Origin of the sequence: Mesorhizobium sp. NZP2077 (genome assembly GCF_013170805.1) — a bacterium.
Classification (GTDB): Bacteria; Pseudomonadota; Alphaproteobacteria; order Rhizobiales; family Rhizobiaceae; genus Mesorhizobium.
The window spans coordinates 4,883,154-4,996,288 of record NZ_CP051293.1 but is presented as its reverse complement, the minus strand read 5'-3'; the positions used below and the strand labels follow the sequence as shown (position 1 = coordinate 4,996,288).

Below are 113,135 nucleotides of genomic sequence, written 5' to 3'. Positions count from 1 at the left end.
ATAGAAAAGGAAGCCGACCGCGACCCCGCCAAGCGAGATCAGTCCGGCCTTCGGCCCTTGCGACAGCGAACGCGAGATCAGGTAGATCATGTTCGGGCCAGGCGTCAGCACCATGCCGAGGCAGACCAGCGCGAAGGCGAGATGGTTGGCGGTATCGGGCATTGTTCGTCCCCCAAGCTTTGTCGCAGGCGCGCCGCGATGGATACGCGATCTAGCAGGCGGCCAATATGTGCCCGTCATGGCAGGCGGCCGCAAGGGCTTGGCGGCGCCAGGCGTTGCGCCAGAGGTTCGGTCAGCCGACCACCCGCAGGTTCGACAGTTCGTTGCCGATTTCCTTGAAGTCGTTCGACAGGCTTGCGCCGGTCGCATTCCAGAACAGCTTGGCCGGCTTGGTCGGATCCGTCAAATCCTTGCGGAAGCGCGAGTCCGACGAGCAGGATTTCAGCGCATCGATCGCCAGCTTTTCGTCGGCCTTAGTCGTCGACAGGTCGAGCGCCACGGTCATCACCATGATGTTGGCCGCCTTGGCGTTGTTGCAAAGCGTCGCCATCTGCTCGTTGAGCGCGTTGGTGTAGTTGCCGTTCGAATAGTCCAACTGGCCGATGGCGCTCGACGTGCCCATGAACATGCGGCCGACCGAGGTGCCGTTATAGCCGGGCTTGAGATAGCCGTAGGACGCATAGGTCGATTTCGAGCCGGCGGGATCCGAATAGCCCAGCGAAGACGGCGTATAGTAGGTGTTGGCGCCGTCGGTCAGCACGATCACCACCTTGTCGTTACCTTTTTCCGTTTCCAGGCGCCCTTGCGTGAACGGTTCGCCGCTGGAGACCACCCGCCAACCCCACGCCATGCCCTCAGGAACATTGGTGCCGCCGTTTGGCTGCATCAGGTCGATCGCGGCTTTGATTGCGGTTTGCCCATCGGCGACGCTGACATCGGTCAGCGGTGTGATTGCACCGGTGGTGCAGCTGTAGTTCGGGCCGTTGCCAGTGGGCAGCGCCGGCGCATCGATCGGCCGCGGCTGGAAATATTTGGCCATGTTGCGCAACCGTGATTGGCCGGTGCTGCTCGAAGGATCGTCGTTCCACCAGCTGTTCACCGCGCCGTAGGTAACCGGAGCGGCTTCGTCGGGATCCTGGGTGAGCTTCCAGTGATTGCCGGGTTCGTCCGGGGCGAACATCGGCACGAACATCGTTGCCGGATCGCCGACGCCTATGCCGGTGTTGGCCGAGCCGCCGGATGGCGGCGTGTCGTTGACATTGTAGGGGTAGGGCCGGGCCTCCACACAGCCCTGCCAACTGGCGAACGGACCGTAGGAATCGATGTAGTCGTATTCGTCGTGGCTGCGTTTGCAGGTGTTGTTCGAATTGTATTCGTCGCAAACCACGCGCTTGCTGTTGACGACGCGCTCATGGTTGGTGACGACCTGCATATCGCGGTAGAGCGAAAACCGGGTCAGCATCTGGCCTTCCGCGCTGCCCCAGCCGGTGCCGCGCTTGTACCAGATGCCATTGGTCTGCTGGGCGTATTTGTTGGCCGCGTTCAACGTCGACCAGTCGAAATTCTCGTTCGACACCGGCGACAGGCCCTCTGTGTCCATCCATGAGGCGTTGCCATTGCCGGGGCCGACATTGACCGAAGCGGCAAAGGGCACTAGGCCGAATTGCACCGGCTTGTCGACCTGCTTGATCATGACCGCCTGCGCGGCCAGCGTGTCGACCAGTTGCTTGGACGCAGTCTTGAGAAGATCGATGCGCTTTTGCCCCGAGCCTGTGCCCAGCGTGGTCATCGATCCGGAATTATCGAGCACCAGGGCAACTTCCAGCGTGTTCTTCAGCCGCACCTGGGAGGTGACGTTGAAGTTGATCCTTTGGTTCGCATCGGTTGCGGATTTACCGACGAGCTGGGCGAAGGCAGGATAGAAATAGGGCTTGTAGGCAAGCTGCGCCGTCATCGTGAGCAGGCCGCCGCCGCTGGTGTTGCTCGGCAAGGTGACGTTGAGCGTCGCGCTGGCGGGATCGATATCGTTCAGGTTGGCATTGAAGAAGTCGAGCGCATAGGCTCTCAACTGGTCGTCGGTCGCGCCTTCCGTCAGCCGGCGCGCGGTGGCGAAATTGGCGGCGTCGAGCGCATTCGTCACCATCTGCTTTTCGCGGTTCATTTCCGTGAAGTCGACCGCGATCGCCAGGCCGCCCATCAGCGGCACCATCGCAACGACAGTCATAAGAGCATAGTTGCCACGTCTGTCGCGGCGGAACTGGCGCCAAAGTTCACGCATGTCTTGCAGCGGCCCCCGCCGGCGGATTCTCGATCGGCGCCAGCTTTCCACAAAACGCTGAAGGACGGGTTTGGGAAACCGCTCTATTGCTTGGCTGGCGCTTCACCAACCGCTAACCAATGCAAGGGCAGAGGCCCCCGATCCCCTCCAAAAACAGAACGCCCTGCCGAGGCAGGACGTTCGCAAGCAAACCTGTCGATCAGCCGGCGATGCATGAAAGCTGGTGACAGCATGGGCCGGTTCGGATAATTCGAAGCCGCTGCGGCGAACCGTCGGTCGCGGCGCTCGCAACGCTCATATTGAAGGACACCGCATGGCGGATTCGCCTGAAATCGTCGGCTCGCTCGAAGACGTCTCGAAGGCCTATTCGGCAATTCTTTGCGATGTCTGGGGCGTGGTGCACAATGGCGAATGGCATTTTCCGGCGGCCGCGGCGGCGCTGGCCAGGGCAAGGGCAGCCGGTATTCCCGTTGTCCTTATCACCAATTCGCCCCGCCGCAGCGCCGATGTCGTTGCTCAGATGAGCGCAATCGGCGTTCCTCCGTCAACCTACGACCGCGTGGTGACCTCGGGCGACGTCACCCGTGACTTGATCGCGGAAGGCCCGCGAAAAGTCTTCCACATCGGCGCAGAGCGCGATCTGACCCTCTATGACGGTCTCGATGTCGAACGGGTCGAGGAATTCGAGGCCACCGGCGTCGTCTGCACCGGGCTTTTCAATGACGAGGTCGAGACGCCCGAGGATTATGCGGACATTTTGCGCCGATTGCGGGCCAGGAACCTGCCGTTCATCTGCGCCAATCCCGATATCATGGTGGAGCGCGGCGAACGGATCATCTGGTGCGCCGGCGCCCTGGCGCGGGACTATGCCCAGCTTGGCGGCCGCACGCTGATCGCCGGAAAGCCCTACGCGCCTGTCTATGATGTCGCGATGAAGGAGGTGGCGGAGGTGCTTGGCCGGCCGCTTGAGCGTTCTCGGATATTGGCCATCGGCGACGGCATGATGACCGACGTGAAGGGCGCGGCGGACAATGGTTTCGACGTTCTCTATATCTCTGGCGGCATTCATGCCCGCGACTACGGCGATGCATCCCGGCCGGATCCGGCAAAGCTCGGGCTCTTCCTGGAACGGCACGGCTATCGTCCGTTAGCCGTCATGGTCAGACTGCAGTAGGTGGCAATGGTAGCCTTCCAGCATCTCTCGGCAACCGCGCCGCTGCCCGCCGATCTGCGTGGCGGCGTTGTCGCGATCGGCAATTTCGATGGCGTCCACCGTGGCCATCAGGCGGTGCTCGAACGGGCGTTGGCCGAGGCTGTGCGGCGTGACGTGCCGGCTCTCGTGCTGAGCTTCGAACCGCACCCGCGCAAGGTCTTCAGGCCTGACATGCCGTTGTTCGTGCTGACGCCGCCGCCGATGAAGGCGCGGCTCTTGTCTTTGCTGGGCTTCGCCGCGCTCGTCGAGCGGCCGTTCACGCGCGACTTCGCCTCGCTGTCGGCGGAAGCTTTCGTCACCGATGTGCTGGAGAAGACGCTCGGCATTACCCACGCCATAACCGGTTTCGATTTCCATTTCGGCAAGGACCGCCAGGGGGGACCGGCCTATCTGATGGCAGCCGGCGAACGCCATGGCTTCGGTGTCACGCTTGTCGTCGCTTTTCGCGACGAGGGCGCCGAGGTGGTTTCGTCAAGCCGGATCCGGGCTCTGCTCTGCGATGGCGAGGTGGCCGAGGCTGCCGGTCTGCTTGGCTATCGCTTCACGGTGGAGAGCGAGGTTGTCGGCGGCCAGCAGCTTGGACGAACGCTCGGCTTTCCCACCGCGAATATGAGGCTGCCCGCCGAAGCTACCCTCAAGGAGGGCATCTATGCCGTCCGCTTCCGGCGCGCCGACGGCACGCTGCATGACGGCGTCGCCTCCTTCGGCCGCCGCCCGACCGTCGACGACAATGGCGCACCGCTGCTGGAAACCTTCGTCTTCGATTTTTCCGGCGATCTCTATGGCGAGACCTGCCAGGTCTCGTTCTTCGGCTTCCTGCGCGGCGAGATCAAATTCGACGGGCTTGATGCCCTGGTCGTGCAGATGAAGCGCGACGAAGCCGAGGCGAGGGCGCTGCTGGCCGGCGTCAAGCCGCTCTCCGACCTCGACGCCGCCGTCGCGTTTTGAGCTACTTTTTCAGTGCCAGGCCGACCGCGATGAAGGTCCAGCCCTGGAAGATCAGGTCGATCGCCAGGAACATCCCGAGCACCCACAGACTGTTGACTGGCCAGCCCATGGCGATGATCAGGCCGGCAAGCACACTGATGAGGCCCGCCGCGACGATCCAGCCCCAGCCGCGTTCCGGACGGTGACTGTAGCCGACCCAGGCCCGCAGGGCGCCGGATGCGACGAGCGCAACGGCCAGCAGGAAGGTCAGCGCCGCCGAGGCCAGAAGCGGATTGTCGAAAGCGAAAAACCCGGCGACCGCATAAAGCAGCCCGCTGAGCAGCCAGTAGAAGAAGCGGCTCCAGGTCTTGACGCCGAAAGCATGCATGATCTCGATGACGCCGGCCACCAGCATCAGCCAGCCGACGACATAGACGGAAGCCACCGTGGCGATGAACAGATTGCCGAAGGCAATGCCGCCAAGGATCAGCAGCAACACGCCCAGGCCGACAAACCATCCCCACTTATCTCGTGTCTGGCCGATCGCGTTCTTCAGTGTATCGCCTTGCAAGGTCATGTCGCCACCTCCATTGAGGGCCGCCAGCATGCCGCGAAGTTACCCCTGGCGCCTATCCGCGTCCAGCCGATAGCGGGCTCGATGGTGCAGGCAATGCGAGGCGGATGTCTCGGCCTTAAATCAAATTTTACCAAAGCCTCGTCAAAGCTGTCGCCGAGGGACAGTTGTATCGTGTTAGCGGAGTGGCCATGAGTCCGGTCGTGAAATTTTCTGCAGCCTTGGCTACCCTGATGCTGGCCACGTCAGGCGCGGCCGAGGCTGGTGACGGCGCTTTCGGCTGGCTGTCCGGCGACTGGTATCTGACGGTTGGCGCCACTGGCCTTGTCGCGCCGAATTTCGAGGGCGGCAAGAAATACATGCTTAGCGCCCAGCCCATCATCTCCTTGGGCAAGGCCGGTCCCCAGGCACGCTTCACCTCGCGCAACGACAACATTTCGCTGGCGCTGGTCGATGATGGCGGCGTCCGCGCCGGCTTGACCGGCAAGTTCCTGTTCTCGCGCGACGACAGCACCGACGAACTCAAGGGGCTCGATCCGGTCCGCTGGGGTGGCGAAGTCGGTGGCTTCTTCGAATTCTATCCGACGGACTGGCTACGCGCGCGTGCCGAATTGCGACATGGCATCCGTGCCCATAATGGTTTTGTCGCCGATATCGCCGCCGACGCCTTCTATGATGTGACGCCAACCGTCAGGATTTCGGGGGGCCCACGCGTGTCCTTTGCCTCGGCCAACTATTTTGACGCTTATTATGGCGTCAATGCGCAGGAAGCCGTGGCCTCGGGTCTCAGCCAATACAATCCCGGTGGTGGCTTGAAATCCGTCGGCCTCGGCGGCGCGGTGACCTGGAAGGTGACCGATCCGATGACGGCCAGCCTGTTCGGCGAATATTCGCGCCTCCAGGGTCCGGCAGCCGATTCCAGCCTGGTCAGGGAGCGCGGCGACCGCAACCAGTTCACTGTCGGTGTGTCGACCACCTACCGTTTCGACTTCACGATGTAAGCGATTCGACGCTTTATTCCTGCCGCCGCATCGGCTAAAAGCCCGGTGATGACGCACTTTATCGGCGCTTTCGCGATTGCGATACGAATTATGAGCCCGGTGTTCCGGGCGGCCTGAGCGCCGCCGGAGCCGCCGGGAATGTTGCGCGCGGCCTCTCGCGCTTTTTCCAAATCATGATAGTTCAACGCCCGAGCTCCTTTGCCGCCGGGCAATGCACATGGCAGACCAATGACCGATACCGCTGAAACGATCGACTATTCCAAGACGCTTTACCTGCCGCAGACGGATTTCCCGATGCGCGCCGGCTTGCCCGAGAAGGAGCCGGTGCTGGTCAAGCGCTGGCAGGACATGGACCTCTACCGCAAGCTGCGCGAGAGCGCCGCCAGCCGCACGAAATACGTGCTGCATGACGGCCCTCCCTACGCAAACGGTAACATCCATATCGGCCATGCGCTGAACAAGATCCTCAAGGATGTCATCACCCGCTCGTTCCAGATGCGCGGCTATGATTCCAACTATGTGCCCGGTTGGGACTGCCACGGCCTGCCGATCGAATGGAAGATCGAGGAGCAGTATCGCGCCAAGGGCAAGAACAAGGACGAAGTGCCGGTCAACGAATTCCGCAAGGAATGCCGGGAGTTTGCCGCGCACTGGATCTCGGTGCAGGGCGCTGAGTTTCAGCGGCTCGGCGTCGTCGGCGACTTCAAGAACCCCTATACGACGATGGCCTTCCACGCGGAGTCGCGCATCGCCGGCGAATTGCTGAAATTCGCCATGTCGGGCCAGCTCTATCGTGGCTCGAAGCCGGTGATGTGGAGCGTCGTCGAGCGCACCGCGCTGGCCGAGGCCGAGATCGAGTACCAGGATTACGAGTCGGATACGATCTGGGTGAAGTTCCCCGTCGCCAGCCTGGTCCGCCCGATCGATGACGGTGAGGCCAGACTGACGGAGGGCGCGCTCGATCTGCTGCAGGCGCATGTCGTCATCTGGACGACCACTCCCTGGACGATCCCTGGCAACCGCGCCGTCAACTATTCGCCGCGTATCAGCTATGGCCTCTACGAGGTTACGGCAGCCGAGAATGCTTTTGGCCCACAGCCGGGCGAAAAGTTGATCTTCGCCGATGCATTGGCTGAAGATTCTTCTGCGAAGGCCAAGGTGACCTTGAATCGCCTTCGCAGTGTTTCATCGCAAGAGCTTGGTAGCCTTACGCTTTCGCACCCCTTCAAGGGCCTCGGCGGCGGCTATGAGTTTCCGGTGCCGATGCTCGCCGGCGACCACGTCACCGACGACGCGGGTACCGGTTTCGTCCACACGGCTCCCGGCCATGGCCGCGAGGACTTCGATGCCTGGATGGATGCGGCGGCGGATCTGCGCGCGCGCGGCATCGATGCAGCCATTCCCTTCACTGTCGACGATGCCGGCTTCCTGACCAAGGATGCACCGGGCTTTGGCCCGGACCGTGAGGGTGGAGCCGCGCGCGTTATCGATGACAACGGCAAGAAGGGCAACGCCAACCAGGCCGTCATCGACGAGCTGATCAAGCGCAACGCTTTGTTCGCGCGTGGACGTCTGAAGCATTCTTATCCGCATTCCTGGCGGTCGAAGAAGCCGGTCATCTTCCGCAACACGCCGCAGTGGTTCGTTTATATGGACAAGGACCTCGGCGACGGCACGACGCTGCGCAGCCGTGCGCTGAAGGCCATCGACGACACGCGCTTCGTGCCGGCCGCCGGTCAGAATCGCATTCGCGCGATGATCGAGGAGCGCCCCGATTGGGTGCTGTCGCGCCAGCGCGCCTGGGGTGTGCCGATCGCCGTCTTTGCAGACGAGGACGGCGACGTGCTGAAGGACGAGGCGGTTAACCAGCGCATCATGGACGCTTTCGAGGAAGAGGGGGCCGATGCCTGGTTCGCCGCTGGCGCCAAGGAGCGTTTCCTAGGCAATCACGATGCCTCCAAGTGGAAGCAGGTGATGGACATCCTCGACGTCTGGTTCGATTCGGGCTCGACGCATGTCTTCACGCTGGAAGACCGTCCGGATCTGAAGTGGCCGGCCGACGTCTATCTCGAAGGCTCGGACCAGCATCGCGGCTGGTTCCACTCCTCGCTGCTCGAAAGCTGCGGCACAAGGGGCAGGGCGCCTTACGACACCGTCGTCACCCATGGTTTCACCATGGACGAGGACGGACGCAAGATGTCGAAATCGCTAGGCAACACCGTCGTGCCGCAGGACGTCATCAAGCAGTCCGGCGCCGACATCTTGCGGCTGTGGGTGGTGACGACGGACTATTGGGAAGACCAGCGGCTCGGCAAGAACGTGCTGCAGACCAATATCGACGCCTACCGCAAGCTGCGCAACACTATCCGCTGGATGCTGGGCACGCTCGCCCATGACGATGGCGAGACCGTGCCGCTGGAAGCGATGCCGGAGCTGGAGCGGTTGATGTTGCATCGGCTGGCTGAACTGGATGAAGTCGTGCGCTCTGGCTACGACGCCTTCGAGTTCAAGCGCATCACCCGCACGCTGCTCGATTTCATGGTTGTCGAGCTGTCGGCTTTCTATTTCGACATCCGCAAGGATGCGCTCTACTGCGACGCGCCGTCGAGCCTGAAGCGCAAGGCCTCGGTGCAAGTGGTGCGCCATCTCTTCGAGTGCCTGGTGAAATGGCTGGCGCCAATGCTGCCCTTCACCATGGAAGAGGCCTGGCTCGACCGCCATCCCGATGCGGTGTCGGTGCATCTCGACCAGTTCCCGGAAATCCCGGCGGACTGGAAGAATGAGGCGCTGGCGGAGAAATGGCGCAAGGTGCGGCAGGTGCGCCGCGTCGTCACCGGCGCGCTCGAGATCGCGCGGGCGCAGAAGGTAATCGGTTCCTCGCTGGAAGCGGTGCCGGTCGTCACCATCAACGACGCAGCGCTTGAGGCGGCGATATCGGACGTCGACATGGCCGAGATGGCGATCACCAGCGATCTCGTCATTGCCCATGGCGAGGCGCCGGGATCAGCCTTCGCGCTCGACGACGTCAAGGGCGTTGCGGTGGTGGTCGAGAAGGCCGAGGATCGCGGCCTGGTCAAATGCGCGCGTTCCTGGCGCTACACGGCCGATGTCGGGCTGGACCCGGCGTTCCCCGATGTCTCGGCGCGCGATGCCGCCGTGCTGCATGAGTTGAAGGCGCTCGGCCGGCTTTAGTGCATGTCGCCCAAAAGTGCGCCGCGGTTTTGGGAAAACGACATGCACCCGATCAATATCAATAGTGCACAAATGCCACGCCGGGCGGTGCAAATCCCCCCGTGCGTTGCCCTTAACGAGTGGTTGAGGTAAACACGCGAAACTCCGGAAGACAAATTGTCGCCGGATTTCCGTCGCAAGTGCTTGGACGATGGGGACCGGACCTTGGGCCGGTGGCGATCGAGAGGCTGTCTAGAGTGGGACTTTTTGGCATGACCGAGAGATATTATGCGCGCCTGGCGCTGCTGGCACCGCTTGTCGCATCGGGCCTCGCTTTGTCCGGCTGCATGGGCTCTCCGACCTACGGCACCGACAAGACCGCTGCCGAACAGCTGGCCGGCGATCTCACCGGCGCCGTTTCCTTCGCGCCGAAGCGCAAGGACCCGATCGACTACAAGCCGCGCCCCACCTTGGTCAAGCCCGCCCCCGGACAGAAGGAAGCGCTGCCTGCACCGCAGGACAGCATCCAGTCGGCAAGCGCCGAGTGGCCCGAATCGCCCGAGCAGCGTCGCGCGCGTCTGCGCGCAGACGCCACCGCCCACCAGAATGACCCAGCCTATCAGGCACAGATTGTCGATGATACGCAGGGGGATCCGGCTTCGGTGAAAAAGGCGATGGCGGACACGATGGATTCAGGCTTAAAGCACCAGCCGTTCCGGCCGTTATGGACGTCCGCTGATTCCGACAAGGGTCGCGCGGCCGAGATTCAGCGCCGTCTTGTAGAGAGCAGGCAGGGCGATCCGAACACTCGCAAATATCTCAGCGAGCCGCCGGTGGCCTATCGTGTCGCGTCCGATACGGCGCCGCAGAACGAACTCGGCGAGGACGAGTACAAGAAGGAGCGCCGCCTGAAGAAAGAGGCGGAAGGCAAGAAGGGCGGCTGGTTCGACTGGTTGCCGTCCCTGTAAGAACGGCCGCGCTGCCCTTTTCGGGCGGTATGGCGTGGTTTAGTCGCGACGTTCCCTGAAGAAATCCTTCAGCAGCAGGGCCGCTTCGGTCTCGCCCATGCCCGGATAGATGTCGGGCGTATGGTGGCAGGTCGGCGAGGCGAAAAAGCGCACGCCATTGACCACCGCACCGCCCTTTTCGTCGGCGGCACCGAAATACAGACGGCGTAGCCTGGCGAAGGAAATGGCGCCTGCGCACATGGCGCAAGGTTCCAGCGTTACATAGAGATCGTGGCCGGTCAGCCGCTCGCTCGAGAGTTTCCCGCAGGCTTCGCGGATGACCAGCATCTCGGCATGCGCCGTTGGGTCGGCAAGTTCGCGGGCGCGGTTGCCGGCTTTTGCCACAACTGTGTTGCCAGTGGCGATGACGGCGCCGACCGGCACTTCGCCACGCAAGGCTGCCGCTTCGGCCTCCTTTAACGCCAAAGTCATGAAATCAGGCCGCTTCAATCGGTTTCCATTCCGAATATCTCCTCGCCACCCAGGCTTTTGGTTTTCGTTTGTCTTTCCGGAAAAACCGGTCTCCACTTTTCCCTGACAAACTCCGATGATCCTGTTATTGAGCGCATCAACCCGAAGATCGGACTCGATTTTCGGAAAAGATCATGCGCCAAATCAAAGTGCACCAGCGTTCGTTGCGCGCCCGAAAGGATGCGCCACGCTGTAGCAGCGCAAACGGACAAAGGCCACATGGACGACAACGACAAGAAATCTCCGCGCCAAAAAGGCCCGGGCAAGAAACCTGCGGCTCCGCGAGGCGACAGGGGCGGCAAGCCGTCCTTCGGTGCGAAGAAGCCTTATACCCCACGCGGCGACCGACCAATGGCCACCGAGGGCGAGCGCCCGAAGCGCGACTTAAAAGGCGGCGACAAGCCATTCAGCAAAGGTCCGCGCAAACCTTACGCACCGCGTGGCGATCGGCCGATAGCGGCTGAGGGTCAGCGCAAGCCGTATGAAAAGCGCGAAGGGCTGCGCAAACCCTATGCGCCACGCGGCGACCGGCCGATAGCGGCTGAGGGTGAGCGCAAGCCGTATGAAAAGCGCGAAGGGCCGCGCAAACCGTACGCGCCGCGTGGAGACCGTCCGATGGCCGCCGAAGGCGAGCGCAAGCCGTATGAGAAACGCGAAGGGCCGCGCAAGCCCTATGCGCCACGCGGCGATCGCCCGATGGCGGCGGAAGGCGAGCGCAAGCCGTACGAGAAGCGCGAAGGACCGCGCAAACCCTACGCGCCGCGCGGCGACCGTCCGGTTGCTGCTTCGGCGGAAGGTGACGAAAAGCGTTTCGACCGCCCCAAGCGTGGGTTTGGCGATCGTCCGAAGCGTGACTTCGCTGACCGGCCCAAGCGTGACTTCGGCAGCGACAGACCCAAGCGTGATTTCAGTGATCGGCCCCAGGGCCCATCAGGCGGCGGCTTCAAGCCGCGGCCGCGTTCCACCGAGGCAGCGGAAGAGGCCGGCGAACGCATCGCGAAGCGGCTGGCGCGCGCTGGGCTTGCCTCGCGCCGCGACGCTGAGGAATTGATCGCGGCCGGCCGCGTCAAGGTCAATGGCCGGGCGCTGTCGTCGCCGGCTTTCAATGTCATGCCTGGCGACATCATTCATCTCGACGGCATGGAGATACCGCCGATCGAGCGCACGCGCCTGTTCCTGTTCCACAAGCCGGCCGGCGTCGTCACCACCAACCGCGACCCCGAGGGCCGCAAGACCGTCTTCGACGTGCTGCCGGCTGAATTGCCGCGGCTGATGACCATTGGCCGGCTCGACATTAACACCGAAGGCCTGCTGCTGCTGACCAATGATGGCGGCCTGTCGCGCGTGCTCGAACTGCCGGCCACCGGCTGGCTGCGCCGCTACCGCGTGCGTGTCCACGGCAAGGTCGAGGAGAGCGCGCTCGCCGGCCTGCGCGAAGGCATTGCCGTCGACGGCGTCTTCTACGGCGCGATCGAGGCGACGCTCGACCGCGAGCAAGGCACCAACGCCTGGCTGACAATCGGCCTGCGCGAAGGCAAGAACCGCGAAGTCAGGAACATCCTTGGCTCGCTTGGCCTCGATGTGACGCGGCTGATCCGCATCTCCTACGGTCCGTTCCAGCTCGATGACCTCGCCGAGGGGCATGTGCTGGAGATCAAGGGTCGGGTGCTGCGCGACCAGCTTGGTGAACGCCTGGTCGAGGAATCCGGGGCCAATTTCGACGCCGAGGTCACCAAGCCGTTTTCCAACAAGCCGGTGCGGCGCACCGAGATTCGCGAGCCCGAGCCGGAACGGCCGAAATTCACCCGCGACGGCGAGCGCCGGCCGATCGGCGAGGGCGGGCTGATCAAGAACCGCAAGCGCAGGGAAGGCAGCCGCGACGAGGCATTGGGTAAGCTGTCGACCAGTCCCGACAGAGGCGAGAGGCCGCAAAAGAGTTTTGGCGAACGCGGCCCCAGGCCCGAACGCGGCGGCTTTGGCGACAATCCACGCGGCAGTTTTGGCGACAAACCGCGCGGTGGCTTCGGCGACAAGCCGCGTGGCGGTTTTGGCGGAAAGAAAACCGAGCGTGAGCAGCGGCCGATCGAGCCGCCCGGCCAGCGCAAGGCCAATGTCTGGATGGCGCCAGGGGCCCGGCCGATCGGCAAGGGCAGGGCGGAAGCCGACGCCGCCAAAGCGGCAGACGCCAAGGCGCGCAAGGCTTCGTTCAAGCCGTCTTATGGCAAGCCCGGTGGCACACCGGCTGGCGCAAAGCCATTCGGCAAGCCGCGTGGCGAGCGTCCGGCCGGCGGCGGTGGTGACCGGCCGCGCAGCGGTCCCAGGGGTCCCAAGGCCAGATGAGGATCGTCGGCGGTGAGTTTCGCGGGCGTCCACTGGCGACGCCGCGTAGCAGTACCATACGTCCGACGACCGACCGCACCCGCGAGGCCGTCTTCAACGTGCTGGCACATCGCTATGGCGGACAGCTGGACGGCGCGCGCGTGCTGGACCTGTTCGCCGGCACAGGGGCGCTTGGTCTCGAAGCGCTGTCGCGCGGCGCGTCCTATGGCGTCTTCATTGAGGAATCGGCCGAGGGCCGCGGCCTGATCCGCGACAATGTCGAGGCCTTCGGCCTGACCGGCCGCACCAAGATTTTTCGCCGTGACGCTACCGGCCTTGGCGAGGCGGGCACACTGGCGCCGTTCGGCCTCGTCTTCGCCGATCCGCCCTATGGCAAAGGCCTTGGCGAGCGTGCCTTGCAGTCAGCGAAAGCCGGCGGCTGGCTGCGGCCCGGCGCGCTCTGCGTGGTCGAGGAGACGGCGGCGGTGCCCTTCGAGCCTGGCCCCGGCTTTTCCGTGCTGGATGAACGCAACTATGGCGAAACCATCATCCGCTTCATCGAGGCCGCCTGATCCGCCGGCCTCTTTGCCGCCGCCTTTGCCGGCAACAACAATTCACTTTGCTTGTCGCCAGCACCTTGCCCTATCGTCGTACCCAAGCAATTCCAGGAAAAGTGTTATGCGGTTTTCCGTACGGAATTGCGTCAGAACAAAGAGATAGAGCAGTTCAGCGTTTCCGTGAAACGCTGAACTGCTCTACGAACCGGAGCCGTTGATGACATTTCAGGCTGAATGGCTGCGCACAACACTGCTGGCAACGTCGCTGGCCTTCACGCTCACCGGCTCCGCACTGGCAGATAGCGCCGTGCCGCCCGGCACGAAGCCGGCAGAGTTCAGGGTGACGGATTTCCTGCTCGATAACGGCATGGAAGTGGTCGTCATTCCCGACCATCGCGCGCCGATCGTCACCCATATGGTCTGGTACAAGATCGGCAGCGCCGACGAGCCGCCCGGCAAATCCGGCATCGCCCATTTCTTCGAGCATCTGATGTTCAAGGCGACCACCCATCACGCGGCGGGCGAGTTCGACCGTGCCGTCTCCGACATTGGCGGCTCCAACAACGCCTTCACGTCCTACGACTACACCGCCTTCCACGAGACGGTGGCGCCCTCGGCGCTCGAGCTGATGATGAGTTTTGAAGCCGACCGCATGCGCAACCTCATCCTCACCGATGACGTCATCAAGACCGAGCGCGATGTCATCCTCGAAGAGCGCCGCTCGCGCATCGACAACAACCCGCAGGCGGTGCTCGACGAAGAAGTCGATGCGACGCTATGGCAGAACCAGCCGTACCGCATTCCGGTCATCGGCTGGATGCAGGAGATGGAGCAGCTGAACCGCATCGACGCCACCGCTTTCTATGACAAATACTACCGGCCCAACAACGCCGTGCTGATCGTGGCCGGCGATGTCGAACCGGGCACGGTGAAGGCGCTGGCTGAGAAGACCTATGGCAAGGTGGCGCGCGGGCCGGACCTGCCGCCGCGCATCCGCCCGGTCGAGCCAGAGCAGAACACCAAGCGCACCGTCACGCTCACCGACGCACGCGTCAGCGTGCCGAGTTTCTCGACGCAATGGGTGGTGCCGTCCTATCACACCGCAAAGCCGGGCGAGGCCGAAGCGCTCGACCTGCTGGCCGAAATCCTCGGCGGCGGCAACCGCAGCCGGCTCTACCAGGCGCTGGTCGTCCAGCAAGGCATCGCTTCCAGCGCCGGCGCGTTCTTTCAGGGCACCATGCTCGACGACACCAACTTCACCGTCTATGGCGCGCCGCGCGGCGACGCCAAGCTGGCCGATGTTGAGGCCGCGGTCGATGCCGAGGTAGCGCGCATCGCCAGCGCTGGCGTCACGGCGGACGAGCTCGAAAAGGCCAAGGACCGCTATATCAGGTCGATGGTCTTTGCCCGCGACAAGCAGGACTCCATGGCCCAAATCTATGGCTCGACGCTGGCCACAGGCGGCAATGTGCAGGATGTCCAGCAATGGCCGGATCGCATCCGCAAGGTCACGGCGGACGAGGTCAAGGCCGCCGCCGCGCGCTATCTGGTGCTGGCCCGCTCGACTACCGGCTATCTCTTGCCGCAGCAACAGGCGGGGAATTGATGATGACGAACCAGTTCAGCGGCGCGTTGACTTCTCCCACAAGGGGAGAAGGCAAGACCCTGCACGCTCTTGCAACCCTCTTCCTCTCCATCCTCTTCCTGATCCTGCCCGCACTTGCCGCCCGCGCCATGGACATCCAGTCCGTCACCTCGTCAAAGGGCGTGACCGCCTGGCTGGTGGAGGATTATTCGGTACCGATCGTCGCCGTCCGTTTCGTCTTCGGTGGCGGCTCGACGCAGGATCCGGTTGGCAAGGAAGGCCTGGCCAATCTGATGACCGGCCTATTTGACGAGGGTGCTGGCCCCCTCGATTCGGAAGCCTTCCAGATCAAGCTCGACGATGCCGGCGCCGAGATGGGCTTCGAAGAGAGCCGAGACGGCATCTATGGCTCGATGCGCATGCTGTCCGAGCAGCGCGACGAGGCGTTCGAGCTGTTGCGGCTGGCGGTCAACGAGCCGCATTTCGACCAGGCGCCGATCGACCGCATCCGCGCCCAGATCCTGTCCGGCATCATCGCCAACGAGAACGACCCCGACACGGTGGCGCAGAGCAAATGGGCGCGCGCCGTCTATGGCGACCACCCCTATTCGCGCTCCGACCAGGGCACCAGGCAGAGCGTCGCCGCCATCACGCAGGACGATCTGAAGGCCCTGCACAAGGCGGTCTTCGCGCGCGGCGGCCTGCATATCGCCGTGGTCGGCGCCATCGATGCCGAGACGCTGAAGAAGAAGCTGGACATGGTGTTCGGCGACCTGCCTGAGAAACAGGCGCTCGCCCCGGTCGCCGATGTCGAGCCGAAGCTGGCGCAGCATCTCGAGGTCAATTACGACCTGCCGCAGACCTCGCTGCAACTCGCCTGGCCGGGCGTGAAGCGCAAATCGGCGGATTTCTTCCCCGCCGTGCTGATGAACGAGATCCTCGGCGGCGGCACCTTCACCTCGCGCCTGTTCCAGGAGGTGCGCGAAAAGCGCGGGCTGGCCTATGGCGTCAATTCCTCGCTGGTCAACCAGGACCATGCCGACGCGCTGATCGTCACCACCGGAACGCGCTCCGACCGCGCGGCTGAGACGCTCGGCATCGTGCGCGATGTAGTCAAGCAGTTGGCGCAGGACGGCCCGACCGAAGCTGAACTGGCGGCGACCAAGAAATACCTGATCGGCGCATATGCCATCACCAATCTGGACTCTTCGAGCTCCATCGCCGCGACGCTGGTCGAATTGCAGGTCGACGATCTCGGTATCGACTACATGCAGCGCCGCGCCGGCTACATCAACGCGGTGACGCTCGACCAGGTCAAGGCGGCGGCGAAGAAGCTGCTGACGGCCGAGCCGACCATTATGGTGGTCGGACCGCCGCTGGCCGGGGCCGGCAAGGGATGAGCCCGACCTTCGGCATAGCCTTCGGCGGCGGCGGCGCGCGGGGCCTGGCGCATATCCATGTCATCGAGGCGCTGGACGAACTCGGCATAAAACCGGTGGCGATCGCCGGCTCGTCGATCGGCGCCATCATGGGCGCCGGCATGGCCGCCGGCATGACAGGCAAGGACATCCACGACTACGCCCGCTCGATCCTCGGCCGCCGCGCCGAAGTGGCGAGCCGCATGTGGCGGGCCCGACCGGGCACGATCGCCGAAGCCATGCAGGGCGGCATCCGGGTCAGCCAGTTCAATGTCGAGCGCATCCTCAAGGCGTTTCTGCCCGAGGCCATTCCCGAAACCTTCGCCGCGCTTAAAATCCCGCTGAAGGTGACGGCGACCGATTATTTCGGCCACAAGCTCGCCGTGTTCGACGAAGGCGACCTGCATTCCGCGCTTGCCGCCTCGGCCGCCATTCCCGCCGTGTTCCGCCCGGTGACGCGTGACGGCAGGCTGCTGATCGATGGCGGCATCTACAACCCCGTGCCGTTTGATCTCATAGAGAACGACGCCGACATCATCATCGGCGTCGACGTGGTCGGCGCGCCCGAAGAAGTCGATCGCAAGCAGCCCACCTCCGTCGACCTGATGTTCGGCGCTACCCAACTGATGATGCAGTCGATCATCGCCAACAAGCTGAAACAGTGCCGCCCCGACATATTGGTCCGCCCAGCAGTGTCGAAGTTCCGTGTGCTCGATTTCATGAAGATCGACGCCTTGATGACCGAGACGGCCGACATCAAGGATGAGCTGAAGCGGGAAGTGGAAAAGGCACTGGAGGCGCGCTCCGGCGCCACCAGGCTCAAGCGCGGCAAGCGCGGTTTGGACTGAATCTTGGGGCGGCCAATGCCTATGGCCATGATACTGCTCTGATGCGCACTTATACGGTGCTGATCACAGGCGCTCGCGCACCGGTGGCGCTGCATCTGGCGCGGCTGCTGGATGGCGCCGGCCTGAGGGTGATCCTGGCCGACAGCCCGGCCAGTCCGATTGCCGCCGCGAGCGCCGCCTGCGCCTCCTATCATCGTCTGCCGCCGCCGCGTTTTGCGCCGCAGGCCTATTTCCAGGCCGTGGCGGACCTTGTTCGCACCGAGGCGGTGGAACTGGTCATCCCGACTTGCGAAGAAATATTCTACCTCGGCGCACTTTGGCGCGATCGGGCTATGCCGGCCCGACTGCTCGCGCCGGACATGGAATTGCTGACCCGGGTTCATGACAAGCACGCATTCATCGGCTTGGCGCAAGGTTTTGGCCTTGCCGTGCCCGAAACGACACTTCTGCGATCCGACGACGATATCGAGGCGGTTCGCGGCCGTTCGCGCGAGCTGGTGTTCAAGCCGGTCTGGTCGCGTTTTGCCAGTCATGTGCTGCTGCGACCGCCATCTTCCGCGCTCAACGCCATCAGCCCTTCGGCAGCGGCGCCGTGGGTGGCGCAACGTTTCGTCGTCGGCGAAGAGATCAGCGCCTATGCGCTCGCGCATGACGGCAAGCTCAAGGCATTGGCGCTCTATCGTTCGCGCTACCGCGCCGGCAAGGGCGCCGGCATCTGGTTCGAACAGGTCGACGATGCCGCCGCTCGCAATTTCGTCGAAACTTTCGTTGCCGGCACCGGCTGGACCGGCCAGATTTCCTTCGACCTGATGCGGGAAAGCGATGGCACGGTGCTGCCGCTGGAATGCAATCCGCGCGCCGTCAGCGGCCTGCACTTCTTCCGCGACCCGGAAGCCTTCACGGCTGCGCTATTTGAAGGCGCTGAGGTAAGGCCTGACGTCGACAGACCGCAGACGGTGCGACTGGCCATGTGGGTCTACGGCCTCCCGTCAGCACTTCGATCAGGTCAGATCGGGAGCTTCCGTCAGGCGATCCGTGATGCGGACGAATTGCTCGACTGGCCGAACGATCCTGCGCCCAAACGGGCGCAGTGGCGGGCGCTTGCCGAGATCGCCAGCAAAGCGCTGCGCCAGCGCATCAGTCTGCAAGCCGCCTCGACGCGCGACATCGAATGGAACGGGCCGCTTCAAAGCTCGATCTGATACACGCGTGGCGTTGTGGCCGCCGGCGGCATTTCGCCTGCCATGATGGCCGCCATGTCGCGGCGCAGGAAATCCAGCGGGCCGATCGCCTGCAGGGCAGGGGGAGCGTGGCGTGCATTGTCGCTAGCTGATTTCAGCACCTTGCGGTCCTGTGCCAAGGCGATGTTGAACAGCGGTTTGAAGGCGAGCGCCTTGAGGTGGCCGAGCAGCCCCTGACGCGGGCCGATGAGCCAGCCCACACCTTCGACTATGTTTTCATCCGCCTGGCGCAGATGGAACGTCGTGGCCAGCGCCAGCCCGTCCTTGCCCCAATATTCAAGTTCGGCGATTCCAGGATGGCGGAAACGGCCGATGGTTTTCGTGCGTACACCCTCCAGCAGCCGGCTGATCAGGCCCTGCTGCCGCTCCTCGCCGGTATAGCAAGCCTCGACCCAACCTTCGCCGCCGGTCACGTCGACACGCACAAGATGGCGCCTGGCGCTCAAGCCCCGCAGCAGGCCTTTATGGGTGAAATGCGTGTGGGTTGCGTCGAGGATGTTCTCGGCCGCGTCGAGGACGGTCGATTGCGTCGAGGAGCGTACGCGCCGCACAAGCACGTCCTGGCCCTGCATGCAGTGGAGATATGGCTCCGTCTCTGGCGTGCCCGCTGAGACGAAGACGACGCCATCGCGCTCGATTGCGCCGTAGCGTCGCACCCGGTAGCGCGGCATCTCGCCGACATGGCCAGGAATGGCGGTGCAGAGGCCTTCGCCGTCATAGCGCCAGCCATGGTAGGGGCACTCGATCTCGCCATTGACGACCTTGCCGGTCGACAGTTCGACCAACCGGTGAACGCAGCGGTCAAACAGTGCCGCGATGCCCTTGTCGGAACGGAACAGCACCACAGGCGAGCCTTCGAACAGGATGCGCCTCGGTCTGGCGCCGACATCGGCTGAAAGCGCCACAGCCTGCCAAAAATCCTTTCGCGCGGCCTGGCTCAAAGTTCGAATCTCCGAAGCAGCGGTATCCCGACCAATGCCAGAACCCGCGCCATTGTCCACACCGCGAGACGTTGGCGGCGTGGCAGATGCCCGACATAGCAGGCGTTGTACTCGATCGCCGGCACGGCGCCGCGACGGCGTTTGAAACCGGCCGCACCGGCACTCATGTTGAAGAACAGGCCGCGTGCCGTGGCGTGGTCCTGTGCCATTGCCATCGCCATCCGGTAGAGGCCGTCGCTGATCGGCAGGCTGGTGTCGTAGCCGACGATCGGCTGCGTCAGCGTCCCGCCGTTTTCGAACAGGCCGGTGACGGCAACGAGTTGTCCCGCTTCGTCTCGCAAGCCGGCAAGCCGCAAGATGCCGCGCCGGTGCATTTCACTGATATAGCGGGCCGTATAGTGCGGATTGAGTGGCGTGTATTTTCTGACGTAGAGCATGGCGTAGAGCTCTTCGCTTCTGACAAAGTCGGCCTGCGTAAAATCGTCATTGCCGGCGATACGCAACGATGTCGCGCGCAGCCGGGCACGGTCGCGCTTCATATCGCGTGTCATCGGCGGTGCTGCACTGCGGTCGGCGAAGATGTAGACCTGACGTGCCGCGAGCATGTGAAATCCCTCCGCCTTGAGTGACGCGATGGTCGAGGGATCGGCAATGTCGTTCAGCGAGCGGATGAAGATGGCGCGGTTGGGAAACCGGCTCGTCAGATCCGTGCGCATCGCCGCGATCGAGCTGCGGTCGAGCAGCGGCGCTGGATTGGTCGAAAAGAGCCAGTTGTTGACCTGCACCTGATGATCGAGGCCGCTTGCCTTCACCAGCGGGCCACACAGGCCGATGAGCATCCGGATTGTTTTTTGCAGCCAAGGGCTTGAAGCGAAATTGCGGGTCTCGTCGATCGCATAGTCGATATAGGCGCTGGACGGGCAGCAGATGTAGCAGTTCGGCGCCTCGCTGGCATCGTTCAGCGTCAGCGGAAAGGCTCGGCCGGCGATGTCGCAGGTCTCGACGCGAACGCTCAGGTTGGCGATGAGATCGCGCACAGGCATGGTGTTGAACAATTGTACGAAAGCGTTGACCTTGCGCAGGTCGTTCTCGACCCGGTCCGATTGCTCCGGCTCCCGCTTGGCGGCTGCTGCCACGACCCGGCTCACTTGTCGGCTCCGGTGGGAAGCCGGCACTCGACACGGCGCAGCTTGCGGCCGGTTTCCAGCGGCAAGGCTGAGCGCACGGGTTCGACCGCGACCCTTGCCTGACGCGAGGCGAACAGCCCTCGCACTGCCTCCAACGCGGCCTGTGCGGCATCCCCGACCAGATCGGGCTTGAGGTGCAACTCGACCGTCTCGGGCGCCGTCTGGATCAGCCGGAAGTCGTCGATGCGCGGGTCCGCCTTCAGCACGGCGTTGCGCAGGATATCAGGGGTGATCAGGAGTGGCTCTTGCACCGAAGTAAGACGGAAGGCGTCGTCCATGCGGCCAACGATTTCATCCACCACGCGCAACGGCGAGCCGCATCGGCATAGTGTGGGCGACAGGCGCAGCAGATCGTTCATCCGGTAGCGCGCCATGATCTGGGTCTGTCGGCGAAACGCGGTGACCAGCGGCGTCACCAGCCCGTCGCCAGCCGTTTCGAACTCGAAGAAGATGGAATCCTCGGCCAGATGCAGGTTGCCTTGCCGGCAGGTGACCGCGAACAATCCCTCGGTCGCCATATAGATCTGGTCGAGCCGACGCCCGAAGAACGCTTCGATAACAGGCCGGTCGACCGGATCGAGCGTCTCGGCGGCGCTGAACACGCGCAGCGGCGAAAGCCGGAAGCATTCTATAGCGAAGTGCCGCAGGATCTTGGGTGGGCCGATGATCACCGTCGGCGCGAACGCCTCGAGGGCCGACCGCCAACGCTCCGGCCCGAGCGTCAGGTCGAAGAAGCGCAGGTCGATGCGCCTCGACTGGCGAGCGGTGTCATAGAGGCCGGTGTTTTGCGGCAGGATCACTGCCACGCGCTGCCGGCGCCAGAGCAGATCAGGAATGGCTTTCGCCAGGATTGTTCCCAGCCAGCGATATTTCTCGGTTTCGCAGATGACGAAAAGGCCACGATTGCCCGAGGTGCCTGTGCTGGCGCCGACCGTCAGCGCGCCGAGACGGCCGTCACCAGCCGCCGCCGTCCAGGCGTCGGCAGACGACACACCGGCAATGTTGAAGCGCTCGAAATCGGCCATCAGCAGTGCCTTGTCGGTCACCGGAAGGTCACTGAGATGGTGTGGCGCCACGCCATAGAACGGCGCCAGCGGCAGGTCGCGGTCGAGCCAGCGCCGCAAGGCGCGCGCCTGCCAGCGTTCGAAATTTTCCCGGCTCATGCGTGATGCCCACAAGGTGAGGGCAAACGAGCGGATTGCCTCGCCGAACCCGGTCATCCGCCCTCCGGTGTCAGGTCGTATGGCGTCAGCCCCGGATCATGGCAGAACATCACCTCGCCGCCGGCTGCCAGAAAGCGGCGCAAAGCCGCGCCGGTCCGATCGATGGCGGTGAAATCGTCGGCCAGCAGGCGTGCAGGAAAGCCCGGCGTCCGGTTCTCGACCAGTGCCTTGAGCAGCCACTGCGCGTCGACCGCATAAAGCAGCGGCCGATCCATTTCAGGAAACAGCAGCCCGAACTGGCCATCGGCATGGCCTGGCAGGTCGACCGCGACAACGCTGCCGTCGCCGAACATATCGGCTCCGCCGGGAAAATCGCCGCGCGATGGGATCGGTCTCATCGCGGACAGCCCGTCGAGCCTTGTCTCGAAATCCGCCGGAAAAAGCTCGGTGAAGACGCCATGACGCAGGTTTTGCCGGGCTGTCCGCGCCTTCAGCTCCGACCAGGCGGCATCGCTGGCGATGTAACGCGCATTGGGAAACAGGGACAGGCCGGAGATATGATCGGCGTGAAAATGCGTGACGATGACGGTTCTGATATCGCGCGGTGTCAGGCCAAAGCGAGCCAGGACAGACATGGGTTGCCCGGCCTCGACGAGTTCGGGCCTGAGCACCGTGCCATAGAAGCGCAGCATGGCGCTGCGCCGGGCTCCGGTGGTTACATGCGGCGTATAGCCGGTATCGATCAGCACCGGGCCGGCCCGCGGATGGAGGATCAGCCCGTAGCGCACGCGCAGCCGGATTTTTTGCCAGCCGCCGCCGCGCAGGATCAGTCTTTCGGCGGCGCTGACCCAGGCGCTGTTGGCGAAGACGATCTTCAAGCTGTCCCCCAGGCTTCACGCCCCCTGGCAAACGTACGGTCGAGCCCATCCTCGAACGACGCTTTCGGCGTCCAGCCAAGGATCCGCCCGGCCTTGGAAATATCGAGGCTCTGGGCATAGGCGAACAAGCCGAGGCCGTAACGGGTGACTGGCGGTTCCAGCCGGCGGGGCAGAAGCAGCGCCACCGCCTCCATCACGCCCGCTGCCAGCATCGCCGGCGCCAGCGGCGTTTTTCGCCATCGCGTTGGCAGCCCGGCGCGGGCGCAGGCACTGTCGGCAATGTGGCGCACAGCCAGCACTTCGCCGCTCGAGATGTTGAATATCTGGCCTTCGGCGGCGCTGCCGGCCGCCAGCGCCGCGAACACCGCATCGACGACATCGTCGACATGGGTGAGATCGATGCGTGCTTGGCCATCGCGAAACAGCGGCAGCGGTCGCCGCGCTGCCTGCAGCAGGCGTGGCAGCAGCGCTCGGTCGCCCGCTCCGTAGATACCGCGTGGCCTGAGCACGACAGGCCCTATGTCCGCCGCCGTGAGCACGATGTCTTCACCTTGCCGCTTGGTCCGGGCGTAGTGGTTGACCGGATCGGGCAAGGGGCTGTTCTCGGTGACGCAGAGCTGGTCGCGAAAAGCGAAACAGACCGAAGGGGTGGAGATCTGGACAAAACGCTGCACACCCAGCTGCCGGGCGAAATCGACGAGATTGCGGGTCGCCGTGACGTTGGCGGCCTCGAAATCAGCGAGCCGGCCGAAGGGCGAAGACAGCGCTGCACAATGGACGATGGCATCGATCTCGCCAAATCCGGTGTCGGACTTCGCATCAAACGGCTGCGACAGGTCGCAACGCATGACCGTATGGCCGGCTGCTTCGAGTGCGGCGCTTCGCCTGATATCGCGGCCTTGCGCCAACACCGGCATGCCCGCTGCGGCCAGCCGCGCCACGATATGGCCGCCAAGGAAGCCGCTGGCGCCGGTGACGAGCACGCGTCCCATCACGCCTCCAGCGCCATGCCGCCGAAGGAGACACCGGCCGAGGTGCCGAGGAAGAGCACCTTGGTGCCCTGCATGACGCGGCCTTGCCGGCGCGCAATATCGAGCGCGAAGGGAATGGACGCCGCGATCTGGTTGCCGTAGAGCGCCGAAATGTCGACCAGCTTCTGTGCTGCGAACCCGGTCTGTCGTGCCATGTGCGCAAGCGCAAACGGGCTCGCCTGGTGTGGCACGACGAGGTCGACTTCGTCATGCCGCCAGCCGGCACGTTGCAGGAGTTGGCCGACGAAGCCATTGAAATGGCGCGCGGTCACCCGAAACAGCTCCTTGCCGTCCATGTGAAAGATCGCATGCCGGGAAAACTCCTCCGGCTGGTGATGGAAGTCGAAGCGGGTGCCGCCGGCCCCGATGCTACAAGCCTCGTAAGCCGATGGATAGGTGCGCATGAGATTGGCCAGCACCTTGCCCTCACTGGGCGCCGCCCTGCGCAGCACAGCGGCGGCCGCACCGTCGCCGAACAGGGCGGCGATTTCAGGCTGTTCTTTCCAGGGCAGGGCGCGCGACGCAATCTCCGCCGAGAACACCAGCGCGGTTTCGCTTTGCCCGGCCTCAATCATACGGGCGGCGGTTTCGAAAGCGGTGAGGAAGCCAAGGCAGGTGCTGTTGACGTCGAAGGCCGCGGCCGAGCCATCGGCCAGCCCCAGGCGCTGCATCACCAGCGGTGCCGTCGAAGGCAGTGGCTGGTAAGGCACGCCACATCCGCCGATGATGAGGTCGACCGCATCAGGCTCTATCCCGGCATCAGCCAGTGCCAGCCGCGCCGCCGTGCAGGCCAGGTCGACTTGCGATTCGGTCTCGCAGACATAGCGCTCGATGACACCGGTGGCAGCCTCGATCTGGCCTTGGCCAAGTCCCAGCCGCTCGTCGAGGCCGCGCGATGTCAAGCACAGCGCAGGCACTGCGCGCCCGGTTCCAACAATCTTGATCCGCATGCTCAGCCGCCCAGTGAGTTGCGATTCCCAACCCATAATGCGGACGGATGGTAACAGTGAGGCGGAGCATTAGACAGGGCGGCGCGGTTTCCTGGCAGCGAGCTGCCAGGCCAAATATCTGATGGACCGGCCTGGGCAAAGTGCCAGCCTACGGCGTCATCGCGCGAAGCGACGTTTGATCCGATCGATCTGCTTGCGTATGCGGGCGGAAGCACGCTGGGTCATGCTGGACATTTCGGCGTTCGGCCCGGCTGACTTTTGCGCTCAATCTCTTCGGCCAAACGGGAATTGTCGGAGCGCAGGCGCTTCATTTCGACACGGATTTCCGGAAAATGCACCTTGGCTATATGGGACCATAATTCTCGTTGCGAACGCTCGAGGTAAGTCGCTCGGTCCAATCCATGAGGCTGGAGTTCATCCTGGACTGCGGACGCGAGCCTGCCAAGGCCCATCACGGCCACGGCGTCTGGAAGGAATACTGTTTCATGCGCGATGCCGAGATGATCGAGGAAGCGCTCCGCATTGACGATCGCGTCCGCGATGGCATGGGCGGGTTGTTTTCGATAGACTCGTCGCGCGGCTTCAGTTCTTGCAGGCGCTGTTGCAGCCAAGACTTGTCCGCCTTACCGGTCGCGGTCAGGGGCAGCGACTGAATCTCATGGATTCGGGCCGGAATCTTCCATGACGGCAAGATCGACCGCAACCCGGTCCTCGTGCCGCCAAGGCAAAACGCGGCAAGCGCGTGGGCGGATGAACGATCATGTCTGCCGCCCGGAGCCGTTCAGTTCTTGATAGAACGTTGAACTGCTAACTACATGTTTTTCCACAATTCGGGCAAGAAAATGCTAATGCGGGAAGCTTGGCGGATTGTTGAAGGCGTCTAGCATGAACGCCAGCGCCCGCTGCATGTCGGCGCGGGTCGCCGCCCCGCCGAGGCAGAGCCGCAGTGCCTCCGGTGGCGCTCGCCCGACCACGAAGGCGTCGCTCGCCACAGCCCCCAGCGCATGGCCGCGCATCCAGTCGACGATGCGCTGCCGCGTCCACGGTTTTGGCGGCTTGATCCAGATATGAAAGCCTTCGGGATCGGCGGTCATGGTGTGCGCGGGCAGCATTTCCGCCGCGATCTTCTGGCGCAGCCGTGACTCCAGGCGCAACTGCTGCAAGATCTCGTCGGCGACGCCGGTTTCAATCCATCGCGTCGCCAGCGTCGTCGTTAGCGGCGAGGCCATGACGATCTCGGTCTTGAGCTGCGCGCCGATCGTCTCGGCACTTTTGCCAGACGGCATCACGGCATAGGCGACGCGCAAGCCGGCGGCGAGGCACTTCGACAGGCCGACGATGTGATAGGTCAATTCGGGCGCCAGCATCACCAGCGGCGGCGGTGCGTCGGTCGGGAACAGCCCGTAGGCGTCGTCCTCGAGGATCTCGATGCCGAAGCGCCGCGCCACTTCCACCAGTTCGGCCCGCCGTTTGGCCGATATTGTGTGGGTGGTGGGATTGCGGATCGTTGGATTGAGATAAAGCGCCCGCACCGGTCCGGCCGACGCGCGATCGGCGAGCGCCTGCGGATCGAGGCCGAGCGCATCCGACGGCAGGCCGACCAGCTTGAGCCCGAGATGGTCGCAGATCGAAATGATGCCGGGATAGGTGATGTCCTCCGCGCAGATCGTGTCGCCGGGCCTGGCGATCGAGCGCAGGATGGCAAGCATGACTGCGTGCGTGCCGGGCGAGATGATGATTTTTTCGGAAGTCGCCTCGATGCCGCGGCGTGACAGCCAGCGCAGTGCCGCCGCCTTGTCTTCGGCCGAGCCGCCCGGGGACTGGTAGCGAAGCAGCGCGCCAAGGTCCTCGCTGGTCTCCTCCCAGATTGTGCGCATGCGCCGCAGCAGCGTCGCATCGTCCAACTCCGGCGCCTGATTCATGGTCCGGTCGGAGAGGTCGCGGCGCCGCAGGCTGACGGACGCGCTGTCCGGCTGTCTGGCGACATGGCTGCCGGAGCCGACCCTCGCCTCGATCAGTCCCCTGCGATGGGCCTCGCGGTAGCCACGCGAGACGGTCGTGAAGTTCAGGCCAAGAGCCGCCGCAAGCATTCGCTGGCTGGGAAGGCGGTCGCCCGGCTTCAGCCGCCCGGTCGTCAGATCGCGTGCGATCGCCTCGGCAAGCGCGAGGTAGGCCGGCCTGTGCGGGTCGGAGATGTCCGGTCGCCAATCGTCCGTCATCGTCACTGGCTTCTCGCAGGTGCGCGGTCGCGGTTCGCAGGTGCAGCATACAAAGACTAGGGGTCGGGCTATTTTTGAGCAACAGAATTCTTTGCCTAAAGATTAGGCGAGGATGCCCGGCGCTCGGGCGTCTTGCTAGGCAGTCGAAACGGGTGAAACCAGCGTGATCGCGAAAGCGATTGCATCATTGGATGCATTCATTTTTGCAAGTGTATGCATTGTTTGCAGTGCACAAACTGGCACGGCGATTGCAACGCAAGTCCTTGAAAGCTCTGGGCTTGCGCATAGCGGGCGCATCTTTCGAACCATCCGACGGCAAGGCGCCGGTCGGGCGAGAGCAACCAGGAGAGATGCATGCCAGCCGTTGCGATGAAGAAACACGAGATCGGTGATTTTCTCGTCGACTATGAGGAGAAGGTCTTCGAGGATGTGAAGGCCGAACCGGGCGGCAAGGCGCTCATCACCTTCCATACCGTCGCCTTCGAGGGCTCGATCGGCCTGGTCAATCTGCTGCAAGGCAAGCGGCTGATCCGCAAGGGCTTCGAGACGACGATCCTGCTTTATGGGCCGGGCGTCACGCTGGGCGTCATCCGTGGTTTCCCCAAGCTCGGTGACGAGGCCTTTCCGGGCGCCCAGAATTTCAACAACCAGCTCAAGAACTTCATGGCCGAGGGCGGCAAGGTCTATGCCTGCCGCTTCGCCCTGCAGGCGCTCTACGGCCACGGCGAGCCATCGCTGCAGGAAGGCATCGTGCCGATCTCGCCGCTGGATGTGCTCGACCTGATCCTGCTGCATCGCAGGGACAACGCGTTCATCCTCGATACCTGGACCGTGTAGGGCGATCGCGATGTCTGACAGGAGGCCCGACAGGAGGATTGTACGCGCCGCCGCCGCACAGATATCGCCGGTCCTCGACCGGCACGGCGGAACGTTGGAGAAGGTTCTCGACACTATCTCCGACGCCGCCGGCAAGGGCGCGGGGATCGTCGTGTTCCCGGAAACCTTCGTGCCCTACTACCCCTATTTCTCCTTCATCGATCCGCCGGTGAAAATCGGCGCCAAGCATCTGGCACTTTACGACGAGGCCGTCGTGGTGCCGAGCGTCGAGACGGAGAAACTTGCCGCAGCCGCCCGCGGCCATGACATCGTCGTGGTCGTCGGCGTCAACGAGCGCGATCACGGCACGCTCTACAACACCCAGCTCGTCTTCGACGCCGACGGCACGCTGGCGCTGAAGCGGCGCAAGATCACGCCGACCTATCATGAGCGCATGGTCTGGGGGCAGGGCGATGCCTCGGGACTGAGGGTGGTCGACACCAGGGTTGGCCGGGTCGGCGCTCTGGCCTGCTGGGAGCACTACAATCCGCTCGCCCGCTTCGCGCTGATGGCCCAGCACGAGGAAATCCATGTCGCGCAGTTTCCAGGCTCAATGGTCGGGCCGATTTTCGCCGATCAGATCGAGGCGGCGATCCGCCACCATGCTGCCGAAGCGGCGAGTTTCGTCATCAACGCCACCGGCTGGCTGACCGATGCCCAGAAGGCCGCCATCAATCCCGACGGCACCATGATCAAGGCGCTGTCGGGCGGCTGTTACACGGCCATCATCTCGCCCGAGGGCGCGCATGTCGTGCCGCCTTTGACCGAGGGCGAAGGCCTGCTGATCGCCGACATGGACATGGCGCTGGTCACCAAGCGCAAGCGCATGATGGATTCGGTTGGGCACTATGCGCGGCCCGAACTGCTCAGCCTGACCATCGACACCCGTCCGAAACCGGTCGCTTCCGGGTGGCCGCCTCTTTCCAAAAGGAGCCTGCGAGATGAAGATCGAGACAGCGGCGATGAGCCCGGAGATGCTGATCAACGAGATCCAGTCCTTCGGGCTAAGGCTGGTTGATCCCAGCGCCGGCGCGCCGAGCCGCCGGGGCGGCGCCGGTCCGTCCGACCACAAGGCACTGCTCGTCAATGGCCGGCCGATCATGGCGCCGGTGCACACGGCGGCGGCCTTCAGTTCTCCCTATACGGCGCTGAAGCCCAACGCCGGCGGCGAGAGTGTCATCGAGCGCGACGGTCTTGCCGTCGGCAAGGTCCGCTTCCCCGGTCAGCCGCGCTTCTATGCGCTGTCGACCGCCGACGGCATTCCCTATTCGCAGATCGCCGTCCTGCACGGCAAGGACGTGCTGGCGACCACGGTTCTGCAAACCTGCATCCGTTATGAAAGCCGCAAGAAGACCTGTCAGTTCTGCGCCATCGGCCAGTCGCTCGCCGCCGGCCGCACCATCGCCCACAAAAGCCCGGCGCAGCTTGCCGAAGTCGCCGGGGCCGCGGTCGACCTCGATGGCGTCAAGCACATGGTGATGACCACCGGCACCCCGAACAAGACGGATCGCGGTGCTGCCGTGCTCACCGACAGCGCACGCGCCATCAAGGCGGCCGTCGACCTGCCGCTCCAGGGGCAATGCGAGCCGCCGGATAACGACGCCTGGTTCACCCGCATGCGCGAGGCCGGCATCGACGCGCTCGGCATGCATCTCGAAGCGGTGACGCCAGACGTCCGTGCTCGCATCATGCCCGGCAAGGCGGAAGTGCCGGTGGCGCGCTACATGGAGGCGTTCGCCGCGGCGGTGCCGGTGTTTGGCCGCGGCCAGGTGTCGACCTACATCCTGGCCGGCCTCGGCGACACCCGTGAAGCCATTCTGTCGATGTGCGAGAGCTTGATTGCGCTCGGCGTCTATCCATTCGTCGTGCCCTTCGTGCCCATTTCCGGCACCCCGCTCGAGGATCACAAGGCACCATCGTCCGACTTCATGCACGGCGTGCTGAAGCCGCTCGGCGCGATGCTGGCCGCCGCCGGCATGACGCGCGACACCATCAAGGCCGGCTGCGGCCGTTGCGGCGCCTGTTCGGCCCTGTCCGCCTATGAGGAGCTGAGGCCATGATGTTCGAACCAGTCCAGCCCTACATTTCGCCGCAGCACCGGGTGAAGTTCGCCATCTGGCCATGGGAGCGCGAAGGGGCTGCCCGCCTGCGCCGCGCGGTGTTCTGCGACGAACAAGGCATTTTCGACGGCGACGACCGCGACGCCATCGACGACCGGGCGGTGACGATCGTCGCGCTCTCCGACCAGTGCGGCTGGGACGACGAGGTGGTCGGCACCGTGCGCATCCACAGCGGCGACGCGCCGGGCGAATGGTGGGGGTCGCGGCTGGCGGTATGCAAGGAATACCGCCGCCAGGCGGGACTTGGCACTTCGCTCATCCGCCTCGCTGTCTCCTCGGCCCATGCCCAAGGCGCGACGCGGTTCCTGGCCAATGTGCAGAGCCGCAATGTTCTCTTGTTCCAGCGGCTGCACTGGACATCGCTCGGCGAGACCAGTTTTCACGGTCATCCGCACCATCACATGCAAGCCGATCTTTCCTTCTATCCGCCGATCCTCGACGGCGCGACCGGCTTCGTTACCCGCACGGCCGAGATCGCATGAGCGCGGGCGACGACATCGCCGCGTTGGCTGAGAGGCTGGCGCGAAGTCCGGGTGTGACCGGCAAGACCGATATCGCGCATGCCGTAGAGGCACTCGGCATCGGCGGCGCCTCGGCGATTGCCGTCGGCGACGATACGGCGGCAATACCCTGCGGCGACGGCTGGAGCCTGTTCGCCTGCGAAGGGATGATTGCCAGCTTCGTTGAGGCGATGCCGTGGTTCGCCGGTTGGTCGGGGGTGATGGTCAACCTGTCGGATGTCGCCGCCATGGGCGGCAAGCCACTCGCGGTGGTCAACGCATTGTGGGCGCCCGGCGTCGCCGAAGCGGCGGAGGTGCTGGCCGGAATGCGTGCCGCCTCAGCGGCCTATGGCGTGCCGATCGTCGGCGGCCACACGAACCTGCATGCAGCCGGCAGGCAGCTATCGGTCGCCGTGCTCGGCCACGCCAGGGCGCTGCTGACCAGTTTCGATGCGTCGCCCGGCGATGTTCTGGTCGCGGCGATCGACCTGCGTGGCAAATACCACGACCCCTATCCGTTCTTTGACGCGGCAAGCACGGCGCCACCCGAACGCCTGCGCGCCGATCTCGACCTGTTGCCGATGCTGGCGGAGAGCGGCCTTTCGGTCTGTGCCAAGGACATCAGCCAGGGCGGCATCATCGGCACCGCGGCAATGCTGGCCGAATGTTCAGGCGTCGGTATCGACATCGATCTGGAGGCACTGCCGATGCCGGCCGGCGCCAATATCGAGCGCTGGCTGACCACCTTCCCGAGCTTCGGCTATCTGCTGGCCGCCAAGCCCTCGGCCGCCGCGGAAATCTGCTCGGCTTTCACGGCCCGTGACATCGCCGCCGCCGTCATCGGCGACATCGATGGGTCCGGTGCCGTTTCGATCCGCTCATCCTCTGGACGTGCCGTCGTGCGGGATATCCATGCCGAGCCACTGATCGGCTGTGCGCCATCGGCACCGACAAAAGAGGCCGAACATGCCTGAGGTTCGCTTCAGGATACGCTGGCCGGACGGCAGCGAGGACCTCTGTTACTCGCCCTCCACCGTGGTTCGGGAACATCTCGCCGCCGGCGATGTCCATCCACTGGCAAATTTCCTTGCGGTCAGCGAAGCGGCGCTGTCGGCGGCGAGCCGTCGCGTCGAGGCTCGCTACGGCGCTCCGTGCTCTCGCGCCGCAGCGCAGCTCAAGGCACTGCAATCAAAGGCCGCGCTTCAGCCATCGGGCGCGGTCGAAATCCTGTCGATGGAATGATGACGAGCGGAAAGGGACTTGCGTGGCGATCGAACATCATACCGTGGTCGTGATTGGCGGCAGCCAGGCCGGGCTTTCGGCAAGCTGGTGTCTGAAACAGCGCGGCATCGATCATGTCGTGTTCGAGAAGGACAGGGTTGCGACCAATTGGTTGAACCAACGTTGGGACGCGTTCTGCCTGGTGACGCCCAACTGGCAATGCACGCTGCCGGGTTTTTCCTATGACCGAGAATTTGCCGGAACAGACCCGGACGGTTTCATGCTGCGCGACGAGATCATCGCGTATATCCAGGCCTATCGCGCCCGCTTCGATCCGCCGTTGCGCGAGCAATGTGGCGTCCGCTCGGTCAAACGCCAGGGCTCTGCCTATGCGGTCGAGACCGATGAAGGGTCCTGCACCGCCGATTTCGTCATCGTCGCCACCGGCGGCTATCACAGGCCCAAGATTCCGCGCTCGGGCGGACAGCTGCCGGCGGACATTCTGCAGCTTCATTCCTCCACCTACCGCAATGCGCGTCAGACCGGCGACGGCACGGTGCTGGTCATCGGCACTGGCCAATCCGGCTGCCAGATCGCCGAGGATCTGCATCTCGAAGGCAAGAAAGTGCATCTAGCGGTCGGTAGCGCGCCGCGTGCGCCGCGCAACTACCGTGGCCGCGACGTCACGTCCTGGCTGGTGGATATGGGACATTATGCGCTCACGGTCGACGACCACCCGCAAAGGGAAGGCGTGCGGCGCAAGGCCAATCACTACATGACCGGCCGCGATGGCGGCCGCGAGATCGATCTCAGGCGGTTCGCCTCCGAAGGCATGGCGCTCCATGGCCGCCTCAAGGACATCAGTGGGGCCAAAATCGGTTTCGAGGACAATCTGGCCGCCAATCTCGACAATGCCGACGCGACCTCGGCTCGGATCAAGAACGAAATCGACAAATGGATCGCCGAACACGGTATCGACGCGCCGGTCGAGGCGCCATATGTGCCGGTATGGACGCCTAACGAAACGCCGCTTGCCATTGACCTCGAACAGGAAAATATCCGCACCGTGGTCTGGGCGACGGGGTTTTCGACCGACTATGGCTGGCTCGATGTGCCGGCGCTCGACGACAGCGGCTATCCCGACCATTGGCGCGGCGTTTCGAAACGCGCACCCAACCTCTATTTCCTCGGCCTGCCATGGCTGTGGACCTGGGGTTCGGGGCGGTTCTCAGGCGTCGGCCAGGACGCCGCTTACATCGTGGCGTCCATCGCCGAAGGGCGAAGTGGGCTGGAACGCCGCATCGCATAGCTGGACTGATTATATGGTCGAGGTCGGCTGGCGAGTGAGATGCTCGTGACGACCTGCGTCAGTCCTTCGCCCGCTCCACATAAGCCCCATCGGCCGTCATCACCACCACGCGGGTACCGGGCGCGATGTGCGGCGGCACTGTGGTGCGCACGCCGTTGGAAAGCACGGCCGGCTTATAGGAGGACGATGCCGTCTGGCCCTTGGTCGTCGGCTCGGTCTCGACCACTTCGAAAGTGGCGCGCTGCGGCAGCACCAGAGCGATCGCGATGCCGTTGAACTGCGAGACCTGCACCGGCATGCCTTCCTGCAGATAGGGGGCTGCGTCGCCGACCACGGCTTCCGTCACCGCCACCTGGTCGTAGGTTTCCGGGTTCATGAAGTGATAGCCTTCGCCGTCGGCGTAAAGGAAGGTGTGCTCGCGCTCTTCGACATAGGCGCGCTCAACCTGTTCGGTGGTGCGGTAGCGCTCCGAAACCTTCACCCCGTCGCCGATGCGGCGCATGTCGAGCTGCGTCACCGGCGTGCCCTTGCCTGGGTGGATGTTTTCGGCAAAGAGGATCACATAAAGCTTGCCGTCCTTGTCGACGACATTGCCTTTGCGGAGCGAACTGGCGATGACTTTCACCACGGTTTTAAATCCTACGAGAGTTGACGGGCGTTTGCCGGCTTGTGCGGCGCTGGTAGCGCATCTTGGCGCGAACCGCCAGCCCTCACTGCAAACTGACATGGCGCGCGCCAGCACGCCTTCAATCCGCCGATGACCGCCGCTTCGCCCTGGTGGACGCCGCATGTCCATGCCGACCGCCGCCCGCGACTGCTGCTGCGCAATGGCCTGACAGCTGCCCTGCGTGACTGGTTCGTGGCCCAAGATTTCATCGAGGTGGAAACGGCGGCCCTGCAGGTCTCGCCCGGCAATGAGGCGCATCTGGCGGCTTTCGTCACGGAAGCGGTCGGGCCGGATGGCGCGCGTTCGCCGCTTTATCTCCACACCTCGCCGGAATTCGCCTGCAAGAAGCTGCTCGCTGCCGGTGAAGTCAGGATTTTCAGCCTCGGGCCGGTCTACCGCAACCGCGAGCGCGGCCCCTTGCACCATCCCGAATTCACCATGCTCGAATGGTACCGGGTGGGGGAGACCTATGAGAGCCTGATGCGCGATTGCGCCGATCTGCTGGCGCTGGCGGCGACAAGGGCAGGGGTCACGCGCTTTTCTTTCCGTGGCCGCGACTGCGATCCATTTGCCGAGCCGGAACGGCTGACGGTGGCCGATGCCTTCACCCACTATTCCGGCATCGATCTCCTGGCCACGGTCGCCGCCGATGGCGGCACCGACCGGGACGCGTTGTATGCCGCCTTGACCCGCGCAGGCCTGCGCACGGCGACCGACGACAGCTGGGCCGACCTGTTCAGTCGGGTGATGGTGGAAAAGATCGAGCCCCATCTGGGCTTCGGCCGCGCCACCATCCTGTGTGAATATCCGGTCGCCGAGGCCGCACTCGCCCGGCCGAGCCCGCGTGACCCACGCGTCGCCGAACGCTTCGAACTCTATTGTTGCGGCGTCGAACTCGCCAACGGCTTTGGCGAACTGACCGATGCCGCCGAGCAGCGCCGGCGCTTCATCCTCGAGATGGACGAGAAAGAGCGCGTCTATGGCGAACGCTATCCACTGGACGAGGATTTTCTCGCGGCGCTGGCCATCATGCCGCAGGCCAGCGGCATCGCGCTCGGCTTCGACCGGCTGGTGATGCTGGCGACCGGCGCCCAGAAGATCGAGGATGTCATCTGGACACCGGTCGCGGCAACCTGAACCGCACGCCTGCGGCCGGCCTTCTCACCTCAATGCGCGAAAACCTGCTCCAGCGATCGAAAGCCTTTGAATTCCAAAGCGTTGCCGGAGGGGTCGCGGATGAACAGCGTCGCCTGTTCGCCCGGCTCGCCCTTGAAGCGCACCATTGGCCGTTCCAGCCAGTCGATATCGTCGCACGCTTCCAGCCGCGTCGCCAGGCGCTGCCAGTCGTCCATCAGCAGCACGGCGCCGAAATGCGGGATTGGCACCAGAATGCCGTCGACCTTGCCGTCGCTGGCGGCTTGCGCGGCCTGCGGCCGCAAATGCGCCGACATCTGGTGGCCGTAAAGATCGAAATCGACCCAGGTCGCCGACGAACGGCCGATCGCGCAGCCCAGCACCTCGCCATAGAAAGTGCGGGTTTCATCGAGATCACGGACCGGGAAGGCGAGATGGAAAGGCGTCATCGAGGATGCTCCGTGCAGGCTGCGGACTGATTTTGCGTCACAGGGTTCTGGGTAGGAACCGTGTAGCGATGCATTTTGATTGAAGCCTGTGCCATTGCACAAGCCGGACCGGAACAATAGATGGTGGGCGCGGCCGCAAGCTGGCCGCGACAAGCAGGATTACAGGCATGGCCGACACTTCAGACGCTGCAAAACTGACCGACCGCGTCGCGGCGCTGGTCGAGGCCGCCAAAAAGGCCGGCGCAGATGCGGCCGACGCAGTCGCCGTGCGCGGCCGTTCCACCACCGTGTCGGTTCGGCTCGGCAAGGTCGAGGCCACCGAATCGTCGGAGGCCGAGGACGTTTCGCTGCGCGTCTTCGTCGGCCAGAAGGTGGCGAGCGTCTCAGCCACCGCTGCGTCCGACCCGGCGATGCTCGCCGAGCGCGCCGTTGCCATGGCGAAAGTCTCGCCTGAGGATCCCTATCAGGGTCTGGCCGATCCAGCGCTGCTGGCAAGGCAAACGCGCGATCTCGACCTGTTCGATGGCACCGGAGTGTCGGCCGACCAGTTGAAGGAAGCAGCCCTTGCGGCGGAAGCGGCGGCACTTGCCGTCAAGGGCGTAACCAATTCGGCCGGCAGCGGCGCCAGTGCCGGGCTGGGCGGGATGGTGCTGGCCACCTCGCACGGCTTCCTCGGCCATTATGTCGGTTCGGGTTTTTCGCGTTCCGCCAGCGTCATCGCCGGCGAGGGTACCGGCATGGAGCGGGACTATGAATTCTCCTCTCGCCGGCACTTTGTCGATCTCGATGCGCCGCAGGATATCGGCCGCAAGGCCGGCGAACGCGCGGTGCGCCGCATCGGCGCGCGCAAGGCGGCGACCGGGCCGATCGACGTGGTCTTCGATCCGCGCGTGGCGCGCGGCATCGCCGGCCATATTGCCGGCGCCATCAATGGCGCGTCCGTCGCGCGCAAGACCTCGTTTCTGCGCGACATGATGGGCAAGCAGGTGGCTGCATCCGCGATCACGGTCACCGACGAACCGCTCAGGCCGCGTGGCCAGGCCACGCGCCCGTTCGACGGCGAGGGCATCGAGGGCGAGAAGCTTCTGATGGTCGAAAAGGGTGTGCTCAACCATTGGTTCCTGTCGACCTCGGCCGCAAGGGAGCTGGGATTGATCACCAATGGGCGCGGATCGCGCAGCGGCTCCTCCGTTTCGCCGTCCTCCACCAATCTCGCCATCGAGCCGGGCGACCGCTCGCCGGAGGACCTGATCAAGTCGCTCAAGACCGGCTTCTACGTCACCGAAGTGTTCGGTCAGGGCGTCGACATGTTGACCGGCGAATACAGCCGCGGCGCCTCCGGCTTCTGGATCGAGAATGGCGAGCTTGCCTATCCGGTCGCAGAAGTCACCATCGCCTCGAACCTGAAGACGATGTTCCTCAACATGGTGCCGGCCAACGACCTCGACCGCAATTTCGGCACCGCCGCACCGACGCTCCTGATCGAAGGCATGACCCTTGCCGGAGCATGAACTGACCACTGCCGGTGCCCCTTCGGGCGCCATCGGGGATCTGCCGCTGCTGCGCGACGCCGCCCGCGAGGCGGGTCTCATCGCCATGCGTTACTTCGGCAACAGCCCGCAAGTCTGGATGAAGGGCGGTACCTCGCCGGTCAGCGAAGCCGACCATGCGGCCGACGCCTATCTGCGCCAGACCCTGCTGGCGGCGCGGCCGGACTATGGCTGGCTGTCGGAAGAAACGGTCGACGATCCGGCGCGGCTTTCGGCGCGCCGCACCTTTGTCGTCGATCCGATAGACGGCACACGCGGCTTTCTCGAGGGACAGCGCACCTGGTGCGTCAGCGTCGCCGTCGTCGAACAAGGCCGCACGCTCGCCGGCGTGCTCGAATGCCCGGCGATGGACGAGACCTTTTGGGCGCTGCCCGGCCAGGGTGCGTTCCGCAACGGCAAGCGCATCGCGGTGCGCACGCTTGGCGACAAGGCCGAGATTTCTGGACTGAAGCAACTGATCGACCTCGTGCCGGCCAACTGGCAGAAACGGCTGACACGGGCGCCCTACAGCCCCTCGCTGGCCTACCGCCTGGCAATGATCGCCAACGCCACGCTCGACGCCACCTTCGTCAAGCCGAACGCACATGACTGGGACATCGCCGCCGCCGATCTCATCCTGCGCGAGGCCGGCGGCCAGTTGCTAGACCCGCATGGCCGCGCGCCGCTCTATGCCGGCGAGGTGACCCGCCACGGCGCGCTCGCCGCCGGCAGCGGTGAGCTGTTGACGGTGCTCGTCGATGTCATCGCCGGTCTGTGAAAGCATATTCGCAGGTTCCAAAGTCGGCGGCTTTGGTCTAGACCTGTCACAAACTCACAATATGTGAAGGACCGACATGGCCGCGGAAGACGGAAAGAAACAGCTTTTGCATCTGGTGTTCGGCGGCGAACTGAAGAAGCTTGGCAGCACCGAGTTCCGCGATCTCGATGCGCTCGACATTGTTGGCGTCTATCCGGACTATCAATCCGCGCACACGGCGTGGAAAGCCAAGGCGCAAGCCAGCGTGGACAATGCCCATATGCGTTATTTCGTCGTTCACCTGCACCGTCTGCTGGATCCCGACAGCAAGGTCGTCGGTTGAATTCGGTGGAGCATGACCTGGCGAAAGGGCCAGCCAGCGACGCCACGCCCACGGGCAGGGGCGGCAGCCGCGCGACCAAGGCCTTCTGGCGCAAGATACGCGAACCGCTCGCGCAGTCGCGATTCGTCAAGAACGTCATTGCCAGCCTGCTCGCGCAATTCGTGCGGCTGGTTCGCCTGACCAGCCCCCTGGTCGCTGGATCGGCCCGCTTTTCAGGCGGCGCCTACGCCGAGTTCGAGCCCGGTATCATTGCTCTTTGGCACGGCCAGCATCTTTTGACGCCGGCCTATTATCCCAAGCGGAAACCGCTGGTCGCCATGGTGTCGCGCAGCGCCGATGCCGAGCTGAACGCTTTGATGCTGGAGAAATTCGGCATCGAGGCGGTGCGGGGTTCCGGTGGACGCGACAATGCCAGGCATCTCGACAAAGGCGGGGCCAAGGCCCTCATCGCCCTCAAAAAGTCGCTCACCGCAGGCAAGAACGTTGCCATGATCGCAGATATCCCGCACGGCACGCCGCGCGACGCAGGGCTCGGTATCGTTCTCCTGGCGCGCCTCTCGGGCCGACCGCTCCTGCCGGTCGCCATCGCCACCAGCCGCCGCAAGGTGCTGGAAAAGAGCTGGGACAAGACCACCATCAACCTGCCGTTCGGCCGCTCCGCCGTGACCATCGGGGCGCCGATCTTTGTAGCGGCGGACGCCGATGACGCCGAAATGGAGCGCAAGCGCCAGGAAGTCACCATCGCTCTCAATGCCGCGACGGCCGAGGCCTACCGTCTCGTGGACGGCCGGCGATGAGCGGTCGCTGGGCGCGCGCCATGCTGTCGGCATACCGTTTTGCCGGTGCCGCTGCCTATCCGCTGGTCGGACCCTATGTCGCCTGGCGCACCTCGCGCGGCAAGGAAGACCGCAACCGCCGCCGCGAGCGCTATGGCGTCGCCGGCCGCCCGCGCCCCGAAGGACCGGTGATCTGGATCCATGCCGCAAGCGTCGGCGAGACCATAGCCGTTGTGCCGTTGGTCGAAAGCATTCTCGACTATGGCGTCAACATCGTGCTGACGACCGGCACCGTGACATCGGCCCAGGTTGCCGATGAGCGACTCGGCGACCGCATCATCCACCAATATGTGCCGCTCGACCTGAAGCCGGCGGTGAGCCGGTTCCTTGATCACTGGCGCCCGGACCTGGCGATCATCGCCGAATCCGAGATCTGGCCGATGACCATCCTCGAGCTTGGCGCGCGTCACGTGCCGCAGGTTTTGGTCAATGGCAGGCTGTCCGACCGCTCGTTCACCTCGTGGAAGAAGCGCGCCAACATCGCCGAGGCGCTGTTCGAGAACCTTGCCCATGTCGTTGCCCAGTCCGATATCGACGGTGAGCGCTTTCGCGCGCTCGGTGCCCGGCCGGTCACGGTGTCCGGAAACCTCAAGGTCGATACCAATCCGCCGCCGGTCGACCAACGGGCGCTGGCCACCTTGCAGCGGCAGATCGGCGGCCGACCGACCTGGGCCGCGATCTCGACCCACGACGGTGAGGAAGTGGTCGCGGCGGAAGTCCACGCAACGCTGCACAAGCGTCACCACGGCCTGCTGACGATCGTCGTTCCGCGCCACCCCGATCGCGCCGAGGCCCTCGCCGCGCAGATTTCCGGCATGGGGCTGAAGGTCGCGCGGCGCAGCAAGGGCGACCGCATCGGGCCTGACACCGATATCCTGCTCGGCGATACGATCGGCGAGATGGGGCTCTATCTCCGGTTGACCGAAATCGCCTTCGTCGGCCGCTCGCTGACCTCCGAGGGCGGCCAGAATCCGCTCGAGCCGGCCATGCTCGACACGGCGGTTCTCGCCGGGCGCAATGTGCAGAATTTCCGCGAAGCCTATCAGCGCCTGATCGACAGCGGTGGCGCCAAGCTGGTGCGCGATCGCGACATGCTGGCCGGCGCCGTCAACTTCCTTTTGACCAACGAAGTGGCGCGTCACAAGATGATGGCGGCGGGGATCGCGACCGTCGATGAAATGCGCGGCGCGCTGGCGCGCACGCTGAAATCGCTCGAACCCTACATCCAGCCACTGGTCGTCAAGTCGCGCCTGAAGGGCGCCAACGGGCGCTAGCGTGGCCTCCGAAGCACCACCATTCTGGTGGGAAGAGCCGGACTGGAAAGTCCTGGCGCTGTCACCGCTGTCGGCCGTGTACGCACTTGTTGCCGGACGCGGCATGCGGCGGGCTCGGCGCGAGAAGATCGAGGCGCCGGTCCTGTGCATCGGCAATTTAACCGTTGGCGGCACCGGCAAGACGCCGGTCGCCATCGCGCTTGCCGAACAGGCCAAGCGCCTGCATCTCAAACCCGGTTTCCTGTCGCGCGGCCATGGCGGCTCGTTCGCCGAGCCGCATGTTGTCGATTCCCACCACGACAGCGCCAGGCATGTCGGCGACGAGCCGCTGCTTTTGGCCGAGCACGCCCCCGTCGCGGTGACACCGAACCGCGCCGCCGGCGCCCGGCTGCTGCTGGAAAAGCACGGCTGCGACTTCCTGATCATGGATGATGGCTTTCAGAGCGCGCGCATCCATATCGACTACGCGCTGGTCGTCGTCGACGCCCGCTACGGCATCGGCAATGGCCGCGTCATTCCGGGCGGCCCGCTCCGGGCCAAAATCGTCGACCAGCTGGTCTTCACCAGCGGGTTGTTGAAGATGGGCGAGGGCACTGCGGCCGACGCCGTGGTGCGCCAGGCGGCGCGCGCCGGCCGGCCGATCTTCGAGGCTCATACGGAGCCAAGCAGGAAGGCGGGGCTTGCCGGCAGGCGGTTTCTCGCCTTCGCCGGCATCGGCCATCCCGACAAATTCTTCGACACTGTGCGCGAGGCTGGCGGTGAGGTGGTTCTCTCCAGGCCTTTTCCGGACCATCATTTCTACGCCGAGGACGAACTCGCAGAACTGGCGACGACGGCGCGCGCCGAAGATCTCGGGCTCATCACCACGGCCAAGGACGCTGCCCGGTTGCGCCACGGCGCTTCGCAGGATTTTCTCGACGGACTTGAGGTACTCGAAATCGACACGGTTTTCGAACTCGACAATGTGCCGAAACGCATCATCCACGAGACGTTGGATGCCTGGCGTCAGCGCAAGCTGAAGAGTTAGCTCCGCTTGCGCAGCTCCGGATGCATCTCGATTTCACGGCGCAGCGATGCGGTGGCGTTGACGTAGGGCTCCTGCCTGGCAACGCTCCAGTATTTCAGCTCGTCCAAGGGGATGTTTTCTCCGGTCACGGCGCAGCGCACGAACGAGCCGGGGCTCGTGACCTGGAAATCGCCATCGAGATAGCGGATGCGGGCTTCCTTGCCGCCCGGGCCTTCGAAACGGTTCATCATTCGGTGGTGCCAAGTGTCATACAGATTTCATCGCCACAAATCTGCGGCCGGGTCAAGCATGTGACAAGCCTCGGACAATGCTGAGGCACTAGGACAGGTGCGAAAAGCGCTTTAATCGGGGGCATGATGGATATTTCTTCCGCCCGCCTGGCCTCCTTGCTCAAGGAGGCAATGACGCCGCAACCCGTGCCGTTGGCGAAAGCCGATCCGGTCAGGACGGTGCTGGTCAGGGAACTGGTCCAGCCCGCCGCGCCTTCCCTGCTCGCTCAACGCACGGCGCCCGCTTTGTTGGCGATGCCCGCAGCGCCCATGGCCGTCAAATCGCAGCAGATTGCTTCTTCCGGCATCGTCGAGGCTTATCAGGCCCAGCTCGACGCGAGGGATGAGGCGGTGCTGGCTGATGTCGTGACGAGAAAGGCAGCGCCAGAACCCGAAACGCAGCGAAGCTTCATGCCACCTTCGGCAACAGCCAATGACAACGCACCGGCCAGGGCTGCGGGGGTCTCATTGCTGTCGTTCATTCCGCCGCCAGCCCCCGTCTCGCGCAGCAATCCCGCTCTGAATACCCCGGCCGGACGGCAAAGGCCTGCCAATCAATCCCACGCTGCGGCATCCAACCCTGAGGGCCTGCTGGTGAGGATCGGCTTTGTCTCGATCATGACCGGTTTGTTGGCAACCATGATCATCGGGTTCGTTCTGCTTTTGCTTCGTTGACGTCCGAATCGGCTGACGGGATAGGCCAGCAGACCTATCGCTCGGCCTCGATGAACGCTTTGATCTTGTCCGGAGCCAATCCGGCCTGATGCGCGATGCGGCGGGCGAGGTCGGCGGCGGCCGTGCGTGGCCGTCCCAGCGGCCGGTCGAGCCAATAGGACACCGGATTGAGCGCGGTGCGCTCGTCGACCGCGGCAATGCGGCCCGACTGCAGCTGATGCCCGGTCAACGGTGGACGCGCCAGCGCGATGCCGAGCCCATAGGCGGCAGCATCCAGCACCAGATTGTAGTCCTCGAATCGCCGATCCTGCGGGCGTGGGCGGTAGTCCATGCCTTGTGCCGCGAACCAGGCACGCCAGCCGGACGCGTCGGAATCGTTGATCAGCGGAAATTTAAGCAGCCGGGCCGGGTCACCGCGGCCGATTTCGCGAGCGAGTTCCGGTGAGGCGACGGGGAAGACATGCTCTTCGAACAGTTGCACCGAAATGCGGCCGGGAATGCCACCACGGCCGCAGCGGATCGACAGGTCGATGCCTTCATCGGCAAGGTCGGCCTGGCGGATGTCGACATCGAGCACGATGCGCAGCTTGGTGGGATTGTTCTCCAGTGTCGCCATGCGCGGCATCAGCCACAGCCCGCTGACCGAGGGGATCGAGGTCAGCCGCACCACCGCCGTGCCGCGCGGCTCGACCCAGCGGTCGGAATGGCTTGATATCAGTGCGAAGGCTTCCGCGGTGCGCAGATGCAGCCGGTTGCCTTCGATCGTCAGCGAGACGCCGCGCGCGCCGCGATCGAACACTTTCAGCCCGAGCCAGTCCTCGAGCTTGGCGATCTGCCGGCTGACGGCGCCATGGGTGATGTTGAGTTTTTCGGCGGCCGCCGAAAAGCTGCCTGTGCGTGCCGCCGCGTCGAAGGCGCGCAGCGTTTCGAGCGGCACCATTGTGTCCGAGCTGTGATCCATAGTCACAGGTGATCCTCGATTTGGTCGTTTGTCAACAGGCGGAAAAAGGCGTTTTGTGGCTTTCAGGACGGAAGAACACGAGGACAGTGAGATGAGCGCGATGACGGGCACGTTGAATCAGACACAGCGCATGGACACCACGTCCGCCATCGCCGTGGCGCTGACTGTGGTCGGCTGGGCCTCCGCCTTTCCGGCGATCCGTGCCGGCCTCGCGGCCTTCGGGCCGCTGGAACTGGGCGCCCTGCGCTTTGGCATCGCCGCGGTGCCGGCTGCGATCTTCCTTGCCGTCAAGCGCCCGGCGCTGCCCAGGCTCGAGGAGGTGTGGCGCCTCGTCTTTGGCGGGGCAATTTTCGTCGCGCTCTACACCGTCATGCTCAATTTCGGCGAACTGACCGTCTCGGCCGGTGCCGCCGGCTTCATCATCAATGTCAGCCCGATCTTCACCGCCATCATGGCAATGGCATTGCTCGGCGAGCGCTTCTCAAGCTGGGCCTGGTTTGGCACGGCCATTTCCTTCGCCGGCATCGGCATCATCGCCGTGGCCGACGGCAATGGCCTGCACTTCAATGCCGGTGCGCTGTTGGTTCTAGGCTCCGCGCTGTGCTCGGCTGTCAACACCATCGTGCAGAAGCCGCTCTTTGTCCGTCATCATCCGCTTACCATCTCGGCCTCGAATATGATCCTTGGCGCACTTTGCCTGTCGCCGTTTCTGCCAAGCGGCTTTGCACAGGCAGCGGTCGCCAACACCGCCGGCCTCGGCGCCGTGATCTTTCTCGGCATCGTGCCGAGCCTGATCGCCTACGCCGCCTGGGCGACGGCCTTGTCGCGCCTGCCGGCAGCGCGCGCCTCGAATTTCCTCTATTTGGTTTCGCCGATGTCCGCCCTGATCGGCTTCTTCTGGCTGGGCGAAGTGCCGACGCTGCTCGGCATCCTCGGCGGCGCGCTGGCGCTGGGCGGCGTCATCGTGGTGAATTTGAAGCGGTAAAACAGAAGGTTGGACGTCTTTCCCGAATCAAAGCGAGAGCCGCGCCGGAGTTTCACGGCGCGTGCTCAACTGGGCAACCGACCGTCGCTGCGGTGCAGACATGGCCCCACCGGCTGGCTATGGTGAGGTGAATTCACCGGGAAGCGGGATGGTCAGGCAATTCGTATCAGCCGTTTTCTGCTTGTTGCTGTTAAGCGGCAAAGCCACGGCGGGTTGGTATCACGTGGAAAACTACGAAGGTTCGATCGGTCCCAACCCCGTCCATCTCTCCTTGCAAACGTATACGTTCGGCAGCGGCCTCACGCTCGAGGGCAGCTACTTCCTTGACGACAAGCAAACCCCGATCCCGCTCTACGGCAAAGTCAGCGGCACCAGCCTCGCGCTTTGCGAGATTGCCAATGACAAGGAGTTTCAGCGCGTCATCGTCATGGGCAAAAAAACGGGCCTCGACACCACTGGATGCCCGTTTTCCGTCGAACTCGGCGACGGCAATCTGACGGGAAGCTGGAGCAAGGGAACTGACAAATTTCCGGTCAATCTCAGGAAGGTTGCAGGCTTCGACGACACCGGGGAGGGGAGGATCGAGGGAAACGTCGAGATTCCCTTTTGGGCGCAGACGGCCACCGACCGGTTTGCCGGGATCTACACCAAAAGCGACGCCGGAATCTGCATGACGAAAATGCAGGTCATCAACAAGAAACGGAAGAAGGCCGTGCAGACCATCAAATTCGGCGGCGACCTCTGCAATGCGGGCATGCTGATGACAGCCATCTACGAGAATGTGCAGAAGAGTGTTGAGCGAGGCAAGGACATCATATCCGTGAATTTCTACGATGGCCGCGCTGGATATGAGGAGGACTATGTCTTTGACCGCAAGACCAAAAAGTATCGCCTGAGGAAGTGAGGCGTCGCCTGTCAACATGATCGCCCACGGCGCGCGTCGTTATCGTCCACGAAGGTGGATTGTGATGGAAGCGGAAATCGAATCGCCTGCCGTCAGATTGCATTTGCGCCGGACGGCATCCTTCAAGGGCAAAAGATAACTTCCCTGCTTGGGAAACAGCGATGTGCCGAACATGAAGCCGTCAATGGTCGCCTCGACCGGTATCACCCCCCAGCCGTAGGTCGCTAACTTCGCGACCTTTTTGATCTCTTCGCCACGGGACTCGGGGATTGGCATGAAGAAGTATGGCGAAGGGCCTCTCCAGTGGATCACCTCGGCTTCGAACCGGAACTGGATAGTTGACTGACCGCCCACAGGCTTACCGCCGCCCGAACAGCCGCTCGATATCGGCGAGCTTCAATTCGATATAGGTCGGGCGGCCATGGTTGCAGGTGCCGGACCCTGGCGTCGCTTCCATCTGGCGCAGCAGCGCGTTCATCTCCTCGGCCTTGAGCAGGCGCCCGGAGCGCACCGAACCGTGGCAGGCCATGGTGGCAGCGATCTTGTCCAGCCGCTCTTTCAGCGTTTCGACCGTGTCATTGTCGGCGATCTCGTCGGCGAGGTCTCGCACCAATTGCTGGACATTGGTCTCGCCCAGCATCGACGGCGTCTCGCGCACCGCGACGGCGCCCGGGCCGAAACGCTCGATGCCAAGGCCGAAGCGGGCGAGCGTTTCGGAATGCATTGCGAGCCGCTCGGCGTCCTCTTCCGGCAGATCGATGATTTCAGGCAGAAGCAGCATCTGCGAAGGCACGGGGCGCGAATGTAGGGCGTTCTTCAGCGCCTCATAGACTAGCCGCTCATGCGCAGCGTGCTGGTCGACGATGACGAGCGAATCCCTGGTCTGGGCGACGATATAGTTCTCGTGTACCTGGGCGCGCGCCGCACCCAGCACCGCGCCAAGCAGCGTCTCCGCCGGCATATCCTGACTGGCGCGCGCATCGGCGCTGGCCAGCGAGCTGGCATCGAACGCCGCCTGGTCGGGCTCACCAAAGCCGCCATTCCTGCCGCCGGCGCGTACAAAGTCCGCGCCTTCGAATTGCATGTCGTGCGGCCGCTGCGGCGAGCGCGAGGGGTCGAAACCGGCGGAGCCGGACGCGCGATAGGCCGCGTCGTAGCTGCGATGGCCATTGGCCGGGCCGCCGTGACCGTAGGATGCCGCACCTGGCCGGAACGCTGCCATCATGCCCGCGGCGCCCGTGGTGGCTGAACGGATGCCGGCATCGGCCAATGCCTGCCGGATGGCGCCGACGATCAGCCCGCGCACCAGGCCCGGATCGCGGAAGCGCACATCGGCCTTGGCCGGGTGGACATTGACGTCGACGATGGCCGGATCGAGCGAGAGAAACAGCACCGTCACCGCGTGGCGGTCGCGCGGCAGGACATCGGCGAAGGCGCCGCGAATGGCGCCAGCGATCAGCTTGTCGCGCACCGGCCGGCCGTTGACATAGGCATATTGCTGCAGCGCGTTGGCGCGGGTGAAGGACGGTATCGACACATGGCCGGTCAGGTGCACGCCTTCGCGCATCGCGTCGATGGCAATCGAATTGTCGGGAAACTCGGCCCCCATCACCTGGGCGACGCGACGCAGGCTGCCTTCCGGACTGTCGTCGGTCGCCGGCAATTCCAGTGTCGAGCGATCCGTGCCGGCCAATGTGAACCGCACGGCCGGGAAGGCAATGGCGATGCGCTTGACGACGTCGCTGGTTGCCGAGCTTTCGGCCCGCTCGCCCTTCATGAATTTCAGCCGTGCCGGCGTGGCGAAGAACAGGTCGCGCACCTCGACCGTGGTGCCGCGGTTGGCGGCCGCCGGCCGGACGGGCAAGATGCGGCCGCCCTCGATGCCGATCTCGGCGGCGCTGTCGCCACTCGCCGTGCGTGAGCGGATCGACAGCCGCGACACCGAGCCGATCGACGGCAGCGCCTCGCCGCGAAAGCCGAGCGAGCGGATGTCGTTGATATCCTCGACGAGCTTGGAGGTGCAGTGGCGGGCGATCGCCAGCGCCAGTTCCGGCTCGGGAATGCCCGAACCGTCATCGGTAACGCGGATCAGGTTCAGCCCGCCGCCCGATGTGACGATTTCGACGCGCGATGCGCCGGCATCGAGCGCGTTCTCGACCAGTTCCTTGACCACGCTTGCCGGACGCTCGATGACTTCGCCGGCGGCGATCTGGTTGATCATCGTTTCGGAAAGCTGGCGGATTGGCATGGGCGCACTATAGGCGGATTCGGGTCGCGCGGGAGGGGAGAATTGCCAGAATGGATCAGTTTGCAGCGCGGATTTCGCGCACGCCCTTGCGCAGCCGCCGGCGCAACAGATTGCGCAACGTCACCCCGTCGCCATAGCCGACTTTGGCGGCGATCTCCTCGACGCTATCGGATGTGGTCTTCAACAAATGCACAGCCTGCTCGACGCGCAGATCCTGGAAATAGGACAGCGGCGTCTTGCCAAGCACGTCGTTGACCCGCCGCGACAGCGTCCGCTTGCTGGCACCCAGTGCCGTGGCTGCTTCGTCGAGGTTGAAACCGGCGGCAAGATGGCCGCGCGCCCAGCGCTCGAAACGTTCGACCAGCGGGTTCGAATGGGCGAGGTGGTCGGAGATCGCATAGGCCGATTGCAACGGCCGGCTGTCGACGATGAGGTATTTCGCAGTCAGCGCGGCGAGCTCGGGACTGGTCTGACGGATCACCATCAAAGCGAGGTCGATATGGCCGAGCGCCGCACCGGCGGTTGCGAACTGGCCATCATTGATCAGCATGCGCGAGGCGTCGAGCCGCACTTGCGGGTAACGTTGCCGGAACATCGGCGCCAGCCACCAGGTCGTGGTTGAAGGCCGGCGGTCGAGCAGGCCGGTCTCCGCGAGGATGAAAGTGCCGATGCAGGCAGCGCCGATGCGCGTGCCGGCTTCGGCGGTAGCGCGCAACGCCTTGGTCGCCTCGGCGACGTCGCTTCGCTTCAGCGCGTCGCCAAGCGGGCCTGGCATCTTCTGGCCGATCGCCGGGATCACCAGCCAATCGGGGGTCGGCTCGGTGCCCATAGAGATGACCGGCACCTGAAGGCCTTGCCCCGTGTGGACCGCGTCGCTCACCCCGACAACGGTCGTGGCGAAATGGCCGGGCGGCGATGCCAGCATCCCAGCCAGTTCGTTGGCCGTGCCGAAAACGTCGAGCATGGTGGCCAGTCCGGTGTCGAAGACGCCGTCAAGCGCAAGGATGGAAATGTTCATGGCAATAATGATATCAAAGATGTCATTTTTGCCAATGCGGTTTCCGCATCGATGCTGCGATTATGCCTCCGACGGCCCTTGGCCGTACAAACCACGAGGAGAAGGCAAAATGATCAAACTCGCATTGTTCGCGCGCTTCGAAGCCAAACCCGGCAAGGAGAAGGACGTCGCCGCGTTCCTCGCAACCGGGCTGCAACTGGCCAATCAGGAGGCCGGAACACCGATCTGGTTCGCCTTGCGGCTTTCGCCAAGCGTCTTCGGCGTGTTCGATGCCTTTCACGATGAGGCAGGGCGGCAGGCGCATCTCACCGGCGAGATAGCCAAGGCACTGATGGCCAATGCAGAAACGCTGTTTGTTGGCCCCCCGACCATCGACAAGATCGACGTGCTCGGCCTCAAGAATGACGGTTCGGTTTGATTTCTTTCAGCATGCGAACGCAATCCGGTCACGCGCCGGATTGCGCTGGCGGAGCTACGCCTGCGCCGCCAGCCAATCCCTGACCTTGCGGGCATTGTCGCTGAGTTCGCGGTTCTTCGGCCAGACGATATAGAAGGCCTTGCCGGTTTTGAGCACGTGATCCGTAACCTGCACCAGAAGTCCCGTCGCCAGCAGCCGCTCGGCAAGGTGTCGCCAGCCAAGGGCGATGCCTTGCCCCTCCATCACCCCCTGGATCACCAGGCCATAATCATTGATGCGCAGGCCGCGCGCGGTGTCGTCGAGGCTGCCGCCGGCTGACCGGAACCATTCGTCCCAGCTGGCTGCCTCGCGGTACGGCTCCTCGAGATGGATGAGACGGTGCGTGGCCAGTTCCCCGACGGTTCTAGGCATGCCGAATTTGGTGAGATAGCTGGTGCCGGCGACGGGGAAGATCTCCTCATCGGCAAGCGGCAGCGAATGGTAATCAGGCCATTGCCGAGGCTCGCCGCCGCGTACCGCCAGCGGGATGCCTTCGGCGATGATGTCGAGGTCGCGGTCGGCGGTCTGGATGCGCAGGTCGATGCCAGGCAGTTCGTCACGGAACTGCTGCAGGCGCGGCATCATCCAGAAAGAGCCGAAAGCGGTCGACGCGGCAAGCGTGACATGGCCGCCGGTGGCCTGCAGGCGCAGATCCTCGGCCGACTTGCGGATGTGCGACAAGCCCAGCGAGACATCGGCATGGAAGCGCTCTCCGGCTTCGGTCAGGCTGACCTGCCTGTGGCGGCGCTGGAACAGCTTGGCGCCGAGCTGCTCTTCCAGCCCGCGCACCGCGTAGGAGACCGCCGCCTGCGTCATGCCGAGCTCGCGCCCGGCGGCAGTGAAGCTCGACAGCCGGCCGGCTGCCTCGAAGACGATCAGGCTGCCGGCGGAAGGCAGAAGGTGGCGCAGGCTTCGCATAAGCAGAGCTTATACAAGAGATCAGGATTTTCCAGCGTCACAGGGCTATTTCGTCTCGCTAATTTGGCTGGAACGGACTTAGGGAGGCTCTATGAACGCACCGGCCGCAGAATTGACCGAACCGACGCAACGCCGCAGCGGTGGCCGCTTGGGACGCAAGGCGCTGCGGGCGGCTCCGATAATCTCGTTCCCGACCCTTGTTCGCAAAATCCCAGTCTACCAGATGGTCCCGGACGAGGCGGTGGAGTTGATCCACGAGGAATCGCTCAAGATCCTCGAGGAGGTAGGCTGCGAATTCCGCGACGACGGCGCGATCGAGCTCTGGAAGGCGGCCGGCGCCGATGTCAGGGAGACGCGTGTCCGCATCGACCGTGCGCTGCTGATGGAGCTCGTCTCGAAGGTTCCGTCGGAGTTCACGCTCAATGCACGCAATCCCGAGCGTACGGTTCGCGTCGGCGGTAACAATTCGATCTTCGTGCCGATGTATGGCGCGCCCTATGTGCGCGACCTCGACAACAACAGGCGCTATGGCACGCTCGCCGATCTCAACAACTTCCACAAAATGGCCTACATGGCGCCGGCGCTGCATTCCTCGAGCTCGGTCATCTGCGAGCCGATGGAGATAGCGGTGCCGAAACGGCATTTGCACATCATCCATTCGGCGCTGAAGCATTCCGACAAGCCGTTCATGGGCATAGTGACGTCGAAGGAGCGCGCGGAGGACACGATGGCGATGGCTGGCATCGTCTTCGGCGAGGAGTTCGTACGCGAAAACCCTGTGCTGGTGGCGATCACCAACTGCAATTCGCCGCTGGTATGGGACGCCACCATGATCGACGCCATGCGGGTCTATGCGAGCCACAATCAGCCGCTGATCCTGGCGCCTTTCGCGTTGTGCGGCGCGTCGACCTCGGCTTCTGCCGTCGGCGCGGTGGCGCAGGTCAACGCCGAGGCGCTTGCCGGCGTGGCGCTGACCCAGCTCATCCGACCAGGCTCACCTCAGGTCTACGGTCAGTTCATGGTCACCGTCGACATGAAGACCGGCGCGCCGATGGGCGGCACGCCGGAGGCCGCCCAGATGATGTATCTGATGGGCGCATTGGCGCGGAAATACCGGCTGCCGTGGCGCACCTCGGGTTTCCATGTCGGCTCGAAGTTGAACGACGCCCAGGCGGGATACGAATCGAACATGCTGATGCATGCCGCCATCCTGTCGGGCGCCAACTACATCTGGCACTCCGCCGGATGGCTGGAGGCCGGCCTGACCTGCGGCTATTCAAAATTCGCGACGGACTGCGAGCAGCTTGTCGGCTGGTACAAATACGCCGGCGGGCTGCCGTTCGACGATTTCAAGGAAGCGATGGCAGCGATCCGCGAGGTCGGGCCGCAGGGCCATTTCCTCGGCACTCAGCATACGCTCGAACATTTCGAGTCCGCCTTCTTCATGCCCTCGATCATGGACTTCAACTCCTACGAACAGTGGAAGGCTGAAGGGGCAAAGGACCATGACACGCGCGGTCGCGAGAAAGCCCGCAACATGCTCGCCGATTATGAGGAGCCGAAGCTTGATGAAGGCATCGCCGAGGGTCTGAAGGATTTCATCGCGCGGCGCGAGGAGAAGCTGCCAGACACAGTGAGTTGACACCGTGAGCTGATGCAAAGGGTGAAGTCCTAGCGGGAACCACAAGGGAGGAAGAAAATGACACTTTTCAGAAGCAATGGCGATCGTATCCCGAGCGCCATAGAGGCGATGGCGCGGGAAGCACGCGCCGGCCGCATGGACCGGCGCGAGTTTCTGGCGCTGGCAAGCGCCTTTGGCGCCTCCACGGCTCTTGCCTACGGCATGATCGGTCTTGCCGCGCCGCAACAGGCCCTGGCCGAGGAGCCGAAGAAGGGCGGCACGCTGCGCGTCTCAATGTCGGTGAAGGCGCAGAAAGATCCGCGCACCTACGACTGGGTGGAGCTTGCCAATATCTCGCGCAGCTGGCTGGAGCCGCTGGTTCGCTACACCAGGGAATTCACCTTCGAGCCGGTGCTGCTTGAAAGCTGGGATATCAACGACGACGCTACCGAATACACCCTTCATGTGCGCAAGGGCATCACCTGGAACAATGGCGATGCCTTCAACGCCGATGACGTGGTGCACAACGTGACGCGCTGGTGCGAGAAGGGCGTTGCTGGCAACTCCATGGCCGCGCGCGTCGGCGCGCTGATCGACGCCAAGACCGGCAAGGCCAGGGACGGCGCGATCACCAAGGTCGACGACTCAACGGTCAAGCTGAAGCTCAGTGAACCCGACATTTCGCTGATCCCGAACTTCACCGACTATCCCGCACTTGTCGTGCACCGCAACTTCGACGCCGATGGCGCAGACCCGATCAAGAAGCCGATCGGCACGGGAGCGTTCGAACTGGTCTCCTACGATGTCGGCCAGAAGGCGGTGGTGAAGCGCCGCGCGAATGGCAAATGGTGGGGCGGCGAGGCGCCGCTCGACGGCGTCGAATTCATCGACTACGGCACCGATTTCAACGCCACGGTCAACGCTTTCGATTCCGGCGAGATCGACCTCAATTTCGAATCACCCGCCGACTTCATCGATATCCTCGACAAGATGGGGCTGCAAAAGTCGGAGGTGGCGACCGCCACCACGCTGGTTGCCCGCACCAACATCACCCACAAGCCTTATGACGACCAGCGGGTGCGCAACGCGCTGCAGATGGCGGTCGATAACAATGCTGTACTGCAGCTAGGCTATAGCGGGCGAGGCACGGTTGGCGAGAACCACCATGTCAGCCCGATCCATCCGGAATATTATCCCTTGCCGAAGAAGGAGCGTGACGCCGCCGGCGCCAAGAAGCTGATGGCGGACGCCGGTCAGGCCGATTTCGAGCACGAGCTGATCACCATCGAGGACGATTGGCAGAAGAATACCGGCGACGCGATCGCCGGTCAGTTGCGCGATGCCGGCATCAAGGTGAAGCGGACGGTGCTGCCGGGATCGACCTTCTGGAACGACTGGACGAAATATCCCTATTCGATGACCATCTGGTATATGCGCCCGCTCGGCGTCCAGGTGCTGGCGCTGGGCTATCGCAGCGGCGAGGCGTGGAATGAATCGGCCTATTCCAACCCCGATTTCGACGCCAAGCTCAAACAGGCGCTCTCGCTGATCGACGTGGCCAAGCGCAAGGAGGTGATGAAGGACGTCGAGCAGATCCTGCAGGACTCCGGCGTCATCATCCAGCCATTCTGGCAGAAGCTTTACAGCCACACCAACAAGAAGGTGAAGAACTACGGGGTCCACCAGACCTTTGAAATGGACCTTCAGAACGTCTGGCTGGACGGCTGAAAGGAGGCCGGGCAGGGGCTTCATGAGCCGCAAAAAAGCCGGTATGCAGGATGCGTGGTGTTGATTGCTTCAAGCCATAAAAAGCCGGAGATTCTGCATGAGACTGACAGTGCTCCTTGCCGCCGTTGCGGCAGCCTTGCCCGCCGCCGCCTTCGCCGGACCTGCGTCCGACGCCGTAAAGTTCTTCTATGTTCCGGCGGTCAAGTTCGAGGCCGACGCACAATACCGGGATCGCTTCACCGAGCCGGTGACGAAACTGTTCGATCTCAACGATCAGGCGACCAAGAAGAATCCCGACCAGGTCGCCTGTATCGACTTCGACCCTGGTCTCGATGCGCAGGATTTCGACCAGAAAACGGTCACCAAGACCCTGAAACTGTCCGAGGCGGTGGATGGCGACGCGGCGCAGGTGGTGGCGAACTTCAGCCTTTTTCCGGAGGGCGATGACTCCAAACGGGAAATGGTGTGGTCGATCACGAAGATCGACGGCAAGTGGAAGATATCGGACATCGCTTCCAAAACCAGCAACTGGAAGCTTAGCGCGCTGGAATGCGTGGCCGGCCAGGAGTGAAGCGATGCCCTGTCGCGCGGTCTTGGCGCTGTCGACGATGTGCCTGCTGGCTGTGGGCCTGAGCGGCGCCGCTGCCCAAGGGCTGTTCGGCGCACCGCCGGCAAATGCCCCTGCCGACAGCGGCGCGCCATCTGCAAATCCGCCCGGTGGCGCGGTGGAACCGGCAACGCCGCCGGTCGCATCGCCGCCGACTGACAACGTGTCCGCCGCGCCCATCCAGCCGGGTTCGCCGACGGCTGTGGTGCGGCCGTTTTACGATCAGGTCAACCTGGAGGTCGATCCGTCCGAGCGCAGCCATTTCATCGACCCCGCGAAAACGGTGCTCGACAAGAGCGATGCGTTGCGCAAATCCGGGCAGGGCGAGTGCCTTGACCCCAACATGGCGCTCGACAATGCTGACTACGACAAGGACGAGATCGACAAGAGCCTGAAGACGCTCGAGGCGATCAACGCCGACCAGGCCAAGGTCGTCGTCGCCTTCGTCGTCGCCGGCAACCCGCACCGTCTTGAATGGAAGCTCAAGAAGGTCGGCGGCGACTGGAAGATCACGGACCTGCTGTCGGTGACCGGCGAGTGGGCGCTCAGCCAGTATCAGTGCGAATGAGGGCCGAACTAGCCACGCCCGCGATAGGGCGCCACACCGGTGTCGGGCAGCCATGCGCCTTCCGGCGGCGCGCCGGTCTGCCAGAACACATCGATCGGAATGCCGCCGCGCGGATACCAATAGCCGCCTATGCGCAACCACAGCGGCTTGGTTGCTGCCACGATGCGGCGGCCGATCATGACGGTACAATCTTCATGGAAGGCGCCATGGTTGCGAAACGAGGTCATGAACAGCTTCAGCGACTTCGATTCCACCAAAGCCGCATCGGGTGCGTAGTCGATGACGATATGGGCGAAATCCGGCTGCCCGGTCACCGGGCACAGCGAGGTGAATTCCGGGCAGGTGAAGCGCACGATCGCCGGCGGACCGTCGCCGCGCGAAAAAGGCACGGTCTCCAGGACCGCTGCTTCGGGGCTCCGTGGCGTCTCGACGTGGGCGCCGAGCTGGGTAAGGGTTTTGGTATCGATCATGAGCGGGATCTCTTTCAATTTTCGCCGCTCCTTAGCACCGGACCGAAAAGTGCGCAGCGATTTTCGGACGAATCCGGTGCTTAAATAGGAACCGGAGCAGTGCATGCTGCTCCACACCTTTGAAACAGCAGGAAGACGATGACCTCCAACGACCCGCTTCTCCAGCCCTACCAGCTCAAGCATCTGACGCTGAAGAATCGGGTGATGTCGACCAGCCACGAGCCGGCCTATTCCGAGGATGGCATGCCGAAACAGCGCTACCGGCTCTACCACGCCGAAAAGGCCAGGGGCGGTATGGCGCTGACCATGACGGCCGGCTCTGCGATCGTTTCGCGCGACAGCCCCGCCGCCTTCGGCAATTTGCATGTCTATGACGATCGCATCGTGCCGTGGTTGGCCGAACTCACTGAGGCCTGCCACGAGCATGACTGCAAGGTGATGATCCAGATCACCCATCTTGGCCGCCGCACCGGCTGGAACAAGGCCGACTGGCTGCCGGTGCTTTCGGCTTCGCCGGTGCGCGAGCCGGCGCACCGCGCTTTCCCAAAAACCATTGAGGACTGGGACATCGAACGCATCGTTGCCGACTATGCGTCGGCCGCCCAGCGTTGCCAGGCGGCTGGCCTCGACGGCATCGAGTTCGAGGCCTACGGCCATCTGATGGATGGCTTCTGGTCGCCAGCCACCAATCACCGCGAAGACGCCTATGGTGGCTCGCTCGACAACCGCCTGCGCTTCACCAACATGGTGCTCGATGCCGTGCGCGCAGCCGTCGGCGAAAAATTCGTCGTCGGCATCCGCATGGTCGCCGACGAGGACTTTTCGCAGGGCCTGTCGAAGGAGGAGGGCGTCGACATCGCCAGGCGGCTGGCAGGCTCCGGCAAGGTCGATTTCCTCAACATCATCCGCGGTTCGATCGAAAGCGACGCGGCACTCACCAAGGTGATCCCGGTGACCGGCATGCGGTCTTCACCGCATCTCGATTTCGCCGGCGAGGTGAGGGCGGCGACAAAGTTCCCAACCTTCCATGCGGCACGCATTTCCGATGTCGCCACCGCGCGCCATGCGATCGCGACAGGCAAGCTCGACATGGTCGGCATGACCCGTGCGCATATCGCCGATCCGCACATCATCAAAAAGGTGATGGAGGGCCGCGAGCACGAGATCCGCCCCTGTGTCGGCGCCACTTATTGCCTCGATCGCATCTATGAAGGCGGCGAGGCGCTGTGCGTGCACAATGCCGCGACCGGCCGCGAGGCCGAGATTCCGCATATCATCGTCAAGACCGAAGGGCCGAGACGGAAGGTCGTCGTCGCCGGTGCCGGCGCCGGCGGGCTGGAGGTGGCGCGTGTTGCGGCTGAGCGCGGGCACCAGGTAACGGTGCTGGAGGCATCGTCGCAAGCGGGCGGCCAGGTGCGTCTGGCGACCCAAAACCCGCGCCGCAAGGAATTGATCGGCATCATCGACTGGCGGCTGGCCGAACTCGACCGGCTCGGCGTCGAGATCCGCTACGACACCTGGGCGGAAAAGGACGATGTCCTGGCGCTGGCGCCCGATGTGGTGGTCGTTGCCACCGGCGGCCTGCCGCAGAACCCGCCACTGACGGCGGGCGACAATCTCGTCACGTCGAGTTGGGACATCATGGCAGGCAGCGTCAAGCCAGCCGAGAACGTGCTGCTGTTTGACGACAATGGCGGCCATCAGGGCATGGGCGCGGCTGAATTGATCGCCAACAGCGGCGCGAGGCTGGAACTGGTTTCGCCGGAGCGTTTCTTCGCCCCCGAAATGGGCGGCATGAACCACGTTCCCTATATGCGCGCCTTCCAGGAAAAAGGCGTCACCATCACCATCAACACGCGCCTGCGCTCGGTGCGACGCGAGGGCAATCAACTGGTTGCCGAACTGGCTTCGGATTTTGCCGATGGCTGGCGCGGCGAGCGACGTGTCGACCAGGTGGTGGTCGAGCACGGCACGGCACCGCTCGACGATCTCTACCTCAGCCTGAAACCGCTGTCGCGGAATGGTGGCGCGGTGGATTACGAGCGACTGGTGAACGGTGGCGACATTTTCCCGACACGCAATCCGCAAGCCGGCTTCGTACTGCTGCGCATCGGCGATGCGGTAGCCTCGCGCAACATTCATGCCGCCATCTACGACGGGATCAGGTTCGGCTTGCGGATCTGATGTGCCGCGCGCTGGATGTGAGATGGCAACCAGTCGTCTTCGTGGAGATGCTTGAGAAGCAGCCCGCAAAAAGCTGACCTGAAAAGGCGGCCGCTGCAATTGTCAAAGCTCGTGGCGCGCGGTCGGACCGCATACGAGAGCCCATGTATGCCGGCCTGGCCGCGCGCCCGCACGTCGTTGGCTTATTGCCAGGCAACGCGCGATCTTGTGGGCTTGCAAGCGATGCTCAGATCATCCTGGCGATCGCCATGCACAGCACCGTGACCACCAGCAGCCTTGCGGCGATCCGTTCGCCCATGGCCATTCTGGCGCGCATTTGCGTTTCGATCTCCGCATTGGCGCCGGCGAGCTGTCTGCTGGGCGCCCTGACCATGGCGCCGAGCACGCCGGCGGAAGCGAAGGCAGCCAGGATGCCAAGCGCCAGCACCATTTCCATCGAGCCGAAATAGGCGCCATGGAAGAAATACCACAGTAGCGCCCCGGTCAGGAAAACCATGCCGGCCGCGCCCATCTGCGGCTGGATGAAACGCTCCGCCTTGATCTCGGGATCGCGCGCCAGCGTGACCGTGGTGCCGGCCCAGAACACGCCTGCCAGGACATGAAGACCGATGACGACGATGTAGACATATTGCATACCGGCTCTCCTCTTTCGCCTGCTGGTGCGCAAATAGTTAGATATCTAATGGTTAGATGTCAATGTATAAACGCGGGCTTGTTCCATCTGGGAAAGACACCGTCTAGTGTCTTGCGATGACGCCCTTTGAACGCCCGCCGGTCGGCATGAATCTCGGCCGCACCGCCAAGCTTGTTGCGCAGGCCTTCGACGCCGCTCTGGTCGAGGCCGGCGGTACATTGCCGGTCTGGCTGACATTGTTGTCGGTTAAGTCGAATGGGCTAGCCAACCAGCGCGAGCTTGCCGGCATGATCGGCATCCAAGGCGCGACGCTCACCCACCACCTCAACGCGATGGAGGCGCAGGGACTGCTGACCCGGCGCCGCGATCCCGTTAACCGCCGGGTTCATCTGGTGGAATTGACGGAGGCGGGAGAAGCTCTGTTCGAGAAATTGCGACAAGCCGCACTTGTCTTCGACAAGCGGCTTCGCACCGGACTGCCCGACGAGCGCCTGGCTGAGTTTGCGCAGGTGCTGGCGGCATTGCGGGACAATGTTGAAGGCTAGAAAAGCCGGCCCATAGGCTCAGTCATAGCTCTGGATCGCTCCAAACGCATAGGGGCGCAGCTTCAGCGCGGTGATCAAGTTGGTGAGCTGCGTCTTGCCGTCAAAACTGTCCTGGAACATCTCGTCATGCATCAACAGGATCAGCTTGCCCGGCTTGGCGAACCGGCCGTAGCCGAACAGATGATCGATTTCGCTGACCAGATGATCGACGCTCTGTACCGGCTCGCCGCTGTCCTTGTGCACCCATTCATGGTCCCAGCCATAGAGATAGAAGCCGGAAGCGGCGACGAACTCGTAGTCGGGATCCTCGCGGCCGGCTTGCGCGGGGCCGAGCGAGTTGTCGTTCTTTGACATCGACGGCAGCCGGAACACATCGCGCCCCGGCAGGCGCGCATGCACCGCGGGCTTCAGGCCCAACACGGCATTCGCCATGACCATGTCGGCAACCACCCCTTCCGTGTCGTTGTAGAAGTGCCGGTAGTGATTGTAGGCGTGGCTGTAGCTGTGGTTGCCGATCGTCACCAGCGGCATCGCCTTGGCGCGCCGCACCAGCGCCTTGTTGGACGCACTGGCCTGGGCATGCATGCCGACCATGAACAGCGTTGCCGGAACCTGTTCCGCCGCCAGCACGTCGAGCATGTTGCTGGTGCCGTTCAGCGGGCCATCGTCGAAGGTGAGATAGATGGTGCGATCCGCCCCGTAGGCGGGCCACGCGGACATCAGCATGGCCGCCAGGACAAACCGCAAGAATGTCATAGCCGCACGATCCGGTTGTTATCGCGACAGGCGGCCATTTCAGCAACCGGTTGTCAAGCCGGGCTGGATTCTGCCTAAGACAGGCTGCCCTGCAGGACCCGAAGTTTGGCTTTCTTCGGCATGCGGGCAGTCAGCCACTCCAGGGCCTTGTCCTGCGGCATCGGGAAAGCGATGGAATAGCCCTGCACCTGGTCGCATCCGATCGCCATCAGCGAGTCGAGTTCGGCCTCGGTCTCAGCACCCTCGGCGACGATGGAGATGCCGAGGCCGCGGGCAAGTTCGGTGATGGCGCGCACGATCTTCGAGTTGTCGCCATTCTCGTGGATGTTCTGGACGAAGCGGCGGTCGATCTTGAGCCGGTCGATCTCGTTGGGATTGACGTGGCTGAGCGATGCATAGCCGGTGCCGAAATCATCGAGTTCCAGATGGACACCGGCGGCCCGGATGTGACGCAGCTTTGCCGCGATGCCTGTCTTCTCGTCGTCCAGGATGACAGATTCGACGATTTCCAGCGACAGTTTCTGTGGCGGCAACCCGGCCTTTTCCAGCGTCTCGAACAGAAACGCATCGAAATCGTGCTCGCGCAGCTCGGTGCCCGAGACATTGACGGCGAGCCGCCCGAAGGCAATCCCGGCACGGTTCCATTCGGCCGCCTCGTTGATCGCCTTGCTGATCACGATGCGGCCGATCTCCGGCATGAAGCCGCATTTCTCGGCGACCGGAATGAATTCGCCCGGCGAGATCATGCCTCGCTCATGATGGTTCCATCGAACCAGGGCTTCGATGCCGCTGATGCTGCCGTCGGTCAGGGATACCTGCGGCTGGAAATAGACCTGGAACGCCTTGTCTGAAATGGCGACCTTGATGTCGTGTTCGAGTTGCTTGCGGTAGTCGAGCTCGCGGCGCAACTCCTCCGAGAAGAACGAGAAGTTGCCGCCGCCCATTTTCTTGGCGGAATAAAGCGCCAGATCAGCGTGGACGAGCAGGTCCTGCGCATTGTCGGCATCGATCGGATAGACGGCGATGCCGCCGCTGGCGCCCGGAAGAATGGTGGTGCCCTGGAAGACGATCGGCTCGTTGATATGCGCCAGGATGCGCCGTGCGAGCATGTTGATGTCTTCGGTGCTGCCGGCTCCGTTGAGGATCATCACGAATTCGTCGCCGCCGAGCCGCGCGCAGAGATCCGATGCCCGGCAGGAATCGCGCATGCGCTGTGCCGTCACCACCAGGACATAGTCGCCGGCGGCGTGGCCGAGCGTATCGTTGATCTGCTTGAAGCGGTCGAGGTCGAGCTGGACAACCGCCAGCCGCTCGCGCCGCCGGTGCGCGCCCTTGATCAGCGTCTCGAAATGGTCGGTCAGGAAGGTGCGGTTGTGCAGGCCGGTCAGGCCGTCATGAACCGCGATGAAGGCCATGGAATTGCGCGCATCGACCAGTTCACGCGTCTTGCGCAGGATCGCATTGGACATGGGCCTGAAGATGAACAGCGCCACCAGCAGGATGACGCCTAGTGTGGCGTAGAACAGCGTGCGGTGCAGGGCGAGCAGCTTTTCGGAGCGCTCGTCGGCTTCGGCGCTGATACGCTGTCCGAGCGCGGCATAGCCCGACAAGGTGGCGTTGGCGACCGAGGCATCGAGGTTCACGCGTTCGGCGCCGCCTTTGTAGCCTTCATTGTCGAGATGGTTGAGTTGCGATTCAAGGGCCGAGATCAGGCGGTCGCCATTGGCGATCAGGCCGACCGAGAAATAGTCGAGATGAAAGGGCTTCGCGAAAAGCACGCTCTCGATCGATTTCGGATCGAGCTTGGCTTGCGATTGCGGATCTGCCCCCGTCTGCTTGAGCAGCAGATCGTAGTTGATCTCGAACTCCGCCGTCGCCTGTTTGAGCGCGCTGACCAGTGCCGGCTGTTTGTCGCGCGAGGCGGCACCCGTTGCGCTGGCAAGGAAGACGATGCGCTGTGACAGCGTCTTCTGCGTGCCGACGATGTCGAGCAAGGTGTTATTCTGCTGCTGCGTGGCCATTGTCTGCTGCAGCAGGACGAAGGACGCCGCGACCATGGCGGCAATGATCAGCAGCGCCAGCCAGTAGCCGGCCTTGATCAGCAGGATAAGCTTGCCTGAAACGGTATGCACCGGCTGCTGCGACATGTTCGGGGGCGGACCTCTAGCCAACGGATTCCTGTATGAGCACCATTGAACTGCAAACGTTAACAGGACGGGAAATCGACAGCCTACCGACAGGGAGGAGACGCGGAAAGATCGCGAAATGGTTATCGGCTCCTTTAGCTGCTGGCCTGCATTTGAGCATTCGTGGGGCCTGTGCGTCCCGGGCGGTCGCTTGAGCGATGCCCATGGCGTCTCATTTGATGCCGTTTTGATGCTGCTCGGCCACCCGATCCCGTCGCTTTTGCGATGGATTTTTTGCGCGCGCGGGACGACAGTCTGCCCACGTCAAACGAGGCCTGATCATGACCGCAGCATTTCTCTCCCATATCGACAGCGAGCTTGCCGGGCTCAAATCGGCCGGCCTCTACAAGTCCGAGCGGGTGATCTCCTCGATGCAGTCGGCGCTAATCGAGGTCGGCGGCGAGAAAGTGTTGAACTTCTGCGCCAACAACTATCTCGGTCTTGCCGACAGCGCCGACCTGCGAAAGGCGGCCACCCAGGCGCTCGACCGTTACGGCTACGGCATGGCGTCGGTGCGCTTCATCTGCGGCACGCAGGAGGAGCACAAACAGCTTGAGGCGACGATTTCATCTTTCCTCGGCCTGGACGACACCATCCTCTATGGATCGTGTTTCGACGCCAATGGCGGCTTGTTCGAGACGCTGCTTGGTGAGGAGGACGCGATCATCTCGGATGCGCTGAATCATGCCTCGATCATCGATGGTGTCAGGCTGTCCAAGGCCAAACGCTTCCGCTACGCCAACAACGACATGGCCGATCTCGAAGCGCGGCTGAAGGAAGCCAAGGATTGCCGCTTCCGCCTGATCGCCACCGACGGCGTGTTTTCCATGGACGGCATCATCGCCAACCTCAAAGGCGTCTGCGACCTTGCCGACAAATACGATGCGATGGTCATGGTCGACGACAGCCATGCGGTTGGCTTCGTCGGCAAGAATGGCCGCGGCTCGGCGGAACATTGCGGCGTCGAGGGCAGGGTCGACATCATCACCGGCACGCTCGGCAAGGCGCTCGGCGGCGCTTCCGGCGGCTATACGTCAGGCAAAAGCCAGGTGGTCGACTGGCTGCGCCAGCGCTCGCGGCCTTATCTGTTCTCCAACACGCTGATGCCGGCGATCGCCGGCGCTTCGATCAAGGTGTTCGACCTGATCCGCAATGGCGACGCCCTGCGCGAACGTCTCTATGCCAATGCGGCGCGGTTCAGGTCGGAGATGGGTAAACTCGGCTTCACGCTGGCCGGGGCCGACCACCCGATCATCCCGGTGATGCTGGGCGATGCGACGCTGGCGCAGGAAATGGCGGCGCGCATGCTGAAGCGCGGCATCTATATCATCGGCTTTTCTTTCCCGGTGGTGCCGAAAGGCCAGGCGCGCATCCGCACCCAGATGTCGGCGGCGCATTCCATTGCTGATATCGACCGTGCGGTGGAGGCTTTCGCTGCGGTCGGCAGGGAGCTGAGCGTGATTTCCTGAACGGCCGGCGCCGAAAGCGATTCCGGATCAAAAGACTCAAGGGCAAAAGAATGTCGAACATGATGAAGGCGCTGGTTAAGGCCAAGGCCGAGCCTGGCATCTGGATGGAAGAGGTGCCGGTGCCGGAGATCGGCCCCAACGACGTGCTGATCAAGATCAAGAAGACGGCGATCTGCGGCACCGACGTGCACATCTACAACTGGGACCAGTGGGCGCAGAAGACCGTGCCGGTGCCGATGGTCACCGGTCATGAGTTCGTCGGCACCGTCGCCGATTTCGGCGCGGCGGTCACCGAATACAAGGTCGGCCAGCGCGTATCGGGCGAAGGCCACATCGTCTGTGGCCATTGCCGCAACTGCCGTGCGGGCAGGGGGCATCTGTGTCGCAACACGCTTGGCGTCGGCGTCAATCGCCCGGGCGCCTTCGGCGAGTATCTGGCGATCCCGCAGCACAATGTCGTGCCGATCCCCGACGATGTTCCGGATGAGATCGCCGCGATCTTCGATCCCCTGGGCAACGCCGTTCACACCGCTCTGTCCTTCGACCTGGTCGGCGAGGATGTGCTGGTTACAGGCGCCGGGCCGATTGGCATCATGGGTGCGCTGGTCGCCCAATGCGTTGGGGCGCGAAAGGTTGTCATCACCGACATCAATCCGGTACGGCTGGCGCTGGCGAAAAAGCTCGGCGTCCAGCATGTCGTCGATGCCTCGAAGGAAAAGCTGCGCGATGTCATGCCGGTGCTCGGCATGACCGAGGGTTTTGACGTCGGCCTCGAAATGTCGGGCGCGGCCCCCGCCTTCCGCGACATGATCGACACCATGAACAATGGCGGCAAGATCGCCATTCTGGGTATCGCGCCGACCGGCTTCGAGATCGACTGGAACAAGGTCATCTTCAAGATGCTGCATCTCAAGGGCATCTACGGCCGCGAGATGTTCGAGACCTGGTACAAGATGATCGCGCTGGTGCAAGGCCCGCTCGATGTGTCGGGGCTGATCACCCACCGCATTGGTATTGATGATTTCCAGACGGGGTTCGACGCGATGCGCAGCGGCAGCTCGGGCAAGGTGGTGATGGACTGGTAGGGCGGCCTAGCTCTTGCCGAGACTTGTTTCGAGCGCAGCCAGCCCGCTGGCGATCGCGTCGCGCTCGCTAACGCTCAGCTTTGCTAGCAGCTCCCGCTCAAAAGCCTTCGCCAGCGGCACCATCTCCCGATAGGCGGCAAGCCCGGCCTTGGTGAGCGCTAGATGTTCAACGCGGCGATCATTCTCGTCCGGCCTGCGCGTCAGCCACCGCCGCCGTTCGAGTTCGGCAACGGCGCGCGACACCTTGGTCTTGTGCATGGCCGACTGCTCGCCGAGCTCTGTCGCTGTCATCGTGCCGCGCTGGCCGAGGCCTGAAAGCGTGCGCCATTCCGGCCGCGTCAAGCCGTGGCGATCACGGTAGATCTTCGAGAATTCGCTGCTGACGGCATCGGCAAGCCGGTAGAGCCGGTAGGGCAGGAAGCTTTCCAGTTCCAGAATGTCGGGGTCCATGATCGCGCGCCATGACCGTTGATAGTTACATTTTCAATGGTTACAAATGAAACCAGTTTGGTCAACATCACCGGCAAGCCAGGCTTCGTGAAGCTTGGAGCCGGGATCAGGGAGGATCGGATGGCCTATTCCTACATGCCGGGCTTCGGCAACGATTTCGAGACCGAAACCTTGCCCGGCTCGCTGCCGCAGGGACGGAACTCGCCGCAGAGGCCGGCCTACGGCCTCTATGCCGAGCAACTTTCGGGCTCTCCCTTCACCGCGCCGCGGGGCACCAATGAGCGCTCGTGGCTCTATCGCATCCGGCCGAGCGTCAAACACACTGGCCGCTTCAAACCGGCGAACTATCCCTTGTGGAAGACCGCGCCGAATGTTGGCGACCATGAATTGGCGCTTGGCCAGTATCGCTGGAATCCGGTGCCGATGCCGAAAGAGCCGACCGACTTTGTTGCCGGCATGCGCAGCATCACTACGGCCGGCGACGTGCTCGGGCAGACCGGCATGGCAGCCAATGTCTATGTCGCCAACAGCTCGATGGTCGACGATCATTTCTTCAATGCCGATGGCGAGTTGCTGCTCGTCCCGCAAGTCGGCGCCCTGCGTCTGGTGACGGAGATGGGCGTCATCGAGCTTCGCCCCGGCGAGATAGCGGTGCTGCCGCGCGGCCTCGTCTTCAAGGTCGAGTTGGTCGACAAGGAAGTGCGCGGCTATGTCTGCGAGAACTATGGCGCCAAGCTGACCTTGCCCGATCGCGGCCCGATCGGCGCCAACTGCCTGGCCAATCCGCGCGATTTCAAGACGCCTTGCGCCTGGTTCGAGGAGAAGGAAACGCCGTGCCGGCTGATCGTGAAATGGTGCGGCAACTTCCATGTCGCCGAGATCGGCCATTCACCGCTCGACGTTGTCGCCTGGCATGGCAATTACGCGCCCTACAAATATGATCTGGCGACGTTTTCGCCGGTCGGCGCGCTGCTGTTCGACCATCCCGATCCGTCGATCTTCACCGTGCTCACGGCGCCAAGCGGCGAGGAGGGCACCGCCAATATCGACTTCGTCATCTTCCCGCCGCGCTGGCTGGTGGCCGAAGATACGTTCCGGCCGCCCTGGTACCACCGCAACATCATGAGCGAGTTCATGGGCCTGATCCACGGCCAATACGACGCCAAGGAGGAAGGGTTTATCCCCGGCGGCATCAGCCTGCACAATCTGATGCTGGCCCATGGGCCGGACGCACCTGGCTTCGAAAAAGCCTCGCGCGCGGAGCTGAAACCGGTCAAGCTCGACAACACCATGGCCTTCATGTTCGAGACGCGTTTCCCGCAAATGCTGACCCGCTACGGCGCCGAGCTGGAAACAAGGCAGGACAATTACATCGACTGCTGGGCAGACCTGAAGAAGCGCTTCAATGGCACGCCGGAGGGCGACTGGTCTTGAGCGGCAAGCCAATGCCGGACCGGCTGGTGTTGCTGGGCTCGAAAGGCGGCCCGGCGCTGCGGCCGGGCGGGCCGTGGCCAAGCTCGTCACTGCTTGAGATCGGTGGGCGAACCATCGTCGTCGATTGTGGGCTTGGCGTGACACGCGGTCTGGTCGATGCTGGGGGCAGCCTGAAGGCGCTCGACCTGATCTTCATCACGCATTTGCATTCCGACCATGTGCTGGAACTCGGGCCGCTGCTCCACACTGCCTGGACCGCGGGCCTGGCGACACCGGTCAACGTCTTCGGACCCGCCGGCACCGGCCACTACTGGCGGCGCTTCTGCCAGGCGATGGAATTCGACATTGAAATCCGCATCGTCGACGAGGGGCGTCCCGACATTCGCGAACTGATTTCGATCAGCGAATTCGGCGAGGGGCAGGTGGTCGAACAAGGCGGCCTGAAAGTGACGGCGCTGCGTGTCGACCATCCACCGGTGACCGACTGCTTTGCCCTGCGCTTCGAGCATGGCGGGAAAAGTGTGGTCTTTTCCGCCGACACTGCCTTCTTTCCACCGCTCGCCGATTTCGCTGAAGGCGCCGACATCCTCGTCCATGAAGCCATGCTGGAAGAAGGCATCGAGCGGCTGGTCGCCAGAACCGGCAATGGCGCTCGGCTCAGAGAACATCTGCTCGCCAGCCACAGCTTCGCCGAGGAGGCCGGGCGCATCGCCACCGATGCCGGCGTGAAGAGACTGGTGCTCAACCACATCATTCCCGCCGACGATCCCGGGATCGGCGAGGCGGATTGGATCGATGCTGTCAGGAAAACATGGGTCGGCGACTTGACGATCGCCCGTGACGGCCTTGTTGTGGAGTTAAGCAGCAGGAAAGCTGCACAAGGAGAGGGAACCGCATGAAGCTTGCCACACTAAAGGACGGGACGCGCGACGGAAAACTCGTTGTCGTTTCGCGCGACCTGACGCAGTACACCGATGCCTCGTTCCTGGCGCGCACGCTGCAGGCGGCACTCGACGACTGGCGCAGGATCTCGCCGCATCTCGCGACCATCGCGGAATCGCTGGAGAACAACGCCGTGCCGTCCGCGCGCTTTCACGAGCACGATGCGCATTCGCCGCTGCCGCGTGCCTATCAATGGGCTGACGGATCGGCCTACGTGAACCATGTCGAGCTGGTGCGCAAAGCGCGAGGCGTCGAGATGCCGGCGAGTTTCTGGACCGACCCGCTGATCTATCAGGGCGGCTCGGACTCCTTCATTGCGCCGCGCGATGCGATCCGCATGGCTGACGAGGCCTTCGGCATCGACATGGAGGGAGAAGTGACCGTCATTGTCGACGACGTGCCGATGGGCGCTAGCCTCGATGAGGCGCGGGCTGCGATTCGGCTGGTCATGCTGGTCAATGATGTCACGTTGCGCGCGCTGACCGGGCCGGAACTGGCCAAGGGTTTTGGGTTCTTCCAGTCGAAACCGTCCTCTGCCTTTTCACCCGTCGCGGTGACGCCGGATGAACTGGGCGATGCCTGGGACGGCGGCAAGGTCAGTCTGCCGCTGCTTGCCGATCTCAACGGCAAACCGTTCGGCCGCGCCAATGCCGGTGTCGACATGACCTTCGATTTTCCGGCGCTGATCGCCCATGCCGCCAGGACAAGGCCGCTGGTATCAGGCACCATCATCGGCTCGGGCACCGTATCCAACAAGCTCGACGGCGGTCCGGGCAAGCCTGTCTCGGCAGGCGGCGCCGGCTATTCCTGCATCGCCGAATTGCGCATGATCGAGACCATTGTATCGGGCGAGCCCAAGACGCCGTTCCTGCGCTTCGGCGACACGGTGCGCATCGAGATGAAGGATAGAGCCGGCCATTCGATCTTCGGTGCCATCGAGCAGAAGGTCGAGAAATACCAGGGATAGCAAGGGGCTATGGAATGAGGGGGGAGGTGTTCTATACTCTGGCCGGTGTCTGGGCACTGGCCATTCTGGTTGTCTTCATATTGGCGATCCGGTTGAGCTACCGCATCGAGGCGCGCTCGTCGGATCTCGCCAACCGCAGCGGCTTCCCGCGCAAGGCGATGATGTTCCACACCATCACCAATATGAAAGTCGCACGGGACGAGGAGACGCAAGCCATGCGCCGGCGCATGAACGGATTGCTGCTGATCGTTCTCGCCGGGTTCGCGATTATGGCGGCAGGCTTGCATCTGGTTCGGGCAGGGGGATGATCTCGTGACCCTGCTGGATCATTTGCGCCGCATGGCCGGAAACAATCTCTGGTCGAACGACCGGCTCTATCGTGCCGTCGTGGCGCTCAAGCCCGGTGAGTTCGAGGCTGAGCGCATCAGCTTTTTCCCGTCGATCAAGGCAACACTCAACCACATTCTGGCGGTCGATCATCTCTATCTCGATTTTCTCGAAGAGGGCGGCGTCGGCGCAGCGGCCCATGATGATTTCGTGCCTTTCGACGAACCACAGGCGCTGTTTGCCGCCCGAGTCGCGGCCGACCGGCGGCTGATCGCCTTCTGCGACAAGCTGTCGGAGGCCGATCTCGACCGCCGCGTCATCACCGACCGGCGCGAGGACGGCATGATCCCGGAAAAGATTGGCGACATCCTCGCCCATGTCTTCCTGCACGACATCCATCATCGCGGCCAGGTGCACGCCATGCTGTCCGGCACCTCGGTCGCGCCGCCGCAACTCGACGAGTTCCTGCTCGATTATGACATCAAGCTCAGGCGAGCCGAGGTCGAGCGGCTGGGGTTGTGAGCCATCATTTCTGATATTCAGCCCACTCCGCGCCGAGATCGTCAAAATCTTCCGCGATACTGACGCTACCTCTTAAGGCTCCAATCCGGGGCAAAAAGCCTTTCGTGGCCGGTGACACGAGCCTTGCAACAATTTTCCCACCGCGCGTGAGCGCAATATCCTCACCGGCCTCCGCACGCCTGACGAGTTCCGATAATTTGGCTTTGGCTTCCGCGATGGATATGTTCATGGCTGGGACCGGTTATAACCCAAAATACGTCATAACCGGTCGAGCCGTAAGCGACTTGTTTAGCTTCAGGCCGCCTTGCCGTCCATCTTGATCACGCCGCGCTTGATCTGGTCCTGCTCAATCGATTCGAACAGCGCGCGGAAATTGCCCTCGCCAAAGCCTTCGTCACCCTTCCTCTGGATGAATTCGAAGAAGATCGGCCCGATCACGGTTTTGGAGAAGATCTGCAGCAGGATTTTGGTCATGCCGCCATCGACCACGCCTTCGCCGTCGATGAGGATGCCGTGCTTCTTCATCCGCTCGATAGGCTCGTCATGGCCGTTCACCCGGTCATAGGACATGTCGTAATAGGTTTCCGGCGGGCCGGGCATGAACTTTAGGCCGTTGGCGGCCAGCTTGTCGGTGGCGGCATAGATCTCGTCGGTACCGACCGCAATGTGCTGGATACCCTCGCCATTGTACTTCTTCAGATACTCGGCGATCTGGCTGGTCTCGTCCTTGGATTCGTTCAGCGGAATACGGATCTTGCCGCAAGGCGAGGTGATGGCGCGGCTGACCAGGCCGGTGATCTTGCCGTCGATGTCGAAGAAATGGATCTGCTTGAAGCCGAACAGCTCGCGGTAGAAATCCCACCATTTGTCCATCTGGCCGCGATAGACATTGTGGGTCAGGTGGTCGAGGAAATAGAAGCCGACACCTAGCGGCCGCGGATCGCGCGCGCCCAGCCACTCGAACTCGGCGTCATAGGCCGAGCCCTTCTGGCCATAGGTATCGATGAAATAGAGCAGCGAGCCGCCGATGCCTGATATCGCCGGCACGTCGAGCGCCTTGTCGTCGCCTTCGTAAGGCGTTGCACCCTTGGCAACGGCGTGGTCGAAAGCATGCTTGGCATCGACCACCCGCCAGGCCATCGAGGCAGCGCAGGGGCCGTGCTTGTCGGCGAACTTCATCGCATGCGAGCCCGGCTCGGCATTGACGACATAGTTGATGTCGCCCTGGCGCCAGACGGTGATTTCTTTGGTGCGATGCCTGGCCACCGCCACATAGCCCATGCGGGCGAACAGCTCGGCCAGCTTCTGCGGTTCCGGATGTGCGAATTCGACGAACTCGAAACCATCGGTGCCGGCAGGATTGTCCTCGCTGATCGTGGCGGGCGGTGCGTCGTGCGGGAAGGGACCCATGATATTCCTCCAAAAAACTGGCTTGGCCAGAAAAGGCCATCTCACGCCATCATAGCGCGGAGCCGGCGCATGGTGCTTGCATTCAAATGCTTGAAATGATGATGTCATGCGTGAAGCATGCATGATGAGAGACAAAAGCATGGATGAGACGCGCATTGATCAGTTCGACCGCAAGATAATGGCGCTGCTGCAGGGCGACGCGCGGCTGACCAACAATGACCTTTCGGAGCGGGTGAACCTGTCGGCATCGCAATGCTCGCGCCGTCGCCAGCGGCTCGAGGAGGACGGTTTCATCAAGGGCTATCGCGCCGTGCTCGACCGCGACAAGCTCGGCTTCTCGCTGGTCAACGTCATCTCGGTAACGCTTGCCACCCACAACCGCGACAACGCCAAGCGCTTCGGCGAACTGGTGGCGCGGCTGCCGGAGGTGCAGGAGGCGCACGCGCTGACCGGCGAGATGGATTATATCCTGAAGGTGGTGACGCCCGACCTCAAATCACTGTCGGAATTCGTCAACGGCGTGCTTCTGCCGCATGAATCGGTCCAGCATGTAAAGACGGCTATCGTGCTCGAAACGCTCAAGGAAACCGGCGCGCTGCCGATTTAACTCTTCGACTGCTGGATAAGCCCGTACAGATTGGTGCAGCGCGCACCCGAGCGGCAATAGGCAAACACCGGGCCTTCGAGCGCGTCCAGCGCCTCGGCCTGGTCCTCTACATTCTCGGCGGTGATCTGGCCGCTGATCACAGGGATGTAGCGGAAGGCGAGGCCGGCGGCTTCGACCGCCGAGCCGATGCTTTTGGCCGAAGGCTGGCCGGGCTGTTCGTCATCCGGCCGGTTGCAGATGACGCTCTTGAAGCCGGCTTCCTTGATGGCGGCGACATCTTCGGGCTGGATCTGGCCAGAGACCGAATAATCCTCGCTGATTTCGCGGTATTCCATGGCTGCATCCTCGCAATTTTGATTTGGCGAGAAGTCTTGCCACTCTCCAGCGGAACCGGCAACACCCGTCAGGTAAAATCCGGCCGGGCTTGTCTTGGCCCGACCGGATGGAATGAGACGATCAGCTTCCCAGGATGGCGCCTTTGATCTGGCGGATGTTGTTGTGCATCATGTCGATATAGGTCGAGCCGGGGCCATCGGGCTGCGACAGTGCATCCGAATAGAGCGTGCCGCCCACCTTGATGCCGGTCTCGCTGGCGATCTGCTCGATCAGGCGCGGGTTGGTGATGTTTTCGACGAAGATCGCGGCGGCCTTGTCCTGCCTGACCTGCTCGACCAGCTTGGCGACGTCGGCGGCCGATGGTTCGGAATCGGTCGAGATGCCTTGCGGGGCAAGGAAGGTGAGGCCGTATTCGTGCTCGAAATAACCGAAGGCGTCATGCGAGGTGATGACGACGCGCTTGGCCTCGGGGATCGACTGGATCGCCGCCTTCACTTCGCCTTCCAGCACATTGAGCTTCTTTGTGTAGGCGGCGGCATTGGTCTGGTAGCTGACGCAGCCCTCGCTGTCGGCTGCGCAGAACGCCTCGGCGATGTTCTTCACATAGATCTTGGCATTGGCGATCGACTGGAAGGCGTGCGGGTCGGTGACGGTCTTGCCGCCGCCGGTGCCGGCACCCTCGGCCGCATCGGCGTCGGCGAATTCAGGCTTGAAATCGATCGGCGTTACGCCATTGGTCAAGGTGATGATCGAGGCCTTGGTGGCGCTGGCATCGACCAGCCGCTGCAGGAAGCCTTCGAAATGCAGGCCGTTGACCAGCACGATATCGGCCTTGGCCATGGCGACCGCGTCGGCCGGGCTCGGCTCATAGACATGGGCATCGCCGTCCGGCCCGACGATGGTGGTGATGTCGACACGGTCGCCGCCGACATTTTTGGCAAAGTCGGCAATGACCGTGAAGCTGGCGACCACCTTCAGCGGTGCCGCGAGGGCCGACGATGCACCAAAGGCAGTTAATGTTATAACGCTCATCGTCAGGGCGGCACGGATGTATTTCAGCATAAGCGGAGGTCTCTTTCTATGAGATCAGGCCGTTCTGTGACGGTGATGGATGATGCGGGCGCGCAGGATGCCGCGCGTGCCAAGCAGGATCGAAGCGAAGTAGACGACGCCGGCCGACAGGATGATGGCCGGACCGGACGGCAGCGAGGCGTGATAGGACAACAGCAGCCCTGCGATGCAGGAGGCAAAGCCGATCAGTACGGCCAGCACGCACATCGGCTCGACGCGCACGGTCCAGAAGCGGGCGGCTGCTGCCGGCAACATCATCAGTCCGACCGACAGAAGCGTGCCGAGCGCCTGGAAGCCGCCGACGAGATTGAGCACGACGAGGCCAAGGAAGATGAAATGCACCGGGCTGCCCATCTTGCTGACCGAACGCAGGAACAGCGGATCGAGGCACTCGGCGACCAGCGCCCGCCAGAAGATGGCGAGACTGACCAGCGTCACCGCGACGATGCCGCCGATCAGGATCAGCGCCTCGTTGTTGAGCGCCAGCACGGTGCCGAACAGCACATGCATGAGATCGACGCTGGAGCCGCGGATCGACACCATCAGCACGCCGATGGCGAGCGAAATCAGGTAGAAGGCCGCCATCGAGGCGTCCTCACGCTGGATGGTGAAGCGCGAGACGGCACCGGCGCCGAGCGCCACGACGATGCCGGCAAGCAGCCCGCCAATGGTCATCGGGAGGATTTCGAGGCCGTAGAACAGGAAGCCGGCGGCTGCACCCGGCAGGATGGCATGCGCCATGGCGTCACCCGATAGGCTCATGCGCCTCAGCATCAGGAAGACGCCGATCGGGCAGGCGCCGAGCGACAGCATCAGCGACCCGAACAGCGCCCGCTGCATGAAGCCGAAATCGGCGAAGGGCGCAATGAAAAGACCGTAGAGCGTGTCCATCAGGCAGCCCTCGGTCCCGCGCCGTGATGATGATCGTGATCATGCCCATGAGCATGGTCGTGATCGTGCGCAAGGCCATGAGCATGCTCGTCCGGTTCGCACCAGGGCGCGTTTTCTTCCCAGGCTTCGTGAAAACGGCGGGCGCGCAACAGGTTTTCCGACTTCAGCGTTTCCCTGGTTTCGCCCCAGGCGATCGGCTGGCGGGCCAAAAGCAGGGTTTCAGGGAAATTCTGACGGACCAGATCGAGATCATGGACGACGACCATGATGGTGCGCTCCTCGCCATGCCAGCGCTTGATCAGGGCGATGAGGTCGCCAACCGTCTTGGCATCGACGGCGTTGAATGGTTCGTCGAGCAGGATGAGGTCGGCATCCTGCAACAGCACGCGAGCAAACAGCGTACGCTGCAACTGGCCGCCAGACAGCGTATCGATCGGCCGCTTCTCGAAGCCACCAAGGCCGACCGCCATTAGCGCATGGCTGACCGACTCGCGATCTTCCTTGGTGTAGCGGCCAAGCATGCCGCGTTTCGGCCACAGGCCGAGCGAAACCAGATCGACGACGCGGGCAGGAAAGGAACGGTCGAGCTCCGATTGCTGCGGCAGGTAGGCGGCACGCACGCCAGGTGCGCGAACAACCTCGCCAGCCATCGGCTTCAGCACCCCGACTATACCCTTCATCAGCGTCGATTTTCCGGAGCCGTTGGCGCCGACCACGGCAGTCAGCGACCCCTTGCGGATCGTTCCGTCGAGATGATGGATCGCCGGGTGGCTGCTGTAGCCCAGCGTCAGGTCACGGAATGTCAGGCAGGTCTGGGTCATGTCGTTCCGTGAAGCAGCGAAACCCCGCTGCCGGCAGGGGACCGATTGGATATGTGATGTTATTACATTAGTCAACAAGCCAATCCGGCGGAATTGCGGCCGGCGGCTCAACTTGCCGTGAGTCTCCTGCGCACTGGTCCAAGGGGATTTGGCCCGGGCGGCCTTGCCCGAAGCCCACGCCAACTCTAAACAGTCGCCACCCATAACAGGAAGGAACCTCCCATGAGCATTCGTCGCATCGATGTTGGCCCGCGCATGAGCCAGATCGTCATCCACGGCAACACCGTCTATCTGGCCGGTCAGGTCGGCCAACCCAGCGGCAACGTCGCCTCGCAGACCCGCGATATCCTGGCGACCATCGACGAATTGCTGGCCAAGGCCGGCACCGACAAGACCAAGATCGTTCAGGCGATCATCTGGCTGGCCGACATGGGCACCTTCGCCGAGATGAATTCGGAATGGGACAAGTGGGTGCCGCAGGGCCACACCCCCGCCCGCGCCACCGGCGAAGCCAAGCTCGCCGGCCCGGAATATCTGGTCGAGATTATTGTCACGGCGGCGATTTAAGCGAGCGGTGAAGCTGCCAATCTCCCCCCTCGTGGGGGAGATCACTCACCCCTGCGACGGCGTGAACCTTGCCACCAGCGTGTGGCTTTCCGCCGGATAGACAAACCGGACATGGGTGACCGGGTGTTCCGCGCTCCAGGTGCGGCGCTCGACCACCAGGCAAGGCGCGCCGGGATCGATGTCGAGCGCGTCGGCGACAACCTCATCGGCGGCCATGGCACGGATCCGGTGTTCGGCCGCGCTCCACGGCACGCGGCCTATCAACCAGGGTCCGGCGGCGATTTCCAGAAATTCTTCGTCTCCGGCTTCCGGAACCGCCGAAAGATTGATCAGGCGCTGCTCGAGTGCGAATGGCTGCTCGCCGGCAAAATGCAAACCCTCAACCCATAGCAGCGACCCTGCGGCGGAGAGCCCGAGCAGCGCCCTGTCGTCCGCGTTGCTGCGCCGCTTCAGGCGCTCCAGCCGCTCGTAACGATAGGGTAGGCCAAGCGCTTCGACCTCGATCCTGATGTCATGAAGTTCCAGCACCGCTGCCTGCGACTGCGGCTGCCGGACAAAGCTGCCTGAGCGGCGGCGGCGTTCGATCAGCCCGGCCTTGGCCAGTTGCGACAGGGCCTTGTTCACCGTCATGCGCGAGCAATTGTACTCGGTCGTCAGCTCGTGCTCGAACGGAATGCGATGACCGGGTGCCCAGGCGCCGGACAGGATCTTCTCGCTGATGTCGGACAGGATGCGCTGGTGCAGCGAACCGCCGCTGTCAGCATCAACTGTCTCGACCGTGCTCATGCCGACAACGCCGTCATCACACTGCGAAACCGATCGCCGATGGCTTCGCGCCTTGAATGCCGGCCGCCGCTGACCTGTTTCTGCCCATGCACCCAGACGCAGTCGACCTTGCTGCCATTGGCGAAGATCCAGGCGTCGAGGATTGCGTCGCCGGTCTTGCCGGCCAGCGAGGGGGTCTTGGCGTCGAGCGAGACGAGATCGGCGGCAGCGCCGGCAGCGATCTGCGAGGCGCCGGCGCCAAGCGCGACGCTGCCGCCGTCAAGTGCTGCATCAAACAGCGCTCGCCCGGTTGAGCCGCCGGCCACGGCAAGCACATTGCGGGCGCGGTGGGCGAGGCGTTGCGAATACTCGAGCTGGCGCAATTCGTCGGGCAGGCCGATCAGTACATTGGAATCGGAGCCGACACCGAAGCGGCCGCCATGCTCCCCGAACAATGGCGCGGCAAATGTGCCGTCACCGAGATTGGCCTCGGTGATCGGGCAAAGGCCCGCGATAGCGCCGCTCTTGGCCATGCCGATGGTTTCGGCATCGGTCATATGGGTGGCATGGATCAGGCACCAGCGCTGGTCGACATCGGCAGCGCCAAGCAGAAATTCCACGGGCCGCGCGCCGGACCAGGCAAGGCAGTCCTCGACTTCCTTCACCTGTTCGGCGACATGGATGTGGATCGGCCCATTTGGCGCCAAAGCAGCGATTTGGGTCAGTTCGTCCGGTGTCGCCGCACGCAAACTGTGCGGCGCGACGCCGACGACAGCTTGATTCAAGGCACGAACCAATTCGCGGCTCTTCTCAACAAGCCGGGAGAACCGATTCACATCGTTGATGAATCGCCTTTGTCCTTCGTTCGGCGCGGCGCCGCCGAAGGAGGAGTGCGCATAAAACACCGGCAGCAGCGTCAGGCCGATACCCGTTTCGCCCGCGGCGGCGGCGATACGCTCGGCCATCTCGGCGAGATTGGCATAGGGCTTTCCGTCGCGGTCGTGGTGCAAATAGTGAAATTCGCCAACGCGCGAAAAACCAGCCTCCAGCATCTCGACATAGAGCTGCGCGGCAACCGCCTCGACTTGATCGGGCGTCATCGACAGCGCGAAGCGGTACATCACCTCACGCCAGCTCCAGAAACTGTCGGCGGAGGGGCCGCGAAGCTCGGCAAGCCCGGCCATGCCGCGCTGGAAGGCGTGGCTGTGCAGATTGGGCATGCCCGGCACGAGAATGGCGTGGCGCTCGTCGCCGGCCTGCGGAGCTGCGCCTGCTTCGACGGTGGCGATGCGCCCTCCATCCAGCGCAATCCTGACATTGCCTTGCCAGCCCTCGGGCAGCAGCGCCTGTTCCGCAAAGATCGCCGTCACTTCCGCCTCCAAATCTGCATGCCAAGGCGACGATACCACTTGCGTCGCGTTTCAATATGTATATACATAATCGCCATCCTTTCAAATGGAAAAGATGATGGTTGGAGCAAACGGGAAGAGCGGCTTTCGTCTGTGGCGCAATGCGCGGCTGGCGACCATGGCTGGCGGCACGGCTGGCCTCGGCGTCGTCGAGAAGGGCGCAATTGCTGCCCGCGACGGGCTTATCGTCTATGCCGGCGCCGAAGCTGAGATGCCGGCTTCGCTTGGGCAGGGCGCCGAGACCATCGATTGCGAGGGCCGCTGGATCATGCCCGGCCTGATCGACTGCCACACCCATCTTGTCTATGCCGGCAACCGCGCCAACGAATTCGAGATGCGGCTGGCCGGCGCCACCTATGAAGAAGTGGCCCGCGCCGGCGGCGGTATTGTTTCATCGGTCAAGTCGCTGCGCGCGGCAAGCGAGGATGAGCTCGTTGCCCAGACGCTGCCGCGCCTCGATGCGCTGATGGCGGAAGGCGTCACGACTGTCGAAGTCAAATCGGGCTACGGCCTCGATCTCGACAATGAGAAGAAGTCTCTGCGCGCCGCCCGCCGGCTTGCGAATGAGCGCCCCGTCACCGTCCGCACGACGTGCCTCGCCGCACACGCACTGCCGCCCGAAGCCAAGGGTGACAAGGACGCTTTTATCGATTTGGTCGCCAAGCAGATCGTTCCAGCGGTTGCCGCCGACGGACTGGCCGATGCGGTCGACGGTTTTTGCGAAGGCATAGCCTTCTCCCCTGAGCAGATGGCGCGCGTTTTCGATGCCGCCAAGGCCTTGGGCCTGCCGGTCAAGCTTCACGCCGACCAACTGTCCAACCTGCACGGGGCAGCGCTTGCTGCCAGCTATGGCGCGCTGTCCGCCGACCATCTCGAATATACGGACGAGGCGGGCGCTGCCGCGATGGCGAAGGCCGGGACGGTGGCGACCATCCTGCCCGGCGCGTATTACTTCATCCGCGAAACCAAGAAGCCGCCTGTCGACCTGTTCCGCCGTCATGGCGTCAAGATGGCGGTGGCGACGGACAGCAATCCCGGCACTTCGCCGCTCACCTCGCTGTTGCTCACCATGAATATGGCCGCGACGCTCTTTGGCTTGACCGTCGATGAATGCCTCGCCGGCGTCACCCGCGAGGCCGCGCGAGCCCTCGGCCTTCTCGACAAGGCCGGCACACTGGAAGCCGGAAAATCCGCCGATCTGGCGATCTGGGACATCGAGCGTCCCGCCGAACTCGTTTACCGCATGGGCTTCAACCCGCTCCATGCCCGCATCTGGAGAGGACAATGACCGAACTGACCCTGAAGCCCGGCAATGCGACACTGGCTGACTGGCGCGCCATCTACCGTGGCGCCGTGCCGAAGCTGGATGATGCCTGCCGCCCAAAGATCAAGGCAAGCGCCGAGGCTGTCGCCAGGATCGTTGCCAAGGGTGAGCCGGTCTACGGCATCAACACCGGTTTCGGCAAACTCGCCAGCGTGCGCATCCCGGCCGAGGATCTCGAGACCTTGCAGCGCAACATCGTGCTGTCGCATGCGGCCGGGGTCGGCGAGCCGATGCCGGTCGCCATCGCTCGCCTGATGATGGCGCTGAAACTCGCCAGCCTGGCGCAGGGTGCCTCCGGCGTCCGCCCCGAGACGATCGAGCTGCTGGAAGCGATGCTTGCCAACGACGTCATCCCCGTCGTGCCCGCGCAAGGCTCCGTCGGCGCTTCCGGCGACCTTGCCCCGCTGTCACACATGACGGCGGTGATGATCGGCGTCGGCGAATGTTTTACGCCGCATGGCCGCTTCCCGGCCAAGGTCGCTTTCGTCTCGCACGGCCTGGAGCCAGTGACATTGGGCGCCAAGGAAGGTCTGGCGCTGCTCAACGGCACGCAGTTCTCGACCGCCTATGCGCTTGCCGCTTTGTTCGAGGCCGAGGTGCTCTACCAGTCGGCGCTGGTGGCCGGCGCGCTGTCGACCGACGCGGCAAAGGGTTCCGACGCCCCGTTCGATCCGCGTATCCATGTGCTGAGGAAGCATCCCGGCCAGATCGAGACGGCTGACGCGCTGCGCAGTCTGATGGCCGGCAGCGCCATCCGTGAATCACACCGTGTCGGCGACGAGCGCGTGCAGGATCCCTATTGCCTGCGTTGCCAGCCACAGGTCATGGGCGCCGCACTCACCGTGCTGCGTCAGGCGGCGGACACGCTGGGCACGGAGGCCAATGGCGTCACCGACAATCCGCTGATCTTCGCCGAGGACGATACCGCGCTCTCCGGCGGCAATTTCCACGCCGAGCCGGTGGCTTTCGCCGCCGATATGATCGCGCTTGCTGTCTGCGAGATCGGCTCGCTGTCCGAACGCCGCATCGCCATGCTGGTCGACCCTGCGCTGTCCGGCATGCCGGCCTTCCTGACGCCGAAGCCCGGCCTAAACTCCGGCTTCATGATCCCTCAGGTGACGGCGGCGGCACTCGTCTCCGAAAACAAGCAGAAGGCCTATCCGGCCAGCGTCGATTCGATCCCGACGTCGGCCAATCAGGAAGACCACGTTTCGATGGCCGCGCACGGCGCGCGCCGGCTGATCGGCATGGTCGAGAATGCGACGGCTGTGATCGGCATCGAATTGCTGGCCGCCGCGCAAGGGTGCGATTTCCACCAGCCGCTGCCGTCGAGCGATGCGCTGGAGGCCGTGCGCAAGCTGGTCCGGGCCGAAGTGCCGCATCTCGACAATGACCGGCACTTTCATCCCGACATGGAAAAGGCAATCGCCATGGTGCGCAGTGGCGCGACCGTCAGGGCTGCAGGCGCGGTGGCGCTGCCGTCGATTTCGGGAGCGGCGTGATGGCCGCCACACCCTGGCTCACCGTCAGCCAAGGCACGGCACCCCTGCTGGTGTCGATCCCGCACACCGGCATCGACCTTGCCGGCCTCGAAAGTCGGCTGGTCTCGCCCTGGCTCGGCCGCCGCGATTGCGACTGGTGGATCGATAACCTCTATGACTTCGCCGGCAGCCTCGGCGCCACCGTCGTCCACACCGCGATCTCGCGCACCGTCATCGACGTCAACCGCGATCCGTCCGGCGCCTCGCTCTACCCGGGCCAGGCCACGACCGGCCTGTGCCCGACCGAGACATTCGATGGTGATCCGCTCTACCGCGAGGGCGAAGAGCCGGGGCCGTCGGAGGTCGACGAGCGTCGCGAAAAATTCTTCGTGCCGTACCATGCCGCCTTGCAGGCCGAGATCGACCGGCTGCGAGGCCTGCACGACAAGATCGTCCTCTACGATTGCCACTCTATTCGCTCGGTGCTGCCGCGCCTGTTCGAAGGCGCGCTGCCAGTGTTCAACCTAGGCACCAATGACGGCAAGAGCGCTGATCCGAATCTGCAGGCAATGGTCAGCCAGATCATGGCCGAAACCGGCGAAACCTCTGTCGTCAACGGTCGCTTCAAGGGCGGCTGGATCACACGCCATTTTGGCCAACCGCAACAGGGTGTCCACGCCTTGCAGATGGAGCTGTCCAACCGCGGCTACATGCGCGAGACCGAGGAAAAGGGTGAGCCGGACAATTGGCCAGTACCCTATGACGCCGATTTCGCTGCGCCGATACGCGCAACGCTGGAGACCATTCTGAAAACCGCGATTGCCTGGGCGCACGGCTGATCGGCAATTTTTAGGAGGAACGCAATGGCCGTACATGTCAGGACATTCCTTCTCGCCGCTGGGCTGCTTTCAACTGCGATTGTTTCCGCGGCCGCCGCCGAGGTGGCGATGAAGGGTCCGGAAATTCTCGCCGACCTGAAGGGGGCGCGTGTCCAGGGTGACGGCTGGTCCCAGGACTTCGATGACGGCGGCGCCACCAGCTATGCCAGAGGCGAGAGTCACCAGATAGGCCGCTGGGACGTCCGCGGCGATCAGTACTGCTCGCTGTGGCCGCCTTCCGATGCCTGGGCTTGCTACGACATGACCATCGATTCCTCCAATCCTGACCACGAACAAGTCACCTGGATCAGCGCCGAAGGCTCTCGCAGCACCGCGCATCTCATTCGAAAGGGACAATGATGAACAATCCTCGCCACAACATTCGCGAAGTCCGTGCGCCGCGCGGCGACAAGCTCAACGCCCGCTATTGGACGACCGAAGCGCCGCTGCGCATGCTGATGAACAATCTCGACCCCGAGGTTGCCGAAAACCCCAACGAATTGGTCGTCTATGGCGGCATTGGCCGCGCCGCGCGCACCTGGAACGATTTCGACAGCATCGTCGCCTCGCTGAAGACGCTTGGCGAGGACGAGACACTGTTGGTGCAGTCCGGCAAGCCGGTCGGCGTGTTCCGCACGCACGCCGATGCGCCGCGTGTGCTGATCGCCAATTCCAACCTCGTGCCGCACTGGGCGAATTGGGACAAATTCAACGAGCTCGATAAGAAGGGCTTGATGATGTACGGCCAGATGACGGCCGGCTCGTGGATCTACATCGGCACGCAAGGCATCGTGCAGGGCACTTACGAGACCTTCGTCGAAGCCGGCCGCCAGCACTATGGCGGCAACCTCAAGGGCAAATGGATCCTGACCGGCGGCCTCGGCGGCATGGGCGGCGCCCAGCCGCTGGCCGCCGTCATGGCCGGCGCCTGCTGCCTGGCCATCGAATGCAACCCGGATTCGATCGATTTCCGCTTGCGCACCCGCTATGTCGACGAGAAGGCGGAGACGCTCGACGAAGCGATGGAAATGATCGAGCGCTGGACCAAGGCCGGCGAGGCGAAGTCGGTCGGCCTGCTCGGCAATGCGGCTGAGATCGTGCCCGAAATGTTCAGGCGCGGCATCCGCCCCGACATGGTCACCGACCAGACCTCGGCCCACGATCCCATCAACGGCTATCTGCCGAAGGGCTGGACGATGGCCGAGTGGCGCGAGAAGCGCGTCAGCGACCCCAAGGCGGTCGAAAAGGCGGCCCGCGCTTCCATGCGCGAACACGTCGAGGCTATGGTGGCTTTCTGGAACGCCGGCGTGCCGACGCTCGACTATGGCAACAACATCCGCCAAGTCGCCAAGGACGAAGGTTTCGAGAACGCCTTTGCCTTCCCCGGCTTCGTGCCGGCCTATATCCGCCCGCTGTTCTGCCGCGGCATCGGCCCGTTCCGTTGGGCGGCACTCTCCGGCGATCCGGAGGACATCTACAAGACCGACGCCAAGGTGCGCGAACTCACCCCCGGCAACACCCATCTGCACAATTGGCTGGACATGGCGCGCGAGCGCATTGCGTTCCAGGGCCTGCCGGCGCGCATCTGCTGGGTCGGCCTCGGTGACCGCCACCGGCTGGGCCTTGCCTTCAACGAGATGGTGGCCAAGGGCGAACTCAAGGCGCCAGTCGTGATCGGCCGCGATCACCTTGATTCGGGCTCGGTCGCTTCGCCCAATCGTGAGACGGAAGCGATGAAGGACGGTTCCGACGCCGTGTCCGACTGGCCGCTGCTCAACGCGCTGCTCAACACCGCGTCGGGCGCCACCTGGGTGTCGCTGCATCATGGCGGCGGCGTCGGCATGGGCTTCTCGCAGCACGCCGGCATGGTCATCGTTGCCGACGGCACGCCGGACGCCGCAAGGCGGCTGGAGCGGGTGCTGTGGAACGACCCGGCGACCGGCGTCATGCGTCACGCCGATGCCGGCTACGACATCGCCATTGACTGCGCCAGGGAACACCAGCTCAACCTGCCAGGCATTCTCGGGTGAGAAACGTCCGGCCGCAGGCAGGCGAAAAGCCGCAGAATCGGCTTTTCGAGTTTCGAATGCCCGTAGCCATAGCGGAGGGCTAAGCATGCGCATCCTTCGTGCCGCCGACTACCGCGTCATGCCGTGGAAGAACGGCGGCGGTACGACGACCGAGATCGCCGTCTCGCCAGACGGCGCCGGTCTCGACGACTTCGACTGGCGCGTGTCGATGGCGCGCGTCGAGGGTAGCGGGCCGTTCTCCAGCTTTGCCGGCATCGATCGCACGTTGTCGGTGTTGGAAGGCGAGGGGATCGTGCTCGATGTCGCCGGTCAGCCGGCGGCGCGGCTGACACCGGCTTCGGCGCCTTTCTTCTTCGCGGCCGACCTGCCGACCAGCGCCGCCCTGATCGGCGGCGTGATCACCGATCTCAACGTCATGACCCGCCGCGGCCGCACGCTGCATTCGGTCGAACGCCTGGCGATTTCGCGGCCCGTGGAGATCGCAACCGAGGCCGGTTCAACTCTCATCCTTTGTCACAAGGGCGAAGCTGTTTTCCCCGACGCCGGGTCAATTCGCCTTGAGCCGCTCGACACGCTGCTGATCGGGCGGGATGCACCTATCCTGCGGGTTGAGCCCGTTCGGGACACGACTCTGTTCGTCATTCGGATAACCATCGCGGTCTGACGCCTTCGCGCCAACGGTTACCGCCTGTTTCCAAACATGATCGCGCTGCCGGCGAAATATAGCGTAAGCTCTTGCCGGCATCACGAAAAAGCCCGAATCCTCTCCGCCGATCGGTCTCGACGGGAAAAGGGGTGCTCGTCTTGGAATTTTTGCCGAGAGATGACGCCCTGTCGTGGTGCGGAAACAAACTTTCGGCAAGTGGGATTATGCAACCAATTGCATTTGAACCGGTTTTAGGGCCATTGCCGTGGCGGTGACGCCGCTGTGTGCCCGCTTACGGAATTTTCAATGAATATTCAGACGAATCCAGCCCAGATCGAGAAGACCAGCGCGAACTTCCCGGCAATCACGGAAGAGCCTATAAGGTCGACATTCCTGCCGGACGAACGGCTCCGGCTGCTCGGCGAAAGCCTGGCAAAAGGCGATCTCGCCGACCTGTTCGGCCTGACCCCGTTCGACTTCCAGGCCCGCATCCGCGACAGTGCCAAGAAGATTCTCGAAGTCTACCGTTCGACCAATGCGGCGCAAGCCAAGGGCGAAACGATCACCCCGGCCGCGCAATGGCTGCTGGACAACAACTACCTCGTCGAGGAGACCATTTTCCAGGTCAAACGCGATCTGCCGCGCCGCTTCTACCGTCAGTTGCCGACGCTGAAACTACCTGATGGCGGCATCGTGCCGCGGGCGCTGGCGCTGGCCTGGACCTATGTCGCGCATTCGGACAGTTCCGTCTCGGCGACCATGTTCAAGTCCATCGTCCAGGGCTTTCAGTCGGTCGAGCCGCTGAAGATCGGTGAACTCTGGGCGCTGCCATCGCTGCTGCGCTTCGTGCTCATCGAGAATCTCCGCCGGCTGGCGGTCAGGGTCAATCGCACCCGCCAGATGCGCCAGATCGCCAACGACGTGGCCGACAAGGTGCTGGCGACCGACGACAGCGCCGACCGCCAGGCGATACTGGCCAATTTCAGGGCCCACGCGCAGGACACCACCTTCGCCACCCAACTGCTTTATCGATTGCGCGATGGATCGCAGAATGCCGGCAAGGCCCTGGAATGGCTGGAAGGCGAGCTTGAAAAGACCGGCTCCGATGCTGAGGAGATCATCATCTCCGAGCATCACACGCTATCCAGCGGCAATGTGACGACCGGCAACATCATCCGCGGCCTGCGCCTCATCAACGACGTCGACTGGACGGTGTGGTTCGAAGGCGTCAGCCGCATCGATACCGTGCTGCGCGAGCGCACCGATTTCGCCGCGCTCGACTTCTTCTCGCGCGACCAATACCGCACCGCGATCGAGGAACTGGCGCGCCGCTCGAACCTCTCGGAGTACCGCGTCGCCGAAAAGGCCATCGAACTGGCCGGCCAGGCCGCCAGTGAACGCGCCGCCAGCGAACATGCACCGGCTGGCGATGGCGACGCTTCCGTTCCAGCTCCGTCCGCACATACCGATGTCGGCTTCTTCCTCGTCGGCCCGCGCCGGCTGGAGCTGGAAAAGGCGATCGGCTATCGGCAGACGATCAGCCAGATCGCCAAGCGGACCTTCGCCAAGACCGGGTGGCTTGGCATCGTCCTGCCGGTCTTCGTACTGACGGCCCTGCTTCTTGTCCTCACCGGTAATGCGTTGGCCAATCTCGGCCTGTCGGTGACCTCGATCGTGCTGATGCTGGCGCTGTTTGCCGTGCCGGCGAGCGAGGGTGCGCTAGCTTTCTTCAACACCGTGGTCTCGCTTTTCCTCAAGCCGACACGCCTGATCGGCTATGACTACAGGCACGGCGTGCCGCCCGAGGCGCGCACTTTGGTCGTTGTGCCTTCGCTGATCGGCTCGCGCGACGATGTCGAGGAAAACATCCGCAACATCGAAGTGCATTACCTTGCCAATCTGGTGGACGAGATCCATTTCGCGCTGTTGTCGGATTGGCCCGACAGCAAGATCGAGATCGATGCGGCCGACACCGAGATCCTCGAATATGCCCGCGCCGAGATCGCTCGTCTCAATGCCCGCTATCCCTCGGAGGCCGCGCCGCGTTTCTACATCCTGCACCGCCGCAGGCTCTTCAACGCCGCTCAAGGAGCCTGGATGGGCTGGGAGCGCAAGCGTGGCAAGCTGCACGAGCTCGACCTTCTGCTGCGTGGCGATAGTGACACCACTTTCCTGCCGCTCGAAGTGCCGCTGCCGGAAAAAGTCGTCCATGTGATGACCCTCGATGCCGATACGCGCACTACCCGCGATGCGGTGGCTACCCTTGTCGGCAAGCTCTGCCATCCGCTCAACCGTCCGCATTTCGACGCGGCTAAGCGCGTTGTCACCGCCGGCTACACGATCCTGCAGCCGCGCATCACCGCCTCGCTGACATCAGGCGACGAAGCCTCGTTCTTCCAGCGGGTGTTTTCGGCCAATCGCGGCCTAGACCCCTATGTCTTCGCCGTCTCGGATCTTTATCAGGATGTGTTCAGCGACGGGTCCTTCACCGGCAAGGGTCTCTATCACGTCGATGCCTTCGAGGCGGCCCTACAGGGCCGCATCGAGGAAAACACCGTCCTCAGCCACGATCTGCTCGAAGGCGCGCTGGCGCGCGCAGCACTGGTCACCGACGTCGAACTGGTCGAGGACTATCCGACCCGCTACTCGGTCGACGCCTCGCGCCACCATCGCTGGGCCCGCGGCGACTGGCAGTTGCTGGGCTTCATCCTCGATCCACGCTCCGGCGTTCCGGCCCTGTCGCGCTGGAAGATGGTCGACAATCTGCGCCGCTCGCTGACGCCGATCTTCTGGGTGATGGCGGCGATCGCCGGCTGGACCTTGCTGCCCTTCACGCAGGCCGCGCAATGGCAGGCCTTGCTGATCCTCAGCCTGTTCATGGCGCCGACCTTCGACGTCGTCAACGCCATCCTGCCCAAGAGCGGCGACCAGACGCCGCGCGGCCATTTCTCGGCGCTGGCGCGCGACGTCGCCTTCGGCACCGCCATGGTGGCGCTGAAGATCGTGCTGATGGCGCACAACGCCTGGATGATGGGCGATGCCATCGTGCGCACGCTCTACCGCCTGTTCGTCAGCCGCCAGAATCTGCTGGAGTGGCGCACCGCCTCGCAGGCGCACAAGGCCGGCGACAACGATGTCGGCTCCTATTACGGCATGATGTACGGCGCCGTGATTATCGGCTTTGTCGGCCTCGCCATTCCGGTGCTGGCCGATTCCACCGGCGCCTTCGTCGCCTTCTTCTTCGCCCTGTTCTGGATAGGCTCGCCGGCGATCGCCAGTTGGATCAGCCGCTCGGCCGAAACCGAGGACCGGCTGCGCATATCGCAGGCCGATATCCACACGCTGCGCACCGTGGCGCGGCGCACCTGGCATTATTTCGAAAGCTTCGTCACGGCGGAGCATCACAATCTTCCGCCGGACAATTACCAGGAAAGCCCGGCACCGGTCGTGGCTCCACGCACGTCGCCCACCAACGTCGGTGTCTACCTGCTGTCGGTCGTCTCGGCGCGCGATTTTGGCTGGATCAGCCTGTCCGATGCCATCACCCGCATCGACGCCACCATGACAACAATCGAGAGCATGCCGCGCCACCGTGGCCATCTCTTCAACTGGTACGATACCACGACGCTGAAGCCGCTCTATCCGCTCTATATTTCGGCCGTCGACAGCGGCAATCTCGCCGGCCACCTGGTGGCTGTGGCGGCTGCCTGTGCCGAATGGGCGGAAGCGCCTTCGGTCCACCTCCAGGGCGATTTTGAAGGCATTCTCGACACGGTGACGATCCTGAGCGAAAGCCTCGATGAGTTGCCTGACGACCGCCGGCAGCTCAGGCCTCTGCGCCAGCGTCTGGTCGACCGTCTGGACGGCATGCGGCGCGCCGTCGAGACCATCAAGGCGCAGCCGGAAATGGCTTCGATCCGCACCATCAACCTCGCCGTGCTGGCGGGCGAGATCCGCAAGCTGGCGACCGCGATCCATACCGAGGCGGCGTCGGCCCCGAGCGACGTTATCGTCGACTGGGCGGCAAGGCTGGAAGCCACGTGCGAGGCGCATGTCCACGACGCCCACAGCGACGACAATGCCGTCGAGGCGCTGCGCGCCAAGCTCCTGACCTTGCGCGAGCGCACCCGCCGCTTTGCCTTCGAGATGGAGTTCTCCTTCCTGCTGCGGCCGGAGCGCAAGCTGCTGTCGATCGGCTATCGCGTCGAGGAGCATCAGCTCGACGAAAGCTGCTACGACCTTCTTGCCTCCGAGGCGCGGCTGACCAGCCTGTTCGCCATTGCCAAGGGTGACCTGCCGACCGAGCACTGGTTCCGGCTCGGCCGCCCGATCGTCGAGATCGGTTTCCAGGGCGCGCTGATGTCCTGGTCGGGCTCGATGTTCGAGTATCTGATGCCGCCGCTGGTGATGAAGGAGCCGCAAGGCTCGATCCTCAACCAGACCAGCAAGCTGATCATCAAGCGCCAGATCCAGTATGGCCGACAGAAAAACGTGCCGTGGGGCATTTCCGAAGCGGCCTACAATGCCCGCGACCGGGAACTGACCTATCAGTACACCAATTTCGGTGTGCCGGGCCTTGGCCTGAAGCGCGGCCTTGGCCAGAACACGGTGATCGCGCCCTATGCCACCATCCTGGCGGCGCAGTTCAACCCGCGTGAAGCCGTGCAGAATCTGGCTCGGCTGCGCGACATCGGCGCGCTTGGCCCGCATGGCTATTACGATGCGGTCGATTTCACGCCGCAGCGCGTGCCTGAAGGCACCAACCACGCGGTCGTGCTGAATTACTATGCCCACCATTCGGGCATGTCGATCGCGGCGGTCGCCGACGCGATCTTCGAGGGTCGCCTGCGCGACCGTTTCCACAGCGATCCGGTCATTGAATCGGCTGAACTCTTGCTGCAGGAAAGGGCGCCGCGCGACATCCCGACCGCGACCGTCAGGACCGAAGCGGACGAGCGAGCGAAAGACGAGACTGAAACCGAGAGCCCCGACACCCGCATCGTGCTCGATCCCTTACGGGCCCTGCGCTCGACCAATGTGATGTCGAACGGCCGCTATTCGGTGATGGTGACCGCGACAGGCTCCGGCTACAGCCGCTGGGGCGATCTGTCGGTGACCCGCTGGCAGCCCGATCCGGTCGAGGACCGCCTGGGCTCCTACATCTTCCTGCGTGACGTCAGCTCTGGCGACTGGTGGTCGGCTACGGCGGAGCCAAAGCGCGCGGCCGAGGAGAAGGTACAGACCCTATTTTCCGACGACAAGGCGAGCTTCGTCAAATCGGTCGGCACGTTGCGCTCCGAGGTCGAATGCATCGTCGTTTCCGAAGGCAATGGCGAAGGCCGTCGCATCACGCTCTACAATGAAAGCACATCCGATCGTCACATCGAGGTGACGTCCTTTGCCGAACTGGTGCTCGGTTCGGAGGCTTCCGACAACGCGCATCCGGCCTTCTCGAAAATGTTCGTCGAGACCGAAATCGCCGCCAACAACGGCGCGATCTTCGCCACGCGTCGCAAGCGCGAAACCAGTGAGCCCGATATCACCTTGGCGCATTTCGTCACCGATCCGTCCGGACCGGCGCGCGATGCCGAGGCAGAGACCGACAGGCGCGCCTTCATCGGCCGTGGCCGCTCCATCGTCGACGCCGCCGCTTTCGATCCGGGCGCGAGACTCCGCGGCCATTCCGGCTTCACGCTCGATCCCATCGCCTCGCTGCGCCGCCAGGTACGCGTGCCCGCCAACAAGAAGATATCGCTGACTTTCTGGACCGTGGTCGGATCCAACCGCACCGAGCTGGAAGAGGCGATAAACCGGCTCGACCATCAGGAGAGTTTTGCCCGCCAGGCGATGCTTGCCTGGACACGCAGCCAGGTGCAGACCCGCCATATGGGCCTCAGCCTGACCGATGCCGCCAATGTGCAGAAACTGGCGCGCTATCTGATCTACCCCGACGCGTTCCTGCGCCTTCCCGCCGAATCCCTCGCCTCGGGCCTCGGCAAGCAGTCGAGCCTGTGGCCGACCAGCATTTCGGGCGATTTCCCGATCTTCCTGGTCAGGATCGGCGACGTCGCCGATCTGGAGATCGTTGCCCAGGCGCTGCGCTTCCAGGAATATATGCGCACCCGCGGCATGATGATCGACTTCGTCGTCGTCAACGAGCAGGCCTCGTCCTACGTCCAGGACCTGCAGCGTGCGGTCGAGACACTGTGCGAAAACAGCCGTCTGCGCGGCAAGGAACTGGGTCCCCGCCAGCACATTTTCGCGGTGCGCCGCGACCTGATGGAAGAGACCACCTACAAGACACTGCTCGCCGCCGCCCGGGTGGTGCTGCACACGCGCAACGGCACCATCTTCGATCAGATCGAGCGGGCCGAGGCAGCTGCCCTGCAGGCGCGCGACGCCTTGCTGCCGACCGGATCGCCGGCTCTGCGCGACATTTCGGCGCCGGTGGCGCATGCTTTTGCCTCGCAGGCCGTGGCGAATGTCAGCGCCGATGGCACGGGCCTAAGCCAATGGAATGGTTTTGGCGGCTTCGACGGCGACGGACGCCACTATGTGGTGCGTCTGGCTGGCCGACGCACCACGCCGCACCCCTGGATCAACGTCGTCTCCAACGCTTCGTTTGGGTTCCATACGTCCGCTGAGGGTGCTGCCTTCACCTGGAGCCGCAACAGCCGCGACTACCAGCTGACGCCGTGGTCGAACGATCCGGTCTCGAACCGGCCGGGCGAGGGCATCTATATCTACGATCAGGCCAGCGGCAGGGCGTTCTCGCCGATCGCTGCGGTGGTGCGCGATCCCTCGATGACCTACGAAGCCTGGCATGGCCAGGGCTTCTCGACCTTCCGCGCCAAGCGCGGGCCGTTGTCGATGGACCTGACCCACGTGGTCGACCCCATCGATCCGGTGAAGATTTCGCGGCTGCGCATCCAGAACTCCGGCTCGGTGCCGGCGCGGCTGCGCATCTATGCCTATGCCGAATGGGTGCTTGGCGGGCATCGGTCGCGCACCGCGGCAACCATCGTCCCGTCGCGCGACGGAGCAACCGGTGCGTTGCTGGCGCAAAACCCTTACGGGCTCGATTTCAGCGAGCGCGTGGCCTTCCTGGCCGCCGATGCCGCTGTCCATTCGGTCACGACTGATCGCTCGGAGTTCCTCGGCCGGCATGGGTCCAGCGAACTGCCGCAGGCGGTGTTGAGCGGTGCGGCGCTGTCGGGTCGTGTCGAGGCCGGAGACGATCCTTGCGCGGCGATCGCCCGCGACGTCGAGATCCCGGCCGGTGGCGACGTCACGCTGCTGTGGCTGCTCGGTGATGCCGATTCTTCTGCGCAGGCGAGCGCGCTGGTGCAGACGCATAGGGGCAAGGATTTTGACCAGCGGCTCGCCGACAACGAGCGCGAGTGGCGCGCCTTCCTCGACACCATCCAGGTCGAGACGCCGGACAAGGCGCTCGATGCCATGGTCAATCACTGGCTGCCCTATCAGAGCCTTGCCTGCCGCATCCGCGCCCGCTCGGCCTTCTATCAGGCCAGCGGTGCCTTCGGCTTCCGCGACCAACTGCAGGACACGCTGGCGCTGCTGGCGCATGATCCGACACTCGCGCGCGACCAGATCCTCAATGCGGCACGGCGGCAGTTCCCGGAGGGCGACGTGCAGCATTGGTGGCTGCCGCGCACCGGAGCTGGCGTGCGCACCATGATCTCCGACGACGTGGTATGGCTGGCCCACGCCACCGCGCGCTATCTCCAGGTGACCGGCGATGCCGGTATCCTGAAGGAGCAACTGCCCTTCATCGACGGGCAGGTGCTGGGCGAGGGGGAGCACGACGCCTTCTTCACTCCCGAAATCTCGAAGAAGACGGTGTCGCTCTACGATCATTGCGCGCGGGCGCTCGACCTTGCCATCAAGCGCAGCAGTCCTGCCGGCCTGCCGCTCATCCTTGGCGGCGACTGGAACGACGGCATGAACCGCGTCGGCGAGCACGGCAAGGGCGAGAGCGTGTGGCTGGGCTGGTTCCTGCTCAGGACGCTGGGCGATTTCGCGCCTGTTGCCAAGAGCGAGGGCGACAGCAAGCGCGCGCAGGCCTGGGCAAAGCATGCCGAGGCGCTGAAGCGGGCGCTTGAAAGCACGGCATGGGACGGCGAATGGTACCGGCGCGGCAGTTTCGACGACGGCACGCCCTTGGGGTCACGCACGTCCGAAGAGTGCAGGATCGATTCCATCGCCCAGTCCTGGAGCGTGCTTTCGGGCGAGGGCGACCCGGCCCGGTCGACGACGGCCATGCAACAGGCCACCAAGCTTCTCGTCGACGACAAGCTCAAGATCGTCAAATTGTTCACGCCGCCCTTCTCGAAGACGCAGAAAGACCCCGGCTACATCAAGAGCTATCCGCCGGGCGTGCGCGAGAATGGCGGCCAGTACACCCACGCCGCCACATGGTTCGTCATCGCGCTGGCCGAGATGGGACAGACCGACGAAGCCTATCGCTGCTTCTCGATGCTGAACCCGGTCAACCACGCATTCGACGAGGTTTCGGCCGAGCACTACCGTGTCGAACCCTACGTGGTCGCCGCCGATATCTATGCCGGAGACGATAAGGGCGGACGCGGCGGCTGGACCTGGTACACCGGCTCGGCGGGCTGGCTCTACCGGGCGGCGGTGGAGGGCATCCTCGGCATCGAACGGCGCGGCAAGCAGATCACGTTCCGGCCGAAACTGCCCAGCCACTGGGATGGCTACCACGCCACGCTCAAGATGCTGGGCGCCGAGATCAAGGTTCATGTGGTTCGCGACAAAAAGACCAAGACGATCTCGCTAGAAGTCGACGGTTCGAAAACAAAGTCCGCTTCCTTCGAACCCAAAGCCGGCACTCAGACCGAGATTGTGGTCAAGATACCGGCGTGAAATCAACAGCTTAGATCAATAGATCGCGCGTCCTTCGGGACGCGCGACGCAGCGCCCCGTTACTTGCGCGCGATCCGCGGCGACGGCCGCCAGATGCCTCCTGATCAAGCCTTGCAATACCCTCGTGATTAAAAATGTGGCAGTGCACCGCTACTGCCATGATTTTGCCGCAAGGCTGACATTTCACCTTTTATCTCAAACCGTTAGGTGATCACGTCAGATTTCGTATCGTCGTCATGTTTTGTTCGCTAAATGGGAACGGAACCGGTAGACGGGCATTGTTTTGCGACGCATCACTCGTTACGTGTTTAGGGAATGGTGCAGTGCACAATATTGGTATTGGGCACAATAGAGAGTTGGCGGAGTAGCTGAAGTGTCACTTCTGCAGATCTATTGGAGAGCGCTGGGCTATCTGGCATCCGACAAGAGGCGCGTCGCGCTGATTTGCGGCGCCAATGTCGCGCTGGCCGCGATTGCGATCGTTGAGTCGATCCTGTTTGGTCGAGTGATCGACGCTATCTCCAGCCACGGTCCGGTTTTTTCAATGCTCGCTCTCTGGGCCGGCCTCGGCGTCTTCAGTGTCGTTGCCTTTGTGCTTGTGGCGCGCGGCGCCGATCGCTTTGCCCATGCCCGCCGCTCGGAAGTGCTCTGCCAGTCCTTTGAACGCGTGATCACCATGCCGCTGGCCTGGCATCATCAGCGCGGAACTTCCAACGCCTTGCACACGCTGTTGCGCGCGGTCGAGACGCTGTTCAGCCTATGGCTCGAATTCATGCGCCAGCATTTGTCCACGGCCGTTACGCTGGTCCTGCTGGTGCCGACGGCACTCAGCATGGATGTGCGCATGTCGATGGTGCTGCTCGCGCTTGGCGTGCTCTATGTCGGCATCGGCCGGCTGGTAATGAAGCGCACCAAGGCAGGCCAGGCAGCCGTCGAGCGCCACTACCACAAGGTGTTCGCGCATGTGACCGACTCGGTCAGCAACGTCGCCGTGCTGCAGAGCTACAATCGCCTTGGCCACGAGGCCGAGACGCTGCGCCGTTATGTCAGGAACCTGCTCGACGCGCAAAACCCCGTGCTCGACTGGTGGGCGATCGCCAATGCGCTGCAGCGGCTGTCCTCGACCATATCGATGATGGTCGTGCTGATCATCGGCGCCTATCTGGTCACCCATGGCCAGCTGCGCGTCGGCGACGTTGTTGCCTTCACCGGCTTCGCAACGCTGCTCATCTCCCGTCTCGACCAGCTGTCGGCTTTCGCCAACCAGATTTCGGAGGCCCGCGCCAAGCTCGAGGAATTCTACAAGCTCGAAGACTCGGCTGCCGATGCCGCCGAGCCGGATGGCCTGCGCGACCTCACCAACGTCACCGGCCATGTCCGTTTCGAGGATGTCGGCTTCGAATTCGCCAATTCGGGGCAGGGCGTCAGCGACGTGTCCTTCGAGGTTCAGGCCGGCCAGACCGTTGCCATTGTCGGACCGACAGGGGCCGGCAAGACCACGCTCATCAATCTGCTGCAGCGCGTCTTCTCGCCGTCCAGCGGCCGCATCCTGATCGACGGCATCGATACTCGCACCGTGAGCCGCAAGTCGCTGCGCCATTCGATCGCCACCGTGTTCCAGGATGCCGGGCTGCTCAACCGCTCGATCGAGGACAACATCCGTGTCGGCCGTGCCGAAGCGACCAATGACGAGATCCATGCCGCTGCCACCGCGGCGGCCGCACAGGACTTCATCCTGGCCAAGAGCAATGGCTACGACACGGTGGTCGGCGAACGTGGCGGCCAGCTGTCTGGTGGCGAGCGCCAGCGCATCGCCATCGCCCGCGCGGTGCTTAAGGATGCCCCGATCCTGGTGCTCGACGAGGCGACCAGCGCGCTTGATGTCGAGACCGAGGACCGGGTCAAGGAAGCGATCGACGAGCTGCGGCGCGACCGCACCACCTTCATCATCGCCCACCGCTTGACCACCGTTCGCGACGCCGACCTGGTCGTGTTCATGGACAAGGGCAGGGTGGTCGAAATGGGTGGCTTCGCCGAACTGTCGCTGCGCAACGGCCGCTTCGCCAGCCTGCTGCGCGCCGGCGGCCTGCTCAACGACGAGGAAGTCCGCCGCCTCAGCCGCTCCGTGCAGGACGCGGCCGCGTAACTCGTTCCTTCTCCCCCGCGGGAGAAGGGAAACATGCTTCCCAGCCTGCGACACCACCGCTCGATTGCCCCAATCGCCCCGGCGGTCTATGTAAAGTCGCATGAGCGACACGACTTCACGCCTGACCGGCTGGATGGACCTTGCCAACCCGACGCGGTTCGTCGGGCTGGCCGACAAGGTCGTGCCATGGCTGGCAACGATCGCCGCACTCATCCTTGCCGTCGGCCTCTATATGAGCTTCGCGGCGCCCGAGGATTTCCAGCAAGGCATCACGGTCCGCATCATGTACATCCACGTGCCTTTCGCCTGGCTCGCCATGATGTGCTACACGCTGATGGCGGTCTCGGCGCTTGGCACGCTGGTCTGGCGCCATCCGTTGGCCGATGTCGCGCTGAAATCGGCGGCTCCCATCGGCGCCGTCTTCACCGCACTGGCGCTGATCACCGGTTCGATCTGGGGCAAGCCGATGTGGGGCACCTGGTGGGTGTGGGACGCGCGGTTGACCTCGGTGTTCGTGCTGTTCCTGATGTATCTCGGCATCATCGCGCTGACCCGTGCGCTCGACGATGCCAGCCGCGCCGCCTGGGCCGCCGCCATCATCACGCTGGTCGGCTTCATCAACATCCCGATCATCAAATTCTCAGTCGACTGGTGGAATACATTGCACCAGCCGGCCTCGGTGTTCCGGCTCGGCGGACCAACCATCGACCCCAGCCTGCTCTGGCCGCTGCTGGTCATGGCTTTAGGCTTCACCGTGCTGTTCTTCGCGCTGCACCTGATGGCGATGCGCACCGAAATCCGCCGCCGCCGGGTGATGGCCATGCGGCGGGTGGCGGCGCGGCAGGCCGAGCGGCAACCGGCCTGATCAACTGTTGCCGGCCGTAACCGGTCAGGCCATCAGCCCGCGCGCTGCCACCGGCAGCGTTTCCAGCACCTTGTCGCCATCGATCAGGTTGACCTCGTTGAACAAATTGGTGACGACGCAGCAATGGTCGGGCACCACGCGCACACGCTCACCAATGCGCAGCTTCGCGTTACCGGAAAGCGTGACAGTGCCGTGTTCTTCGCTGAGCCCGGTGACCCTTGCGTCGGGGTTGCCGAGCAACTCGCCAAAATCCTTCAGGCCAAGTGTATCACTGGAAAGCGCCTTGCTGCCGGCATCGAGAATGGCGCGTGTTGGCGTCGGGCGGCTGACCACCGTCGACAGCACCGTCAGCGCGCAATCGTCCAAGGTGCCGACGCCTTTGGCGACCTGATAGCGGTCGAGATAGATGTAGGTGCCGGGGCGATATTCGGTGACGACGGAAGCATCGGCGGAGCGCCACATGTCAGGCGTGCCGCCGCTGGAGACGCGCTCGCAGGCAAGACCCGAAGCGGTCAGCGCCTGCTTGGCGGTGGCGAGCCAGGCCTCGGCCTCCACCGCGCGGCCGGCGGCCGGATAGGTCATCAGCCCGCCGAAGGTCAGGCCACTGGCCTTGTCGATCAGCCTTGCCAGCGCAAGAGCTTCATCGGCCGTCTGCACACCACAGCGGCCCATGCCGGTGTCGCATTCGACCAGCACCGGCAGTGGGTGGCCGGCATCGGTGAAAGCCGCCGCCAGTCCTTCCAGGGTATCCGTGCTGTCCGCCGTGACCGACAGGGTGACGCGACCGTGCAGCGCCTTCAGCCGTTGCAGCTTGGCGCGGCCGAGGATGTTGTAGGGGAGAAAGATGTCGGACAACCCGGCATCGGCCATCACCTCGGCCTCGCCGATCTTCTGGCAGGTGATGCCGACGGCACCCGCCGCCACCTGCTTCTTCGCCCAATAGGGCAGCTTGTGCGTCTTGATGTGCGGCCTGAGCTTCAGTCCGCTCCTGTCGGCATGGGCCTGTGCGCGGGCAATGTTGGCTTCGGCGCGTGCGGCGTCGATCAGGATCGACGGCGTATCGAGGTCGTGGATCGTCGGCATCTTCTATCCCTGTGAGAATTTCGCCGGGTTTATGAGCCTGAAAGCCGGCGATGTCACGCGGCCAGCCGACCGGATCGGTGGGCCATCCGAAGGTAGCAAAGGGCACGGCGGGCAGCGACATGGATCGACACCGCAGCGACGTTCGGCTATGCGAACTGTCGGAAAAATCGACACGAAGGGTCACGATCATGAAACGCTCTGCCATCAACGATATCATCCGCGAAGCCGACGCTTTCATCCGCTCGTTCGGCTACATCATGCCGCCCTTCGCCTATTGGTCGCCCGAGGAGATGAAGGCGCGTCAGGTCGATTCTTCGGCGATCTTCACCTCGCGGCTCGGCTGGGACATCACCGACTACGGCCAGGAGAAGTTTAGGGAACTCGGCCTTTTCCTGTTCACCGTGCGCAACGGCCGCTATGAGGACATGAAGAAGGGCATGGGCATGCTCTACGCCGAGAAGATCATGATCTCGCGCAAGGGCCAGCTGTCGCCGATGCACCGCCACAACATCAAGGCCGAGGACATCATCAACCGTGGCGGCGGCAAGCTGGTTCTGGAACTGTTCATGCACGATCGCGACGGCGGCATCGATCCCAAGGCCGAGGTGTCGGTCCCCGTTGATGGAACCATCCATCGGCTGCCGGCGGGCGGCCTGCTGAAGCTCGACCCGGGCCAGAGCGTCACGCTGCTGCCCGGCGTTTGGCACGCCTTCTGGGCCGAGGGCAAGGACGTGCTGATCGGAGAGGTCTCGACCGTCAATGACGATCTCACCGACAATGTGTTTCGCGAGACGATCGGCCGTTTCTCCAACATCGACGAGGATGTCGCCCCCGTGCACCTGCTGGTGGCCGACTATGAAAAGTGGCTGGGGTAGGGCAAGTCAAATTCGGCTTGGCCACGCGCTACCGCGCATATTTGTCCACTTTGCGATTCCCCAGCAGAAGCTTGCGCTCGAGATGCGCCCTGAGCTCGCCGTAATAGGCGGTAAGGAAGGCCTTTGAGTCGATCGGCTCGACCTTCGCACCAATCTTGCGGCTGATCGTTTCCGCCACCGCTTTCATCGCGAAATAGTCGTCGCGGCGCAGCACTTCTTCCAGCTTGTGCAACTCGGCGATGCCATAGGCGTCGAGCTGCGCCGGGTTGAAATGGAAGCGCTTGGCAATCGGGTCTTGCCGCTGCGAAAGGTCCTCGACCAGTTTGAATTTCGGCGTCTCCACCACCCAGGTTCCGGCAAGCAGGTCGCCAATGCGCAGCCGGTCGCGGTTGAACAACAGAAACAGCGAAAACAACAGTGCCCACACCAGGCCGAAAATCGTCGACAGCGTGTCGGCGACGCCGGCGCCGCCGCGCCCGGCAATGATCGACAGCGGCAGGAATACCTCGATCTCGCGCATCAGGTTGCGCGCGATGACCTGATCGATGGTGAGACCCGCGCCGCTGCGCGAGGCGACCCGCACGCCGACGATCCGCTTGCCGGGCGTCGCGGCCCGCCGCCCCGCCTCGAAGGCGATGAAATAGGCGTTGCGCAGCAAGAAGATCAAGATCATCCAGACGATGAAGAGCGGCTCCGCCTCCTTCACGCCAAGGCCGCCGAGGCCGAAGATGACGACGAGGGTGACCGCAATAGCGGCAGCGACAATGATCACCACATCGAGCAGGAAGGCCGCGGCTCGCGTGCCGGCGTCCGCCAGCTTGACCTTGAGGTCGACACCTTCCGGTGTGATCAGCGGCCTTATCAGCGCGGCAGGATTCCTAGCCGTTGCCATGCCGCACCATCCGGAACAGGTAGAAATAGGCGATCCATAGCGTCAGCATGCCGCAGCCAATGGCGTAGCGCACCGCATCGCTGGTGATCGTTTGCCGGCCGATGCCTTCGAGCAGGCCGGCAAACAGAAGCATCACCATGACGCCGACCATGGCGGTCGCCGCCACCCGCCCGGCCTGGGCTGCAGCGGCCATCCGGGTCAGGTCGCCGGGGAAGGCTATGCGCGTGCCTATCCGCATGCCTGCCGCGCCAGCCAGGGCGATAGCGAACAATTCCGTCGTGCCGTGGATCGACAGCCAGCCGCCAAGCTCGAAGCCCAATCCCTTGGCCGCGTAGACCTGGAACAGCGCGCCCAGCATACATCCGTTCATCAGGATGATCAGCACGCTGGGCACCGCGAAGGCGAAGCCCAGCGCGAAAGCCAGGATCGCCACCTGCGTGTTGTGGATGAAGAGATAGGCGGCAAAGCCGGACAGGAAATGGCTGCCGCCGCTGTCGTAAAGCACGCTGCGCAGAGCCTCTGCCGACGAGTCCGGATTGCGCCCGCCGGCGAGGCTGGGCGCAATGATGGCGTCGTACCAGCGGCTGTCGGAGGCCACCAGCCAGTAGGCGGCAATCGCGCCGATCACCGTCAGCCCGACCGACACCCAGGTCTCGCGCCACAGATCGCGGATTGCCGCCGGCCAGTCGCGCAGGAAGAAATCGCCGACGCGCTGCCTCAGGCCGCGCCGTGCGCCATAGAGATAGAAATAGCCGCGCAGGCTGAGCGCCTCCAGATAGGCGATCAGCGCGCTGTCGAGGGACGTCGCGCGCGCCACCGACAGCGAGGACAGCGCCGAACGGTAGAGCAGTGGCAGCGACAGCAGCTCTTCTTCCGAGAGCGTACGCGGTGCGCGTCTTTCGGCCCGTGAAAGCAGCGCCTCGAACGCCTTCCAGTCGGCCTCGCGTTCCTGGCGAAAGCTTGCCAGCGACTGGCGTACGGCATCGGTGCCGGTGGGCAGCGTCATAGGAGGTTCTCCTCCTTGAGCTGGATATAACGCTCGACCAGCGCCGGACCGAGGCGTTGGTGATCGGCCTCGATCACATGCGCGCCGAGCAGCCGCAGCCGCCCGATCACCACTTGCCGCTCCCGAAGCAGGCCGCCGGCGGTGACCGCGCGCGCGACATCCTCCGGCGTTATGGGCGCCATGTCGGCCAGCGTCTCCAGTTCGACATCCTTCATCAGCATGAACAGCACCAGATGCCGCTCGGTCAGCCGGCCGACGGTGCGCAGCATCAGCTCGGCGCTGATCGGGTCGACGAAATCGGTGAAGATGATGACCAGCGAGCGACGGTCAAGCTTGGCCGCCAATGTCGTCAATGCCAGCGTGAAATTGGTCTCCTCGCTGGAATAATCGATCTCGGCCGCGCGCTTCTGGATCATCATGAAACTCGGCGAGCCGCGTACCGCGCCGCTCGAGACACGCGGCTTGGCGTCGAAGGAGAACAGGCTGACGAGGTCGCCGCCCTTGAGCGCAATGAAGGCCGACAGAAGTGCTGCCGTTACCGCCCGATCAACCTTCGGCACGCCGTCGACCGGCTCGCACATCAGCCGTCCGCAGTCGATCGCCAGCACGATGTTGTTGTTCTCCTCGATGCGGAATTCGCGTGCCAAAAGCTTGCCGTGGCGCGCGCTGCGCTTCCAGTCGATCATCCGGCGGCCCATGCCCGGCTGATAGTCCTTCAGCGACTCGAACTCGCGGCCCTGGCCGGCTCGCCTTTGCGCGTGGCCGTCGGCGAGCGCGGAGCGCTGCAGCAACGTGATCGCCTCATCGCGCGCGCTGCTGACATCGGGCAGCACCGCCACCTTGCGGTCCATCGGCAGGACGACCTGGTTCCAGGTCAGCCCGAACGGGCCGTTCCAGCGCAGCCACAGCCGGTCGAAACTGGCGATGCCGCGCCTCAGCGCGTCGAATTCAAGGTCGAGCGTGCCGCCATTGGCGGGCAGGGCGCCGCCGGTGCCGCCGACCGGCGCCAGCCGCTGATCGTGGCCGACGCGCGCCTGCAGCCGGCGCGCCCGCCCGCCGAGGCTGGCTGCGACATGGAGGGTGAAACGCCCGCCGACGCCGACCTGCGGCGGCGCCGAAAGACTGGCGGTGAGCGAGGCGCGTCCACGCCCGGCCGCCGCATCGACCGCAAGGAAGGCGAGCAGGATGCAGATCCACAACAGGCCGAGATACCAGAAGGAGGGCAGCGCAAGCGCGATCAGGAAGGCGGGGATGGCACCCGCCGCTGCTGCCCAGACCGCTCTGCCGCTTGGGTAGATCAACGCGGCGCTGCCGTCTGGTCGACAAGGTCCGAGACGATCTGCTCGACCAGCCGCCCGTCGATCTGCGCCGCCGGCGACAGGATGACGCGATGGCGCAACGCCGGCACGGCCAGCGCCTTGACGTCGTCGGGAATGACATAGGCGCGGCCGTCGAGCGCTGCCCTGGCGCGGGCGGCCCGGGCCAGCATGGCGCCGGCGCGAGGACTGGCGCCAACCTCCAGATCCGGGCTTTCGCGCGTGCCGCGCACGAGGGCCGCGATGTAGCCGACAATATCGTCGACCAGCGTGACATCGCCGACGGTGGCAAGGGCTGCCTCCAGCGTCTTGCGGTCGGTCTGCGCCTTGATGCCGTATTGCTCGATGTCGTGCGAGGCGGAGCCGCCGCCGTGATGCACGATGATGGCACGTTCCTCCTGTGCATCGGGATAGCTTACCCTGTGCTTGAACAGGAAGCGGTCGAGCTGGGCTTCGGGCAGGGGATAGACGCCCTGATGCTCGATCGGGTTCTGCGTCGCCACCACCATGAAGTTCTGGCTGAGCGCATGCGTGGTGCCATCGAAGGTGACGGCATGTTCCTGCATGGCCTCCAGCAGTGCCGCCTGCGTCTTCGGCGGCGTGCGGTTGATTTCGTCGGCAAGCAGGAGGTCGCAGAAGATCGGGCCGCGCGTCAGTGTGAACTGCCCGCTCTGGAAATTGTAGATGTTGGAGCCGACGATATCGCCGGGCATCAGGTCGGGCGTGAACTGGATGCGGCCATAGGCGACGCCGAGTGCCTGCGCGAAGCAGCGCGCGGTCATCGTCTTTGCCGTGCCCGGCGGGCCTTCCAGCAATATGTGTCCGCCGGCGAACAATGCCGTCAGCATCAGATCGACCGTGTCGCGTTGTCCGGTGATCGCTTTCGCAACTTCTTCCCTGATCGCATTCGCCAGGGCCTTCACATCATCGACGTTCACCGAGCCTCCTTGTCGTCCAGTCATGCAGCTCCTGCGCCGCTTCATGCATTTGAGCCAAGGTCCCAGCCTCGTTCGCGGCCTTGAAGCGCCGGCTGAAGCTCTGGGTTTCGCCGTGGTCGCGGGAATCGAGCCAACGGTCGAGTGCTTCGCCTGGCAAGCCTTGCGGCGCGCCGAGCAATGCACCGGCACGCGCACGCATCAGCGCCGCATAGCGGTCGCCGAGCTCCTCGATCCGCCCGGCGCGCTTCAAAAGCATCGCCGTGGTGTCGACCAGCGCCTGTTTGCCGAAGGCAATCGCCCGGGCCTCGGTGCGCGGCGGCCCGAACCGGCCGAGCCCGTGCAGGAAGGCAAGTGCAGCGGCTACCAGCACCGACAGCGTCAGCGCCAGGAAGGGCGGCTCGACTAACAGCCTGGCCAGATCGTATTTCTGCCCGATACCATGCAGCGTTAGATCGAACATCACCGCGCCCTTGCCGGGCTCCAGCATGGCGATCATATCGAGTGCCGCCGCCGCCTTTTGCGGATCCTTCAGCGCCGCGTTGTTGATCAGATCAGGATCCGTCAGGATGTAAAAGGGCTCTTTGTCGAGCTCGGTGAGAACGGCCTTGCCGTTGCCCGCCGCGATCAAGGGGTGATCGTCCGCCACCCATTGAAGCTCATCCGGCGCGGCGACCATGCGGCCTGCCACGTCGATCTGCCCGACCGAGCTCTTGTCTTCGCCGAGCTTGGCCTTGGCGATGCGGCCCAACCAGTCGTTGGTGACTGTGCTGGGCAGCCGTTCGATCTTCATCCCCCAGCCGTCGTGGTCTGATAGCGGAATGGTGAACCATTTCGGCAGCACGAACAACGTGGCCTTGCCCGAGCGAAGCTTGATGATTCTTGCCAGCGCAGCCGGATCGCTGTTGGGCGCGATCGTGACGATCAGCAGGAATTCGGACGCTGGGCCGGAACTGAGAGCCTGCTCGCTGCGCGCCATGGGTGGCGACTGTCCATTGGCAAGTTTCATCCATTCCACAAGGCCCGCATAGCCGGAACCGCCCTTGGAGAGCGGCGTCGCCCCGCCTTCCGGCTGGCGAAAATCCGGTGCATAGGTCGACAACAGGAAGAATCCCGCCGCGGCGAGCAGGCTGGCAAAAATCCCCCAGAACAGGGTTTTTCGGCTGAACGGTTCCGGTGCCGCTTCGGCGGCCGGCGTGCTCATATCCAGGCATCCCTGAAGGCGAAGCGCTCATAGGCGCCGCGCGCCTGCCGCCAGCCCTCGGCCCCGACCGGCCGGCGGGCAAACAGCGCGGCCTCGACGATGCGCGCGATCTCGCTGAAGGCGTGGCTCGCCCGCGCCGGCAGCGATGGGGCCGTCGCAATGTCGCGCGAGGTCAGCGACGGGCGCAGGAAGTCGGGCAACCGCCCCGCAATGTCGGCGACGCTGCGTCGAAGCAGAAGATGCACCGCCTCGTCATAATCGCCGCGCGCGGCGAGCGCGTCGGCCTCGGACAGCAGGATCTGTGCCGCCGCGGCGTCCGGGCGCCAGGCCTCTTCCGCCTCTGGCTGTTTGCGAGTGCGCCGCCATGGCAGGCGCCATGCCACCCCCTTCGCTTCGAGGGCGACGAGAAGCGCGATGACAGCGACGCCGATGATCACCGCGCCCCAGAACAGGTAGATCATGTAGGGGCCAATCTTCGCCAATGCGTCCAGAAAAGGCCTCAGCCATACCGGCGGCGTGGGCTGCACCAGCGTTGGCAGGTCGAACTGGATCGAATGGTCCGCAAGCAGTTGCTTGTGCACCTTGGCCAGCCATTCGGCGTCTACCGGCTGTGCAACTGCCACCCGCTCGCTCCCCTGCATCTGCGGTTCAGCCTCGACACTGGCAATACCCCTGCCCAATTGCAAGTCCACTGGACGAAGCCTTCTAATCTTGGCAGATTTACTTTCGATGGCGGCTGTTTGGATGCGGCGGTGACCGGGGAAAACATCATGACCACTGCGACACTGGGACAACCCAGCCGGTTCGAGATCGGCAGGGTGTTCAACAACACCTTTGCCGTCATAGGCCGCAACATCGGGCTTTGCCTTGGCCTTGCCGCGCTGTTCGCAGGCGTGCCGACGCTGCTTGTCAGATTGTGGACCCAGCCGCAGATCGACGCGATGCTGCACGGCAATCCCGGTGCGATGGTGGATCCCCATGCGATGTTTCGCAATTCCTACCTCAGCCTTATCGCCGGGCTGGTTTCATTCGTTCTCACGCTGCTGCTTCAGTCATCGCTGGTTCGGGCGACCATCGAGGACCTGAACGGCAGGCGGCCGTCCTTCGGCGATTGCCTTCAGATTGCGATTCGCTTCCTGTTGCCGACGCTGGCGATTGGCCTCCTCGTCGCCCTTGGCTCCGCCCTCGCCATGCTGGCCCTGATCGTGCCCGGCATCATCCTGTGGCTCGGATGGTCGATGTCGGTGCCGGTCCTGATCCAGGAACGGTTGGGCGTGTTCGGTTCGATGTCGCGCAGCCGCGCCCTGACAAAGGGCAACCGTTGGTCGCTGTTCGGCCTGTTCCTCATCCTGATGATCATCGCGATGGTCATCCAATGGGGGATATTGCTGGTTGTCGTCCTGTTTGGCGGGATTCTGGCCCAGCTTGGCGCCGCGCTGGTGCAGACCATGGTCTCCATGGTGCTGTCGATCGCCGCCGCGGTCAGCTATGTCGAGCTGCGCCAGGTCAAGGAAGGCGCCAGCGTCGACGAACTGGCGAAGATATTCTCCTAGAGAGCAGCAACCTGACGAGGGGAGGCACACCATGACGTCGGCGGTGATCGAGCAGCGCGATCGGTTTCGCATCGGTCGGGTTCTCGGCGACAGCTTTGCGGTCATCGGTCGCAATTTTATCCTGTGCTTCGGCGTGGCATTGGTCTTTCTAGGCCTGCCGCGTTTCTTGATTAAGTTTACGGCCTGGAAGTGGTTGGCCGGCCTCGAGCAACATGCGCCTCAACGCATGGTCTTTGCCGTCGCGGCTGGCTTGATCGCGATGGTGCTTGCTGCCGTACTGCAGGCCGCCCTGGTGCGCGTCGCCATCGAGGATTTGAATGGCAAGCGGCCGGCGACCCGCGATTGCATCGGCACCGCCCTCTCTGTCCTGCTGCCTGCGATAGGCATTTCACTGCTCACTACTTTGGGCGCTGCCCTGGGCCTGCTGCTGCTCATCGTTCCCGGGATCATCCTGTTCCTTCGCTGGTCGGCCGCGGCTCCCGTGCTGGTGCAGGAGCGACGCGGTGTGTTCGCCAGCATGGCGCGCAGCAGCGACCTGACCGAGGGAAGCCGCTGGGCCTTGTTAGGACTTTGGGTGATCGTGATCGTTGCCGCCAGCGCGATGGAACTGGTCATGGCCCGCATCCTTCCAGCCGTTGGCGCGATTGCAGCCCTCTCGCTCGACGCGCTCGACACCACGCTGATCTATATGCTGTCGTCAATTCTGCCGGCGGTGAGCTACGTCGAACTGCGCCGGGTCAAGGAAGGCGCCAGCGTCGATGAACTGGCGGAAATCTTCTCGTGAGGGCAGCGCCGCCATCATTTTAGTGGCAGCAGCTTGGCACCGATTGCACGCTTGTCCGGCACAGGCATGACGAGCTGATCGCCACATCCGCCTTGGCCACCGCCACAGCGAGCTTGGCCTGCAGCAGCGGCAGCTCTTCGCTCTCGCCGCGCCGCCTCAAACATTCGACCAGTCCGTGCAGCGCCCAGACATTGTCAGGGTGCTGGGCACAGCGTTGCACCTTGCCGCTGAGGCCGAGATCGTGTCGATAGACCTGCTCGGCCTCTTTCGCATGGCCCTGGTCGAGAAGCAGCGCCGCCAGCGCATGGCGCGGCGGGTGCATCCACGCCCATGGCTCGGTGTAGGAGAGATTGTCGTCCAGCTCGACCGCTTGCCGCAGATGGGCATAGGCCTCCTCATGCCGGCCCTGGTGGTAGGCAAGCTCGCCATCGAGCAAGGCGGCGCCGACGGCGAGCGAGGCGCGGGTCGGGTTGCTGAGAAAACGTCGCTCGGCTGGAATGTTCTCCAGATGCCGGTGGAATCGGTCGCGCTCGCGCTCGGCCTCCGTGAATTGCTTCAACGTCGCATGCGCGACACCCTTGGCGTAGTGCTGCATCGCCGCCGTCAGCACATAGAGGCCGGGCTCTTTAACCGCCGGTTCGTCGATGATCTCCCGCCAGCGGCCGAAGCGCACCTGCACATGCGATTTCATCGCGTGATAGCCTTCCACCGTTTGCGTGAGCTTGGGCCGGTCGGGGAGGCTGACGACATCCCGCGTGACCAGGCTGCGCACCTTGTCGGCGGCCCAGAGCGCGGGCCGATACTGGCCAAGGAACATGCAGGTGAACATCATCAGATGCAGGTCGTGGCAGCAGCCAAGCAGGTAATAGGTCGGCTCATCGGCATAGGCGAGGTAGAGGTCGTTGGCGCGGACCGCCTTTTCGCTGGCAAGCTTCGCCTTCTCATAGTCGCCGCAGAGCACATGGATATGCCCCGGCATGTGGTTCATGTGTCCGGCATCGGGGCACATCTGCCCGAGCAGATCGGCTGAGCGCACGCCGCGTTCCGGCATGGTGGACATTTCCAGCAGATGGATGTGCAGGTGGACGATCGCCGGATGCTGCGCAATGCCGGCTTCGTCGGCGAGGCGGATCGACCGCTCGCAAACCTCCAGCGCCTCAAGCACGTCCGAATTCGGCGCCGGCGCACCGGTCTTGAGGTTCCACAGCCGCCGCACCGTGCGCATCATCAGCGCCTCGACCAGCAGCGCCATCACATCATGGTCGTCGGGAAAGCTTTCGTAGACCCGCCGCATCGCGGCGGCATAGGCATCATCCCACTGTTCGAATTCCTGCGGGCTCACTCTGTGAGGCTTCTGGAAACGGCTAGCCAACGCCTCGATCAACTGTCGCTCGACCTCGCTGGCGCCAGCCGCATTGGCGCGCGCCAGCTGGACATGCTCGAAGCAGCGCTTCGTCGCGCTGTTGGCCTCGGCCTCGCCATGTTCCTTCCAGGTCAGATTGTAGAAAGGCCCGGCGGCATAGGCGATGCCCCAGTGGACCATGGCGCAGCCGGGATCGGTCTCCAGCGCCTTCTCAAAGCACTTGATGCCTTCCTCATGGTTGAAGCCGTAGCACCAGTTGAGCCCGATATCGAACCAGCGCAGGGTCTCAGTGGAGTGCGTGGAAATCGGGCGACGGTAGGTGCCAAGGTTGAAGCGGTCCATGTCTTCCATTCAAGTCTGATGAGCCGCGAGCCGGGCCGTGGCCAGAGTCCTTCGCCATCACTGTGTGCCGAAATCCGTAGCCATGGCAAACGCCGCCATCGCCATTGTTTGGGAGCTGGCGTCCCTGACGAAAAAAGCCGCCCGGTCAGCGCGGGCGGCTTTTAAAAATGGAGGTCTGAATACGCCGTCTGGTTTGGCCTCGGAGCCGAATCTGCAAATCAGAATTTATAGGCGATCCCGATTCGGACCTCGTTGGTCTTGAGGTGCTCGTGCTCTTCCCAACCCGAGTCAGTGTTGTCGGTGACTGTCGTAACCTTGCCGAAATCCGTATAGCGATATTCGACCTGACCGACCCAGTTCTTGTTGAAGGCATAGGCGACGCCAGCACCAACCGTCCAGCCAGCCTTGATTTTTGACTGGGAATCCGTTGCCGCGCCATCTTCGAACTTGGTGTGAATATCCCCGAGGGCCAGACCACCAGTGACATAGGGCAGCCAGTTGTCGAAGGCATAACCCAAGCGCCCGCGCAGTGAGCCCTGAGCATCGATATGGGTATTGTCGTCGCTGCCGAACGGCCAGTCCGGATTGTGGCCGACAATTCCGGAGGCCTCGATATCACCTTCAATGCCGCCGACGATGTTGCCCCATTGCATATTGTAGCCGGCAAAAACACCGCCGGTGACTCCACGAGCCCTGAAGCTGTCCGAATAATCCGAATGGCCGTCAGAGGTGTTCTCGTCCTGGATATGGTCCTTACCCCAGGCGTAACCGATCTGGCCGCCGATATAGGCACCTGTCCAATCATATGTCGAAGCGACCGGAAGCTCGTTCACAGCATCAGCTGCCATAGCCGAGGTAAGAGTGGCGCCCAGAATTGCTGCTGCCAAAATGTACTTCATTACGTATCCCCGCCACGTTGAACTGTGTTCAACCAAAGCCCTGTGTATCAGAAGGATTCCCTGACGGAATGCAATTGAACGGTCAGAGTGCCCAGTTTCCTGAGGCGTGTTGCGATGGTGCAACAAAAAGAGCGTTTTGGAGGGGCGTCTCGCAGGTTTCTAGACGATTGTGTTGCGATCTTCGAGATTGCGGGAGAACTGCGCTGCCACAATTGCGCTGCGACTCTGCAGCACCCCCTGCGCGGTTTGGGCGATGACAGGACTGTCCGTGTTGTAGTGCTGATACTATGCAAAGGGCGGTTGGCGCGCCGCCCTCAGTTGGTTCCTTCAAGCGACGTTTCGTTTTGCCAGCCGGCCAGCTCTGGCAGATCGTCAAGCCAACTTTTCTCGCTTATCGAGGCATCGCTGGCCTGTGGTGCAGCCTCCGTGGCGTTTTGAATGAGCCAATCCATCCACTTCCGATAGGCAACCGGATCGAGCAGGGGCGGTAGCACCTTGGCCTTGAGCAGCATCCGCTTGCGGAAACTGGTTTGCCGGCGGAGTTTGGTCGTCGTGAACTTGATGACCTTGCCCTGGTAGTCAACCGTCCAGCGGTCGCCTCCAAGACTGACAAGGCCGTCGATGGCGAAACCCGCATCGGCCGGTCTATCCCGCCACGGAAGCTCGATGGCATTCTTCCTCAAATCGACAACCCATCGCCTGTAGTCGGCCCCGGCACGCTGGGGCGGCAGCACACCGGCCTGTTCGAGCATCTTCCTACGGAAGGCAGGCTGCTTCTTCAACTGGCCGGTTGTGAACTCGACGCGATGCCCCCGAAACTCGACGTGCCACCGGATCCTTCCATTGCCGATATACTTCACCAGCCTATCGATGACGAACTCGTCATCGGTAAGCATCACGCAGCCTTGGCTGATGCTTTCGAGAATGTACTGGCTATCGGTGGACATGACGCGGCCTCGTGCAGCAACCTGAGGAAGCATAGCGATGCAAAATGAAACAGGGCGCTAAAACACTATTTTTGTTGTGGAATGTTTGGCTGGGGAACCTGGATTCGAACCAGGACTAACGGAGTCAGAGTCCGTCCGCCGTATCGCGCGAAATAGCTAATTTATCGTTTATAATCAATTCGATGATAGAAGGGAGGGTGCTTTTCATGTCGCGTTGTGTTGCAAATCATTCCCGTTGATTTCCAAGGGTTTCCTGCGACTATCGGCAGGTCCACGCAACATGCGCGCGACACAACGGGGGCTAGTCATCATGCGTTTGGTAAATCCAGGGGAAGTGAGAAAAGCTGAGACTTGTGAGCCGGGAGAACTGGTGAGATTCGACGCCAACGGAGGCGGGGCTCTGCTGGCTGTCGTTCTAGAAAAGCTTGTAGGGAAGAACACGTATTTGGTGCTGTCGTCAAACCACCAAATCCCGGCTTTCTCGATTCTTCCCATAGGCTATGAGCACCGCTGTTTCAGCTATGGAGCCGAATGGGTTATGGAGTTGCTTCCCGACGAAGAAACATTCCCCGGAAACGCGGAGGGGGCGGATTCTGCCGGCGAAATTCGGCTATTTGATACCGGAATCACGAGCATCATTGCGAACATGCTCGATCAGCGAATGAACCGTAAACTCATATTACTGAACATGATTTCCTACCGACCGGCGAACGAGGAACGATATCAAGGGGCACGAGTTCGGTCCTGGAAGATATGGGCGAACGAGGAAGAACGGCTGCGCACGGGCGGCCGGCCCATTTTTAGCTTCCCCCAGCAGCAGTAGGCAACTAAAAAGCCCGCCACCGTGAGGCAGCGGGCCAAATTCCAATCCGGTTGGATTTTAGAGCCCTTGCCCTCCCGATATGAAGCCGGGGCCGTCGTAATCCCCGTGATCGTCCTCCCGCTCGTCGATTGCCTCCCGCTCGTCGTCGCCTTCCCGATCGTCGCGCGCTTCGTCGGCAGTGCAGCCGCGCCCATAGCCCGTCCAGCCGAGATCGGGCTCGCCTTCGGGATGGTTCCATTTGCCTTCTTCGACCTTGCCGGCAAGGCGTTGGTCGACATGCTCCGTCCAGCCGAGTTCGTACTCGTCGTCTTCGCGATCGTGCGGCTCGTCCAACACGTCGCCGCCATGCTCGTTTTCGGCTTCGCACTCGTCATGGCCCGGTGCCGTGGCGCGGGAGCCCGCCCAGTCCTCTTGCGAGTTGCTCCCGTAGTGCATGACTGTCAGCTCGCCACAACGCCCCCACGGGCTTTCTCTAGACGTAGGATGGCGTTCGATGGCGCCCATGGCCGGCTCGCCGTCGCTGTCCGGTTCATAGTCGCTGTTGTCGAGTTCCAGATCGTCAAGGGAAAGCAGCGACGGCTCATCGTCTGCAGTGTCCTCAAGGTCAGGATCCGGCGACATCGCGTCAAGCATGTCGATAAGCCGCTCAATCGAATCGGCGATGGCCTTCCGATTGGTGAGCGCGACAAGCAGGGTTTCGGGATCAGCGGCCAGCGATGCCGCGACGTAGGCTTCGCCCTTCTTGGTGAGATCGAGGTCGGTCATTGGCCCGCCTCCCGCTTCACATGGTCAAGGACGCGGCTGCCGGCCTCGTGGAGCACGTTGGAGGCGCGGAGGAGTTGGTGAGCCAGGCAGAGGCGCCCGAGGCGCGTGCGGAGGCCGGCTGCGGCAAGCAGCATGGCTATGGTGATGTAGGTCATTGGTCGTCTCTCTGGATAAGACCGGCTTGCTACGGCCGGGGAAAGTTTGACCAACTTGTCAAACTCTCCTGATGCCAGCATTCGTCACTGGCGCCGGGAAGTTAGCAACATCGCCAGAGACGATGCGCCACGGCCTTTACCCTTGCGGGCTATTGCATAGCCGTGGCCTTCCCGACAAAGTGCGGCCGGTCGCGCTCACGGCTTGTGTGCGCGTTCGTTTTCGTAGGCTGAAAGATCCCGGCAAGGATCGCCCTGCCTACGCTCTGGGTGCCAATGGCCCGGCTAAGGCCATTCGCGGGAGTTGCTACGCTCCGCCGGCGAAGATGTTCTCATTCGCTGAAATCGTCAAGCTAGCCGTTTTGCGGTGGCGACGCTTGCCCGGCTGTTGACGCGTTCCCGGCATCTAAGGGTGGCCGCTGCATGTGCTTGGGCCACGGGATGGCGACGCTGGGCTTCGGTGTGCCCAATTGGAACTCTAACCAGATCAAGCATTTTCGAGTGTATTCGAAATACAGCTCCTGCTTTTCCAGGATGGCGAGGGTCAGGGTCGACGGTCGGATCGAATCCTTATCTCTCCAATTGATGCTATCGGCCCGGACGAAGCCAAGCTTCCCGTCGACGCTCAGCCATTGAGCATGCGCATACTGGTTGCGGATCTTCCGGCATAGATTTATCGCACCGACCGCCTCGCCGAACTTCGTGCCAAAGCCCTTCGCTTCCAGAATGTGCTTGGCCAGGCTGTTCGCAATTTCGATGCGGGCCTGTTCGCTGGAAACCTTGTTCAGCGCTTCCAGCACCGCGTATTTGTCGCCCACTGCTAGGCCGCAAACGTGGCCCAAGCAGATATCAAGCTCGCCGTAGCCGGCAACGAGGAGGCCGACAAGTGCCGCCTCTTTCGGAAACACGTGAAGTGCGGGATTGAACATGATTCGGGGATAGCAGATTCGGCGTCCCGCCGCTGGCTTTGCCAGAGCCCGCCAGCGCACTTTCCCGCCGTCCGCTCTCCTTACACCGGCGAAGCGGCCCGCGCGTCCTGGCGCCCCGCTGTGGCCAGCTTCGCCATGTCCTTTCATGGGGCGGCCTGATCTGAGTCAATCCAGTCACGCCAATGGGTAGGGTCGACGTCCACAAGCTTTCCGGTAATGGCGTGCTTCCACCCCTTCAAAGTCCTTTCGCAAGGAAAAACCAGCGAGTGCATGCCTTCCTCGTCCAGAACGGCGAGTTCCAGACTGCGGAAGAATGGCGCGCTAAGGATCGACTGCCACATCGAGCCACTATCCGCCCAACGTCATGCGCCGGATTTGATTTTCGTCAAGTTTTGTCCACCAAAGGGGGCGGGCTAAGCCGTTCGGTGCTCGCCTTCGCTCCCTTTGGCCAGCGCCATGCATTGCGAAGCCATCGACCGCGAAAGACCTTCCTGCTTGTCGAGCCAAGGCCCGAAATGACCATGGGGCAGTGTCGCCTTTTGGTGCAGCAGCCAGCGGCCGATCGCCATCTTCTGCTCGAGCGAGAGGTGCCCGCGGGGGATCGCTCGTGTATCGGCAGGCAACGGATCTGCCAGCGGCACGACGTTGGCGGATGACATCAGCGCTAGGTAGGCCTTGTGCACCTCATGCTGCTTGTCGGCCGGCAGCTTGTTGAACTGGTGCACTGTCATCCCGCAACCGATCGCCAGCACGGCGGTGTGCCGCTTATCGCCACGAAGGCGCCGGAGCCGTTGGCCTTGCCACTGGTTGGGCAAGCGATAGGTGCCCACGCCCTCGATCTCGATTTCGGTGAAGGGAGTTCTCGCAAGCATGCCGCGCCTCGCTGTGAACGTGGCGGATACTGCATAAGTCTCGGCTGATAGACAAGATCGCCGCATTCCGAGCAGCCGTGACAGGCACTCCCTCCTTTCCGTCGGCCCTCGCGAGCAGGTTGACATAACAGGATATATCGATTGCGAACGACCCCGGTGGCGCGATCGGATGGCAGGCGGCGGGATGACGCTATGGTTAAGTTCCGGAATTCTGTTGGATTTCAGGGAATTAGAAGGGACACCAAGCAACCGTGAAGTCATCGCGGTTAATGTTCTGTTAAATTCCCTTTGACACCCGCATATGAGCGAGAGCTAAATAATCTTCGACGGGGCGGCTTGGGGGCATGGATATGCCGGCTACTCCGGGGTGTGAAGTCAACAAAAGGGGTTATTACATGCGTAATATGATGAAGCAGTTTCGCGACGACGAGAACGGCGCCGCGATGGTCGAATATTCGATCCTCATCGGTATCATCGCCGCCGCTTCCATCGTGGCCGTGATCGCCATCGGTGGCTGGGTCGGCAGTCAGTTCACCGGCCTCTGCTCCAAGCTGTCCGGCACGGGTATCGGCTCGGGCGGCACCGGCACCGGCACTTGCAGCACCGCTGCGGCTAGCTGATCGAGAATATAGCCATGAAGCGGCTTCTCCACGTAGCCATGCAGTTCCGCAACGATGAGAACGGCGCTGCCATGGTGGAATACTCGATCTTGATTGGCATCATCGCGGCGGTATCAATCGTTGCGATTATTGCGATTGGCGGGTGGGTTGGGAGCCAGTTTACCGGACTCTGCACTGCGCTCGGCACCAACGGTATTACAGGAAGCACCTGCACGCCGTAATGCACTTTGCGCGCCCTTGAACCAGGCGCGTTGCGATAGCGGGCGGGCCTCTTTCTTGGAGGTTAGCGGCCATCACCCGGTATCGGCCTAGAGAGGGTCGGCGTTCGTCGCGCCGGCCCTTTTTCTGCATTTAGAGCACAGCTTCACACAAGGTTAGCGACTGCATGATATCTGCTCAGACCAACCGGAGAGCAAAACCTTGGTTGAGAAGATCGGCGGGGTCGTAATTATCGGGCTTCTGGCTCTATGGGGCGCGGAGAAGGTGTATCCTTCTCCGCAGCAGGTCGTAACGCAGCAGCCGGTTTTGGTGCCGGTTTATGAATTGAGGCAGCAACAAAACGAGTTATGGATGAAAACCGGGCACTGGCTGGTGAGGGTCTGAATTAACTGTTCGTGAACCAAAACCTTGTGTGGCAAGCCCGACAGTGCTTCTAATCAGCCTTGGCTTGGGGGGCGGGATTTGGACTTTTTACTGCACGTCGCGGATCAGTTGGGGCTGAGGTCGCTACTCATAGGCCTGATGATTTTCGTACCCCTGGAGCGGCTGTTTGCGCTACGCGAGCAGCAGAAGATACTCCGCAAGGGCGTCTTCACCGATCTGATCTATGCCATCTTCAACGGCACCGCTGTCGATATCCTCGCCGGCATGCTGCTCGCGCCGGTGATCGGCGCGCTTGCCGTGCTGATGCCGCCGAGCCTTCCGTCGGCCGTCAGTAGCCAAGCAACGTGGCTGCAGGTGCTTGAGATCATCGTACTGACCGATCTTGGTGTCTACGCCGCGCACCGGGCATTCCATGCCATACCGGTGCTGTGGCGTTTCCATTCGATTCATCATAGCGTCGAGGAGATGGATTGGCTCGCCGCGTTCCACTCGCATCCGGTCGATCAGATGCTGACGAAGGCAGTGGCATTGCTGCCGGTGTTCTTCCTCGGTTTTTCGGGCGCGTCCATAGGCATCTACTTCGTGATCTATGCGGCGCATGCGATGTTTATCCACGCCAACGTCAAAATCAATTTCGGCCCACTCAAATGGCTGATCGCTAGCCCGCAATTCCATCATTGGCATCACGCCGGTGAGCGTGCCGCCTATGACAAGAACTTCGCCGGCCAACTGGCGATCATCGATCTGATTTTCGGCACCTTCCGCGTTCCGGGGGCTACAACGCCCGCGAAATATGGCGTCGATGATCCGATCCCAGCGAACTATTTCGGCCAGATCGGCTATCCCTTCCTGCCGCGCAAGGGTCACGATCTCGGCAAGGCAGTCGTCGGCACCGTGAAGCCGGCATCAGAGGCATAGCGGGCAACGCCATTGCTGAAGCGAACTTCATCTGCCCAGCCAGCCATGTCGCGAACTGCGCCGCCGCTTTAGCATGTGTGCAAACATCAGGCCTGCCCCTTCGGTTCCGCCACTGCGAGTCCCGCAGCGAGTGCACGTTCGTTCATATCGTC

The 113,135-nt window shown here is 63.4% G+C and carries 110 protein-coding genes (2 of these 110 cut by a window edge); 61 read left to right on the top strand and 49 right to left on the bottom strand.

Annotated features, from left to right (window positions below; genetic code table 11):
- On the bottom strand, positions 1–162 hold the 5' end (the start) of the coding sequence (locus HGP13_RS25045; RefSeq protein ID WP_172230054.1) for a LysE family translocator. The gene continues 471 nt to the left of window position 1, outside the view; the window shows 162 of its 633 coding nt (coding positions 1–162); its start codon is at positions 160–162; its stop codon lies beyond the left edge, outside the window.
- A gap of 130 nt (positions 163–292) precedes the next feature.
- Positions 293–2,278 carry a TadE/TadG family type IV pilus assembly protein gene (locus HGP13_RS25040; RefSeq protein WP_172230052.1) on the bottom strand — a complete coding sequence of 662 codons (1,986 nt, stop codon included), beginning with the start codon at positions 2,276–2,278 and terminating at the stop codon, positions 293–295.
- Between the two features lie 313 nt (positions 2,279–2,591).
- Here HGP13_RS25040 and HGP13_RS25035 point away from each other — a divergent pair, with 313 nt between their 5' ends.
- Together HGP13_RS25035 and HGP13_RS25030 are read left to right on the top strand one after the other, a co-directional pair.
- Positions 2,592–3,452, top strand: coding sequence for a TIGR01459 family HAD-type hydrolase (locus HGP13_RS25035; protein ID WP_172230049.1), 861 nt, complete (start codon positions 2,592–2,594; stop codon positions 3,450–3,452).
- A 6-nt stretch (positions 3,453–3,458) separates the two neighbouring features.
- A complete protein-coding gene (locus HGP13_RS25030; RefSeq protein WP_172230046.1) occupies positions 3,459–4,439 on the top strand; it encodes a bifunctional riboflavin kinase/FAD synthetase in 981 nt (326 codons plus the stop codon).
- Between the two features lies 1 nt (position 4,440).
- Here the strand turns inward: HGP13_RS25030 and HGP13_RS25025 are convergent, their stop codons facing one another.
- A complete protein-coding gene (locus HGP13_RS25025; protein WP_172230043.1) occupies positions 4,441–4,995 on the bottom strand; it encodes an HdeD family acid-resistance protein in 555 nt (184 codons plus the stop codon).
- Positions 4,996–5,225: 230 nt separating this feature from the next.
- Between HGP13_RS25025 and HGP13_RS25020 the strand changes: the two genes are divergently transcribed.
- Positions 5,226–5,993, top strand: a complete 768-nt coding sequence (locus tag HGP13_RS25020) for a MipA/OmpV family protein (RefSeq protein ID WP_246707466.1) — start codon at positions 5,226–5,228, stop codon at positions 5,991–5,993.
- On the opposite strand, the gene HGP13_RS25015 is transcribed toward HGP13_RS25020, so the two are convergent.
- Positions 5,969–6,178, bottom strand: coding sequence for a hypothetical protein (locus tag HGP13_RS25015; protein ID WP_143748368.1), 210 nt, complete (start codon positions 6,176–6,178; stop codon positions 5,969–5,971). The genes HGP13_RS25020 and HGP13_RS25015 overlap by 25 nt on opposite strands.
- 43 nt (positions 6,179–6,221) lie before the next feature.
- Here HGP13_RS25015 and ileS point away from each other — a divergent pair, with 43 nt between their 5' ends.
- Together ileS and HGP13_RS25005 are read left to right on the top strand one after the other, a co-directional pair.
- Positions 6,222–9,185: an isoleucine--tRNA ligase gene (gene ileS, locus HGP13_RS25010; RefSeq protein ID WP_172230037.1), complete on the top strand. Its 2,964-nt coding sequence runs from the start codon at positions 6,222–6,224 to the stop codon at positions 9,183–9,185.
- Between the two features lie 251 nt (positions 9,186–9,436).
- On the top strand, positions 9,437–10,132 hold the full coding sequence (locus HGP13_RS25005) for a hypothetical protein (RefSeq protein ID WP_172230034.1): 696 nt from the start codon (positions 9,437–9,439) through the stop codon (positions 10,130–10,132).
- A 39-nt stretch (positions 10,133–10,171) separates the two neighbouring features.
- Here the strand turns inward: HGP13_RS25005 and HGP13_RS25000 are convergent, their stop codons facing one another.
- Positions 10,172–10,621, bottom strand: a complete 450-nt coding sequence (locus tag HGP13_RS25000) for a nucleoside deaminase (protein ID WP_172230031.1) — start codon at positions 10,619–10,621, stop codon at positions 10,172–10,174.
- A gap of 240 nt (positions 10,622–10,861) precedes the next feature.
- Here HGP13_RS25000 and HGP13_RS24995 point away from each other — a divergent pair, with 240 nt between their 5' ends.
- From HGP13_RS24995 to HGP13_RS24970, 6 genes are all read left to right on the top strand, one after another.
- A complete protein-coding gene (locus HGP13_RS24995; protein ID WP_172230029.1) occupies positions 10,862–12,982 on the top strand; it encodes a pseudouridine synthase in 2,121 nt (706 codons plus the stop codon).
- Complete coding sequence (rsmD, locus tag HGP13_RS24990) at positions 12,979–13,533, top strand: 16S rRNA (guanine(966)-N(2))-methyltransferase RsmD (RefSeq protein ID WP_172230026.1); 555 nt, start codon at positions 12,979–12,981, stop codon at positions 13,531–13,533. Before HGP13_RS24995 ends, rsmD begins: the two co-directional genes overlap by 4 nt.
- A gap of 202 nt (positions 13,534–13,735) precedes the next feature.
- Positions 13,736–15,124 (top strand): pitrilysin family protein, encoded by a 1,389-nt coding sequence (locus HGP13_RS24985; protein WP_172230022.1) that lies wholly within the window; start codon positions 13,736–13,738, stop codon positions 15,122–15,124.
- A gap of 2 nt (positions 15,125–15,126) precedes the next feature.
- The gene (locus HGP13_RS24980; RefSeq protein ID WP_172234840.1) at positions 15,127–16,503 is read left to right on the top strand and encodes a pitrilysin family protein; all 1,377 of its coding nucleotides are present in this window, start codon (positions 15,127–15,129) and stop codon (positions 16,501–16,503) included.
- Positions 16,500–17,369 (top strand): patatin-like phospholipase family protein, encoded by an 870-nt coding sequence (locus tag HGP13_RS24975; RefSeq protein WP_172230019.1) that lies wholly within the window; start codon positions 16,500–16,502, stop codon positions 17,367–17,369. The genes HGP13_RS24980 and HGP13_RS24975 overlap by 4 nt, the downstream gene beginning before the upstream one ends.
- 41 nt (positions 17,370–17,410) lie before the next feature.
- The gene (locus HGP13_RS24970; RefSeq protein ID WP_172230016.1) at positions 17,411–18,571 is read left to right on the top strand and encodes a hypothetical protein; all 1,161 of its coding nucleotides are present in this window, start codon (positions 17,411–17,413) and stop codon (positions 18,569–18,571) included.
- Here the strand turns inward: HGP13_RS24970 and HGP13_RS24965 are convergent.
- From HGP13_RS24965 to HGP13_RS24930, 8 genes are all read right to left on the bottom strand, one after another.
- Positions 18,556–19,515 (bottom strand): Rieske 2Fe-2S domain-containing protein, encoded by a 960-nt coding sequence (locus tag HGP13_RS24965; protein ID WP_246707116.1) that lies wholly within the window; start codon positions 19,513–19,515, stop codon positions 18,556–18,558. The genes HGP13_RS24970 and HGP13_RS24965 overlap by 16 nt on opposite strands.
- 32 nt (positions 19,516–19,547) lie before the next feature.
- Positions 19,548–20,699: a GNAT family N-acetyltransferase gene (locus tag HGP13_RS24960; protein WP_246707115.1), complete on the bottom strand. Its 1,152-nt coding sequence runs from the start codon at positions 20,697–20,699 to the stop codon at positions 19,548–19,550.
- Positions 20,696–21,958 (bottom strand): F390 synthetase-related protein, encoded by a 1,263-nt coding sequence (locus HGP13_RS24955; RefSeq protein ID WP_172230010.1) that lies wholly within the window; start codon positions 21,956–21,958, stop codon positions 20,696–20,698. The genes HGP13_RS24960 and HGP13_RS24955 overlap by 4 nt, the downstream gene beginning before the upstream one ends.
- Entirely contained in the window at positions 21,955–22,779 is an 825-nt protein-coding gene (locus HGP13_RS24950; protein WP_172230007.1) for an MBL fold metallo-hydrolase, read from the bottom strand. Before HGP13_RS24950 ends, HGP13_RS24955 begins: the two co-directional genes overlap by 4 nt.
- Positions 22,776–23,771 (bottom strand): NAD(P)-dependent oxidoreductase, encoded by a 996-nt coding sequence (locus HGP13_RS24945; protein WP_172230004.1) that lies wholly within the window; start codon positions 23,769–23,771, stop codon positions 22,776–22,778. The genes HGP13_RS24950 and HGP13_RS24945 overlap by 4 nt, the downstream gene beginning before the upstream one ends.
- On the bottom strand, positions 23,771–24,760 hold the full coding sequence (locus HGP13_RS24940) for a 3-oxoacyl-[acyl-carrier-protein] synthase III C-terminal domain-containing protein (protein WP_172230001.1): 990 nt from the start codon (positions 24,758–24,760) through the stop codon (positions 23,771–23,773). Before HGP13_RS24940 ends, HGP13_RS24945 begins: the two co-directional genes overlap by 1 nt.
- A 221-nt stretch (positions 24,761–24,981) precedes the next feature.
- Positions 24,982–25,371, bottom strand: a complete 390-nt coding sequence (locus HGP13_RS24935) for a hypothetical protein (protein ID WP_172229998.1) — start codon at positions 25,369–25,371, stop codon at positions 24,982–24,984.
- 234 nt (positions 25,372–25,605) lie between these two features.
- Positions 25,606–26,979 carry a PLP-dependent aminotransferase family protein gene (locus tag HGP13_RS24930; protein ID WP_172229995.1) on the bottom strand — a complete coding sequence of 458 codons (1,374 nt, stop codon included), beginning with the start codon at positions 26,977–26,979 and terminating at the stop codon, positions 25,606–25,608.
- A 354-nt stretch (positions 26,980–27,333) separates the two neighbouring features.
- Between HGP13_RS24930 and HGP13_RS24925 the strand changes: the two genes are divergently transcribed.
- Genes HGP13_RS24925 through HGP13_RS24895 form a run of 7 tightly spaced genes read left to right on the top strand, consistent with a single transcriptional unit; the run spans position 27,334 to position 33,005 of the window.
- A complete protein-coding gene (locus HGP13_RS24925; protein ID WP_027034655.1) occupies positions 27,334–27,816 on the top strand; it encodes an MSMEG_0572/Sll0783 family nitrogen starvation response protein in 483 nt (160 codons plus the stop codon).
- A gap of 10 nt (positions 27,817–27,826) precedes the next feature.
- Entirely contained in the window at positions 27,827–28,873 is a 1,047-nt protein-coding gene (locus tag HGP13_RS24920) for a Nit6803 family nitrilase (RefSeq protein WP_172229992.1), read from the top strand.
- Positions 28,818–29,915: an MSMEG_0568 family radical SAM protein gene (locus HGP13_RS24915; protein WP_172234838.1), complete on the top strand. Its 1,098-nt coding sequence runs from the start codon at positions 28,818–28,820 to the stop codon at positions 29,913–29,915. Before HGP13_RS24920 ends, HGP13_RS24915 begins: the two co-directional genes overlap by 56 nt.
- Positions 29,912–30,457, top strand: a complete 546-nt coding sequence (locus HGP13_RS24910) for an MSMEG_0567/Sll0786 family nitrogen starvation N-acetyltransferase (protein WP_172229989.1) — start codon at positions 29,912–29,914, stop codon at positions 30,455–30,457. The genes HGP13_RS24915 and HGP13_RS24910 overlap by 4 nt, the downstream gene beginning before the upstream one ends.
- The gene (locus HGP13_RS24905; protein ID WP_172229986.1) at positions 30,454–31,449 is read left to right on the top strand and encodes a sll0787 family AIR synthase-like protein; all 996 of its coding nucleotides are present in this window, start codon (positions 30,454–30,456) and stop codon (positions 31,447–31,449) included. Before HGP13_RS24910 ends, HGP13_RS24905 begins: the two co-directional genes overlap by 4 nt.
- A complete protein-coding gene (locus HGP13_RS24900; protein ID WP_172229983.1) occupies positions 31,442–31,717 on the top strand; it encodes an MSMEG_0570 family nitrogen starvation response protein in 276 nt (91 codons plus the stop codon). The genes HGP13_RS24905 and HGP13_RS24900 overlap by 8 nt, the downstream gene beginning before the upstream one ends.
- A gap of 22 nt (positions 31,718–31,739) precedes the next feature.
- Complete coding sequence (locus HGP13_RS24895; RefSeq protein WP_172229980.1) at positions 31,740–33,005, top strand: MSMEG_0569 family flavin-dependent oxidoreductase; 1,266 nt, start codon at positions 31,740–31,742, stop codon at positions 33,003–33,005.
- A gap of 58 nt (positions 33,006–33,063) precedes the next feature.
- Here HGP13_RS24895 and efp read toward each other — a convergent pair whose 3' ends face one another.
- Entirely contained in the window at positions 33,064–33,633 is a 570-nt protein-coding gene (gene efp / locus HGP13_RS24890; protein ID WP_140768118.1) for an elongation factor P, read from the bottom strand.
- A 129-nt stretch (positions 33,634–33,762) separates the two neighbouring features.
- Here efp and epmA point away from each other — a divergent pair, with 129 nt between their 5' ends.
- Positions 33,763–34,809 (top strand): EF-P lysine aminoacylase EpmA, encoded by a 1,047-nt coding sequence (gene epmA, locus HGP13_RS24885; RefSeq protein WP_172229977.1) that lies wholly within the window; start codon positions 33,763–33,765, stop codon positions 34,807–34,809.
- Positions 34,810–34,838: 29 nt separating this feature from the next.
- Here the strand turns inward: epmA and HGP13_RS24880 are convergent, their stop codons facing one another.
- Positions 34,839–35,255 (bottom strand): VOC family protein, encoded by a 417-nt coding sequence (locus HGP13_RS24880; RefSeq protein ID WP_172229974.1) that lies wholly within the window; start codon positions 35,253–35,255, stop codon positions 34,839–34,841.
- Positions 35,256–35,422: 167 nt separating this feature from the next.
- Here HGP13_RS24880 and HGP13_RS24875 point away from each other — a divergent pair, with 167 nt between their 5' ends.
- From HGP13_RS24875 to lpxK, 6 genes are all read left to right on the top strand, one after another.
- Complete coding sequence (locus HGP13_RS24875; protein WP_172229971.1) at positions 35,423–36,766, top strand: TldD/PmbA family protein; 1,344 nt, start codon at positions 35,423–35,425, stop codon at positions 36,764–36,766.
- A complete protein-coding gene (locus HGP13_RS24870; RefSeq protein ID WP_172229968.1) occupies positions 36,753–37,562 on the top strand; it encodes a 3'(2'),5'-bisphosphate nucleotidase CysQ in 810 nt (269 codons plus the stop codon). The genes HGP13_RS24875 and HGP13_RS24870 overlap by 14 nt, the downstream gene beginning before the upstream one ends.
- A 76-nt stretch (positions 37,563–37,638) precedes the next feature.
- Positions 37,639–37,884: a DUF4170 domain-containing protein gene (locus HGP13_RS24865; RefSeq protein WP_172229965.1), complete on the top strand. Its 246-nt coding sequence runs from the start codon at positions 37,639–37,641 to the stop codon at positions 37,882–37,884.
- 5 nt (positions 37,885–37,889) lie between these two features.
- Positions 37,890–38,681, top strand: a complete 792-nt coding sequence (locus HGP13_RS24860; protein ID WP_172229962.1) for a lysophospholipid acyltransferase family protein — start codon at positions 37,890–37,892, stop codon at positions 38,679–38,681.
- Positions 38,678–39,994: a lipid IV(A) 3-deoxy-D-manno-octulosonic acid transferase gene (waaA, locus tag HGP13_RS24855; protein ID WP_172229959.1), complete on the top strand. Its 1,317-nt coding sequence runs from the start codon at positions 38,678–38,680 to the stop codon at positions 39,992–39,994. Before HGP13_RS24860 ends, waaA begins: the two co-directional genes overlap by 4 nt.
- A gap of 1 nt (position 39,995) precedes the next feature.
- Positions 39,996–41,021 (top strand): tetraacyldisaccharide 4'-kinase, encoded by a 1,026-nt coding sequence (gene lpxK / locus HGP13_RS24850; RefSeq protein ID WP_172229956.1) that lies wholly within the window; start codon positions 39,996–39,998, stop codon positions 41,019–41,021.
- Here lpxK and HGP13_RS24845 read toward each other — a convergent pair.
- Entirely contained in the window at positions 41,018–41,251 is a 234-nt protein-coding gene (locus HGP13_RS24845) for a DUF2093 domain-containing protein (RefSeq protein ID WP_095770527.1), read from the bottom strand. The genes lpxK and HGP13_RS24845 overlap by 4 nt on opposite strands.
- Positions 41,252–41,374: 123 nt before the next feature.
- On the opposite strand from HGP13_RS24845, the gene HGP13_RS24840 reads away from it, so the two are divergent.
- Complete coding sequence (locus HGP13_RS24840; RefSeq protein WP_246707114.1) at positions 41,375–41,965, top strand: hypothetical protein; 591 nt, start codon at positions 41,375–41,377, stop codon at positions 41,963–41,965.
- A 34-nt stretch (positions 41,966–41,999) separates the two neighbouring features.
- On the opposite strand, the gene HGP13_RS24835 is transcribed toward HGP13_RS24840, so the two are convergent.
- The gene (locus HGP13_RS24835; RefSeq protein WP_246707113.1) at positions 42,000–42,926 is read right to left on the bottom strand and encodes a LysR family transcriptional regulator; all 927 of its coding nucleotides are present in this window, start codon (positions 42,924–42,926) and stop codon (positions 42,000–42,002) included.
- A gap of 91 nt (positions 42,927–43,017) precedes the next feature.
- Here HGP13_RS24835 and HGP13_RS24830 point away from each other — a divergent pair, with 91 nt between their 5' ends.
- Positions 43,018–43,911 (top strand): DMT family transporter, encoded by an 894-nt coding sequence (locus HGP13_RS24830; RefSeq protein WP_172229953.1) that lies wholly within the window; start codon positions 43,018–43,020, stop codon positions 43,909–43,911.
- A 61-nt stretch (positions 43,912–43,972) separates the two neighbouring features.
- A complete protein-coding gene (locus HGP13_RS24825; protein WP_172229950.1) occupies positions 43,973–44,815 on the top strand; it encodes a hypothetical protein in 843 nt (280 codons plus the stop codon).
- Between the two features lie 39 nt (positions 44,816–44,854).
- Here HGP13_RS24825 and HGP13_RS24820 read toward each other — a convergent pair whose 3' ends face one another.
- The 3 genes from HGP13_RS24820 to HGP13_RS24810 are packed head-to-tail and all read right to left on the bottom strand — an operon-like array spanning position 44,855 to position 48,081.
- Positions 44,855–45,169, bottom strand: coding sequence for a DUF1905 domain-containing protein (locus HGP13_RS24820; protein ID WP_172229947.1), 315 nt, complete (start codon positions 45,167–45,169; stop codon positions 44,855–44,857).
- Between the two features lie 4 nt (positions 45,170–45,173).
- On the bottom strand, positions 45,174–47,063 hold the full coding sequence (gene mutL / locus HGP13_RS24815; RefSeq protein WP_172229944.1) for a DNA mismatch repair endonuclease MutL: 1,890 nt from the start codon (positions 47,061–47,063) through the stop codon (positions 45,174–45,176).
- Between the two features lie 55 nt (positions 47,064–47,118).
- Positions 47,119–48,081 carry a helix-turn-helix domain-containing protein gene (locus HGP13_RS24810; protein WP_172229941.1) on the bottom strand — a complete coding sequence of 321 codons (963 nt, stop codon included), beginning with the start codon at positions 48,079–48,081 and terminating at the stop codon, positions 47,119–47,121.
- 109 nt (positions 48,082–48,190) lie between these two features.
- On the opposite strand from HGP13_RS24810, the gene HGP13_RS24805 reads away from it, so the two are divergent.
- Positions 48,191–48,499, top strand: a complete 309-nt coding sequence (locus HGP13_RS24805; protein WP_027034676.1) for an antibiotic biosynthesis monooxygenase — start codon at positions 48,191–48,193, stop codon at positions 48,497–48,499.
- 54 nt (positions 48,500–48,553) lie between these two features.
- On the opposite strand, the gene HGP13_RS24800 is transcribed toward HGP13_RS24805, so the two are convergent.
- Positions 48,554–49,456, bottom strand: coding sequence for a LysR substrate-binding domain-containing protein (locus tag HGP13_RS24800; protein ID WP_172229938.1), 903 nt, complete (start codon positions 49,454–49,456; stop codon positions 48,554–48,556).
- A 91-nt stretch (positions 49,457–49,547) separates the two neighbouring features.
- Between HGP13_RS24800 and HGP13_RS24795 the strand changes: the two genes are divergently transcribed.
- From HGP13_RS24795 to HGP13_RS24780, 4 genes are all read left to right on the top strand, one after another.
- Positions 49,548–51,098: a trimethylamine methyltransferase family protein gene (locus HGP13_RS24795; RefSeq protein WP_172229935.1), complete on the top strand. Its 1,551-nt coding sequence runs from the start codon at positions 49,548–49,550 to the stop codon at positions 51,096–51,098.
- Between the two features lie 57 nt (positions 51,099–51,155).
- Entirely contained in the window at positions 51,156–52,805 is a 1,650-nt protein-coding gene (locus tag HGP13_RS24790; RefSeq protein WP_172229932.1) for an ABC transporter substrate-binding protein, read from the top strand.
- Between the two features lie 97 nt (positions 52,806–52,902).
- Positions 52,903–53,376, top strand: a complete 474-nt coding sequence (locus HGP13_RS24785; RefSeq protein ID WP_172229929.1) for a DUF3828 domain-containing protein — start codon at positions 52,903–52,905, stop codon at positions 53,374–53,376.
- A 4-nt stretch (positions 53,377–53,380) separates the two neighbouring features.
- The gene (locus HGP13_RS24780; protein WP_172229926.1) at positions 53,381–53,980 is read left to right on the top strand and encodes a hypothetical protein; all 600 of its coding nucleotides are present in this window, start codon (positions 53,381–53,383) and stop codon (positions 53,978–53,980) included.
- Positions 53,981–53,988: 8 nt separating this feature from the next.
- On the opposite strand, the gene queF is transcribed toward HGP13_RS24780, so the two are convergent.
- Positions 53,989–54,450 carry a preQ(1) synthase gene (queF, locus tag HGP13_RS24775; RefSeq protein WP_027042220.1) on the bottom strand — a complete coding sequence of 154 codons (462 nt, stop codon included), beginning with the start codon at positions 54,448–54,450 and terminating at the stop codon, positions 53,989–53,991.
- A 138-nt stretch (positions 54,451–54,588) separates the two neighbouring features.
- Here queF and HGP13_RS24770 point away from each other — a divergent pair, with 138 nt between their 5' ends.
- A complete protein-coding gene (locus HGP13_RS24770) occupies positions 54,589–56,634 on the top strand; it encodes an NADH:flavin oxidoreductase (protein ID WP_172229923.1) in 2,046 nt (681 codons plus the stop codon).
- 226 nt (positions 56,635–56,860) lie between these two features.
- On the opposite strand, the gene HGP13_RS24765 is transcribed toward HGP13_RS24770, so the two are convergent.
- Positions 56,861–57,268, bottom strand: coding sequence for a hypothetical protein (locus HGP13_RS24765; protein WP_172229920.1), 408 nt, complete (start codon positions 57,266–57,268; stop codon positions 56,861–56,863).
- Between the two features lie 116 nt (positions 57,269–57,384).
- On the opposite strand from HGP13_RS24765, the gene HGP13_RS24760 reads away from it, so the two are divergent.
- Positions 57,385–57,813: a MarR family winged helix-turn-helix transcriptional regulator gene (locus HGP13_RS24760; RefSeq protein ID WP_172229917.1), complete on the top strand. Its 429-nt coding sequence runs from the start codon at positions 57,385–57,387 to the stop codon at positions 57,811–57,813.
- A gap of 18 nt (positions 57,814–57,831) precedes the next feature.
- Here HGP13_RS24760 and HGP13_RS24755 read toward each other — a convergent pair whose 3' ends face one another.
- Together HGP13_RS24755 and HGP13_RS24750 are read right to left on the bottom strand one after the other, a co-directional pair.
- The gene (locus tag HGP13_RS24755) at positions 57,832–58,533 is read right to left on the bottom strand and encodes a polysaccharide deacetylase family protein (protein ID WP_246707112.1); all 702 of its coding nucleotides are present in this window, start codon (positions 58,531–58,533) and stop codon (positions 57,832–57,834) included.
- 110 nt (positions 58,534–58,643) lie between these two features.
- The gene (locus HGP13_RS24750) at positions 58,644–60,716 is read right to left on the bottom strand and encodes an EAL domain-containing protein (protein ID WP_172229911.1); all 2,073 of its coding nucleotides are present in this window, start codon (positions 60,714–60,716) and stop codon (positions 58,644–58,646) included.
- A 320-nt stretch (positions 60,717–61,036) separates the two neighbouring features.
- Between HGP13_RS24750 and HGP13_RS24745 the strand changes: the two genes are divergently transcribed.
- Positions 61,037–62,224: a glycine C-acetyltransferase gene (locus HGP13_RS24745; protein ID WP_172229908.1), complete on the top strand. Its 1,188-nt coding sequence runs from the start codon at positions 61,037–61,039 to the stop codon at positions 62,222–62,224.
- Positions 62,225–62,274: 50 nt separating this feature from the next.
- Positions 62,275–63,309, top strand: coding sequence for an L-threonine 3-dehydrogenase (tdh, locus tag HGP13_RS24740; RefSeq protein ID WP_027042229.1), 1,035 nt, complete (start codon positions 62,275–62,277; stop codon positions 63,307–63,309).
- Positions 63,310–63,315: 6 nt separating this feature from the next.
- On the opposite strand, the gene HGP13_RS24735 is transcribed toward tdh, so the two are convergent.
- Positions 63,316–63,759 (bottom strand): MarR family transcriptional regulator, encoded by a 444-nt coding sequence (locus HGP13_RS24735; RefSeq protein ID WP_172229905.1) that lies wholly within the window; start codon positions 63,757–63,759, stop codon positions 63,316–63,318.
- 120 nt (positions 63,760–63,879) lie between these two features.
- Between HGP13_RS24735 and hmgA the strand changes: the two genes are divergently transcribed.
- The 5 genes from hmgA to HGP13_RS24710 are packed head-to-tail and all read left to right on the top strand — an operon-like array spanning position 63,880 to position 67,951.
- On the top strand, positions 63,880–65,193 hold the full coding sequence (gene hmgA / locus HGP13_RS24730) for a homogentisate 1,2-dioxygenase (protein ID WP_172234834.1): 1,314 nt from the start codon (positions 63,880–63,882) through the stop codon (positions 65,191–65,193).
- 11 nt (positions 65,194–65,204) lie between these two features.
- Positions 65,205–66,092 (top strand): MBL fold metallo-hydrolase, encoded by an 888-nt coding sequence (locus tag HGP13_RS24725; RefSeq protein ID WP_172234833.1) that lies wholly within the window; start codon positions 65,205–65,207, stop codon positions 66,090–66,092.
- Positions 66,089–67,102: a fumarylacetoacetate hydrolase family protein gene (locus tag HGP13_RS24720; protein ID WP_172229902.1), complete on the top strand. Its 1,014-nt coding sequence runs from the start codon at positions 66,089–66,091 to the stop codon at positions 67,100–67,102. The genes HGP13_RS24725 and HGP13_RS24720 overlap by 4 nt, the downstream gene beginning before the upstream one ends.
- Positions 67,103–67,128: 26 nt before the next feature.
- Positions 67,129–67,410 (top strand): hypothetical protein, encoded by a 282-nt coding sequence (locus tag HGP13_RS24715; RefSeq protein ID WP_246707111.1) that lies wholly within the window; start codon positions 67,129–67,131, stop codon positions 67,408–67,410.
- A 4-nt stretch (positions 67,411–67,414) separates the two neighbouring features.
- Entirely contained in the window at positions 67,415–67,951 is a 537-nt protein-coding gene (locus HGP13_RS24710; RefSeq protein ID WP_172229896.1) for a DinB family protein, read from the top strand.
- A gap of 4 nt (positions 67,952–67,955) precedes the next feature.
- Here the strand turns inward: HGP13_RS24710 and HGP13_RS24705 are convergent, their stop codons facing one another.
- Positions 67,956–68,180 carry a type II toxin-antitoxin system prevent-host-death family antitoxin gene (locus HGP13_RS24705; RefSeq protein ID WP_172229893.1) on the bottom strand — a complete coding sequence of 75 codons (225 nt, stop codon included), beginning with the start codon at positions 68,178–68,180 and terminating at the stop codon, positions 67,956–67,958.
- A gap of 65 nt (positions 68,181–68,245) precedes the next feature.
- Positions 68,246–69,361, bottom strand: a complete 1,116-nt coding sequence (gene hppD, locus HGP13_RS24700; RefSeq protein ID WP_172229890.1) for a 4-hydroxyphenylpyruvate dioxygenase — start codon at positions 69,359–69,361, stop codon at positions 68,246–68,248.
- A 139-nt stretch (positions 69,362–69,500) separates the two neighbouring features.
- Between hppD and HGP13_RS24695 the strand changes: the two genes are divergently transcribed.
- Positions 69,501–69,968 carry an Lrp/AsnC family transcriptional regulator gene (locus HGP13_RS24695; protein ID WP_172229887.1) on the top strand — a complete coding sequence of 156 codons (468 nt, stop codon included), beginning with the start codon at positions 69,501–69,503 and terminating at the stop codon, positions 69,966–69,968.
- On the opposite strand, the gene HGP13_RS24690 is transcribed toward HGP13_RS24695, so the two are convergent.
- The 4 genes from HGP13_RS24690 to aztA all read right to left on the bottom strand — a co-directional run bounded on the left by HGP13_RS24690 (position 69,965) and on the right by aztA (position 73,087).
- Complete coding sequence (locus HGP13_RS24690) at positions 69,965–70,303, bottom strand: TIGR01244 family sulfur transferase (protein WP_172229884.1); 339 nt, start codon at positions 70,301–70,303, stop codon at positions 69,965–69,967. The two genes, HGP13_RS24695 and HGP13_RS24690, sit on opposite strands and share 4 nt — an antisense overlap.
- A gap of 121 nt (positions 70,304–70,424) precedes the next feature.
- A complete protein-coding gene (aztC, locus tag HGP13_RS24685; RefSeq protein ID WP_172229881.1) occupies positions 70,425–71,366 on the bottom strand; it encodes a zinc ABC transporter substrate-binding protein AztC in 942 nt (313 codons plus the stop codon).
- Between the two features lie 24 nt (positions 71,367–71,390).
- A complete protein-coding gene (aztB, locus tag HGP13_RS24680) occupies positions 71,391–72,266 on the bottom strand; it encodes a zinc ABC transporter permease AztB (protein ID WP_172229878.1) in 876 nt (291 codons plus the stop codon).
- The gene (gene aztA, locus HGP13_RS24675; RefSeq protein ID WP_172229875.1) at positions 72,266–73,087 is read right to left on the bottom strand and encodes a zinc ABC transporter ATP-binding protein AztA; all 822 of its coding nucleotides are present in this window, start codon (positions 73,085–73,087) and stop codon (positions 72,266–72,268) included. The genes aztB and aztA overlap by 1 nt, the downstream gene beginning before the upstream one ends.
- A gap of 222 nt (positions 73,088–73,309) precedes the next feature.
- Here aztA and HGP13_RS24670 point away from each other — a divergent pair, with 222 nt between their 5' ends.
- On the top strand, positions 73,310–73,654 hold the full coding sequence (locus HGP13_RS24670; protein WP_172229872.1) for a RidA family protein: 345 nt from the start codon (positions 73,310–73,312) through the stop codon (positions 73,652–73,654).
- Between the two features lie 45 nt (positions 73,655–73,699).
- Here HGP13_RS24670 and hutC read toward each other — a convergent pair whose 3' ends face one another.
- Positions 73,700–74,440, bottom strand: a complete 741-nt coding sequence (hutC, locus tag HGP13_RS24665; protein ID WP_172229869.1) for a histidine utilization repressor — start codon at positions 74,438–74,440, stop codon at positions 73,700–73,702.
- Positions 74,437–75,789 (bottom strand): formimidoylglutamate deiminase, encoded by a 1,353-nt coding sequence (locus tag HGP13_RS24660; RefSeq protein ID WP_172229866.1) that lies wholly within the window; start codon positions 75,787–75,789, stop codon positions 74,437–74,439. The genes hutC and HGP13_RS24660 overlap by 4 nt, the downstream gene beginning before the upstream one ends.
- 97 nt (positions 75,790–75,886) lie before the next feature.
- Between HGP13_RS24660 and hutI the strand changes: the two genes are divergently transcribed.
- The 9 genes from hutI (at position 75,887) to HGP13_RS24615 (ending at position 94,102) form a co-directional block, all read left to right on the top strand.
- Positions 75,887–77,116 (top strand): imidazolonepropionase, encoded by a 1,230-nt coding sequence (gene hutI, locus HGP13_RS24655; protein WP_172229863.1) that lies wholly within the window; start codon positions 75,887–75,889, stop codon positions 77,114–77,116.
- Entirely contained in the window at positions 77,113–78,654 is a 1,542-nt protein-coding gene (hutH, locus tag HGP13_RS24650; RefSeq protein ID WP_172229860.1) for a histidine ammonia-lyase, read from the top strand. The genes hutI and hutH overlap by 4 nt, the downstream gene beginning before the upstream one ends.
- Positions 78,654–79,472, top strand: coding sequence for an N-formylglutamate deformylase (gene hutG, locus HGP13_RS24645; RefSeq protein ID WP_172229857.1), 819 nt, complete (start codon positions 78,654–78,656; stop codon positions 79,470–79,472). Before hutH ends, hutG begins: the two co-directional genes overlap by 1 nt.
- A 24-nt stretch (positions 79,473–79,496) precedes the next feature.
- Positions 79,497–79,871 (top strand): hypothetical protein, encoded by a 375-nt coding sequence (locus HGP13_RS24640; RefSeq protein WP_172229854.1) that lies wholly within the window; start codon positions 79,497–79,499, stop codon positions 79,869–79,871.
- Entirely contained in the window at positions 79,871–81,541 is a 1,671-nt protein-coding gene (gene hutU, locus HGP13_RS24635; protein ID WP_172234832.1) for a urocanate hydratase, read from the top strand. Before HGP13_RS24640 ends, hutU begins: the two co-directional genes overlap by 1 nt.
- Before the next feature lie 85 nt (positions 81,542–81,626).
- The gene (locus tag HGP13_RS24630) at positions 81,627–82,205 is read left to right on the top strand and encodes a HutD family protein (protein ID WP_172229851.1); all 579 of its coding nucleotides are present in this window, start codon (positions 81,627–81,629) and stop codon (positions 82,203–82,205) included.
- A 288-nt stretch (positions 82,206–82,493) separates the two neighbouring features.
- Positions 82,494–91,091, top strand: coding sequence for a glucoamylase family protein (locus HGP13_RS24625; protein WP_172229848.1), 8,598 nt, complete (start codon positions 82,494–82,496; stop codon positions 91,089–91,091).
- A gap of 373 nt (positions 91,092–91,464) precedes the next feature.
- Complete coding sequence (locus HGP13_RS24620) at positions 91,465–93,237, top strand: glucan ABC transporter ATP-binding protein/ permease (protein ID WP_172229845.1); 1,773 nt, start codon at positions 91,465–91,467, stop codon at positions 93,235–93,237.
- A gap of 100 nt (positions 93,238–93,337) precedes the next feature.
- Positions 93,338–94,102, top strand: coding sequence for a heme ABC transporter permease (locus HGP13_RS24615; protein ID WP_172229842.1), 765 nt, complete (start codon positions 93,338–93,340; stop codon positions 94,100–94,102).
- 24 nt (positions 94,103–94,126) lie between these two features.
- Here HGP13_RS24615 and HGP13_RS24610 read toward each other — a convergent pair whose 3' ends face one another.
- Positions 94,127–95,185, bottom strand: a complete 1,059-nt coding sequence (locus HGP13_RS24610; RefSeq protein ID WP_172229839.1) for a D-TA family PLP-dependent enzyme — start codon at positions 95,183–95,185, stop codon at positions 94,127–94,129.
- A gap of 188 nt (positions 95,186–95,373) precedes the next feature.
- Between HGP13_RS24610 and HGP13_RS24605 the strand changes: the two genes are divergently transcribed.
- Positions 95,374–96,060, top strand: a complete 687-nt coding sequence (locus HGP13_RS24605; RefSeq protein ID WP_172229836.1) for a D-lyxose/D-mannose family sugar isomerase — start codon at positions 95,374–95,376, stop codon at positions 96,058–96,060.
- A 28-nt stretch (positions 96,061–96,088) separates the two neighbouring features.
- Here the strand turns inward: HGP13_RS24605 and HGP13_RS24600 are convergent, their stop codons facing one another.
- Genes HGP13_RS24600 through HGP13_RS24575 form a run of 6 tightly spaced genes read right to left on the bottom strand, consistent with a single transcriptional unit; the run spans position 96,089 to position 102,036 of the window.
- Complete coding sequence (locus HGP13_RS24600) at positions 96,089–96,952, bottom strand: RDD family protein (RefSeq protein WP_172229833.1); 864 nt, start codon at positions 96,950–96,952, stop codon at positions 96,089–96,091.
- The gene (locus HGP13_RS24595; RefSeq protein ID WP_172229830.1) at positions 96,939–97,958 is read right to left on the bottom strand and encodes a stage II sporulation protein M; all 1,020 of its coding nucleotides are present in this window, start codon (positions 97,956–97,958) and stop codon (positions 96,939–96,941) included. The genes HGP13_RS24600 and HGP13_RS24595 overlap by 14 nt, the downstream gene beginning before the upstream one ends.
- Positions 97,955–99,259, bottom strand: coding sequence for a DUF58 domain-containing protein (locus tag HGP13_RS24590; protein WP_172229827.1), 1,305 nt, complete (start codon positions 99,257–99,259; stop codon positions 97,955–97,957). Before HGP13_RS24590 ends, HGP13_RS24595 begins: the two co-directional genes overlap by 4 nt.
- A complete protein-coding gene (locus HGP13_RS24585; protein ID WP_172229824.1) occupies positions 99,256–100,212 on the bottom strand; it encodes a MoxR family ATPase in 957 nt (318 codons plus the stop codon). The genes HGP13_RS24590 and HGP13_RS24585 overlap by 4 nt, the downstream gene beginning before the upstream one ends.
- Positions 100,199–101,413 (bottom strand): DUF4350 domain-containing protein, encoded by a 1,215-nt coding sequence (locus HGP13_RS24580; protein ID WP_172229821.1) that lies wholly within the window; start codon positions 101,411–101,413, stop codon positions 100,199–100,201. Before HGP13_RS24580 ends, HGP13_RS24585 begins: the two co-directional genes overlap by 14 nt.
- Positions 101,410–102,036 carry a hypothetical protein gene (locus tag HGP13_RS24575; protein WP_172229818.1) on the bottom strand — a complete coding sequence of 209 codons (627 nt, stop codon included), beginning with the start codon at positions 102,034–102,036 and terminating at the stop codon, positions 101,410–101,412. The genes HGP13_RS24580 and HGP13_RS24575 overlap by 4 nt, the downstream gene beginning before the upstream one ends.
- Positions 102,037–102,183: 147 nt before the next feature.
- Between HGP13_RS24575 and HGP13_RS24570 the strand changes: the two genes are divergently transcribed.
- Together HGP13_RS24570 and HGP13_RS24565 are read left to right on the top strand one after the other, a co-directional pair.
- Positions 102,184–102,966: a hypothetical protein gene (locus HGP13_RS24570; RefSeq protein WP_172229815.1), complete on the top strand. Its 783-nt coding sequence runs from the start codon at positions 102,184–102,186 to the stop codon at positions 102,964–102,966.
- Positions 102,967–102,997: 31 nt separating this feature from the next.
- Positions 102,998–103,750: a hypothetical protein gene (locus HGP13_RS24565; RefSeq protein ID WP_172229812.1), complete on the top strand. Its 753-nt coding sequence runs from the start codon at positions 102,998–103,000 to the stop codon at positions 103,748–103,750.
- A 19-nt stretch (positions 103,751–103,769) separates the two neighbouring features.
- Here HGP13_RS24565 and HGP13_RS24560 read toward each other — a convergent pair whose 3' ends face one another.
- The 3 genes from HGP13_RS24560 to HGP13_RS24550 all read right to left on the bottom strand — a co-directional run bounded on the left by HGP13_RS24560 (position 103,770) and on the right by HGP13_RS24550 (position 107,301).
- A complete protein-coding gene (locus HGP13_RS24560; RefSeq protein WP_172229809.1) occupies positions 103,770–105,455 on the bottom strand; it encodes a tetratricopeptide repeat protein in 1,686 nt (561 codons plus the stop codon).
- 218 nt (positions 105,456–105,673) lie between these two features.
- A complete protein-coding gene (locus HGP13_RS24555) occupies positions 105,674–106,354 on the bottom strand; it encodes an outer membrane protein (RefSeq protein WP_172229806.1) in 681 nt (226 codons plus the stop codon).
- A 314-nt stretch (positions 106,355–106,668) separates the two neighbouring features.
- Entirely contained in the window at positions 106,669–107,301 is a 633-nt protein-coding gene (locus HGP13_RS24550; protein ID WP_172229803.1) for a hypothetical protein, read from the bottom strand.
- A 370-nt stretch (positions 107,302–107,671) separates the two neighbouring features.
- On the opposite strand from HGP13_RS24550, the gene HGP13_RS24545 reads away from it, so the two are divergent.
- A complete protein-coding gene (locus HGP13_RS24545; RefSeq protein ID WP_172229800.1) occupies positions 107,672–108,124 on the top strand; it encodes a hypothetical protein in 453 nt (150 codons plus the stop codon).
- Between the two features lie 57 nt (positions 108,125–108,181).
- Here the strand turns inward: HGP13_RS24545 and HGP13_RS24540 are convergent, their stop codons facing one another.
- The 4 genes from HGP13_RS24540 to HGP13_RS24525 form a co-directional block, all read right to left on the bottom strand.
- A complete protein-coding gene (locus HGP13_RS24540) occupies positions 108,182–108,889 on the bottom strand; it encodes a hypothetical protein (RefSeq protein WP_172229797.1) in 708 nt (235 codons plus the stop codon).
- Entirely contained in the window at positions 108,886–109,044 is a 159-nt protein-coding gene (locus tag HGP13_RS24535) for a hypothetical protein (protein ID WP_172229794.1), read from the bottom strand. The genes HGP13_RS24540 and HGP13_RS24535 overlap by 4 nt, the downstream gene beginning before the upstream one ends.
- Before the next feature lie 350 nt (positions 109,045–109,394).
- Positions 109,395–110,117, bottom strand: coding sequence for a hypothetical protein (locus HGP13_RS24530; RefSeq protein WP_172229791.1), 723 nt, complete (start codon positions 110,115–110,117; stop codon positions 109,395–109,397).
- Between the two features lie 266 nt (positions 110,118–110,383).
- Positions 110,384–110,800 carry a DUF3102 domain-containing protein gene (locus HGP13_RS24525; RefSeq protein WP_172229788.1) on the bottom strand — a complete coding sequence of 139 codons (417 nt, stop codon included), beginning with the start codon at positions 110,798–110,800 and terminating at the stop codon, positions 110,384–110,386.
- Positions 110,801–111,237: 437 nt separating this feature from the next.
- Between HGP13_RS24525 and HGP13_RS24520 the strand changes: the two genes are divergently transcribed.
- From HGP13_RS24520 to HGP13_RS24505, 4 genes are all read left to right on the top strand, one after another.
- Positions 111,238–111,462, top strand: coding sequence for a Flp family type IVb pilin (locus tag HGP13_RS24520; protein WP_172229785.1), 225 nt, complete (start codon positions 111,238–111,240; stop codon positions 111,460–111,462).
- Positions 111,463–111,476: 14 nt separating this feature from the next.
- Complete coding sequence (locus tag HGP13_RS24515) at positions 111,477–111,683, top strand: Flp family type IVb pilin (protein WP_172229782.1); 207 nt, start codon at positions 111,477–111,479, stop codon at positions 111,681–111,683.
- 199 nt (positions 111,684–111,882) lie between these two features.
- The gene (locus HGP13_RS24510) at positions 111,883–112,065 is read left to right on the top strand and encodes a hypothetical protein (protein ID WP_172229779.1); all 183 of its coding nucleotides are present in this window, start codon (positions 111,883–111,885) and stop codon (positions 112,063–112,065) included.
- Positions 112,066–112,203: 138 nt separating this feature from the next.
- A complete protein-coding gene (locus HGP13_RS24505) occupies positions 112,204–112,983 on the top strand; it encodes a sterol desaturase family protein (RefSeq protein ID WP_172229776.1) in 780 nt (259 codons plus the stop codon).
- Between the two features lie 86 nt (positions 112,984–113,069).
- Here the strand turns inward: HGP13_RS24505 and HGP13_RS24500 are convergent, their stop codons facing one another.
- On the bottom strand, positions 113,070–113,135 hold the 3' end of the coding sequence (locus tag HGP13_RS24500; RefSeq protein WP_172229773.1) for a hypothetical protein. It continues 252 nt past the right edge of the window; 66 of the gene's 318 nt are visible here — the last part of the coding sequence; its start codon lies off the right edge, out of view; it ends in the stop codon at positions 113,070–113,072.

Coding starts and splice junctions, on each gene's coding strand:
- HGP13_RS24560 (WP_172229809.1), bottom strand. CDS start 105,455: ATGGACCGCTTCAACCTTGGCACCTACCGTCGCCCGATTTCCACGCAC.
- HGP13_RS25035 (WP_172230049.1), top strand. CDS start 2,592: ATGGCGGATTCGCCTGAAATCGTCGGCTCGCTCGAAGACGTCTCGAAG.
- HGP13_RS24755 (WP_246707112.1), bottom strand. CDS start 58,533: ATGTCCGCGTGGCCCGCCTACGGGGCGGATCGCACCATCTATCTCACC.
- HGP13_RS24565 (WP_172229812.1), top strand. CDS start 102,998: ATGACGTCGGCGGTGATCGAGCAGCGCGATCGGTTTCGCATCGGTCGG.
- HGP13_RS24800 (WP_172229938.1), bottom strand. CDS start 49,456: ATGCGAAGCCTGCGCCACCTTCTGCCTTCCGCCGGCAGCCTGATCGTC.
- HGP13_RS24975 (WP_172230019.1), top strand. CDS start 16,500: ATGAGCCCGACCTTCGGCATAGCCTTCGGCGGCGGCGGCGCGCGGGGC.
- HGP13_RS24945 (WP_172230004.1), bottom strand. CDS start 23,771: ATGGGACGCGTGCTCGTCACCGGCGCCAGCGGCTTCCTTGGCGGCCAT.
- HGP13_RS24925 (WP_027034655.1), top strand. CDS start 27,334: ATGCCAGCCGTTGCGATGAAGAAACACGAGATCGGTGATTTTCTCGTC.
- HGP13_RS24705 (WP_172229893.1), bottom strand. CDS start 68,180: ATGAACATATCCATCGCGGAAGCCAAAGCCAAATTATCGGAACTCGTC.
- HGP13_RS24910 (WP_172229989.1), top strand. CDS start 29,912: ATGATGTTCGAACCAGTCCAGCCCTACATTTCGCCGCAGCACCGGGTG.
- HGP13_RS24735 (WP_172229905.1), bottom strand. CDS start 63,759: ATGGACCCCGACATTCTGGAACTGGAAAGCTTCCTGCCCTACCGGCTC.
- mutL (WP_172229944.1), bottom strand. CDS start 47,063: ATGCCAATCCGCCAGCTTTCCGAAACGATGATCAACCAGATCGCCGCC.
- aztA (WP_172229875.1), bottom strand. CDS start 73,087: ATGACCCAGACCTGCCTGACATTCCGTGACCTGACGCTGGGCTACAGC.
- aztB (WP_172229878.1), bottom strand. CDS start 72,266: ATGGACACGCTCTACGGTCTTTTCATTGCGCCCTTCGCCGATTTCGGC.
- HGP13_RS24770 (WP_172229923.1), top strand. CDS start 54,589: ATGACCTCCAACGACCCGCTTCTCCAGCCCTACCAGCTCAAGCATCTG.
- HGP13_RS24940 (WP_172230001.1), bottom strand. CDS start 24,760: ATGCGGATCAAGATTGTTGGAACCGGGCGCGCAGTGCCTGCGCTGTGC.
- HGP13_RS24610 (WP_172229839.1), bottom strand. CDS start 95,185: ATGCCGACGATCCACGACCTCGATACGCCGTCGATCCTGATCGACGCC.
- epmA (WP_172229977.1), top strand. CDS start 33,763: ATGACCGCCGCTTCGCCCTGGTGGACGCCGCATGTCCATGCCGACCGC.
- tdh (WP_027042229.1), top strand. CDS start 62,275: ATGTCGAACATGATGAAGGCGCTGGTTAAGGCCAAGGCCGAGCCTGGC.
- HGP13_RS24595 (WP_172229830.1), bottom strand. CDS start 97,958: ATGACGCTGCCCACCGGCACCGATGCCGTACGCCAGTCGCTGGCAAGC.
- hutG (WP_172229857.1), top strand. CDS start 78,654: ATGGCCGCCACACCCTGGCTCACCGTCAGCCAAGGCACGGCACCCCTG.
- HGP13_RS24790 (WP_172229932.1), top strand. CDS start 51,156: ATGACACTTTTCAGAAGCAATGGCGATCGTATCCCGAGCGCCATAGAG.
- HGP13_RS24515 (WP_172229782.1), top strand. CDS start 111,477: ATGAAGCGGCTTCTCCACGTAGCCATGCAGTTCCGCAACGATGAGAAC.
- HGP13_RS24880 (WP_172229974.1), bottom strand. CDS start 35,255: ATGACGCCTTTCCATCTCGCCTTCCCGGTCCGTGATCTCGATGAAACC.
- HGP13_RS24765 (WP_172229920.1), bottom strand. CDS start 57,268: ATGCAATATGTCTACATCGTCGTCATCGGTCTTCATGTCCTGGCAGGC.
- HGP13_RS24920 (WP_172229992.1), top strand. CDS start 27,827: ATGTCTGACAGGAGGCCCGACAGGAGGATTGTACGCGCCGCCGCCGCA.
- HGP13_RS24810 (WP_172229941.1), bottom strand. CDS start 48,081: ATGAACATTTCCATCCTTGCGCTTGACGGCGTCTTCGACACCGGACTG.
- HGP13_RS24550 (WP_172229803.1), bottom strand. CDS start 107,301: ATGTCCACCGATAGCCAGTACATTCTCGAAAGCATCAGCCAAGGCTGC.
- HGP13_RS25005 (WP_172230034.1), top strand. CDS start 9,437: ATGACCGAGAGATATTATGCGCGCCTGGCGCTGCTGGCACCGCTTGTC.
- HGP13_RS24845 (WP_095770527.1), bottom strand. CDS start 41,251: ATGATGAACCGTTTCGAAGGCCCGGGCGGCAAGGAAGCCCGCATCCGC.
- HGP13_RS24915 (WP_172234838.1), top strand. CDS start 28,818: ATGAGCCCGGAGATGCTGATCAACGAGATCCAGTCCTTCGGGCTAAGG.
- HGP13_RS24535 (WP_172229794.1), bottom strand. CDS start 109,044: ATGACCTACATCACCATAGCCATGCTGCTTGCCGCAGCCGGCCTCCGC.
- hutI (WP_172229863.1), top strand. CDS start 75,887: ATGGTTGGAGCAAACGGGAAGAGCGGCTTTCGTCTGTGGCGCAATGCG.
- HGP13_RS24930 (WP_172229995.1), bottom strand. CDS start 26,979: ATGACGGACGATTGGCGACCGGACATCTCCGACCCGCACAGGCCGGCC.
- HGP13_RS24760 (WP_172229917.1), top strand. CDS start 57,385: ATGACGCCCTTTGAACGCCCGCCGGTCGGCATGAATCTCGGCCGCACC.
- HGP13_RS24805 (WP_027034676.1), top strand. CDS start 48,191: ATGATCAAACTCGCATTGTTCGCGCGCTTCGAAGCCAAACCCGGCAAG.
- HGP13_RS24970 (WP_172230016.1), top strand. CDS start 17,411: ATGCGCACTTATACGGTGCTGATCACAGGCGCTCGCGCACCGGTGGCG.
- hutC (WP_172229869.1), bottom strand. CDS start 74,440: ATGAGCACGGTCGAGACAGTTGATGCTGACAGCGGCGGTTCGCTGCAC.
- rsmD (WP_172230026.1), top strand. CDS start 12,979: ATGAGGATCGTCGGCGGTGAGTTTCGCGGGCGTCCACTGGCGACGCCG.
- HGP13_RS24900 (WP_172229983.1), top strand. CDS start 31,442: ATGCCTGAGGTTCGCTTCAGGATACGCTGGCCGGACGGCAGCGAGGAC.
- HGP13_RS24540 (WP_172229797.1), bottom strand. CDS start 108,889: ATGACCGACCTCGATCTCACCAAGAAGGGCGAAGCCTACGTCGCGGCA.
- HGP13_RS24615 (WP_172229842.1), top strand. CDS start 93,338: ATGAGCGACACGACTTCACGCCTGACCGGCTGGATGGACCTTGCCAAC.
- HGP13_RS24640 (WP_172229854.1), top strand. CDS start 79,497: ATGGCCGTACATGTCAGGACATTCCTTCTCGCCGCTGGGCTGCTTTCA.
- HGP13_RS25040 (WP_172230052.1), bottom strand. CDS start 2,278: ATGCGTGAACTTTGGCGCCAGTTCCGCCGCGACAGACGTGGCAACTAT.
- HGP13_RS24905 (WP_172229986.1), top strand. CDS start 30,454: ATGAGCGCGGGCGACGACATCGCCGCGTTGGCTGAGAGGCTGGCGCGA.
- HGP13_RS24670 (WP_172229872.1), top strand. CDS start 73,310: ATGAGCATTCGTCGCATCGATGTTGGCCCGCGCATGAGCCAGATCGTC.
- HGP13_RS24720 (WP_172229902.1), top strand. CDS start 66,089: ATGAAGCTTGCCACACTAAAGGACGGGACGCGCGACGGAAAACTCGTT.
- HGP13_RS24795 (WP_172229935.1), top strand. CDS start 49,548: ATGAACGCACCGGCCGCAGAATTGACCGAACCGACGCAACGCCGCAGC.
- HGP13_RS24630 (WP_172229851.1), top strand. CDS start 81,627: ATGCGCATCCTTCGTGCCGCCGACTACCGCGTCATGCCGTGGAAGAAC.
- HGP13_RS24725 (WP_172234833.1), top strand. CDS start 65,205: ATGCCGGACCGGCTGGTGTTGCTGGGCTCGAAAGGCGGCCCGGCGCTG.
- HGP13_RS24865 (WP_172229965.1), top strand. CDS start 37,639: ATGGCCGCGGAAGACGGAAAGAAACAGCTTTTGCATCTGGTGTTCGGC.
- HGP13_RS24580 (WP_172229821.1), bottom strand. CDS start 101,413: ATGAGCACGCCGGCCGCCGAAGCGGCACCGGAACCGTTCAGCCGAAAA.
- HGP13_RS24605 (WP_172229836.1), top strand. CDS start 95,374: ATGAAACGCTCTGCCATCAACGATATCATCCGCGAAGCCGACGCTTTC.
- HGP13_RS24625 (WP_172229848.1), top strand. CDS start 82,494: ATGAATATTCAGACGAATCCAGCCCAGATCGAGAAGACCAGCGCGAAC.
- HGP13_RS25025 (WP_172230043.1), bottom strand. CDS start 4,995: ATGACCTTGCAAGGCGATACACTGAAGAACGCGATCGGCCAGACACGA.
- waaA (WP_172229959.1), top strand. CDS start 38,678: ATGAGCGGTCGCTGGGCGCGCGCCATGCTGTCGGCATACCGTTTTGCC.
- HGP13_RS24555 (WP_172229806.1), bottom strand. CDS start 106,354: ATGAAGTACATTTTGGCAGCAGCAATTCTGGGCGCCACTCTTACCTCG.
- HGP13_RS24695 (WP_172229887.1), top strand. CDS start 69,501: ATGGATGAGACGCGCATTGATCAGTTCGACCGCAAGATAATGGCGCTG.
- ileS (WP_172230037.1), top strand. CDS start 6,222: ATGACCGATACCGCTGAAACGATCGACTATTCCAAGACGCTTTACCTG.
- HGP13_RS24985 (WP_172230022.1), top strand. CDS start 13,736: ATGACATTTCAGGCTGAATGGCTGCGCACAACACTGCTGGCAACGTCG.
- hmgA (WP_172234834.1), top strand. CDS start 63,880: ATGGCCTATTCCTACATGCCGGGCTTCGGCAACGATTTCGAGACCGAA.
- hutU (WP_172234832.1), top strand. CDS start 79,871: ATGAACAATCCTCGCCACAACATTCGCGAAGTCCGTGCGCCGCGCGGC.
- HGP13_RS25030 (WP_172230046.1), top strand. CDS start 3,459: ATGGTAGCCTTCCAGCATCTCTCGGCAACCGCGCCGCTGCCCGCCGAT.
- HGP13_RS24980 (WP_172234840.1), top strand. CDS start 15,127: ATGACGAACCAGTTCAGCGGCGCGTTGACTTCTCCCACAAGGGGAGAA.
- HGP13_RS24750 (WP_172229911.1), bottom strand. CDS start 60,716: ATGTCGCAGCAGCCGGTGCATACCGTTTCAGGCAAGCTTATCCTGCTG.
- aztC (WP_172229881.1), bottom strand. CDS start 71,366: ATGCTGAAATACATCCGTGCCGCCCTGACGATGAGCGTTATAACATTA.
- queF (WP_027042220.1), bottom strand. CDS start 54,450: ATGATCGATACCAAAACCCTTACCCAGCTCGGCGCCCACGTCGAGACG.
- HGP13_RS24505 (WP_172229776.1), top strand. CDS start 112,204: ATGATTTTCGTACCCCTGGAGCGGCTGTTTGCGCTACGCGAGCAGCAG.
- HGP13_RS24955 (WP_172230010.1), bottom strand. CDS start 21,958: ATGACCGGGTTCGGCGAGGCAATCCGCTCGTTTGCCCTCACCTTGTGG.
- HGP13_RS24780 (WP_172229926.1), top strand. CDS start 53,381: ATGCCCTGTCGCGCGGTCTTGGCGCTGTCGACGATGTGCCTGCTGGCT.
- HGP13_RS24570 (WP_172229815.1), top strand. CDS start 102,184: ATGACCACTGCGACACTGGGACAACCCAGCCGGTTCGAGATCGGCAGG.
- HGP13_RS24520 (WP_172229785.1), top strand. CDS start 111,238: ATGCGTAATATGATGAAGCAGTTTCGCGACGACGAGAACGGCGCCGCG.
- HGP13_RS24785 (WP_172229929.1), top strand. CDS start 52,903: ATGAGACTGACAGTGCTCCTTGCCGCCGTTGCGGCAGCCTTGCCCGCC.
- HGP13_RS24830 (WP_172229953.1), top strand. CDS start 43,018: ATGAGCGCGATGACGGGCACGTTGAATCAGACACAGCGCATGGACACC.
- HGP13_RS24600 (WP_172229833.1), bottom strand. CDS start 96,952: ATGGCAACGGCTAGGAATCCTGCCGCGCTGATAAGGCCGCTGATCACA.
- HGP13_RS24690 (WP_172229884.1), bottom strand. CDS start 70,303: ATGGAATACCGCGAAATCAGCGAGGATTATTCGGTCTCTGGCCAGATC.
- hppD (WP_172229890.1), bottom strand. CDS start 69,361: ATGGGTCCCTTCCCGCACGACGCACCGCCCGCCACGATCAGCGAGGAC.
- HGP13_RS25020 (WP_246707466.1), top strand. CDS start 5,226: ATGCTGGCCACGTCAGGCGCGGCCGAGGCTGGTGACGGCGCTTTCGGC.
- HGP13_RS24840 (WP_246707114.1), top strand. CDS start 41,375: ATGATGGATATTTCTTCCGCCCGCCTGGCCTCCTTGCTCAAGGAGGCA.
- HGP13_RS24995 (WP_172230029.1), top strand. CDS start 10,862: ATGGACGACAACGACAAGAAATCTCCGCGCCAAAAAGGCCCGGGCAAG.
- HGP13_RS24835 (WP_246707113.1), bottom strand. CDS start 42,926: ATGGATCACAGCTCGGACACAATGGTGCCGCTCGAAACGCTGCGCGCC.
- HGP13_RS24875 (WP_172229971.1), top strand. CDS start 35,423: ATGGCCGACACTTCAGACGCTGCAAAACTGACCGACCGCGTCGCGGCG.
- HGP13_RS24745 (WP_172229908.1), top strand. CDS start 61,037: ATGACCGCAGCATTTCTCTCCCATATCGACAGCGAGCTTGCCGGGCTC.
- HGP13_RS24530 (WP_172229791.1), bottom strand. CDS start 110,117: ATGAAAGGACATGGCGAAGCTGGCCACAGCGGGGCGCCAGGACGCGCG.
- hutH (WP_172229860.1), top strand. CDS start 77,113: ATGACCGAACTGACCCTGAAGCCCGGCAATGCGACACTGGCTGACTGG.